The 91906-nt window shown below is 44.0% G+C and carries 71 protein-coding genes and 5 pseudogenes; 54 read left to right on the top strand and 22 right to left on the bottom strand.

Annotation, left to right across the window (positions count from 1 at the left end; translation table 11 throughout):
- Nucleotides 1–231: 231 nt before the first annotated feature.
- Nucleotides 232–864 (bottom strand): peptide deformylase, encoded by a 633-nt coding sequence (gene def, locus AC5FEC_RS02660; RefSeq protein ID WP_493661207.1) that lies wholly within the window; start codon nt 862–864, stop codon nt 232–234.
- A gap of 196 nt (nt 865–1060) precedes the next feature.
- Between def and AC5FEC_RS02665 the strand changes: the two genes are divergently transcribed.
- The 4 genes from AC5FEC_RS02665 to AC5FEC_RS02680 all read left to right on the top strand — a co-directional run bounded on the left by AC5FEC_RS02665 (nt 1061) and on the right by AC5FEC_RS02680 (nt 5519).
- Nucleotides 1061–2212 (top strand): MFS transporter, encoded by a 1152-nt coding sequence (locus AC5FEC_RS02665; RefSeq protein ID WP_493661208.1) that lies wholly within the window; start codon nt 1061–1063, stop codon nt 2210–2212.
- Between the two features lie 9 nt (nt 2213–2221).
- A complete protein-coding gene (locus tag AC5FEC_RS02670; protein WP_493661209.1) occupies nt 2222–2950 on the top strand; it encodes a pseudouridine synthase in 729 nt (242 codons plus the stop codon).
- A gap of 113 nt (nt 2951–3063) precedes the next feature.
- Complete coding sequence (locus AC5FEC_RS02675) at nt 3064–3558, top strand: DUF536 domain-containing protein (protein ID WP_493661210.1); 495 nt, start codon at nt 3064–3066, stop codon at nt 3556–3558.
- A gap of 206 nt (nt 3559–3764) precedes the next feature.
- On the top strand, nt 3765–5519 hold the full coding sequence (locus AC5FEC_RS02680; RefSeq protein ID WP_493661211.1) for a glycerophosphoryl diester phosphodiesterase membrane domain-containing protein: 1755 nt from the start codon (nt 3765–3767) through the stop codon (nt 5517–5519).
- A 138-nt stretch (nt 5520–5657) separates the two neighbouring features.
- Here the strand turns inward: AC5FEC_RS02680 and AC5FEC_RS02685 are convergent, their stop codons facing one another.
- Together AC5FEC_RS02685 and AC5FEC_RS02690 are read right to left on the bottom strand one after the other, a co-directional pair.
- Entirely contained in the window at nt 5658–5957 is a 300-nt protein-coding gene (locus AC5FEC_RS02685; protein WP_062200091.1) for a YbaB/EbfC family nucleoid-associated protein, read from the bottom strand.
- A gap of 34 nt (nt 5958–5991) precedes the next feature.
- Nucleotides 5992–8277, bottom strand: a complete 2286-nt coding sequence (locus AC5FEC_RS02690) for a Xaa-Pro dipeptidyl-peptidase (protein ID WP_493661255.1) — start codon at nt 8275–8277, stop codon at nt 5992–5994.
- 103 nt (nt 8278–8380) lie between these two features.
- Between AC5FEC_RS02690 and gla the strand changes: the two genes are divergently transcribed.
- The 7 genes from gla to fni all read left to right on the top strand — a co-directional run bounded on the left by gla (nt 8381) and on the right by fni (nt 15072).
- The gene (gla, locus tag AC5FEC_RS02695) at nt 8381–9250 is read left to right on the top strand and encodes an aquaglyceroporin Gla (RefSeq protein WP_037618531.1); all 870 of its coding nucleotides are present in this window, start codon (nt 8381–8383) and stop codon (nt 9248–9250) included.
- A 213-nt stretch (nt 9251–9463) separates the two neighbouring features.
- Nucleotides 9464–10198 (top strand): CppA N-terminal domain-containing protein, encoded by a 735-nt coding sequence (locus AC5FEC_RS02700; RefSeq protein ID WP_493661212.1) that lies wholly within the window; start codon nt 9464–9466, stop codon nt 10196–10198.
- Nucleotides 10195–11130: a serine hydrolase domain-containing protein gene (locus tag AC5FEC_RS02705; RefSeq protein ID WP_148880733.1), complete on the top strand. Its 936-nt coding sequence runs from the start codon at nt 10195–10197 to the stop codon at nt 11128–11130. Before AC5FEC_RS02700 ends, AC5FEC_RS02705 begins: the two co-directional genes overlap by 4 nt.
- A gap of 122 nt (nt 11131–11252) precedes the next feature.
- Nucleotides 11253–12131: a mevalonate kinase gene (mvk, locus tag AC5FEC_RS02710; protein WP_493661213.1), complete on the top strand. Its 879-nt coding sequence runs from the start codon at nt 11253–11255 to the stop codon at nt 12129–12131.
- Complete coding sequence (gene mvaD / locus AC5FEC_RS02715) at nt 12113–13060, top strand: diphosphomevalonate decarboxylase (RefSeq protein WP_493661214.1); 948 nt, start codon at nt 12113–12115, stop codon at nt 13058–13060. The genes mvk and mvaD overlap by 19 nt, the downstream gene beginning before the upstream one ends.
- Complete coding sequence (locus tag AC5FEC_RS02720; RefSeq protein ID WP_493661215.1) at nt 13050–14069, top strand: phosphomevalonate kinase; 1020 nt, start codon at nt 13050–13052, stop codon at nt 14067–14069. The genes mvaD and AC5FEC_RS02720 overlap by 11 nt, the downstream gene beginning before the upstream one ends.
- Nucleotides 14053–15072, top strand: a complete 1020-nt coding sequence (gene fni / locus AC5FEC_RS02725) for a type 2 isopentenyl-diphosphate Delta-isomerase (RefSeq protein WP_493661216.1) — start codon at nt 14053–14055, stop codon at nt 15070–15072. The genes AC5FEC_RS02720 and fni overlap by 17 nt, the downstream gene beginning before the upstream one ends.
- A 57-nt stretch (nt 15073–15129) precedes the next feature.
- Here the strand turns inward: fni and AC5FEC_RS02730 are convergent, their stop codons facing one another.
- The 5 genes from AC5FEC_RS02730 to pflB form a co-directional block, all read right to left on the bottom strand.
- Nucleotides 15130–16413 (bottom strand): hydroxymethylglutaryl-CoA reductase, degradative, encoded by a 1284-nt coding sequence (locus AC5FEC_RS02730; RefSeq protein WP_493661217.1) that lies wholly within the window; start codon nt 16411–16413, stop codon nt 15130–15132.
- Nucleotides 16410–17588: a hydroxymethylglutaryl-CoA synthase gene (locus AC5FEC_RS02735; RefSeq protein ID WP_493661218.1), complete on the bottom strand. Its 1179-nt coding sequence runs from the start codon at nt 17586–17588 to the stop codon at nt 16410–16412. Before AC5FEC_RS02735 ends, AC5FEC_RS02730 begins: the two co-directional genes overlap by 4 nt.
- A 283-nt stretch (nt 17589–17871) precedes the next feature.
- The gene (locus AC5FEC_RS02740; protein ID WP_037618510.1) at nt 17872–18327 is read right to left on the bottom strand and encodes a threonine/serine exporter family protein; all 456 of its coding nucleotides are present in this window, start codon (nt 18325–18327) and stop codon (nt 17872–17874) included.
- 4 nt (nt 18328–18331) lie between these two features.
- Complete coding sequence (locus AC5FEC_RS02745; RefSeq protein ID WP_156956328.1) at nt 18332–19090, bottom strand: threonine/serine exporter family protein; 759 nt, start codon at nt 19088–19090, stop codon at nt 18332–18334.
- A gap of 137 nt (nt 19091–19227) precedes the next feature.
- Complete coding sequence (gene pflB / locus AC5FEC_RS02750; RefSeq protein ID WP_493661219.1) at nt 19228–21543, bottom strand: formate C-acetyltransferase; 2316 nt, start codon at nt 21541–21543, stop codon at nt 19228–19230.
- Nucleotides 21544–21770: 227 nt separating this feature from the next.
- Here pflB and AC5FEC_RS02755 point away from each other — a divergent pair, with 227 nt between their 5' ends.
- Entirely contained in the window at nt 21771–22430 is a 660-nt protein-coding gene (locus tag AC5FEC_RS02755; protein ID WP_493661220.1) for a hypothetical protein, read from the top strand.
- A gap of 18 nt (nt 22431–22448) precedes the next feature.
- Entirely contained in the window at nt 22449–23513 is a 1065-nt protein-coding gene (gene dinB / locus AC5FEC_RS02760) for a DNA polymerase IV (RefSeq protein WP_493661221.1), read from the top strand.
- Nucleotides 23514–23712: 199 nt separating this feature from the next.
- Here the strand turns inward: dinB and recD2 are convergent, their stop codons facing one another.
- From recD2 to rnhC, 3 genes are all read right to left on the bottom strand, one after another.
- Nucleotides 23713–26073: an SF1B family DNA helicase RecD2 gene (gene recD2 / locus AC5FEC_RS02765; RefSeq protein WP_493661222.1), complete on the bottom strand. Its 2361-nt coding sequence runs from the start codon at nt 26071–26073 to the stop codon at nt 23713–23715.
- Nucleotides 26074–26151: 78 nt separating this feature from the next.
- Entirely contained in the window at nt 26152–26784 is a 633-nt protein-coding gene (lepB, locus tag AC5FEC_RS02770) for a signal peptidase I (RefSeq protein WP_037617001.1), read from the bottom strand.
- Between the two features lie 3 nt (nt 26785–26787).
- Nucleotides 26788–27672: a ribonuclease HIII gene (rnhC, locus tag AC5FEC_RS02775; protein ID WP_493661223.1), complete on the bottom strand. Its 885-nt coding sequence runs from the start codon at nt 27670–27672 to the stop codon at nt 26788–26790.
- A gap of 141 nt (nt 27673–27813) precedes the next feature.
- On the opposite strand from rnhC, the gene AC5FEC_RS02780 reads away from it, so the two are divergent.
- The 7 genes and pseudogenes from AC5FEC_RS02780 to AC5FEC_RS02810 all read left to right on the top strand — a co-directional run bounded on the left by AC5FEC_RS02780 (nt 27814) and on the right by AC5FEC_RS02810 (nt 34225).
- Nucleotides 27814–28104, top strand: a complete 291-nt coding sequence (locus AC5FEC_RS02780) for a cell division protein ZapA (RefSeq protein WP_037617859.1) — start codon at nt 27814–27816, stop codon at nt 28102–28104.
- Between the two features lie 10 nt (nt 28105–28114).
- The gene (locus AC5FEC_RS02785) at nt 28115–28666 is read left to right on the top strand and encodes a CvpA family protein (protein ID WP_234549759.1); all 552 of its coding nucleotides are present in this window, start codon (nt 28115–28117) and stop codon (nt 28664–28666) included.
- A gap of 60 nt (nt 28667–28726) precedes the next feature.
- Nucleotides 28727–31060: an endonuclease MutS2 gene (locus AC5FEC_RS02790; protein ID WP_493661224.1), complete on the top strand. Its 2334-nt coding sequence runs from the start codon at nt 28727–28729 to the stop codon at nt 31058–31060.
- A gap of 10 nt (nt 31061–31070) precedes the next feature.
- On the top strand, nt 31071–31715 hold the full coding sequence (locus tag AC5FEC_RS02795) for a GNAT family N-acetyltransferase (protein WP_234549761.1): 645 nt from the start codon (nt 31071–31073) through the stop codon (nt 31713–31715).
- Between the two features lie 100 nt (nt 31716–31815).
- Nucleotides 31816–33234, top strand: a complete 1419-nt coding sequence (locus AC5FEC_RS02800; RefSeq protein ID WP_493661225.1) for a C69 family dipeptidase — start codon at nt 31816–31818, stop codon at nt 33232–33234.
- An 84-nt stretch (nt 33235–33318) separates the two neighbouring features.
- Nucleotides 33319–33633 carry a thioredoxin gene (gene trxA / locus AC5FEC_RS02805; protein WP_037617870.1) on the top strand — a complete coding sequence of 105 codons (315 nt, stop codon included), beginning with the start codon at nt 33319–33321 and terminating at the stop codon, nt 33631–33633.
- A gap of 82 nt (nt 33634–33715) precedes the next feature.
- A pseudogene (locus AC5FEC_RS02810) lies at nt 33716–34225 on the top strand (GNAT family N-acetyltransferase).
- Between the two features lie 33 nt (nt 34226–34258).
- Here AC5FEC_RS02810 and AC5FEC_RS02815 read toward each other — a convergent pair.
- Both AC5FEC_RS02815 and AC5FEC_RS02820 read right to left on the bottom strand, forming a co-directional pair.
- Nucleotides 34259–34933 carry a DUF1129 domain-containing protein gene (locus AC5FEC_RS02815; protein ID WP_304948997.1) on the bottom strand — a complete coding sequence of 225 codons (675 nt, stop codon included), beginning with the start codon at nt 34931–34933 and terminating at the stop codon, nt 34259–34261.
- A gap of 18 nt (nt 34934–34951) precedes the next feature.
- Entirely contained in the window at nt 34952–35896 is a 945-nt protein-coding gene (locus tag AC5FEC_RS02820; RefSeq protein ID WP_037617873.1) for a magnesium transporter CorA family protein, read from the bottom strand.
- Between the two features lie 122 nt (nt 35897–36018).
- Between AC5FEC_RS02820 and uvrA the strand changes: the two genes are divergently transcribed.
- The 6 genes from uvrA (at nt 36019) to nusB (ending at nt 46231) form a co-directional block, all read left to right on the top strand.
- Nucleotides 36019–38850 carry an excinuclease ABC subunit UvrA gene (gene uvrA, locus AC5FEC_RS02825; protein WP_493661226.1) on the top strand — a complete coding sequence of 944 codons (2832 nt, stop codon included), beginning with the start codon at nt 36019–36021 and terminating at the stop codon, nt 38848–38850.
- A gap of 500 nt (nt 38851–39350) precedes the next feature.
- Complete coding sequence (locus AC5FEC_RS02830) at nt 39351–43172, top strand: GH32 C-terminal domain-containing protein (protein WP_493661227.1); 3822 nt, start codon at nt 39351–39353, stop codon at nt 43170–43172.
- A 537-nt stretch (nt 43173–43709) separates the two neighbouring features.
- Nucleotides 43710–44771, top strand: coding sequence for a M24 family metallopeptidase (locus tag AC5FEC_RS02835; RefSeq protein ID WP_493661228.1), 1062 nt, complete (start codon nt 43710–43712; stop codon nt 44769–44771).
- Nucleotides 44772–44832: 61 nt separating this feature from the next.
- Nucleotides 44833–45393, top strand: coding sequence for an elongation factor P (gene efp / locus AC5FEC_RS02840; RefSeq protein WP_037617878.1), 561 nt, complete (start codon nt 44833–44835; stop codon nt 45391–45393).
- 30 nt (nt 45394–45423) lie between these two features.
- Nucleotides 45424–45813, top strand: coding sequence for an Asp23/Gls24 family envelope stress response protein (locus AC5FEC_RS02845; protein ID WP_037617879.1), 390 nt, complete (start codon nt 45424–45426; stop codon nt 45811–45813).
- On the top strand, nt 45806–46231 hold the full coding sequence (gene nusB / locus AC5FEC_RS02850; RefSeq protein WP_493661229.1) for a transcription antitermination factor NusB: 426 nt from the start codon (nt 45806–45808) through the stop codon (nt 46229–46231). Before AC5FEC_RS02845 ends, nusB begins: the two co-directional genes overlap by 8 nt.
- 485 nt (nt 46232–46716) lie before the next feature.
- Here the strand turns inward: nusB and AC5FEC_RS02855 are convergent.
- Both AC5FEC_RS02855 and AC5FEC_RS02860 read right to left on the bottom strand, forming a co-directional pair.
- A pseudogene (locus AC5FEC_RS02855) lies at nt 46717–46865 on the bottom strand (IS30 family transposase); the annotation flags it as partial.
- Nucleotides 46861–47120: pseudogene (locus AC5FEC_RS02860) on the bottom strand (helix-turn-helix domain-containing protein); the annotation flags it as partial. The pseudogenes AC5FEC_RS02860 and AC5FEC_RS02855, both read right to left, overlap by 5 nt.
- A 271-nt stretch (nt 47121–47391) precedes the next feature.
- On the opposite strand from AC5FEC_RS02860, the gene AC5FEC_RS02865 reads away from it, so the two are divergent.
- Entirely contained in the window at nt 47392–51165 is a 3774-nt protein-coding gene (locus tag AC5FEC_RS02865; protein WP_493661230.1) for a pullulanase, read from the top strand.
- A gap of 142 nt (nt 51166–51307) precedes the next feature.
- Here the strand turns inward: AC5FEC_RS02865 and AC5FEC_RS02870 are convergent, their stop codons facing one another.
- A complete protein-coding gene (locus AC5FEC_RS02870) occupies nt 51308–52273 on the bottom strand; it encodes a LacI family DNA-binding transcriptional regulator (RefSeq protein WP_037617884.1) in 966 nt (321 codons plus the stop codon).
- Complete coding sequence (locus AC5FEC_RS02875) at nt 52254–53708, bottom strand: sucrose-6-phosphate hydrolase (RefSeq protein WP_493661231.1); 1455 nt, start codon at nt 53706–53708, stop codon at nt 52254–52256. Before AC5FEC_RS02875 ends, AC5FEC_RS02870 begins: the two co-directional genes overlap by 20 nt.
- A 195-nt stretch (nt 53709–53903) precedes the next feature.
- On the opposite strand from AC5FEC_RS02875, the gene AC5FEC_RS02880 reads away from it, so the two are divergent.
- The 11 genes and pseudogenes from AC5FEC_RS02880 to AC5FEC_RS02930 all read left to right on the top strand — a co-directional run bounded on the left by AC5FEC_RS02880 (nt 53904) and on the right by AC5FEC_RS02930 (nt 65738).
- Nucleotides 53904–55790, top strand: a complete 1887-nt coding sequence (locus AC5FEC_RS02880) for a sucrose-specific PTS transporter subunit IIBC (RefSeq protein WP_493661232.1) — start codon at nt 53904–53906, stop codon at nt 55788–55790.
- Nucleotides 55791–55949: 159 nt separating this feature from the next.
- Entirely contained in the window at nt 55950–56849 is a 900-nt protein-coding gene (gene scrK / locus AC5FEC_RS02885) for a fructokinase ScrK (protein WP_493661233.1), read from the top strand.
- 49 nt (nt 56850–56898) lie between these two features.
- Nucleotides 56899–57309: a peptide deformylase gene (locus AC5FEC_RS02890; RefSeq protein ID WP_493661234.1), complete on the top strand. Its 411-nt coding sequence runs from the start codon at nt 56899–56901 to the stop codon at nt 57307–57309.
- Between the two features lie 157 nt (nt 57310–57466).
- Nucleotides 57467–57925, top strand: coding sequence for a MarR family winged helix-turn-helix transcriptional regulator (locus AC5FEC_RS02895; RefSeq protein WP_037617894.1), 459 nt, complete (start codon nt 57467–57469; stop codon nt 57923–57925).
- Entirely contained in the window at nt 57918–59684 is a 1767-nt protein-coding gene (locus AC5FEC_RS02900; protein ID WP_493661235.1) for an ABC transporter ATP-binding protein, read from the top strand. Before AC5FEC_RS02895 ends, AC5FEC_RS02900 begins: the two co-directional genes overlap by 8 nt.
- A complete protein-coding gene (locus tag AC5FEC_RS02905) occupies nt 59674–61431 on the top strand; it encodes an ABC transporter ATP-binding protein (RefSeq protein ID WP_493661236.1) in 1758 nt (585 codons plus the stop codon). Before AC5FEC_RS02900 ends, AC5FEC_RS02905 begins: the two co-directional genes overlap by 11 nt.
- A gap of 190 nt (nt 61432–61621) precedes the next feature.
- Nucleotides 61622–62773, top strand: coding sequence for a DUF4352 domain-containing protein (locus AC5FEC_RS02910; RefSeq protein ID WP_493661237.1), 1152 nt, complete (start codon nt 61622–61624; stop codon nt 62771–62773).
- A gap of 378 nt (nt 62774–63151) precedes the next feature.
- Nucleotides 63152–63459, top strand: a pseudogene (locus tag AC5FEC_RS02915) (P-loop NTPase family protein); the annotation flags it as partial.
- A gap of 188 nt (nt 63460–63647) precedes the next feature.
- On the top strand, nt 63648–64148 hold the full coding sequence (locus AC5FEC_RS02920) for a phosphatase PAP2 family protein (RefSeq protein ID WP_148880502.1): 501 nt from the start codon (nt 63648–63650) through the stop codon (nt 64146–64148).
- Between the two features lie 166 nt (nt 64149–64314).
- On the top strand, nt 64315–65004 hold the full coding sequence (locus AC5FEC_RS02925; protein ID WP_037617905.1) for a histidine phosphatase family protein: 690 nt from the start codon (nt 64315–64317) through the stop codon (nt 65002–65004).
- The gene (locus AC5FEC_RS02930) at nt 65001–65738 is read left to right on the top strand and encodes a M15 family metallopeptidase (protein WP_493661238.1); all 738 of its coding nucleotides are present in this window, start codon (nt 65001–65003) and stop codon (nt 65736–65738) included. The genes AC5FEC_RS02925 and AC5FEC_RS02930 overlap by 4 nt, the downstream gene beginning before the upstream one ends.
- Nucleotides 65739–65811: 73 nt before the next feature.
- Here the strand turns inward: AC5FEC_RS02930 and gdhA are convergent, their stop codons facing one another.
- The gene (gene gdhA / locus AC5FEC_RS02935) at nt 65812–67158 is read right to left on the bottom strand and encodes an NADP-specific glutamate dehydrogenase (RefSeq protein WP_493661239.1); all 1347 of its coding nucleotides are present in this window, start codon (nt 67156–67158) and stop codon (nt 65812–65814) included.
- Between the two features lie 235 nt (nt 67159–67393).
- Here gdhA and AC5FEC_RS02940 point away from each other — a divergent pair, with 235 nt between their 5' ends.
- From AC5FEC_RS02940 to AC5FEC_RS02965, 6 genes and pseudogenes are all read left to right on the top strand, one after another.
- On the top strand, nt 67394–68332 hold the full coding sequence (locus AC5FEC_RS02940; RefSeq protein WP_493661256.1) for a dihydroorotate oxidase: 939 nt from the start codon (nt 67394–67396) through the stop codon (nt 68330–68332).
- A gap of 142 nt (nt 68333–68474) precedes the next feature.
- Nucleotides 68475–69410, top strand: a complete 936-nt coding sequence (gene msrB, locus AC5FEC_RS02945; RefSeq protein ID WP_493661240.1) for a peptide-methionine (R)-S-oxide reductase MsrB — start codon at nt 68475–68477, stop codon at nt 69408–69410.
- Nucleotides 69411–69532: 122 nt separating this feature from the next.
- Nucleotides 69533–70174 (top strand): annotated as a pseudogene (locus tag AC5FEC_RS02950) (DUF4947 domain-containing protein).
- A gap of 90 nt (nt 70175–70264) precedes the next feature.
- Nucleotides 70265–71536 (top strand): TRZ/ATZ family protein, encoded by a 1272-nt coding sequence (locus AC5FEC_RS02955; protein ID WP_493661241.1) that lies wholly within the window; start codon nt 70265–70267, stop codon nt 71534–71536.
- A 270-nt stretch (nt 71537–71806) separates the two neighbouring features.
- Entirely contained in the window at nt 71807–73726 is a 1920-nt protein-coding gene (locus AC5FEC_RS02960) for a beta-glucoside-specific PTS transporter subunit IIABC (protein ID WP_493661242.1), read from the top strand.
- 105 nt (nt 73727–73831) lie between these two features.
- Nucleotides 73832–75100 carry a CapA family protein gene (locus tag AC5FEC_RS02965; protein WP_493661243.1) on the top strand — a complete coding sequence of 423 codons (1269 nt, stop codon included), beginning with the start codon at nt 73832–73834 and terminating at the stop codon, nt 75098–75100.
- A gap of 182 nt (nt 75101–75282) precedes the next feature.
- Here AC5FEC_RS02965 and AC5FEC_RS02970 read toward each other — a convergent pair whose 3' ends face one another.
- Complete coding sequence (locus tag AC5FEC_RS02970) at nt 75283–76155, bottom strand: AraC family transcriptional regulator (protein ID WP_304949015.1); 873 nt, start codon at nt 76153–76155, stop codon at nt 75283–75285.
- A 105-nt stretch (nt 76156–76260) separates the two neighbouring features.
- Here AC5FEC_RS02970 and AC5FEC_RS02975 point away from each other — a divergent pair, with 105 nt between their 5' ends.
- From AC5FEC_RS02975 to ldcB, 5 genes are all read left to right on the top strand, one after another.
- Entirely contained in the window at nt 76261–77706 is a 1446-nt protein-coding gene (locus AC5FEC_RS02975; RefSeq protein ID WP_493661244.1) for a glycoside hydrolase family 1 protein, read from the top strand.
- A complete protein-coding gene (locus tag AC5FEC_RS02980) occupies nt 77696–78082 on the top strand; it encodes a VOC family protein (RefSeq protein WP_037614383.1) in 387 nt (128 codons plus the stop codon). Before AC5FEC_RS02975 ends, AC5FEC_RS02980 begins: the two co-directional genes overlap by 11 nt.
- Nucleotides 78083–78484: 402 nt before the next feature.
- Nucleotides 78485–79312 (top strand): Cof-type HAD-IIB family hydrolase, encoded by an 828-nt coding sequence (locus tag AC5FEC_RS02985; protein WP_493661245.1) that lies wholly within the window; start codon nt 78485–78487, stop codon nt 79310–79312.
- Complete coding sequence (locus AC5FEC_RS02990; RefSeq protein WP_493661246.1) at nt 79313–79945, top strand: SGNH/GDSL hydrolase family protein; 633 nt, start codon at nt 79313–79315, stop codon at nt 79943–79945.
- Between the two features lie 199 nt (nt 79946–80144).
- Nucleotides 80145–83195 (top strand): LD-carboxypeptidase LdcB/DacB, encoded by a 3051-nt coding sequence (gene ldcB, locus AC5FEC_RS02995; protein ID WP_493661247.1) that lies wholly within the window; start codon nt 80145–80147, stop codon nt 83193–83195.
- A 75-nt stretch (nt 83196–83270) separates the two neighbouring features.
- Here the strand turns inward: ldcB and AC5FEC_RS03000 are convergent, their stop codons facing one another.
- Nucleotides 83271–83708: a GNAT family N-acetyltransferase gene (locus tag AC5FEC_RS03000; RefSeq protein ID WP_493661248.1), complete on the bottom strand. Its 438-nt coding sequence runs from the start codon at nt 83706–83708 to the stop codon at nt 83271–83273.
- Nucleotides 83709–84054: 346 nt separating this feature from the next.
- Here AC5FEC_RS03000 and spxB point away from each other — a divergent pair, with 346 nt between their 5' ends.
- The 5 genes from spxB (at nt 84055) to AC5FEC_RS03025 (ending at nt 89829) form a co-directional block, all read left to right on the top strand.
- Nucleotides 84055–85830, top strand: a complete 1776-nt coding sequence (gene spxB / locus AC5FEC_RS03005) for a pyruvate oxidase (RefSeq protein ID WP_493661249.1) — start codon at nt 84055–84057, stop codon at nt 85828–85830.
- A 365-nt stretch (nt 85831–86195) separates the two neighbouring features.
- The gene (locus AC5FEC_RS03010; protein ID WP_037614401.1) at nt 86196–86456 is read left to right on the top strand and encodes a SemiSWEET family transporter; all 261 of its coding nucleotides are present in this window, start codon (nt 86196–86198) and stop codon (nt 86454–86456) included.
- Nucleotides 86457–86718: 262 nt separating this feature from the next.
- Nucleotides 86719–88158: a 6-phospho-beta-glucosidase gene (locus tag AC5FEC_RS03015; protein WP_493661250.1), complete on the top strand. Its 1440-nt coding sequence runs from the start codon at nt 86719–86721 to the stop codon at nt 88156–88158.
- A gap of 112 nt (nt 88159–88270) precedes the next feature.
- Nucleotides 88271–88951, top strand: coding sequence for a response regulator transcription factor (locus AC5FEC_RS03020; protein WP_493661251.1), 681 nt, complete (start codon nt 88271–88273; stop codon nt 88949–88951).
- Between the two features lie 2 nt (nt 88952–88953).
- Nucleotides 88954–89829 (top strand): sensor histidine kinase, encoded by an 876-nt coding sequence (locus tag AC5FEC_RS03025; RefSeq protein WP_493661252.1) that lies wholly within the window; start codon nt 88954–88956, stop codon nt 89827–89829.
- Nucleotides 89830–89870: 41 nt separating this feature from the next.
- Here the strand turns inward: AC5FEC_RS03025 and AC5FEC_RS03030 are convergent, their stop codons facing one another.
- Nucleotides 89871–90635 carry a lantibiotic ABC transporter permease gene (locus AC5FEC_RS03030; RefSeq protein WP_493661253.1) on the bottom strand — a complete coding sequence of 255 codons (765 nt, stop codon included), beginning with the start codon at nt 90633–90635 and terminating at the stop codon, nt 89871–89873.
- Nucleotides 90632–91561 carry an ATP-binding cassette domain-containing protein gene (locus AC5FEC_RS03035; protein ID WP_493661254.1) on the bottom strand — a complete coding sequence of 310 codons (930 nt, stop codon included), beginning with the start codon at nt 91559–91561 and terminating at the stop codon, nt 90632–90634. Before AC5FEC_RS03035 ends, AC5FEC_RS03030 begins: the two co-directional genes overlap by 4 nt.
- Nucleotides 91562–91906: the final 345 nt, after the last annotated feature.

The raw sequence follows: 91906 nt of genomic DNA on the forward strand, positions 1-91906 counted from the left end.
GTATCTGTCTATCAGTCGAATCATATATTGGATACCGGATTCTGCAACACTGAACTGGTCCGACAAAGACTTAATACTTTCACCATTTTGCCGTAACTCATAGATTTTGACTTTGTCTTCATAACTTAATTTCATAAAAATAACACCCCAAATGTTAGATTTTTTCTGTCTAACTTTTGGGGTGCGGTTCAAAAGGCGTCTAGGTATTTTTGTTTGATATATGTGAGTTCTTTATTCCAGCACCAACATGCCATCTTGCACTGCAAATGGATCTTTTTCATTAATGCGGTCGTAGAACATAATGCCGTTGGTGTGGTCAATTTCGTGTTGGACCACGATTGAGTTGTAGCCTTTGAGTTTGATACGGTGTTTTTGACCGTCCTTGTCAAAGTAATCCACGGTCACCCGTGCATGACGCACGACATAGCCTGGCACTTCTCGGTCAACGGACAGGCAGCCTTCACCATCAGCCAGAGCAGCATCTTGGACGGAGTGGGCAACAACTTTGGGATTGTACATGACTTGAGCCAATGAATAAGCTTCTTTCGGTGGATTGCCTTCCTCGTCTTCTGGATTGGGGACTAAAACAGCGATAACCCGCTTGGAGATATCTAGCTGGGGAGCTGCTAGACCAACACCGCCACGCAAGCCCATCTTTTCAGCCATGACTGGATCCTGAGAATGTTTCAGAAATTGCATCATTTTCTCACCCAGAATGATTTCCTGGTCTGACAGAGGGAAGCTGACTTCCTCGGCCACCGCACGCAGGGTCGGGTTGCCTTCGCGGATAATATCGCTCATATCAATCAAATGAGCTGCTTTGGTTAATTTATCAATAACAGATGTTTTTTCAATAACAGACATGATTCTCTCCTTTTTCTACTCTTCATCATAACACAAATTGAAGAAGAAATAAAGGAAGGTGCTACCTTTTTATTGTGGTCAGTGTAGCGTTAATGGAGACAGGTGGACGGATTTCTGATTTTTTAAGAAAAGATGATTGCGTCTTTTTCTAAAAAACTGTATGATAAAAGGAGTGTGATTTTTAAAGGAAAATAGAATGAAAAAGTTTATGGAAAAAGTGAGTATCCTCTCACTTTCTTTAGTTTTGACTACAGCATTTTCGGTTTCCAGTGCTCAATCAGCTATGTTTGCCTTCTATAAAGACCTGCCAGAGAGCTGGGTGGAATTGCTTGTTTCTCTGCCTTCGGCCGGCATTATGCTGATGCTGCTCTTAAACGGCCGAGTTGAGAAATATTTATCCGAGCGACAGATGATTGTGACGGGGCTCCTGATTTTTTCTCTCTGCGGTTTTGTTCCCCTCTTAAATCAGAATTATTGGGTGATTTTTGCCTCGCGTTTCATCTTTGGTATGGGAGTCGGTCTTCTTAATGCCAAAGCGATTTCAATTATTAGTGAGCGTTATAGAGGTAAGGAACGGATTCAGACTTTGGGTTTGCGCGGTTCGGCAGAAGTTGTTGGAACAGCGCTGTTGACGCTGGGGGTCAGCCAGCTACTTCGCTTTGGCTGGGAAGTCGCTTTCTTGGTCTATGCGTCAGGTCTGATTGTTTTGGCACTCTATTTGCTCTTTGTCCCCTATGGCAAGGAGGAAAAGCAGCACAAGACTCATCAGGTAGGAAGACGTTTAACAGCTTCACAGTGGTTTTTGACAATCGGTCTGGCATTTGTGGCGGCTGTGATCGTTTTGAGCAATGTCGTGATCAATCTGCGCGTGCCTGGAATTGTTGAGAAGTCTGGTATGGGAAGTGTTCAGACAGCTGGTCTGATTCTCTCAGTCATGCAGTTAATCGGGATTGTAGCAGGCCTATCTTTTTCACCCCTGCTGCATCATTTTAAGGAAAATTTGCTGACTCTTGCAGGAGCGGTATTCGGTCTGACTCTTATCATGATTGGTCTTGCACCCAATCTGTTTCTGTTGAGCATGACTACCATTGCTGCCGGCTTTGCCTATAATATCAGTCTGATAGCAATTTTCCATATTCTTTCTGAGAGGATTCCCAGCAAGTCCCTCAATCAAGCAACTTCGATTGCGATTTTGGGCTGCAGTAGCGGAGCTACTTCTACAACCTTCGTGCTGAGTCTGATTGGCAATTTCTCAAGTCAGGCCTCTTTTATCTTCGGTATCTTGGGAGCGCTGATGGTTTTGATAGCAGTGTTGGCCTTTAGTATCGTCAAGAAAACGGCCGTTTAGGAGGAAAAGATGCGTCTGGATAAATTTTTAGTCGAAAGCGGCCTTGGCTCGCGCAGTCAAGTCAAACAACTGTTGAAAAAGCGTCAAGTTTGGGTCAATGGCGCAGTAGTAACATCAGCCAAGACTCAGATTGATGAACAGTCTGACCAGATTATGGTGGATGGTCAGGAATTAAAATATGAAAAATTTGTTTATTACCTTTTAAACAAGCCCAAAGGAGTCATTTCAGCCACGACGGATGACCAGCATCGAACGGTTCTGGATTTGCTTGATGATATTGCCCGTCAAAAGGAAGTCTTCCCTGTTGGGCGACTAGATATAGACACGCATGGACTCCTGCTTCTAACCAATAACGGCCCATTATCGCACACTATGCTGTCACCCAAGCGTCATGTTCCTAAGCTTTATCAGGCTCAGGTTGCTGGTCTGATGGATCAGGCGGATATTGAGCGTTTTGCCCAAGGCATAGAACTCAAAGACTTCACCTGTCAGCCAGCCCAGCTAAAAATCTTAGAAACGGATGAAACAACTGAGACCAGTCGGGTGCAGATTACCCTTTCAGAAGGTAAGTTTCATCAGGTGAAGCGCATGGTTTTAGCTTGCGGGAAGGAAGTAATCGACCTCCAGCGCTTATCCATGGGGCCTTTGCAGCTAGATGAAAGTCTAGAGCTAGGTCAATGGCGACGCTTGACCAAAGAAGAATTGCAGAGCTTGGAAATCTTTCAAGTTGAACTATAGGAAATTGGGAAAGTGGAGCAGATTGATCGCTTCACTTTTACTCTATTTGACAGTTAAGCCTTGATATGATAAGATTTAGGTAACTATATCTAGAAAAAGTTTCAGAGGAAATTATGGCAATTGAAAAGACAGTCAGCGAGCTGGCCGAGATCTTAGGAATCAGCCGTCAGGCAATCAATAACCGTGTCAAGGCCTTGCCGCCGGAGGATACAGAAAAAAATGAAAAAGGAGTCACAGTTGTGACTCGCAGTGGCCTGATTAAGTTAGAAGAAATTTACAAAAAGACGATTTTTGAAGACGAGCCGGTCAGTGAAGAAGTCAAGCAGCGCGAGCTGATGGAAATTTTAGTGGATGAGAAAAATGCTGAGATTTTGCGTCTTTATGAACAACTCAAGGCCAAAGATAGCCAGCTGGCTAAAAAAGACGAGCAGCTCCGTATCAAGGATGTGCAGATTGCAGAAAAAGACAAACAGCTGGACCAGCAGCAGCAGCTGACGGCCAAGGCTATGAGTGAGCGTGAAACCCTCCTCTTGGAGCTGGATGAAGCCAAGGAGAAGGTGCAGGAGCAAGAGAGCAAAGGTTTCTTCGCCCGTTTCTTTGGAAGATAATAAAGAAAATCTCAGTTGAACAGGCTGAGATTTATTTGTGAAAAAAGGATCAGAATCAAGAGGGAAAAACAGCAAGTATTGATTTGCTGGAGCCATTTTGTGACCGCCAGATTTTTCCTTAACTCAGCCAGGCAGCCCTCCAGACCAAGTATGATGTTGGCTGGTCCAGACTATCTACACTTCTAAAAAATAATAAAGGAAAAGAAATGAAATCACAAAGATTAGGAATTTTAAGACTTTATCGGAACCTTGATAAATTATTGGTGCTCTTCTTTTTGGATTTTATGCTGATGGAATACGCATGGATCCCTTTTAATTCATTTTCAGCTGAGACCTTACTCAAGCAGACAGGTTACCTCTTTTTTTCTTATAATAATGCTCTGGGAGTTTTAACTTCTGATTGGCTGGTTTCTTTAGGATTTGTGGGTCTATTTGTGGCCAATCTTTTAGTAGCTTATTACCAAATTGGCCTTATTTTTATGGGGGTGCGCAATCTTTTAGACAAGCAGGAGCGAAGCATTTTTCAATTTATCAAGCAAACTTTCAAAGACAGTTGGAGTTTGATTAAATATGCTCGTCCCAGTAAGATTCTGTTTATAGCGCTTTATGCAGGATTTCTCTTTCCCTTTTTGCGCCATGTCCTAAAGATTTATTATCTTAATAAAATTCTAATTCCGGAGTTTATTGTCACCTATTTGCAGAATACAGTTTGGATGAAGGGTTTGATTTCAGTTCTTGGTATTCTCATATATTTGGCAGCCGTTCGGCTCATGTTTGCCCTGCCTCAGTTATTTTTTGAGCATGTCCCTTTACGAGAGGCCATTCGCTACAGTTTGCAGAAAACCCAAAAACGAGTCCTTTATTATTCTTGGAGTCTCTTTTGGCTGCTCATTAAAAGTTTTTTACTATTTCTTCTCATCACTGTCCCAATTTTAGTGATTCAGCAATATGCCGATAGCCAGTCGAATGCCATCTCTTTTGCCAGTGCCATGGTCAATTATGTTTTGATTAAGTTGGCTTATTACTTCATGTTGGCCTATTTCCTGCTTAAATTTATTGCCTTTTTGACAGATAGTTCTTTCGCGGAATACCAACATAGAAAAGGGTTGCCCCTAATGCGTTGGTTTGTACTGTTGTCCACCAGTGCTGTATTTGCGATTGAAAGCTTTGTCTATTTAAATTTCCCGCTGGAAAACATCCCGCTTACGATTTCTCATCGAGGAGTTTCCCAAGCCAATGGCGTCCAGAATACGGTTGAATCGCTAGAAAAAACAGCCCTTCTCAAACCAGATTATATTGAAATGGATGTGCAAGAAACCAAGGATGGTCAATTTGTCATGATGCACGATGCCAATTTGCGCCAGCTGGCTGGTGTCAATGCCAAGCCACAAGAGCTGACTTTGGATGAGCTTACTTCTTTAGACATTTTTGAAAATGGCTATTCAGCAAAAATTTCCAGTTTTGATAGCTATTTGGAGCGAGCCAATCAATTAGGACAACGGCTTTTGATTGAAATTAAGACCAGTCATTTAGATTCTGAGGATATGATGGAGCGCTTTATGACTCGTTATGGAGCCAAGATTAAAATTTACGGGCATCAAATTCAGTCCTTAGACTATCGCGTGATTGATAAGGTGCGTAAATATGATGCGTCAATCCCAACCTTTTTCATCCTACCTTATAATACGATTTTCCCAAGGACAAAGGCCTCAGGCTACACCATGGAGTATTCAACCTTAGATGAAAACTTCGTGTTTAAGCTTTGGACTTCAGACAAACTCTTGTATGATTGGACGATTAATAGTGAAGATGCAGTGGCCAAATCCTTCCGCCTAGGAGTTGATGGGATTATCACAGATGATTTAGAACTGGTTCAAAATTCAATCAAGAGACTGAGAGATAATCCAGAGTATGCCATCCTCCTCATGAATAAAGCAGTAGATTTATTTAATTTTACATAAAAAATGCTGATTTTAGCAATCATGCTAGAATATAGCTGATACAACAAAGACAAATGAAGTCACAAAAAAACTCTAAGCAGTGTAAAATTTTTGCCTAGAGTTTTCTTTATAGCTGGTGAATAAGTTTATCAGCCAAAGTTAGAATGGTAGTTTTCCTGCAAATGCACCCAATTTCTTTTTAGTTGCTTCATCAATCTGCTCAAGAGCGCTGTTGATGGCCTGAATGGTCATATCTGATAAAGTTTCCAAATCCTCTGGATCGACAACTGCCTCTTGAAATTCCAATTTTACAACTTTTTTATCGCCGGTTAAAGTCGCTACAACTAAATCTTGGGCTGATTTACCGGTGAATTCTGTCGCAGCCAGCTCTTCTTGGCCTTTTTCCATTTGCTTCTGAAGCTTTTGAGCTTGCTTCATCATGGATTGCATGTTCATCATAATAGAAATTCTCCTCAGTATTTAAATTCAACTATTATTCTACCATATTTGGCAATTCTAAGCTAGACTTATCTAAATCAACCGTCAGCTGATAGTCGGTTTGATCACGAACGGTATGCTCGAAGTCAGTAGTGTATAGGACGAGGCGGAGCTGGTCGCCTTTTTTCATCTTGTAGATGGTTGGCTGTAGCTCGAAGGAACATTCCATCCATTGGTCAGGGATGATCTCTTCGACAGTCAGTAGGTTTGCCCGATTTTGCAGGTTGAGAAAGCCTTTGGTAATGACACGGTGTGGCGTTTCAGTATGGGGGAGTTCAACCAGATTGTCCAGCATATAGTAGCGGCCGTTGTCCATGACTCTAGGCTCAATCGGTGTGGGAATCGGAGTAAGGCGTTTAGCTGGTCCGAAGTCCAGCAATTGAGCAGAGATCAGCCCCTTATCGGTGCTGGACTTGAGGCGAAGATTGAGTTGGCTTGCTCCGTTGAGAAAGAGGTCCTTTTCCAAGGTCCAGTCCAGAGTAATCTGGTTGACTTTACCGTCAAAAAGCTCAGTTTTAAAGCTTTGGTAGTTTTTGGCAAAGCGATTATAGTCTTCTTCTGGATATTGATTTTTGATAGATTGGCAGTCTTGGCCTAGTTGGAGATGAAGATTCTGCTCTTGCCCGCCGAAGTCTTCCAAGGTCAACCAGTTTTGAGCTTGGCTGTTGTCCTGCCAGATGACTGCTGGCAGTTCGAAGTCTGATTCACATCCTAGCAGTTTCTTGCTCAGCAGAGCATTGATAGACTCACGGAAGTCAATGGACTGCCAGTTGTTCATGTAAACATGGGCACCATTGTGGAAGAAGAGGTGCTTTTTGATGTGGGCTGGCAAGGCTCGGAACATATTATAGACATGGAGGGGCTTAACATTCCAGTCTTGAGAGCCGTGGGTGAAGACGACTTCGGCCTTGACCTTATCTGCATTGATCAGGTAGTTGCGGTCATGCCAAAATTGATTGTAATCTCCGGTTTGTCGATCTAGGTCCTTACGCTGTTGCTCTAGACTTTGCTGATAAGCATCATTATGACGCAGGTAGTCACCAGCCCTTAGGTTGCGGGAGTAGGTCAGTTCAGTCAGAGATTCAAAATCCTCTCCTGGGTAGCCACCGGGACTGGTGACTAGGCCGTTTTCGCGGTAGTAGTTGTACCAAGAAGAAATACCAGCTTCGGCAATGATGACCTCCAGTCCATCTACACCAGTTGTAGCCAATCCATTGGACATGGTGCCCAGATAGGAAATGCCGGTCGTTGCGACTTTGCCGTTGGACCAAGTGGCCTTGATTTCCCGCTGGCGCGTGTGGTCAGTAAAGGCTCGGCAGCGGCCATTGAGCCAATCAATAACGTTCTTATAGGCTTCGATCTGCTGATAGTCGCCGCTGGTCATCAGTCCTTCAGAATCTTTGGTTCCCACTCCAGACACGTAGAGATTGGCAAAGCCGCGGGGCAGCAAGTAGTCATTGAGCGTGTAGGTGCCGATATGACCTAGTTTTTCCTCGGCTTCAGAGACTTCTTGAGCTGGAGCTGGCGCGTCCAGCTGGAGCAATTTGAGCTCAGGCTCTTGTACTGTGATTTGATGGGGCTCTTTTTTTGCTAAGTCTACATTCATATTGTGGAGAGCCTTGTCGCTGGCCGGGTCATTGGTCCCTTGATGATAAGGAGAAGCTGTCATGACAGCTGGGACTTGCCCTTGATAGCGGGGGCGGATAATGCTGACCTTGACCAAATCTGGCAGGCCATCTCCATCGGTATCAACTCGGCTTTCTACATAGACCACCTCGCGGATGGCATCATGGCTGGTAAAAGTTGCCAGACTCTTGCCGTTGAAGTAGTGGTGGGTATTGTCCTCGGGGATCAAACCCTCGCTGACTAGCTTATCAACCAGCAGATTGCCGTTTTTTGTTCGAGTGTTGAGCAACTGGTAGAGGTTTTCCAATAGAGCGCCGTAAACGATAGGAAAGTTGCTTTCCGTCCGGAATTTCTCAAGATCGGTGAAATCCATAAAAGGCACAAGGTCTAGGAGTTGGAAAGCAGTCATGTAGAAGACCTCAGCCGTCAGTTCTCGATCAGACTGGAAGAAGCTCAGCAGGTCTGTTTCGCTATCTGCAGCCCAGGCTTGGAGCAGGTAATCGGTATTCTGATAGAGAAAGAAACAGCGACGCAGAAAATGTTCAAAATTTTTCTTATCGGACTGCTGCGGATCAAAAGAAAAGCCCAGCTGGGACAACTCTTCTTTCATTTTCTCAGGCGCTGTCTTACTGTAACTATACTGATTAAAATGCATCATTTTTCCTCTTTTTCTTGTTTTTATTTAAAATGACCTTTACATTATCCATTATACTTGATAAAATATAGATTGTCTAAAAAATTTTTTAAGGAGAAATTAAATGGATTTCAATTGGGCTATTAAATATGCCACAGAATTTCTAGGAACAGCCATCCTCATCATTTTGGGGAATGGTGCTGTAGCCAATGTTGAATTAAAGGGCACCAAAGGTCATCAAAGTGGTTGGTTGGTCATCGCCGTTGGTTATGGTATGGGGGTTATGATTCCAGCTCTGATGTTTGGAAATGTCTCAGGTAACCACATCAATCCTGCTTTCACTTTAGGGCTTGCAATTAGCGGATACTTCCCATGGGGACAAGTGGCTCCATATATCGTTGCGCAAGTTTTGGGTGCGATCTTTGGACAGGCTTTGGTTGTGGCAACACATCATCCTTACTACTTAAAAACAGAAAAACCTAATAATATTTTAGGTACTTTCTCAACAATTTCAAGTTTGGATCACGGAACGCCTGAATCTCGTAAAGCAGCAACAATCAATGGATTTGTCAATGAGTTTGTTGGCTCCTTTGTTCTTTTCTTTGCAGCAATGGGCTTGACAAAACACTACTTTGGAGCAGAAGCTCTTCAATACATGAAGCAATTAGCTGAACAAACAGGTCAAAAAGCTGATTTTTCTCAATTGGCTCTTAAAGCACAAATTGCGCCTCACACAGCAGCTGGTCTTTCTGTCGCTCACTTGGCGCTTGGTTTCCTAGTTATGGCATTGGTAACTTCACTTGGTGGTCCTACTGGCCCAGGTCTCAACCCTGCCCGTGATCTCGGACCACGTATCTTGCACGCTATTTTGCCAAAATCAGTCCTTGGTGAACACAAGGGTGATTCAAAATGGTGGTATGCTTGGGTACCCGTTGCAGCTCCGATTCTTGCAGGGATTGCAGCAGTTGCTCTGTTTAAAGCTATTTATGGATAATAAACATTCAAAGGCTGAGAGAAATCTCGGTCTTTTTTATTTGGCAGCTGTCCACTTATTAATCGTCTGAAGGGTCGGAGAATACTGGACTGTTTTCGTCTCGTTCAGTTTTTTAATATGGTCAGATAAAATGTTTAAAAAATTGTTGATTTGCGCATAATTTCTTGTAAAAAAAATCAAAATCTATTACAATAAAATGGTTTGGAGGAAGTTATGAGTACAAATCATATTACAAGGATTATTCCGGTAATAAAAGTAAATAATCGCAATCTTAATCAAGATTTTTATGTAAAAACTCTAGGGATGAAATCCTTGTTGGAAGAAGCTGCTCTGTTATCTTTGGGAGATCAGACTAAAACAGAAAAATTGATTTTAGAAGAATCTCCAAGCATGCGCTCGCGTCGTGTAAAAGGGCCTAAAAAATTATCAAGGCTCATAATTAAAGTGCAAGAGCCTAAAGAAATAGAGGCTCTATTAGCTCAAAAACCGGAATGTCTCAAACTTTACCGAGGCAAAGTCGGTTACGCTTTTGAAGCTTTGTCTCCAGAAGGCGATCGGATTTTGCTACATGCTGAGACAGAGGTTTCTTCTCTTAAAGAAGTGGCAGAGGTGCCGTTATTTAAAAAGCGGGAGGATTTTATTGGGCTCAGCCAGTTTGATGTTGAGGTACTGGAACTTCATGTTTCTGATGTTGAAAAAGCGGAAGCCTTTTATCAAAAGATTGAGAATGCTTGTGATTTTCTGGTTTTTAAGGAGGCATTTGGGCCAGACTTGTCAGTGAGTAATGAAAAAACTTGGGATTTGGCTATGCTGAAATGTAAACTAGTCACCTTGGATACCAATCTTTTGAAAGAAGTTTTTCAAAATCAGGAAATCTTCATACCGAAGTCTGATAAATTTTTACTCAGTCAAGACCCGAATAAGATTGAACTGTGGTTTGAAGCATGAGTATCGAAATGATTCTTGGAAAAATTGATGAACAGCTGAGGGCGGGAATTTATCCTGGCGCCAGTTTGGCTTTGTATCGGGATGGACAATGGCAGGACTTTTACCTTGGGCTGGCAGATCCCAGTCGCAAGGAGGAAACACGGCCAGGACTGGTCTATGATTTGGCCAGCGTCAGTAAGGTGGTTGGTGTTGGGACTGTAGCTGCTTTTTTGTTTCATAGCAGTTCTCTAGAGCTGGATCGGCCTTTGAGGCATTATTATCCTGCTTTTCATGATAATCAGGTCACGGTGCGGCAGCTGTTGACCCATACCTCTGGGCTGGATCCTTATATTCCCCGTCGTAATGAGTTGAATGCTCAAGAGCTGAAGGCAGCACTTAACCATCTAACTGTTCTTGAGGATAGGTCATTTCGCTATACGGATGTCAATTTTCTGCTATTAGGTTTTATGTTAGAAGAGATGTTTGACAAGTCCTTAGATGCTCTCTTTCGGCAGGAAATTTTTGAGCCTTGGCAGCTTTCAGAAACTGGTTTTGGTCCTGTAAAAGAAGCAGTACCGACGGTGCGAGGTGTAGAGGGGGGCTTAGTGCACGATCCTAAGGCGCGTGTGTTGGGAATTCATGCTGGCAGTGCAGGACTGTTTTCTACTGTAAAGGATTTACAATGTTTCTTGGAACATTATCTACAGGATGATTTTGCTTCCGAATTGACCCAGAATTTTTCCAGAGAAGCAGGGAAGGCTCGCAGTTTGGGCTGGAATATAGATGGAAATTGGCTGGATCATACAGGCTATACGGGTACTTTTATTATGTATAACCGAATTGAGCAAAAGGCTGTTATTTTTCTATCTAACAGAACTTATGAAAAAGATGAGCGAGCTCAGTGGATTTTGGATCGCAACCAGCTAATGGACCTGATCAAAAAAGAATTATAAAATAGGAACTCCAGACTGGAAATGCTGGAGTTTTTTTGTCGTGGAAAAACAAAGATAACAATCGCTTTTTTTGTAAAAGTATATTAAAATAAAAAGGAGAGAAAGATTTATCGAGAAGAAAAATGACAAAAGAAATAGGTGTCGGGACGGCACATAGTAAGATAATTTTAATGGGGGAACACTCGGTCGTGTATGGCTATCCAGCTATCTCCCTGCCACTGAATAATATTGAGGTCACTTGCCAAGTATTTCCATCTGAATCCACCTGGACTCTCTACAAGGACGATACCCTGTCTATGGCTGTTTTTGCGAGTCTGGAACATTTGGGGAAACAGGAAGCCAGAATTCGCTGTCAGGTGAAATCTATGGTTCCTGAGAAAAGAGGGATGGGCTCGTCTGCGGCGGTCAGTATTGCGGCTATTCGAGCTGTCTTTGACTATTTTGAAGAGGAGTTGGATGATCAGACTCTAGAAATCTTAGTCAATCGAGCAGAGATGATTGCTCATATGAATCCTAGTGGTCTAGATGCTAAAACTTGTCTTAGCGATGTAGCCATCAAATTCATCCGCAATCTGGGTTTCAGCGAGATTGAGCTGAATCTGAATGCTTATCTGCTGATTGCTGATACCGGTATTTACGGGCATACCCGCGAGGCTATCAAAGTTGTGGAGAATCAAGGACAAAAAGCCTTGCCTCTACTACAGGAGCTGGGTAATTTGACTAAAATTGTAGAAAAGGCCATCGCTGCAAAAGATCTGCTAACCATGGGGCTAACTATGACCAAAGCGCACGAGAAATTGACTCAGCTGGGTGTTTCCTGTCCCAAAGCAGATGCTCTGGTTAGTCTGGCTGTCGAAAATGGTGCCTTAGGCGCCAAAATGAGTGGGGGCGGTTTAGGTGGCTGTATCATTGCCCTTGTAAAAGAAAAAGGTGAGGCGGAAAAATTAGCCGTCCTACTGAGAGAGAAAGGTGCGGTAAACACATGGATAGAAAGCCTGTAAGCGTCAAATCCTATGCTAATATTGCCATTATTAAGTATTGGGGAAAAGAAAATGCCAAAGAGATGATTCCATCAACCAGCAGTATTTCCCTAACCTTAGAAAACATGTACACCGAGACTAGATTGAGTCCCCTGCCAGCTGGTGCGACGAGAGATGAATTTTATATTAATGATCAGCTGCAAAATGAAGCCGAGCATGAGAAGATGTCGCGCATTATTGATCGCTTCAGACAGGATTCAGCTGATTTTGTCCGTATTGACACCCGCAACAATATGCCAACAGCAGCAGGGCTTTCTTCTAGTTCCAGTGGCTTGTCTGCTCTAGTTAAAGCCTGTAATGCTTATTTTGAAACGGGCTATGAAACAGAAGAGCTGGCTCAACTGGCTAAGTTTGCTTCCGGCTCCTCAGCTCGCTCCTTTTTTGGCCCTTTGTCAGCCTGGGATAAGGATAGTGGTGCTATTTACCCCGTCCAAACGGATCTAAAACTGGCTATGATTATGCTGGTCCTTTATGATGAAAGGAAACCCATCTCCAGTCGGGAAGGCATGAGGATCTGCCAAGCAACGTCCAGCAATTTTAAGGAATGGGTTGAGCAGTCTGCGCAGGATTATAGGCATATGCTGGCCTACCTCAAGGACAACGATTTTGATAGGGTCGGTCAGCTGGCAGAAAGCAATGCCCTACTCATGCACTCGACTACCCAGACAGCCCAGCCGCCCTTTAGCTATTTAACTGACCAATCCTATGTTGCAATGGACTTCATCAAGGAGTTGCGTCAAAAAGGAGAGCGTTGCTATTTCACCATGGATGCTGGGCCGAATGTTAAGGTTCTTTGTTTAGAAGAAGATCTGGACCATCTGGTTCCGATATTTGAAGAAAGATACCGCCTAATTGTTTCTAAAACAAAGGATTTACCTGATGAAGTCTGAACGAATTGTAAAAACCTGTGGAAAACTTTATCTGGCGGGTGAGTATGCTGTGCTTAGCCCTAGTCAAGCAGCCCTGATTAAAAATATTCCTATTTTTATGACGGGGAGAATTCAACCCGCCGTTACCTATCGTTTGGCTTCGGATATGTTTAATCATCAGGCTTCTCTGGAGCCGGATGCGGACTATGCCCTGATTCAGGAGACAATTGCGGTCATGAACGATTGGTTACTGGCGCAGGGGGTCACTTCCCAGCCCTTTTCTCTGACTATCAGTGGCAAGATGGAAAGGGAAGGGAGAAAGTTTGGGATTGGCTCCAGTGGTAGTGTAGTGATTTTGACACTGAAAGCAATGGCTGCTTTTTATCAGATGAATGTAGATGCGGAGCTGCTTTTTAAGCTGGCCGCTTTTGTCCTGCTGCGACGGGGAGACAACGGCTCTATGGGTGATTTGGCTTGCATTGCCTTTGAAGACTTGGTCTTTTATCGTTCTTTTGACCGAGCGCACATTCGAAAGCAGCTGGCCGCAACCGATATGATGACAGTTCTTGCCCAAGATTGGGGCTACCAGATTCGTCGTATTCAGCCTGCTTTAGCCTGTGATTTCTTAGTTGGTTGGACCAAGGAGCCAGCTATTTCCAAAGACTTGGTTGAGCAGGTTAAGTCAGCTATTGACGATCACTTTTTATCACAGACTCAGCAACAGGTGAATCTTCTGGCTGCGGCTCTGACAAGTGGGGATAAGACGGCTGTAAAGGCCAGTCTGGAAGAAGTCAGCAGTCTGTTAGCAGGACTCAGTCCAGCTATTTATACAACGAAATTAAGCCAGTTGAAAGCGGTAGCCGAGGGGCTAGACTGTGTAGCAAAAAGCAGCGGTGCCGGGGGTGGAGATTGTGGAATTGCGCTGGTTTTTAATGCCGAAGATAAGCAGATCCTGCTGCAGCGCTGGCAGTTAGCAGGGATTGAATTATTACACCAAGAAAGGATGGGCGAGTATGAGTCAGAGTCGTAAAGATGACCATATAAAATACGCTTTGGAGCAGACTCCGGGCTACAATAGCTTTGATGAGATGGAGTTGATTCATCGCTCGCTCCCAGAATATGATTTAGACGAAATTGATTTGTCAACTCATTTTGCTGGTCGCGACTGGGAGTTCCCTTTTTATATTAATGCAATGACCGGTGGCAGTCCAAAAGGCAAAGAAATCAATGAGAAATTGGCTCAGATAGCAGAGACCTGTGGCATTCTTTTCGTGACGGGCTCCTACAGTGCTGCTCTTAAAAATCCAGCGGATGATTCTTATAGGGTAGCTAAGGAGCGACCTGCTCTATTACTAGCTACTAATATTGGACTGGACAAGCCCTATGAAGCTGGCCAGCAGGCAGTGTCCGACCTACAGCCTATCTTTCTGCAGCTTCATGTCAACCTTATGCAAGAACTTCTGATGCCAGAAGGTGAGCGGGAATTCCGAGCTTGGAAACACCATCTCAAAGATTATGCGGACAGGCTATCTCTGCCAATTGTTGTAAAAGAGGTTGGTTTTGGCTTGGATCGTAGGAGTCTAGAGGCGGCTCGGGCTATGGGAGTCAAGACCTTTGATATTTCTGGTCGCGGAGGAACTAGCTTTGCCTACATCGAAAATCGCAGAAGCGGGCAGCGAGATTATCTCAATGACTGGGGTCAGACCACCCTGCAGGCTCTGCTCAATCTACAGGATTTGCGGGAAGAGACCGAACTTTTAGTCAGTGGAGGAGTCCGCCACCCATTAGATATTATCAAGGCCTTGGTTCTAGGCGCCAAAGCAGTCGGTCTATCTCGGACAATGCTGGAATTGGTCGAACATCATTCAGTAGATGAAGTTGTTGCCATCCTTAACGGTTGGAAGACTGATCTGCGTCTGCTCATGTGCGCCCTTTCCTGTCGAAATCTAGAAGAACTAAAACAAGTCCCTTACTTGCTTTACGGTCGCCTGAAAGAAGGCCGGGATCAACTCAGTCAGATAAGGGACAACTAAGCAAAAAATCACATGCAGAAAGTCTGTTAAAAAACGGACTGCATGTGATTTTTATGTTTATTGATTCTTTTTTCGTAGATCTTTCAAAATCTTTTGGGCAAGAGATAAGTTAAAGCTCTTTTCAGCTGTTAGTCGGTTAACTAAGAGTGGAACTTCCTGTTCTTGCGCACCTGCCAGAAGAGCCAAGGATTTGGCTTGCAGTTTCATATGCCCAGCCTGAATGCCTGTGCTGACGAGGGCTTTGAGGGCCGCAAAATTTTGCGCCAGGCCGACAGAAACGATTAGGCTAGCCAACTCTTTGGCTGTAGGCTGATTTAGAAGGTCAAAACTGGCTGCAACCGTCGGATTGAGACCAATAGAGCCCCCCTTGGTTGCGATAGGCATAGGCAGGGTTAGTTGACCTTGCAGTTTGCGATTTGTCCAGTTAGCTGTCCAGCTGGTCAGGCCTTGGTAAGAGCCTGAACGAGCAGCGTAGGCATGAGCCCCAGCTTCAATGGCGCGCCAATCATTGCCGCTTGCCAAAACAACGGCGTCAATGCCGTTAAAAATCCCCTTATTATGGGTGCTGGCGCGATAAGGATCAGCCTTAGCAAATTGGCTGGCTAGGACCATCTTCCGAGCAATCTTTTCCGCTTCGGTCTTGTCACGGCTGAGGAGACGGAAATCAATCTCACAGCTAGCTGTCACCAGAGCTTCTGTAGCATAATTGGATAGGATGGCCATCAGACTCTCTCCACCAGTCCATAACTCGAGCTGCTCCTTGAGAGCTTCCAGCATAGTGTTAAGGATATTGGCTCCCATGGCTTCCTGAGTATCGACAAGAAGATAAACGACCAGAAAATCGGTCTCTCCTTTCAGAAGTTCTGTCCGTAGGTCACAAGCACCGCCGCCCCGTTTGACAATGGAAGGGTAGGCTTGGTTGGCCAGTTCCAGCAAAATAGCTTTCTTTTCTTGGATTTGATGAAGAGCTGAGCTGACGTCCGGTATATCGTAGAGGGCAATCTGACCGATCATCTGGCGGTTGTGGACAGTGGTTGTAAAGCCCCCGCTACGTTTGATAATCTTGGCCGCAAAGCTAGCGGCAGCAACAACAGAAGGTTCTTCTGTTACAAAAGGAACCTGATAAAGTTTATCATCTACCAGAAAATCAGGTGCGATGGAATAAGGGAGAGCCAGAGTGCCTAAGACATTTTCGCTCATCTGATCTGCTGTTTCCAGAGAGAGGGTTTGCTGCTCTGCCAGTTGCTGCCAATGCTCGTAATCAATCAGCTCCTTCTCTTTTAGGAACTCTAGCCGTTCAGCGGGTGTTTTTTTTGAAAATCCAGTCCAATTTAGCTTCATAGCGCTTTCTCAACTTTAATATATTTTCGCTGATGCTCAGCAATTTCAGTCAGAGCATAGACCTGATTTTCATAACCGCTGAAGTGAGCATTTCCGTTTTCATCTAGCTGGGCTTCTTCAAAAAACATTTGCTCATAGTCAGGGATCGATACAGGCAGGCGTTGATCTAATTCTTGGAGGCGTGTTGTTGAAAGTTGCTGTTCATAGCCGTCCACCACATTTGCGCTGAAAATTTCAGCCACTGCTCCGCTGCCATAACTAAAGAGAACAATCTTATCACCAGCCTTTAGATTGTCAGAGTTTTCTAAAAGGGACAGCAGGCCCAGAAAGAGCGAGCCAGTATAGATGTTTCCTACTTTTTGGCTGTAAAGAATAGATTTATCGAAATTATCCTTTAGAATTTGCTGCTGGTCTTCTGGCAGGGTTTTATCCATGATTTTTTTCATGCCCTTAAGGGCCAGTTTTGGATAAGGCAAGTGGAAACAGTAGGCCGCAAAATCTTTGAGTGAGACTTTATGGCGCTGCTGATATTCAGCCCAAGTTGACTTTAAGCTGTCCAAATACTGCTGAGTAGAATAGATTCCGTTAACAAATGGCGTAGTCGAGTAATTTGGACGCCAAAAATCCATAACATCACGTGTTTGTGCTACATTATCTTCGTTGAAAGATAAAATCCGTGGATTTTGACTAATGAGCATTGCAATAGAACCAGCTCCTTGAGTCGGTTCTCCCGGAGTATGGGCACCGTATTTAGCAATATCGCTAGCAATCACTAAGACCTTGCTTTGAGGATACTGTTTAACATGCAGCTTGGCATAGTCAAGTGCTGCCGTGGCTCCATAGCAAGCCTCTTTGATTTCAAAACTGCGGGCAAAGGGCTGGATGCCGAGCAAGCCATGAATAAAAACTGCCGCAGCTTTACTTTGGTCAGTCCCAGATTCAGTTGCGACAATGACCATGTCGATTTCTTGTTTGTCCTTCTCTGATAAAATAGATTCGGCAGCAGAAGCCCCCAAAGTAATAATATCCTCTGTAATGGGTGCAATACTCAATTCTTTGAGTAGGAGGCCCTTACTTAATTTTTCAGGGTCGATGCCACGTTTTTCAGCCAAATCATCTAATTTTAAAACATAATTGCTTGTTGCAAAACCGATTTTATCGATTCCGATTGTCATAGTAAGACCTCTTTAAATCCTTTGATATCTAATATTATCTGAACACTATTTTACCATACTTGGGGGTAAAACTCTTATAAAAAATGCTGAATCTGTCCAAATCAGACTTAAGACGGATTTTGTACAAAAAATGCGTGAAATCGGAGGAAGATCGATTTCTATCCAGTCTGATGAGCTGCTGTAGAAAAGTCATCTTTGCCTATTTCAGCAAAGATGACTGCATACATTTTACAAGGATGGGCAGATCGCCTTATGTTTGGTGGACTTTCTTAGAACTAGTAATCTAAGTAGTCTTTTTTTGACGTTTCTTCAAATAGTTGTAAATCTTCAGTACTACAGTCCCGCTGGCCATCCCGATGGAGATAACTAAAGCTAGAATTACAACTAAGGTGGCATTGACCATAGCCTGACTGTAATCACCTGTCACAAAAAAGGCGGTTGTCCGATAGGAAATGTAGCCGGGAACCAGGGGAGCCAGAATGGCTAAAATGAAAACAACAGCCGGCGTTTTGAGGACGATACTGAGAATCTGACTGCAACAGGAGCCAATGATCGCGGCGATAAAAGTTGCCACAATAACATTGGTCGGTCCCTTGAGCAGGAGGTAAAGGAGCCAAGTACTCATTCCCAAAATGCCCCCAGGGATGAGCATGCTGCGTTGGACATTTAGAACGATTAAAAAAAGAATGATGGCAAGCAGACTAGCGATTGCTTGCAGAATAAATGTGAGTAGTGTCATAATTTTATTTCATTAAAACAAGGGCAACAGAAGTGCCCGCACCAAGGGCAAGAGTAATGAGAAGCGATTCAAAGAGCTTGCTCATTCCGGAGTTGATGTGGTTGGTCATAATGTCTCGTACCGAGTTGGTCAGAGCAATTCCTGGGACGAAGGGCATGACGGCACCTGCGATAATCAAATCTGCTGTTGAGTCGAAACCTGAGTAACGGGCCCAGACCTGAGCCAATAATCCGAAGACGAAGGCTCCAGCAAAGGCCGAGACAAAAGGAATCCGAATGTATTTGTCGACATAAAGGGAGAAGGAAAATCCAAATAAAGTTGCCACTCCAGCCCCAATAGCATCGTAGAAATTCCCGCCGAACATGATGGAGAAGAAGGGAGCACTGAGTGTTGCAGCCGTAATTAGCTCTTTTTTATTATAAGGAACTTTCTTTGATTTGAGTGTCCTCAGCTGCTCAAAAGCCTCTTCTAGACTGATTGCACCACTGACCAGTTGCCGAGAAACCTGATTGACATCACAGACCTTCTCGATATTGTAGTTCATATGGATATTCCGCTTCATTCGCGAAATATTGGTGTTTTCAATTGAAAAGAAAATAGCGACAGGCATGGCTAAGGCATTGCAGTCCATGATTCCCTGCGAATGGGCGATGCGGATCATCGTGTCCTCAACTCGGTAAATCTCAGAGCCACTTTGCAAGAGAAGTGTACCTGCTAACATGATGACATCCACGGCCAGATTAAGATCTTTTTCTTCTTTCATAGAAATGTTCTCAGCCATTTCATCCCCTTTTCCTCATTTCACAATAACTCTATTATAACACAAATGACCAAAGCTATCGCAATAAATCAAAATAAAACCAGCTGATTTTCAGCTGGTTTTAAGATTAGGAAAGAGGCTTAGCTAAGTGCATCATCCATTGAAAGAACTTCGTGGAAGACACGTTGTGTCAATTCAGTTTTTTGTTCTGGAGTGAGGTACTTAGTATTTACACAGTAACCTGAGATACGAACAATAACGTCTTCACCACTCATGATCTTTTCGTAAACATCGTTCAAGTCCATAACGTTCAAGTTAACGTGTTGTCCACCGTTTTCGAAGTAACCATCAAGGATTGTTACCAAGTTATCAACTTGTTCGTCACGAGTCTTACCAAGAGCGCGTGGTGATACTTGAGTTGTCAATGAGATACCGTCAGCTGCGTAGCTAAAGTCAAGGCTAGCAAGTGAGTTCAAGTTTTGCAACCATCCACCTTTAGCTTTGTTAGATGGGTTAGCACCTGGTGAGAAGAATTCAAGTTTAGACAAGTTCACAGAACCATCTTCGTTGAGGTATACACCTTTATGGACTGGTGAGTTACCAGTTTGTTTAGAGTAAGCAACATTAGATGTGATAGTCAAAAGTGATACTGTCGCTTCAGCGTCTTTGTAAAGTTTGTGGCTACGTAGACGAGTTGTGTAAGCTTCAACCAACCATTCTGCCAATTCGTTTGAACGAGGGTCATCTTCACCCCAACGTGGGTATTCACCGATTGTTTCGTAATCGTAGATGTAGCCATTTTCGTCACGGATTGGTTTAACTGTAGCGTACTTGATAGCTGACAATGTATCAACAGTGTTGGCAAAACCACAGATACCGAATCCCATGTTAGCACGTTGTTTAGTTGGCAAGAAGGCCATTTGAACAGCTTCGTAGTTGTACTTATCAGTCATGTAGTGGATGATATTCAAAGCATCTACATAAGTGTCAGTCAACCAGTCCAGAGATTTTTCAAAGTTTGCTTTAACTGATTCAAATTCAAGAACTTCGTCACGGATTGGGTCGATGTCAAATACCTTGTAGTCTTTGTGAACATCATCGTAACCACCGTTCAAACCAGTAAGAAGAGCTTTCAATACGTTTACACGAGCACCGAAGTACTGGATGTTGTGACGTTGGTCTTCGTTTTCTGGGTCAAGTGGTGATACACAGCATGAGATACAGCTCATTTCACCGTATCCGTCTTTTGCCATAGTTGTTACGCCTTCATATTGGATAGAAGAGTGTTTGTGGCTCATGTGCATACAGTAGCGACGGAATGAGTATGGCAATTTGTCAGTCCAAAGAACTGTCAAGTTTGGTTCTGGTGAGTTACCGATGTTGTCAAGTGTGTTCAAGAAACGGTAGTCCATCTTAGTAACACGGTGACGACCGTCGTTACCCATACCTGCCATAGAAGTTGTGATGAAGGTTGGGTCACCAGAGTACAATTGGTCATAAGCTTTTGTACGAGCGAATTTCACTGTACGAAGTTTCATAACGAAATCGTCAACGAATTCTTGGATTTCTGACTCAGTAAATGTACCGCGAGCAAGGTCACGTTCTGCAAAGATATCCAATACGATTGGAACACGTCCAAGCGATGTAGCAGCGCCGTTAATAACACGGCAGACTGACATGAAAGCGATGTTCACCCATTGAATCGCTTCTTTCACGTTCATAGCTGGTTTACGAACGTCAACTCCGTAAAGGTCACCCAAGCGAACAACTTGTTGCAAAGCTTGGTATTGAAGGTTTACTTCTTCACGGAGACGGATGGTTTCTTCGTCGATTTCTTTGATTGCATTCCAGTCGTTTACTTTTTCTTGCATCAAGTAGTCTGCACCGTAGAGAGCAAGACGTGCGTAAACACCGATGATACGTCCACGTGAGTAGGCATCTGGAAGACCAGTTACAGTGTGAGCGTGACGAGCGCGACGAATGTTTGAAGTGTAGGCACGGAAGATACCGTCGTTAACCGTTGTTACATATTTAGTGAAGATTTCGTGAACAGCTGGATCTGGTTCATAGCCATTTTCCTTCAAAGTAGTTTCAGCCATACGGATACCACCTTTTGGCATGAAGTTCAATTTGAAGAGTTCATCGTTTTGGATACCGTAGATCAGCTCGTTGTCTCTATCGATGTAACCAGCAGGGATATCAGCGATTGATGTTGGACGAGTGTCCATAGGGAAACGAGTTTCTTCGTAATGAGCCTTAGTTTCTTCAACAATTTTCTTAATATGAAGAGAACGCTCAGTAGGTCCTGCTAGGAAGCTTTCGTCACCATCATAAGGTGTATAGTTAGCTTGAACGAAGCGAGAAATACTTGCTTTTTCTTTCCAGTCTACACCTTTGAAGCCTTCCCAAGCTTTGTCGAAAATATCTTGAGCTTCAACAACTGTTTTAACAACCATTTGATTTTCCTCTTAATTCTAGTAACAAGCATCTGTTACATTTATATTTAAAGTATATCACAAGGTAATCGGTTTCACAAACGATTTTCATGGAGAAATTGGACATTCTTTTATAATACAGTTTGACAAATAGAGGGGAACTGTGTTATAATTTTGAAAAATTAAATGAAAACAGAAAAAGAGTCTAATAAACTTAGATAGTTTACAAAGTTAAGGGAGGGCTTATCATGGAAAAAAGTAAAAATATTACGGGTTTTGATTTTCTGTGGTTAGCCTTCTATACTATTGCTGCCTTTTTATTTGAATTATTACTGGTGACAGTGGAAGGATTTTTGGGGATTTCAATTTATCACACTACAACGTTTCAGATGATTGCTCACTGGATAGTGACTAGTTTGGGCTGGTTAGGTTTAGGATTCGCTATTATTGCTCTAGCTAAAAAACAAACTGGCTTTGACCTTTTGAAAACGGAGAAAAAAACTGTATCTGTTTGGCAATGGTTGGCGGTTGTCTTGAGTTTTATCCTTATTACACTTGTCCAATACTGGGATTGGAAGGGCTTCAAAATTTTGCTTGAATTTCAGCATTTGGGTTGGTTGAAATTTCTATTTCAATATATCTACTATGCTGCTGAAAGTTTCCTGATTTCTCTGGTACTGGTTTTCGGACAAAAAGCTTTTGAGACTTGGTTTAAAAATGATAAAATTCCCTATGGCGGTATTCTCTTAGGTTTGACATGGGGCTTGATGCATATCTTGTCAAAGGGAAGTGTCTTGACAGGAATATTAACTTGTTTGGCTGGTTTTCTATTCGGTAGTGTTTATCTCCTAGTGAATAAAGATTACAAGAAGACTCTCGTCATTGTGACTTGCTTATTTATGCTTTAAAAGATTCTAGGAGACGGTATGTTAATTTTTCCGCTTATCAATGACACATCGAGAAAGATCATCCATATTGATATGGATGCTTTTTTTGCTTCGGTGGAAGAGCGGGATAATCCCAAGCTTAAGGGTAAGCCAGTGATTATAGGTAGCGATCCTCGTCAGACAGGTGGGCGTGGCGTAGTTTCGACCTGTAATTATGAAGCCAGAAAGTTTGGGGTTCATTCGGCTATGAGCTCCAAGGAAGCTTATGAGCGGTGTCCGCAGGGGATTTTCATCTCGGGGAATTATGAAAAATACCAGGCTGTTGGTTTACAGATTCGCGAAATTTTTAAGCGCTACACTGACCTAGTTGAACCGATGTCAATTGATGAGGCTTATCTGGATGTGACGGAAAATAAGCTGGGTATCAAATCTGCGGTCAAGATTGCTAGACTGATCCAGCATGATATCTGGAATGAACTGCAGCTAACCGCTTCAGCAGGCGTTTCTTACAATAAATTTCTGGCCAAAATTGCCAGCGATTACCAAAAACCGCATGGTCTGACCGTTATCCTGCCCGAGGAGGCAGAGGAGTTCTTAGCTTCCATGGACATTGCTAAGTTTCACGGAGTTGGCAAGAAGAGTGTCGAGAAGCTGCATGAGATGGGCGTCTATACTGGAGCAGATCTGCTCAAGATACCAGAAATGACCTTGATTGATAAGTTCGGCCGCTTTGGTTTTGATCTTTATCGAAAGGCACGGGGGATTAGCAATTCTCCTGTCAAAACAAATCGTATTCGTAAGTCTATCGGAAAGGAACGAACCTATGCCAAGCTGCTCTATAGCGAAGAGGATATTAAAAAAGAGCTGACTCGCCTGGCGGCTAAGGTAGCTCTCAGCTTAGATAAGCACCAGAAAGCCGGTAAGACGGTTGTCCTCAAAATCCGCTACGCTGATTTTTCAACTCTAACCAAAAGGCGGACCTTGGATCAACAGACTAGAGAAGCGGAATTGATTGAGCGGGTCGCCCATGAAATTTATGATAGTTTGGAGGAACAACCACGAGGGGTCCGTCTGCTAGGGCTGACGGTGACAGGCTTTGGATAAGAATGTAAAAGAGTCTGGGACACAACTGTCTCAGACTCTACTGTTTTAAAGGGGAATATTTGATAAGGAAGTCCTTGTCAGATGCACCTAAAGAACGACGTTGATAGGCCTGTCGAGAAAGGTTCAAAGACAGCTTAAATGAACTTTTGCAGTCATTGCATAGAAATGATAGATTTACCGATTTCTGTTTTTGTCCCTTTTAGTTGCCGAAGATACTGTGGATATCTTCCTCAGTTAGCCCGATCATAGGGTCAATTTTCAGGAAATTTTCCGTTGATAAGACATGGTTTTCCACAATCTTTTCCACATTATCCACAGGAGTGTGGATAAGTTCTTGAGAACCCTCTATGTCTCCAAAACGCTCAATCAGATAAGTTTTGCGGGCTGTTCCGGTATTTTTTACTGCATAGTCAAAGGCCACTTTTTCCCCAAGCAGAATCAGTTTGCTCTTAGCTCGGGTGATAGCTGTGTAGACCAGATTGCGCTGGAGCATGCGGTGGCTGCTTCGAGTAATAGGGAGGATAACCACAGGAAATTCGCTGCCTTGAGACTTGTGGATACTCATGGCATAGGCTAGGCGGATTTTGTACCATTCGCTACGCTGATAGCTAATCTCGTTGCCGTCAAAGTTGATGGTCAGTTCGTCCTGCTTGGATTCGGTGTACTTAGCCGGCAGCAGGTCGGTGATATAGCCCAAGTCACCGTTAAAGACATTATTTTCAGCGTCATTGACGAGGTGGATGACCCGATCTCCCTGTCGATATTGGCAGTCAGGTGCCTCAAAGGTCAGCTGGTCTTTTTCCACAGGATTGATGAGATTTTGCATGAGGCTGTTAATCTGGTCAATGCCGGCCTGTCCGCGGTACATGGGAGCCAGCACTTGCACATCCTGAGCTGGGATGCCGCTGCGAATAGCGGCGCTAGCGATTCTCTCTATCATAGGTGGGATATGTTCATTTTGAGCTTCAAAATAAGATCGGTCTGCTTTTTTCTCAGTAAAATCTGCTGGCAGCAGTCCTTTTTGGATCTGACTGGCCAGAGTGACAATGGTTGAATCTTGACTCTGCCGATAAATTTTTTCCAGCTTGGTCTGGGGGATGCTCGGTATTTGCAGTAGGTCAGCTAACACCTGACCGGGACTGACAGAGGGCAACTGCTCCGCATCGCCGACCAAAAGCAACTTGGTATTAGAGGAGATGTTGCTGAGGAGCTGGTTGGCTAGCCAAGTGTCCACCATAGAGAACTCGTCCACGATGATAAAGTCAGCATCAAGATAGTCATCTAGGTGACTGGTGTCATCATCACCAGTCATACCAAGATGGCGGTGGATTGTAGCACTGGGCAGTCCAGTCAGTTCATTCATACGACGAGCAGCCCGGCCAGTAGGAGCAGCAAGGAGGATGGGCAAATCTGCCCTCTTTTTTAAATCCAGCTCATGAAGCTGGCTGTAGACGGCTATGATACCATTGATAACGGTTGTTTTACCAGTACCTGGACCACCAGTTAGGATAAAGACTTTTTGGCTGATAGCATCGAAAATAGCTTGCTTCTGGATTTTATCATAGTGGATACCGAGATTGTCCTCGGCTTGGCTGATAGCCTCTAGGATTTTTTCCTCTTCAAAGCGATCCTTGCGCCCTTTTTCCAAGAGGCGGACTAGATTGCTACGGATGCCTTCCTCGGCAAAGAAGAGGCTGTTTTCAAAAATCTTTGTTTCGACATTCTGCACCTTGTCTTCCTCAATCAGGTGAGCCAATTCATTGGCTACTAGACTGGGATCTAGTTCTACTTGACGCGAACTTTCCAAAAGCTCAATAGTATGAGCCAATAGGTCTCTAGCCTCCAAATAGGTATCGCCAGTTTCCATGGACTGGGTCAGCAGGGTATGAAGCAAGCCTGCCCTAAAACGCTCAGGGGCATCGCTTTCAATCCCCAACTCTTGAGCTAGTTGATCGGCGATTTTAAAACCGATACCCTGGATGTCCTCAACCAGTTGGTAGGGATACTGTTCAACGATTTCCAGCGTTTCTCCCTTGTAGGTGTCTTGGATCTGAAAGGCTAGCTTGTTGGGAATCCCGTAGGCGGCTAGTTTGGCCAGAACCAGCTCCGTTCCATAGTTGAGTTGCAGTTTGGTTACAAAAGCTTCTCGGTTTTTGGCGGAAAGACCAGTGATTTCTTTGAGTTTCTCTGGCTCAGCCAGAATCTTGTCAATGGTCTCCTCTCCATAAAGATCCACAATTTTTTGGGCTGTTTTGACGCCGATACCTTTAAAGTGATCACTGGAAAAATACTTGACCAGCCCCTTGCTGGTCGGCTTAGCCCGTTCATAGCGGGAAATTTTCAATTGTTGTCCATATTTGGGATGCTGAACGAGGTTGCCCCAAAAAGTATAGTCCTCGCCTTCAATCACATCGGCCATGGTGCCGGTAACGATAATCTCAAAATCATCAAAGTCTTCACAATCCGTGTCTTGGATGTCCAAGAGGAGGATGCGAAAAAAATTACTGGGGTTCTCAAAAATGATGCGCTCAATGGTGCCTGAAAAATAAAATTCTAACATTTCCTCATTCATGTATTTCTAAAAATCAAACCCAGCTGAGAAGTCAACTGAGTTTGGATAGGCTATACTCCTTAAGTATTAATAAGTTTTAAAAGGCAGCAGCGGCCAGAAGCGGAATTTGGCTTCGCCTTGAATTTGACTGGATTTGAAAGCACCGACCTGACGGCTATCTTTGGACACGATACGATCGTCACCCAAAAGTAGGTACTCGTCATCTAGGAGCTTGATGGTAAAGACAGGACTGCCGTCTTTATCCACTGTAAAGGCCTGAGCCTGAGAAGCCAGCTTGCGGAAAAATTCCCCATTGTCCTCAAAGTCCTCACCGATATAAGTGGACTGAAGTTTGTCCTCTTGGAATTTCTTGATATACTCCGTTAAATAGGGTTCATCAGTCTTTTTGCCATTGATATAGAGAGTGTCGTTTTCATATTGGATAGTGTCACCAGGCAGGCCGATGACACGTTTCACGATTTCTTTCGTTTTGCCGTTATCATCTTTTTCAGAGGCTACAACAATATCGAAGCGATCAACCGACTGGTGCTTGAGAACCAATAAATACTCACCATTGGCCAGCGTCGGGTCCATAGAGTGACCGTCAACCTTGACAGGTGCCCAGAGGAGCCAGCGGGAGATTAGGATAGCTGAGATAATCAGGGAAAAGAGTCCCCATTCCTTGAGGAAGGCTCGGAAGTCAAAGTGTTTATTTTTCATGGCTTACCTTTCTAAAAGCTTTTTTGCTTTTTCTGTATTTTTGAAATGGAGTTTGGCTGAATGCTGGAGACCGGCCATTCCGTATGTTTGGAGAATCTGGCTGGCAACCTGATCGCTCTTGCTTCCTGCTCCGCTCGGCAGAGTGTGACCAAGCTCCTGACTCAGATTTTCTAGATTTTCCAGAAAGAGGTCACGGGCGATAATGGAGCTGACAGCGACAGCTAGAAACTTCCCTTCAGCTTTTTCAATGAGACTAATGGGATTTGGGAAATGATTCTTTTCATTTTGCAGATATTTGTCATAATTTTGCTGACTGGTAAAGGCATCAATGACAATTTTTTCCGGTGTCAAACCTTTTTGCAGTAGCAGATAAATGGCTTGATTGTGAAGAGCCACTTTGACAGATACGGCATTGTAACCAGAGGCAATTACTTCGTTATATTTTTCTGGAGACAAGAGCAGGGCCTGATGTTGGATTTCTTTTTTCAAAATCGGCACCAGCTGCCGAATCTTAAGGTCGGTCAAGGCCTTTGAGTCGCCTACACCTAACTTACGCAAGAAAGCATGCTGATCTGGTCTGACAAAGGAAGCCACCACTGCTAAACCGCCAAAATAAGAGCCATTTCCAACCTCATCCGTACCAATAAGGGAAATGTTTTGAGAAGTGTCGACAGTTTTTTCGGCTTGATAGCCAAAAAAAGCAGCATAGTGGCTAGCTTTTTCTCCTTGGAAAAGGACTTTGCCGGACTTATAGACACTGACAGTTGCCTGATCCAATTTCAGCAGATATTGAATGTATTGATTCTTGCTAGGTGTCAGGCATTCTTGATATTTCTGGATAAAAGCCTGAATTTCTTCTCGTTTAGGACTTAAAGTAATACTTTCCATAGTCACTATTGTACCATAAAAAGGAAAAGAGGAAAGCCATAAGAATGTAAGATTTTAAGATATTTTCCTTCATGTTTTTAAGTAGTAACTTTAAGACTGACAAAGCGTATTTTTTTTGGTATAATATCATGAGGTGATTTTATGGCAAATTTGAATCGATATAAGTTTACATTTGGTAACAAAACATTGACCTTAACAACGGAGCATGATAATTTATTTATGGAAGAAGTTGAGCGGGTTGCAAAGGAAAAATATAAGGCCATCAAAGAGCAGATGCCTGCAGCAGATGACGAAGTTTTGGCCATTCTCTTGGCTATCAACAGCCTATCAACTCAGCTGAGCCGCGAGATTGAATTTGATGATAAAGAAAAGGAATTGGAAAATTTCCGTCACAAAATGCTGAATGAAATAAGAGAAAAATCGGCTAAATAGAGGAGAAATAATGTTTTCAGTAATTATTTTGCTAGTTTTAGCTTGGAGTTTCTATATTGGGTATTCACGAGGTATTGTTTTACAAGGATTTTATACTGCGTCAGCTCTTGTGGCGATGCTGATTGCGAGCTATTTTTATAAGGGAGTAGCGAAAGCAATCAGTCTGTGGATTCCTTATGCCAGCGCTACTCAAGGCTCATCGACATATTTCTTCCCCAATTCACAGCTGTTTCATTTGGACAAGGTTTTTTATGCTGGTTTGGCCTATCTCTTTGTTTTTACAGTTGTTTATATGTTTGCACGCTTTATAGGAATTTTTGTTAATCTAGTTCCGTATCCCAACAAGCTTGACACACTGCGGTATAATGTAATCAGCGGAGCGATTGCTGCATTCATTACTCTTTTTGGGATTGAAATGTGCTTGACAATCTTGGCAACAATGCCGCTGGCTGAGGTTCAAGAACGGCTCAATAGCAGTGCCTTGATCCGATTTATCATCAACTATACCCCTATTACGTCCAGTGTTTTAAAACATTTCTGGGTGACGAACGTTATCGGATAATAGAAAGACTCAGTTGGCAGAGCTAGCTGAGTTTCTTTTGAAATAGTTAGAAAAGAAGTTATGAATAAAAAAATTTTAGAAACCTTAGAATTTAGCAAGATTAAAGAGCTTTTCACCCCCTATCTGCTAACTGAGCAGGGCCACTTGGAGCTTAGCCAGTTGCAGCCTACCAGTAAAAAAGAGACCCTTGCTGCCGCTTTTTTAGAAATGACAGATATGCAGCAAATTTTTGTCCAGCAGCCTCATTTTAGTCTGGGAGCTATCCAAGATATTACGGGTCTGACCAAGCGGCTGGAGTTAGATAGCGACCTTAATATTGAGGAATTTCTAGCTCTCAAGCGAGTCTTAGCTGTGACCCATGAGCTGATATCTTTCTACGAGGATTTGGAAAATGTCCAACTGGAACGTTTGAATCGGCTGTTTGACAATCTGGTTGAATTTCCCAGCATCCAAGGCAATCTGCAGGCGATTAATGACGGTGGCTTTGTTGAAAGCTTTGCCAGTGAGGAACTGGCCCGCATCCGCCGAAAAATTCAAGAAAATGAAAACCAGGTGCGGGAAATTCTGCAGGAAATCCTCAAGACTAAGGGAGACATGCTGGCGGACCAGGTGGTAGCCAGCCGGAATGGCCGTAATGTGCTACCGGTCAAAAATACCTATCGCAACCGCATTTCTGGTGTGGTTCACGATATTTCAGCCAGTGGGAATACCGTCTATATCGAGCCTAGAGCAGTTGTCAATCTCAACGAGGAAATCACCAATGCTCGAGCTGATGAGCGCTATGAAATCCAGCGGATCTTGCAGGAGCTGTCTGACCGTATCCGGCCACATGCGACTGAACTTGCCAACAATGCTTGGATTATCGGGCATCTGGATTTGGTGCGTGCCAAAGTCCGCTTTATGCAGGAGACAAGATCGGTAGTGCCAAACATATCGGAGGAGCAGGATATCCAACTGCTCAGTGTCCGCCATCCTCTAATTGAAAATGCGGTGGCAAATGACCTGCATTTCGGGCCGGACCTGACCGAGATTGTCATTACCGGTCCTAATACAGGTGGCAAGACCATTATGCTGAAGACCTTGGGTTTGGCTCAGCTCATGGCCCAGTCAGGCCTGCCGATTCTGGCAGACAAGGGTAGTCAGGTGGGGATTTTTAACCAAATCTTTGCTGACATTGGTGATGAGCAGTCCATTGAGCAGAGCCTGTCAACTTTCTCCAGTCACATGACCAATATTGTCTCTATTTTGGAGCAGGTGGATAGCGACAGTCTGGTTCTGCTGGATGAGCTAGGAGCTGGGACTGACCCGCAGGAGGGAGCAGCTCTGGCTATTGCCATCTTGGAAGATTTGCGGCTGAGACAGATTAAAACCATGGCGACGACCCACTATCCTGAGCTCAAAGCCTATGGGATTGAGACGGACTGGGTGGAAAATGCCAGCATGGAATTTGATACAGATAGTTTAAGGCCGACCTATCGCTTTATGCAGGGAGTGCCTGGCCGCTCCAATGCCTTTGAAATTGCTCGGCGTTTGGGCTTGTCGGAAGTCATTGTTGGCCATGCCCAAGAGCAGACCAACACAGACAGCGATGTCAATCGGATCATTGAGCGCCTAGAGGAGCAGACACTGGAAAGCCGCAAGCGCTTGGATAATATCCGCGAGGTGGAGCAGGAAAATCTCAAATTTAACCGAGCCCTCAAAAAGCTTTACAATGAGTTTAACCGAGAAAAGGAAACCGAGCTCAATAAGGCGCGCTTGGAAGCCCAGGAAATCGTTGATTTGGCTTTGTCAGAGAGTGAGAGTATTCTCAAAAATCTCCATGATAAGTCTAGTCTTAAACCGCATGAGATTATTGAAGCCAAGGCTCAGCTTAAAAAGTTGGCACCAGAAACGGTTGATTTATCAAAGAATAAGGTGCTGCAGCAAGCCAAGAAAAATCGGGCGCCCAAGGTGGGAGATGATATCCTGGTCACCAGCTATGGTCAGCGGGGAACCTTGGTCAAGCAGCTCAAGGACGGCCGCTGGGAAGCTCAGGTCGGTCTTATCAAGATGACTCTGGAAGAGCAGGAATTCAACTTACTCAAGGCTGAAAAGGAGCAGCAACCTAAGCGCAAGCAGGTCAATGTGGTCAAGCGAGCCAATACTGCTGGACCGAAAGCCAGGCTGGATCTACGCGGCAAACGCTATGAAGAGGCTATGGAAGAGCTTGATGCCTTTATCGATCAGGCCCTCCTCAATAACATGGCTCAGGTGGATATTATCCACGGTATCGGGACCGGCGTCATCCGCGAAGGGGTGACTAAATACCTCCGCCGCAACAAGCATGTCAAGTCCTTCGGCTATGCCCCGCAAAATGCCGGCGGCAGTGGCGCGACGATTGTGATCTTTAAGTAAGAGGCCAGAAATGAAAATACAAATCTATGACTCGACTTATGAGAAAAGTTGGGTTTATACAAAAGCTTTGAGTTATCTCTTTTCGCCTTTCTTTGATGATATGAGCCGCAGCAAGGATGAGTTTACTGAAGAGCCTTACCAAGATTCGGTTGAGCTCATAGCAGTGGAAGATGATCAGGTTGTGGGGCTTCTGGATATTGGGATTTACACCGAAGAAGCAAGTCATTCTTATGCATATTATCCAGGAGAAAAGATAGCTTACTTCGCTAATCTGGCTGTCCATCCTGATTTTCAGAATCAAGGGATAGCCGGCCAACTCTTTCAAACTGCTCGAGAGAAACTGCATGAAAAGAAAGTTGAGGCCTTGATCATCTTTACCAGAGACGGGAAGCAGGCAAATCACCTCTATCAGAAGTGGGGCGGCAAGCTGATTTGTCAAGACTATTTAGTTGTTGGACGCCCCAAAGATCAAATACCCTTTTCTTTCAGTGTTGATAGGAAACAGCAGACAACCTGTCTGACAGACAAGTCAGGAAATTCCTTAGGCTATTATCAAAGAGAAGGGCATTATATTGTCTCAAGGAAAGAAGATTTGGAGCATTTTGAGATTGATGAACTTTACAAAGAGCATACCTATGTCTTGAAAATCGAATAGGGTATTGGAAGTTTCAGCGAAGAGATAGTAGCAGGTTCTTTTATGAGGGCCTGCTTTTTGCTATAATGTAAGCAGCATAAAGTGTTTCGGAGGGAAAATAATGAGATTTAAACATGCATCAGATTCCTGCACGACTATTTTGGTAGGCAAGAAGGCCAGTTACGACGGTTCAACCATTGTGGCTCGTACAGAGGATTCACAAAATGGGGTCTTTACACCCAAGAAATTTGTCGTAGTGGAGCCACAAGACCAGCCCCGTCATTATCAGTCAGTTTTGACATCTTTTGAGATGGATTTGCCGGACAATCCAGTCCGCTATACAGCAGTGCCAGACGCAGTTCCTAAGGACGGGATTTGGGGAGCAGCTGGAATTAACAGCTACAATGTTGCTGTCAGCGCAACGGAAACCATTACCACTAACAGCCGTGTCCTAGGTGCTGACCCACTGGTCGAATCAGGAATCAGCGAGGAAGATATTCTCACGCTGGTCTTGCCCTATATCAAAACAGCTCGTGAGGGGGTTCTACGCTTAGGGAAAATCCTAGAGGAGTACGGCACTTATGAGTCCAATGGGATTGCTATTTCAGATGTTAATGAAATCTGGTGGCTGGAGACTATTGGCGGCCACCATTGGATGGCGCGCCGCGTGCCAGATGATGCCTATGTGACCAACCCCAATCAGCTGGGCAGTGATTATTTTGAATTTGACAATCCAGAGCATTTCCTCTGTCATCCAAATCTCAAAAACTTTATCGAAGAAAATCATCTCAATCTTAATTACTCAAATGAGGGCTTTAATCCGCGCTATGCTTTTGGCAGCCAGAAGGATAAGGACCGCCATTACAATACACCGCGAGCTTGGGATATCCAGCGTTTTCTCAATCCAGAAGTGGAGCAAGATCCAAGGAGTTTCTTCATTCCATGGTGCCGCAAGCCTTACCGCAAGATCACGATCGAAGATGTCAAGTATGTCCTGAGCAGTCACTATCAGGATTCGCCTTATGATCCTTATGGAGCAGAGGGGGACCACTACAGCAGACGGGCTTTCAGGACTATCGGTATCAATCGGACTAGTCAGACAGCTATCTTGCAGCTGCGCCCTAATCAACCGCAGGCAACGACGGGTATCCAGTGGCTATCCTACGGCTCTATGCCTTACAATACAGCTGTTCCTTTCTTTACTCAAGTCTCAACAACGCCAGATTACTTTGCCAACACGACGGACAAGGTTTCGACGGATTCCTTTTACTGGGCCAATCGCTTGATTGCTGGGCTGGCTGATGCTCATTTTAGCAGTCATGTCGGTGATTTGGATGATTACCAAGAGCAGACTATGGCTTGGGGACATGAGATGATTGGTCGGGTAGACCGAGCTCTGGCCAAGGGCGAGGCTGTGGACTTTGAAGCTCAAAATCAAGCCATGAGCGATAAGGTGCAAGAAGCGACAAACCAGCTCTTGGAAAAGGTTCTCTTGGATGCCAGCAATCTCATGACCAACCATTTCTCACTGAGTGACTGAGGCTTAGCCGTAGCAAATATTTTTCTTTCTCTTGCTTTTGGTGTAAAATGTTAACAAAAGTAAGCTATTCAAAGGAGAAAATTTATGGTAGCAGCAGTTACAGATGCAACATTTGCAGAAGAAACAAAAGACGGATTAGTTCTGATTGACTTTTGGGCAGCTTGGTGCGGTCCATGTCGTATGCAGGCGCCTATCTTGGAGCAGTTGGCTGGGGAAGTTCATGAGGACGAACTGAAAATCCTTAAAATGGATGTGGATGAAAATCCAAATACTGCCCGCGAATTTGGCATTATGTCCATTCCGACCCTTCTGTTCAAGAAAGACGGTCAAGTAGTGAAGCAAGTTGCAGGTGTTCACACCAAAGACCAGCTCAAGGCAATTATTGCTGAATTGAGCTAAGTAAGAAGCCTGAGGGCTTCTTTTTTTGCCTATTCAAAAGTGCCAGAATAGAGGAAAAAGGTCAAGATATAGGAGACGCACCATGACAGAAGAACGAATCATCAGGAAAATGCTTTTTGAGGATATAGAAAAGTTAGCGAATGCTTTTATCCAGCAAGTCTGGCCTGGTCGGAGAGAGATTTTAAAAAACTACTTTCTGGAGCAAGCGACGGGTGAGCGCCAAGTTTTGGTGGTTGTTGATGGGACATTTCTAGCTGCTTACATTACAGTCATCCCATCACCCAAGCATGGTTCCTTTGCAGGCCTTTATTCTGAGTTAACTGATTTTAATGTTTTTGAAAGTTTCCAAAGACAGAGTATTGGCACGGCTTTATTGGACAAAGCAGAGCAAGTAGGTCAGAATTACTCAAATGTAGTTAGTTTGGGTGTTGCTTTGCATAGAGGCTAAGATTCTGCCCAATGGCTGTATGTACACCGAGGTTATATTCCAGATAGCTCAGGTGTTTGGTTTCAAAATCGACCGCTTGCTCCTTATGATCCGTGTGAGAATAACGATGAGTTGGTATTATACTTTTCAAAAAGGGCAAAATAAAAGAGGTTGTAAAACCTCTTTTTAATATGCTGATTAATATCTCGCTGGCCCCATAGTCGCACTCTTGATATTGAAGCGTTTCTTGAGGTAGAAACGGAGTGCCAGAGTGATTCCTCCGATGATAGCAACTACGATGTTTGAGAAATGTGGGTTGAGAAAGTCAGGAAGGAGGCTAGATCCAACGATTGAAAGAGTCCAGAGAGCAATGGCTCCTACCATGATTAGGATAGACTTTAGTAAATGTGGTCTTTGGCTGCGATCTGTATTTGGTCCATAAAAGCGGTAAATAAAATGATAGAGAGCATAGAAAGCGAGGCCGCCGACAAGGCTTCCAAATACAAGGGTTGTCATCCCATAAACAGATGGCTGAGAAGATGCTAAGTTGACGATGGAAGTCAGAACGGTGAAGAAACCGAAGATGAAGAGGACGGAGTCCAGCATCATCCATTTAGGGTCGTCATTTTCCTTTGGATGTTCGGCATCGTAACGTTCTTTTGCAGTTAGGGAAGAAGCCCAAGTAGTTGGGGCTCCGTAGAGGCCGCGGGCAGTGATTCCCTTGGTTTGATTTTCCAAAATTTCTGGAATGATTTCTTCTAAGATGGTTTTAATTTCTTGGTCTGACTTGCCATCTTTGAGCAATTGGTGGGTGGCAATGTGGATAAATTCCTTGTTTTTCTTACTGAGTTTGTCTAATGATACTTGTGACATAGGTATCCTTTCTGATGATTAGAATAATTTTTTATGGAAAAGGTAGAGGGTTAGAGAACCGCTCATAGCAAAGGCGATGAACATGATAATCCAAAAAGCATGCGGTTCGCCATTTAGAGGGAGCTCATTGTTTTTGAAGTTCATTCCGTAGGCTGAAAAGATCATGGTCGGAATGGACATGACAACGGTTACCAAAGCCAGTGTTTTCATGATATTGTTCTGGTTGTTGGAGATGATAGAGGCAAAGGTATCTGTCATGCTGTGGAGGATATTTCCGTAAATATCGGCCATCTCAATGGCCTGCTGGGTCTCAATTAAGGTATCTTCCAGCAAGTCCTCGTCTTCCAGATATTTCTTGATATTACTGGTGGCGCTAGTCAACTTCTTAATCACGCGCTCATTGGTTTTGAGGGAGGCCTTGAAATAGACGATGGTCTTTTCAAGCTCCATGAGCTCAATCAGCTCTTCATTTCGCGTGGATTGGTGCAGCTGGCTCTCAATCTGTTCGCTCTTGCGGTCAATGGAGCGCAGGGCGGTCAGGTACAGTTCGGCATTGCGATAAAGAATCTGAAAGATAAAACGTGACTTCATAAAGGTGTAGAAGTTGCGCAAGCGGCGGCTGATAAAAATATCCAACAGAGGCAATTTTTCTAAGCAGGTGGTGATAATGGCCTCTTCGGTGATGATAATACCAAGCGGAATGGTGATGTAGTAGGTTTTGTTGTTTCTTTCCTCTGTGATGGGGACGTCCACGATAATCAGTGTGTAGTCATCTTCGATGGTAACCCGAGACATTTCTTCCGCATCGAGCGGAGCCCGCAGGTCTGCAATGTCAATGTTAAAGGCATTAGCAATTTCTATAGATTCACTCTGAGAAGGATTGACCATATTAATCCAAGTTCCGGCTTCAAGTGTATCAATTTCTTTGAATTCGGTTGTTGTTGATAAAAATACTTGTTTCATATCTCCTCCTAGAATTATTTTTACACACCGTCTTATTATACTACAAATTCCGATTTTTGGGACAAAAGATTGCAGAAAATTTTGCTATAATAGAGGAAGTTTAAAGGTAAAGTGTGGAATAAATGCAAGATAAAATTGTTATTCATGGAGCGCGAGCTCATAATTTAAAAAATATTGATGTCGAAATTCCGCGGGACAAGCTGGTCGTGGTGACCGGTCTGTCCGGTTCGGGCAAGTCCAGTCTGGCTTTTGACACCCTCTATGCTGAGGGGCAGCGCCGCTATGTGGAGAGTCTGTCGGCCTATGCTCGGCAGTTTTTGGGCAATATGGAAAAGCCGGATGTGGACTCGATTGATGGTCTTAGTCCAGCCATTTCCATTGACCAGAAGACGACCAGTAAGAATCCCCGCTCAACAGTGGGAACAGCTACCGAAATCAATGACTACCTGCGCCTGCTCTATGCTCGTGTTGGGACACCCTACTGCATCAACGGCCACGGGGCTATTAAGGCTTCGTCTGTTGAGCAGATTGTTGACAAGGTCCTGAAATTGCCAGAGCGTCAGCGTTTGCAGATTTTGGCGCCGGTCATCCGTAAGAAAAAGGGTCAGCATAAGACCGTTTTTGATAAGATTCAGAGAGACGGTTATGTCCGTGTGCGCGTGGATGGGGATGTCCACGATGTAACGGAATTGCCAGAGCTATCCAAGAGCAAGCAGCATGATATTGAGGTCGTGGTGGACAGAATTGTCATCAAGGAAGGGGTGCGCAGTCGTCTCTTTGACTCGGTTGAAGCAGCTCTGCGGATTGCTGAGGGGTATGTGATTATTGACACCATGGACGGTCAAGAGCTGCTCTTTTCGGAGCACTATGCCTGTCCAGTTTGTGGCTTTACGGTCCCAGAGCTAGAGCCACGACTCTTTTCTTTCAATGCGCCTTTTGGTTCCTGTCCGGACTGTGATGGTCTGGGGGTTAAGCTGGAAGTGGATCTCGATGTGGTCGTGCCAGAGCCTAGCAAGACCTTACGCGAAGGAGCGCTAGCGCCTTGGAATCCCATCTCCTCCAACTACTATCCGCAGATGCTGGAGCAGGCCATGGCAGCCTTTGGCATTGATATGGACAAGCCTTTTGAGGAACTGACTGAGGAAGAAAAGCAGCTGATTTTCTTTGGCTCAGATGGGCGGGAGTTCCATTTCCACTATGAAAATGAGTTTGGGGGTGTACGCGATATTGACATTCCTTTTGAGGGGGTTGTCACCAACATCAACCGCCGCTACCATGAAACCAATAGTGATTTTACTCGGACGCAGATGCGGGCTTATATGAATGAACTGACCTGTGCAGCTTGCCACGGCTACCGACTCAGTCCTCAGGCCTTGTCTGTCAAGGTTGGCAGCGAAGATGGCTTGCACATTGGTGAGATTTCAGACTTGTCCATTGCAGATCATTTGCTTCAGTTGGACAAGCTTAGTTTGACTGATAATGAAGCTACTATCGCACGCCCTATTCTCAAAGAAATTCATGACCGCTTGACTTTCCTTAATAACGTTGGCCTTAATTACCTGACTTTGTCTCGCTCGGCTGGGACTCTATCAGGAGGAGAAAGCCAGCGGATTCGCTTGGCGACCCAGATTGGTTCTAACCTAAGTGGCGTCCTTTATATCCTGGACGAGCCCTCTATTGGCTTGCACCAGCGTGATAATGACCGCCTAATTGCCAGCCTCAAGAAGATGCGTGACCTAGGCAATACCCTCATCGTGGTCGAGCACGATGAGGACACCATGCGGGAGGCGGACTGGCTGATTGATGTGGGACCAGGAGCCGGTGTTTTCGGTGGAGAAATCGTCGCAGCGGGTACTCCTGCGCAAGTAGCTAAGAACAAGAAATCTATCACAGGCCAATACTTGTCAGGTAAGCGCGAGATTCCAGTACCATTGGAACGCCGTGTAGGCAATGGCCGCTTTATCGAAGTGACAGGGGCTCAGGAAAATAACTTGCAGAATATCACGGCTAGATTCCCCTTGGGCAAATTCATCGCTGTGACAGGAGTTTCTGGGTCTGGTAAGTCAACGCTGGTCAACTCTATCCTTAAAAAAGCCATCGCCCAGAAACTCAACCGCAATTCTGCCAAGCCAGGAAAATTCAAGAAAATCAGTGGCATTGAGCATGTGGACCGCTTGATTGATATTGACCAAAGTCCGATCGGTCGGACACCGCGCTCGAATCCAGCGACCTACACTGGTGTCTTTGACGATATTCGCGATCTGTTTGCCAAGACCAATGAAGCCAAGATTCGCGGCTACAAGAAGGGCCGTTTCAGCTTTAATGTCAAGGGTGGCCGCTGTGAGGCCTGTTCAGGTGATGGAATTATCAAGATTGAGATGCACTTCCTGCCTGACGTCTATGTGGCCTGTGAGGTCTGCCACGGCACCCGCTATAATAGCGAGACTCTAGAAGTCCACTACAAGGAGAAGAATATCGCTCAGGTACTGGACATGACGGTCAATGATGCGGTAGAATTCTTCCAGCATATTCCCAAGATTGCCCGCAAACTCCAGACAATCAAAGATGTGGGACTAGGCTATGTGACTCTAGGGCAGCCAGCCACGACCTTGTCAGGTGGTGAAGCCCAGCGGATGAAGCTGGCCAGCGAGCTTCACAAGCGCTCAACTGGTAAGTCCTTCTATATCTTAGATGAGCCGACCACGGGTCTGCATTCTGAAGACATAGCCAAGCTCCTTCACGTGTTATCACGCTTTGTGGACGATGGCAATACTGTGCTTGTTATCGAGCACAATCTGGATGTCATCAAGACAGCTGACCATATCATCGACTTAGGACCAGAAGGCGGTGTCGGTGGTGGTACGATCATCGCGACGGGTACACCGGAAGAAGTCGCTGCAAACTCTGCTAGCTATACCGGCCAGTACTTGAAAGGCAAGTTGCATTTTAAATAATACTTCACTGTCAACTATAGTGGGTGATTTATAAGGAAGTTCTAGAGAGAATCAAATTGGTTCTCTTTTTTTTATATTCAAAGTGATGAGAATTTTCTTTTAAATTTTTTGAAGATTAAAACCTAAAAGCTTGGCGCTAGATGTTCTTGATGCGTTTGTTGGTGAGCTCCATTTTTTCTTCAACAGATTTTCAACTTCTTTTTGAGATATGAAAAATCCCTTTTTCGTTTCTAGTGGCTTTTATTTCTTCACTCTCCACTATAAGTGGAGTATATCAATTCACCTTATGATTTTCAGTTCTTGTAACCGCTATCAAATACATGACATTTGTCACTTATTTTTTGTGACAAATGAGAGGTGAAACGATTTTGCAATTTTGATATAGTTATGGCGAAGGATATTTTTATATTATAGTTTTTTTATTGAAGGAGGAAGTTGGGATGTCGGATTAGAATACAGGAAGTTTGCTTTTTACTTTTGCGAGAAGATGAGGTGATATAATGAAAGAATATAAAGAAAAAGTCTGTAAAAATTGGTTTATGAAAAAAAGCGGCAAGCGTTGGGTTTTTGGCTGTGCTTTAGTAACTTTTGGAGTTTTTCTGTTGGAGGCAGGTCCAGTAGTTGCGGATGAGGTAGCTGTTGATTCTGCAGGGACGCAGGTGACGGAAGTTTCAGCAGTGGTTCCAGAAAAGGTCCCTGCTTCTGGAACCGTCACCGAAACAGTTTCTAGTGAAGAAAAATTGGGACAACCTGTGGCTGAGGCAGCAGCTCCAGCTGTACGGCCGGCTTCAGAAAAGTCAGATGAGACAGGCACTCAAGCTTCTGGAACCGCCACCGAAACAGCTTCTAGTGAAGAAAAATTGGGACAGCCTGCGGCTGAGGCAGCAACAGCTCCAGCTGCACGGCCGGCTTCAGAAAAGTCAGATGAGACAGGCATTCAAGATCAACCTAAAAGTGCAGCTCAGGCCGATCATGCAAGTCCCGCCAAGGCAGAGGCTGGTAGCCAGAAAGGCTTTAAGACCAATCTGAGTCAGGGACAAGGCGACTCAAAGGGGATTTGGGAAATTCGCGACCAGGGGCTTTACAGTGATGCTAGAGACAAGGGGGATAGTTTTTACTATACTCAAAGCCAGGGGAAAAACTTTGTCTTCCAAACAGAGGTGACTTTCTTGGAAGATCGAGGTGCGGCTTCCTTAGTCTTTCGTGCTAATAATGTTCAGGATGATTTGAAAGCCTATGTGGTCAATTTGGATGGCTACAGTAAAAAAGCCAAGGTTTGGCGCTGGGCAGAGGCTAATCTCCTTGAAGAGAAAGAAGTAGCTGTCTCGCCAGAAAAAACGTACACCCTCAAGGTTGTTGCAGCAGATGGTTGGTTATCTTACTATATTAATGATAAGCTTGTTGGCAATCTAGGGGATTTCACGATCCAACGCAATGATATGGGACAAACCACCTACATTCCTGAAGGTTACTTTGGGCTTTTGAACTGGAACGGTAAAATGATTTTCCAAAACACCTTCTTCAAAGAATTGACAGATGGAGAATTGCCTTACATCAATGATGTCACAGTCACTTCAAAGACTGGTAAGGTTGAGGCCAAGGGGCAATTCTTTCCTAAAGAAGCGACTCATATTCAGTATGTGTCGAATGCTGCTGAGACTGTGGATTTAAGCTTTGTTAAGCACAATTCAAATGCGATGCTCACAGTCAGTGATAGCAAGGGGAGGGTCTATGCCAATGCCAGTGACATTCCGATTGAAGTGGGCGCCAACTACCTAACTGTAACCAGCAGTTACACCACTCCAGACGGCTATACAGCAACGCTGACTTATCGTATCAATGTTCACCGCAGACAACCTGAGGCAGTTTATTACAATGAAAATTATAGGGATCAATACCATTACTCTGTTAAGGATGGCTGGGCTAATGATCCAAATGGTATGGTTTATTATAAGGGTAAATACCATCTTTTTTATCAATTTTTTGATGATACTAGTTGGGGTCCTATGCACTGGATGCATGCGACTAGCACAGATCTTCTTCACTGGGAAGAAAAGCCTATGGCCTTCTATCCAGACTATAACGGCACCATGTTCTCAGGTGCAATGGTGGTCGATGAGCACAATACCTCTGGACTTTTTGACGGACCTGAGGGAGGATTGGTTGCTTTAATCACTGTTAATGGTGAGGGGCAACGTATCAAATTAGCTTATAGTAAGGACGAGGGCAAGACCTGGACCAAAGTAGACCAGATTGCCGCTGATTGGACAAATGACCCCCTCAAAAACAGAGATTTCCGTGACCCTAAGGTCTTTCGTTGGGAAGATAAGTGGTTTATGGTTGTTGCAGGTGGTCCCCTTCGCATTTATTCTTCAGACAATCTCTTAGAGTGGAAACCTGAAGCTGTTTATCCTGATCTTCACACCGAATGTCCTGACCTCTACCCTATAGAGGCTACAGATGGCCAAATCAAGTGGGTGCTTTCTCGTGGTGGGCGCTTCTACAAGGTTGGAGACTTTAAAACTGTTGATGGCAAATGGACTTTTGATCCTGACAAAGACTATCAGGATCAAGATGGCGTAATGAATTTTGGCAAGGACTCTTATGCAGCCATGACCTACTACGTTCAAGATTTTGGTAATAGCAAGCAACCAAAACTTCCAAAATTGGTAGAAATTAACTGGATGAATACTTGGGATGATTATTGTCGTATCGTTGCTGAGAAGACTGGACAAAAATTTAATGGTACCTTTAATCTGAATCTGGTTCTTGGTTTGACCAAGGATGGCGAAAAATACGTCCTTACCCAAACTCCACATGCTAATTATGATAGTCTCCGTGATACTGAAAAGTCTGTCATCTACAATAATATCACTGTTGGTGAAGACAATAACCTCTTCAAGGACTTTCAGGGCGATACTTATGAAATTGTATCTCATTTTACGCCAGTAGTAGGCACACAAAAGATTGGTTTCAATCTTCGTGTTGGTGATGGAAAGGTGACTAAGGTTATTTATAATTTACAGACCGAGGAATTGTCTATTGATCGTAGCCAGTCAGGGGTTATCCTTACTGAAAAATTCCGTGAAGTTAATAAGCAAAAAGTCACCCGTAATGCGGATGGCAGCATTGATCTCCATATCTATGTGGATCGTTCCAGTGTAGAGGTCTTTGCCAAGGGTGATACAGTAGCTGGGGCTAACCAAATCTTCCCAGCGCCAAACAGCCTAGGACTTGGTGTTTTTGTGGAAGGTCAAGCAACGAAGGCTGACATCGCTCTCTATCCAATCAAGAGTGTTTGGACTAATAAACAAAGGGTTGACCACCCGCTCGATGTTATTGCAGCATCGGAACAAAATCTCCGCCTCAATGTGGGAGATAATGCAACTCTGACAGCCTACATCATGCCAGCTCAAGTTGCTCAGGGCTTCCTTTGGTCAGTTAGTGATCCAACTAGCATTACTTACAGCGTAGATGGCAATAATTTGAATCTTCAAGCTGTGAAAGAAGGAAAGGTCACTGTTAGAGCAAGTGCCAAGGAAAATCCAAGTCTCTACAAAGAGTTTAACCTCAACATCTTGCGTAATGATTTCAAGACGAATTTACCTAAAATGCTAAAAGTTGCAGGTAATTGGTATGTGGATGGTGAATCACTCCGTGTGACTAATCAAGCGGCCAATGATGCGTACATGACCAAGGAAAAACTTTCATATGGCAACTACCAACTGGACCTTGATATAAAATATCCTAAGGGGGTTGTCAATCTCTTCTTCGCTTCTGAAAAGTCCGATCCAGCTCAGGCTTATGCGATCCAATTTGGAGATCAAAAATCTGTTCGTCTTTTCCGTTTTTATGGCAATACTATTGCTGAAGCGCCTCTTGTTGATGCTCTCAATGATGGTCGTTTCCACCATGTACGGCTAATAAAGACTGAAAACAAGATTACTGTCCTTGTGGATGGTCAAGAAGTTATGAACCATATCTTTGATACAGTGGATGATTACTTCAATGCCCCATATATCGGGTTAGGACTCTGGGATGGTGAATTAGAGGCTCGTAATATCTTTGTGACTGCTCTTCAGACTCCTGCTATCCAGAAGCAAGAACTGCAAAAGGTAGTGGAAGTTGCGACAGCAGAAGCTGGCTCTGGCTTCACCCAACCGACTCCAAAACCGCTTGCCACTGCTTCTATGACCGAGAAGCTATCTTCTGCTAGTCTGCCGAAGACTGGTGCTCAAAATAGTGCCCTACTCAGTTTCTGGGGACTTGGTGTTCTGGGAATAGCTAGCCTGGCTTTCTGTAAAAATAAAAAGGAAGAGTAAGCTTAAGGCTCAATGTTAGCTATATTGGGTAACTTATAATGAAGCTCGAGAGAGAATCAATTGGTTCTCTCTTTTTGATGAGTTTGTTGGTGGCTCCTAGTTATGCATTTTAGTATGTGGGTTCAAGGGAATTCGAAATGTAATCTTTATATTTGGGAAGGGTTTTAAGGACAGTTTGAAATTGTTAGGCAGAGAAAATTTTGATATTTTTTATCTTTCTATCCGATTAAAACTATGATATCCTTAAGTCGCTCTATATAAGCCTTTCCAAAGATAGTTTGATAACTTTTTGTTATAAATCCTATGGAACTTTTTGTACGCTCAAAAGGTCCATCTTATCAACAATGGATTTACCCACTATAGATATTCTAGTTCCAAAATAATTCATCAAAAATCCCTGTTCTTTTCTAAAGACGGGGATTTTCCGTGTCGAAGAATGCTCGTTGGATTCTAAGTCCCAGATAAGGCTTATTAAAAAATGCCCTATTTGACTTGTTTTTTGATATAATAAGCTTAGTTATTTCATGGAGGTATTGAATGATATCAAGAGTTGAAAAGTTTGAAGCTGCATTAGCTCAGACGGAATGTGATGCTGTCCTAGTGACAAATCTGAAGAATATTTACTATCTGACTGGTTTCAGCGGGACAGAAGCGACGGTTTTCATCAGTAAAAAGCGCCGAATTTTCCTGACGGATGCGCGCTATACCCTGATTGCTAAAGGAGTAGTTCAGGGCTTTGACATTATGGAAACGCGCGATGCGATTGGGGAAATTGCCAAAATCGTTGCGGACGACAAGCTGCAAAAAATCGGTTTTGATGATGAGATTTCCTATGCTTACTTTAAAATGCTGGAAAGTGTTTTTGCTGGTCATGAACTGGTGCCGATGACAGGTTTTATTGAAAAGCTGCGCATGATTAAGGATGCCCAGGAAATCGAGACCATTCGCAAGGCCTGCCAGATTTCGGATCAAGCCTTCTTGGATGTGCTGGACTTTATCAAGCCTGGTGAGACGACGGAGTTGGCTGTCATGAACTTTTTGGACGCTCGCATGCGCCAGCTAGGTGCTTCAGGTGCTTCCTTTGACTTTATCATTGCTTCGGGTTACCGCTCTGCTATGCCTCATGGTGTGGCCAGTGACAAGGTGATTCAGAAGGGTGAAACTCTGACCATGGACTTTGGCTGCTACTACAATCATTATGTCAGCGATATGACACGAACCATTCATGTGGGGCAGGTGACAGATGAGGAGCGGGAGATTTATGATATTGTTCTTCGCAGCAATCAAGCTTTGATAGAGGTGGCTAAGGCCGGCCTCAGCTGCATTGACTTTGATCGGATTCCGCGTCAGATTATTAACGATGCTGGCTACGGTCCTTACTTCAGCCACGGGATTGGCCACGGTATCGGTCTGGACATTCATGAGATTCCTTACTTTGGCAAGTCAGAAGAGCCGATTGAAGCGGGTATGGTTCTGACAGATGAGCCAGGGATTTATCTGGATGGGAAATACGGTGTCCGTATCGAAGACGATCTTCTCATCACCGAAACAGGCTGTGAAGTCTTGACTCTTGCGCCGAAAGAGTTGATTGTTATTTGAGAATTATCAGGCTTTATGGTACAATAAAGAGTAAATTATTTATTAAAGAGGTAAAAAACAAATGATTGAAGCAAGCAAGCTGAGAGCTGGAATGACTTTTGAAACAGCAGATGGAAAACTCATCCGCGTGTTGGAAGCAAGTCACCACAAACCAGGTAAGGGAAATACAATCATGCGTATGAAATTGCGTGATGTCCGTACAGGCTCTACTTTTGATACTAGCTACCGTCCAGAAGAAAAATTTGAACAAGCGATTATCGAAACAGTACCAGCACAATACTTGTACCAAATGGATGATACAGCTTATTTCATGAATACTGAGACCTATGACCAATACGAAATTCCAGTAGTCAATGTAGAAGAAGAGCTGAAATTCATCCTTGAAAACTCAGACGTGAAAATCCAATTTTATGGAACAGAAGTGATTGGTGTAACAGTACCGACAACTGTTGAATTGGTCGTAACAGACACACAACCGTCAATCAAGGGCGCAACTGTAACAGGTTCTGGTAAGCCAGCTACTCTTGAAACGGGTCTTGTCGTCAACGTACCTGACTTCATCGAAGTTGGTCAAAAACTGATTATCAACACTGCAGAAGGAACTTACGTTTCTCGTGCGTAATTTCACTCTTTCAGATAGAAAGGAATTCTTATGGCAAACGAACAATTAGGCGAAATCGTCATTGCGCCACGAGTTTTGGAAAAAATCATTGCCATTGCTACGGCAAAGGTGGAGGGCGTTCATTCTTTTGCGAATAAAAGCATGTCAGACAGCCTCTCTATGCGCACGCTGGGACGCGGTGTCGCTCTTCATACTGATGAAAGCGGCGATGTGACCGTTGACATCTACCTGTATCTGGAGTACGGTATCAGTGTGCCAACAGTTGCAGTTGCGATTCAAAAAGCGGTCAAAAGCGCTGTTAATGATATGGCTGAGGTGGAACTGTCAGCGGTGAATATTCACGTTGCAGGCATTGTCCCAGAAAAATCTCCAAAACCAGATTTGAAAGATCTATTTGATGAGGATTTCCTCAATGAGTAAGGTAATTGTAGATTCAAGACGTGATTTACGGGAGAGAGCATTTCAGGCTTTAATGAGCTTGGAATATGATGGAGATACAGTTGAGGCTTGCCGCTTTGCTTATCTACACGATAAGGAAGAAGAGGAGCAAGTTGAACTCCCTGTCTTCTTGCTCAATCTGGTCAATGGCGTCATGCAATCCAAGAGCGAGTTAGATGACAAGATTGGTCGGTATTTGAAGGTTGGCTGGACCCTGGATCGCTTGACTCTAGTAGAAAAAAATATTCTGCGCTTAGGTTTGTATGAACTAGTGGAATATGATGAAACTCCGCAGCTTGTCGCTGTCAACGAAGCGATTGAGTTAGCAAAAAAATTCTCAGATGAAAAATCAAGTAAGTTTATCAATGGAATTTTGAGTCAATTTATTACTGAAGAATGAAGATTGGGGCGCCTGCCTCAGTCTTTTTTACTTTTTGCCAGTTGTAGTTGCAGACAAACTGTAGAAAAGCTTCCGTTATAGAGGTCTATGGCTGGAACAGCCTATCTTGCTATATGTTAACGGCAACCTAGGTCTCGGCTGGCCACTTTTGCTATAGTTTTGTGGCAACCTAGACCTCGGTTGGCCGTTTTCCTATAGTTTCATGGCAACCTAGACCTCGGCTGGTCGCTTTTTCTATAGTTTCGTGGGAACTTAGAGCTCGGCTGGTAATTTTTGCTATAGTTTCATGGTAATCTAGGTCAAGGACACTCTTTTCATATATGTTTATAGGAGAAATCGCTCTTCGGTCAACCTGTCGTCAAAAGTAAGTGTCAGATGAGGGGAAAATTTTGTGTCTTTTCCTTTTGAAGGAGAGGAGGAAGAATTAGCAAGAGGATATATTTTTTGGGGATAAATTGAAATAAAAAGTACAACCTTTTTAAAACTTTATCTCTAAGTGCTTTAAATGCTGTCTTGTGACTCAGGCATTTTCTGGGACGATGATTAATAGCCAGTAGGTATCATTAAGCGATTTTTCAGTAATTGTTGCCAAATCAGTTTTCTTCAGGAAACCCTCACGAAGAAGACTATTGGCGATCGAGAAAAAGGTGTTTGACAGTATTACTTAAATGATGATCTATTTCAAGCTTTCTCTTTCGCCCACAATGTGATTTTGCAAGTTTATAAGCTGCTTGTGCTTTGTTGGGAGTTTAGTATGACGTTTCCATTCCCGACTAATGCTGGAAGGATGACGATGAAGTAATTTTCCGATTTGAGAAAAATTCAGTCCTTTTGTACGGTAAATCAGAATAGTTTCGCGTTCATCTATGGTAAAATGGTGGTAGCTCATAAGATTTCCTTTCGTAACTAGTTGGCTCAATTCTATTTTACTAGAAAATCTTATGAGTTTTTATTGTGCACTTATAATGTATATTCAAGAGTTAAAACTTCAAATGATACTTGCTTATCCTTTGAAAGGAATCTGAAATCATACATAAAGTTTTGGAATAAAAAATGATATCTGAAAACCTTTACATTTCAATAGATAATCTGTATAATAAATACAGAAAACGTTTGCATACGTATTTTCTATAGGAAAAAATAAAGGAGTTTTTTTATTTATGAAAAGAAACTATCATCTACAGTCTCGGACGAGTGAAAAGCGTCATTATTTTGGGATTCGTCGCTTAAAAGTCGGAGTAGCATCTGTCGTAATTGCATCTAGCTTCCTTTTTGGAGGTGCCCAGTTAGCCAAAGCGGATGAAACAAACGCTGCGACTAGTCCTGCAACGGAAGCAGTATCAGCTGCTAATTCGGAAGCTTTGCCTAAGCCAGCAGGTGAAGCAAAAGCCGAGGAAGTGGATAGTTCAGCTAAAAAAGAAAGTTCAGAACAGGGAAGCTTAGGGCAAGCTGCTTTAGCAGAGGCGGTGCCAAGTCAATCTCCTGAAAATACAGAGGTACAGGAGTTGAAAGGAGCTAGTGCAGCTCCAGAAGCAGCTGGGCAGGAAGCAACGGAAGCTGCAGTGTCTAGTGAAAAAGACAAACAAGAGGTTGTTAGTCAGCCACTTGCTTCGGAAGCTTCTGCAAAAGCTACTATTGAAGAAGGTCATATTCGTTTCCATTTCAAAACCTTACCATCGCAGAATCTGGATAGCTTAGGTCTGTGGACTTGGGATGATGTTGAAACACCTTCTAGTCAAAAGGGAGGCTGGCCGACTGGAGCGACCAGCTTTGCAACAGCCAAAAAAGATGATTATGGCTATTACCTTGATGTCAAGATGGCTGAAAAACGAAGCAAGATTAGTCTCTTAATCAACAATACGGCAGGCCAAAACATTACAGGTGATAAGACAGTTGAGCTGCTGAGCCCTCAGATGAATGAGGTTTGGTTTGATAAAGACTATAATCCTCATACCTCCGAGCCTTTGAAAGAAGGAATGCTTCGGATCAACTATTATCGCACAGATGGTCAGTATGATAAGAAATCCCTCTGGCTCTGGGGAGATGTGCAACATCCAGGTCAAAATTGGCCTGACGGCGTGGACTTTGAGAAAACTGGGAAATACGGTCGCTATGTTGATGTTCCCTTGAAAGAGGCTGCAAAGATGATTGGTTTCTTGCTTTTAGATGAAAGCAAGTCCGGCGACGATGTAAAGATTCAAAATCAGGATTATAATTTTGCAAATTTGGGTAAGACCAGCCAGATTTTCTTGCGTGATGCGGATCCAACGGTTTATACCAATCCTTACTTTGTCAATGATATCCGCATGACAGGAGCCCAGCATGTTAGCTTGACAGAGATTGAGGCGACTTTCTCTACCTTAGAAAATGCTAAAAAAGAAGATATTCTGAAAAATCTAAAAATTACCAATAAGGATGGCGGAGAAGTCGCTGTTAAAGATGTGGTTCTGGATCCTAAGAATAAAAGCGCAAAGTTAATCGGTGATTTTAACCAAGCTCAGTCCCCTTACCTTATCAAATATGGCAATGATCAATTCAAAACCAGCATGAATTGGCAACTGAAGGACAGTATTTACAAGTATGATGGCGAATTGGGCGCGCGTGTTTCTCAAGCGGGCAAACAAGTAGATGTAACCTTCTGGTCACCAAGTGCGGACCAAGTTGATTTGGTGGTCTATGACAAGGAAGATCAGAACAAGGTCGTTGGGCGTCTGGCTATGCAGAAAGGTGAATCTGGAACATGGACCAGCAGTTTGACACCTCAGAGCGGTCTAGGAATTTCTGACTATCGTGGGTACTTCTATCATTATGAAATTACTCGCGGCGGCAAAAAAGTTCTTGTGCTGGATCCCTATGCCAAGTCTTTAGCTGCTTGGAACAGTGAAGATGCGGATAAGGGGGATGCCTACAAGATTGCCAAGGCAGCCTTTGTAGATCCAAGTGAATATGGACCAAAAGACCTGACCTATGCCAATATTCCGAACTTTAAGAAGCGGGAAGATGCTTTGATTTACGAGGCACATGTCCGTGATTTTACTTCAGATCCAGCTATTTCAAAGGATTTGAAATCTCAGTTTGGAACCTTCTCAGCTTTCATTGAGAAATTGGATTATTTAAAAGAACTAGGAGTGACCCACGTTCAGCTCTTGCCAGTTCTGAGTTACTACTTTGTAAATGAGCTGAAAAATGCTGAGCGCATGGACAAGTATGCTTCCAGCAACAGCAACTACAACTGGGGCTATGACCCGCAAAACTACTTCTCACTGACGGGCATGTACTCCAGCGCGCCGACAGACCCAGCCAAGCGCATTGAGGAATTCAAAAATCTTGTCAATGAAATTCATAAGCGTGGTATGGGCGTTATCATGGATGTGGTCTATAATCATACGGCCAAGACATCTATCTTTGAAGATTTAGAGCCAAATTACTACCACTTTATGGATGCGGATGGGACGCCGAGAACTAGCTTTGGTGGCGGCCGCTTGGGGACTACCCACTATATGAGCAGACGGGTCTTGGTAGATTCGATCAAGTACCTGACAGAGCAGTACAAGATAGATGGTTTCCGCTTTGATATGATGGGGGACCATGACGCAGAGTCCATCCAAAAAGCCTTTGAAGAAGCTAAAAAGCTCAATCCAAACCTCATTATGCTGGGTGAGGGCTGGAAGACTTATGCAGGTGATGAAAATAAAGCTGTCCAGCCTGCTGACCAGTCTTGGATGAAGTCAACAGACACAGTAGCTGTCTTCTCAGATGACATTCGTAATACCTTGAAATCTGGTTACCCTAATGAAGGAACGCCAGCCTTTATCACTGGCGGTAAACGAAATGTAGAAAATGTCTTCAAAAACATCAAGGCGCAGCCAACTAATTTTGAGGCAGATAGCCCAGGGGATGTGATCCAATACATTGCGGCCCATGATAATCTGACCCTCTTTGATATCATTGCCCAGTCAATCAAGAAAGATCCGGCAGTCGCTGCTAATAATCAAGAGATTCATCGCCGTCTGCGCCTAGGAAATCTGATGATGCTGACTTCGCAAGGAACTCCATTTATCCACTCTGGTCAAGAATACGGCCGGACCAAGCAATTCCGCGATCCTGCCTATAAATATCCTGTTTCCGAAGACAAGGTTCCAAACAAAGCGCATTTGTTGACCAATGAGGACGGCACGCCGTTTGATTACCCCTATTTCATTCATGATTCCTATGATTCAAGTGACGCGGTCAATCATTTTGATTGGGCCAAGGCGACTGATTCGGAGAAATTCCCTGAAAATGCCAAGAGCCGTGCCTATATGAAGGGCTTGATTAGTCTGCGGAAATCAACGGACGCCTTCACTCGCAGTTCCAAAGCAGAAGTGGATCAAAATGTGACTCTCATTACCCAGCCTGGCAAGGATGGCGTTGAGAAAGAAGATCTTGTTCTCGGCTACCAAGTGGTTGCTTCAAATGGCGATATTTATGCTGTCTTTGTCAATGCAGACAAGAAGGCACGAAGCTTCAACTTTGGTGAAGCCTACAAACATCTAGCAGGCGCAGAGGTTGTGGCTGATGGCAATACCGCAGGAGTCACAGCTATTTCGAATCCAGCTGGTGTCACTAGAAACAGTAATGGCTTGACTCTAGCTCCGCTGACAGCGACAATTTTTCGGATTAAAAAGGCGAATCCTGCTCAAGAAGAAAAACCTCAAGACACCGCTAAAGACATTCAACAAGAACAGTCTGCTGCTTCAGCTAAAAATAGCACCCAAGCTTTATCATCAAACGGACAAAAAACTCTTGCTGCAGGGGTCTCAGAGGTAAAAGAAGCGACCGGTCAGGCCGAAAAAACTTTGCCAAAAACTGGCACAAGAGCTTCTCTATTGGCAGTTCTAGGTGGCTTCCTGATATTCTTAGCCGGCCTGCTAACTTTTAGAAAGAGACAGTAACCATTGACTCTGCAGTACAATGCTTCCTTGTGTAGCTTTGTGAGAAATCACTGTTTCGAATGAACGATAGATAAAGAAAGACGACTTCTATTTTGGAAGTCGTCTTTTTTCAGTAATACGGGCTTGCGTCGCTATATAAAGTTTACACGCTTTTGCCCGGAAGTAGGCTGATTGGCAGGAAGTAGCCAGTTGAGGGTACTTCCTGATTATTAATTTTTTTCAGCAGTAAATCTACTGAGAGTTTGGCAATATCCTTCAAGGGCTGTTTAATCGTAGCCAGTTGAGGATAATAATTTTCAACAAAATAGGTTCCGTCGTAGCCGATGATTTTTAAATCTTCAGGAATCTGTATGTTCAGTTCCTGAGCGACTTTCATCACCAAAATGGCTGTCAAATCATCTGAAGCAAAGATTGCATCCGGCTTGTTGTGGGTCAGAATGTGCTTGATTTCCATTTCTTTGCGGACGGGTGAGAAGTCACTGGAAACATTGATGATAGCAGCATCTGGCAGGACAGAGGCAAAGCCAGCATGGCGCAGGCCTGTTGGTGAGTTGGAGTTATCATTGCCAGTAATCATGATAATATTCTGAGCGCCTGCTTTGACCAGAGTCTGAGCAGCTAGTACCCCACCAGCGTAATTGTCCGAGGACACCACCGGAATATCGGGTGAAAGGTTGCGGTCAAAAGAAATGATGGGGGCTGTTACGCGATTGTAGTCTTCGATTCCTAGGTTGTGGCTGCCGGAAATGATGCCGTCCACCTGATTGGCTTCTAACATCTCAATGTATTCGCGCTCCTTATCGGAATCATGCTCGCTGTTGCAGATAATGGTTTTATACCCCTGCTTAAAGAGCTCGTGTTCCAGCTTGTCAATCAGCTCAGCATAGAAAATGTGACTAATATTCGGGAAAATAAGTCCAATCAGCTTGGCGGACTTGCCCTGAAGACTGCGCGCCAGATTGTTAGGTTTGTAGGCCAACTCCCGCATAGCCTCCTCGACCCGAGAGATAGTTTTGCTGGATAAGTAACCTTTTCTATTGATAACGCGGGAAACGGTTGTGGGGCTGACCCCTGCCAGTTTTGCTACATCAGTTAGTTTTGCGACCATAATCTAATTCATAGTAAGCACCGGTCGGATTGCCCTTGGTGATGGCAATGCCTGTCTGGTCTTCAGCTGGGAAGACGCGACCGGAAAATACTTTCTCTCCTTTATTGATAAAAATTTCAAAGATGGATTTGTCAATAAAGACATTGACAGTTGTATCTTTGGTGTCAAGGCTGGTGCTGCGGCTGCTTCCGAAGTCTAGGGCATATTGTTCCCCTGCCTGACTGCGGTCGACGGTCACTTGCCCAGCCTTGAGATCGAATTTGATGGTTAAACCCTTGCCGTCCTTATCTGCAAAGAGGACGATTTCATGTTCGGTGTCTGCAGCGAGATTCAGCTCTAGCTCGTAGCTATTCTTGCTCTTATCCAGCGCAGTGAAAGGTTGAGCTTCCGCTCGTAAATTCTTGATGGCTGCGACTGGGTATTGATAAAGTTTGCCATCTTTTAAAGTTAATTCTTTTACTAGTGAGAAGGTTCCCTGATGGTCAAAGCGGTCAGACGGGTATTCCACATCTGGCAGACCTAGCCAGCTGACAGCAAAAGCTCGGCCGTCAGGAGCATTGAAAGCCTGAGTCGCGTAGCACTCAAAGCCATGATCCAGATTCTGAATCGGGCTTGGATTGAGCATTTTTGCTTGTTTTGTGTCAAACGATTGACCTATCTTATACATGTTTGGATAAATATTATCATAGTCCAGAACGTCCTTGGACAGGCCTTGCGGGCAATAGAGCAGGACTGGCTGGTCATTAATGAAGACCAGATTAGGGCACTCCATCATGTAGGCCGTCTTGTCATTATCAAAGTCCAAGTCACCAAGGGTTTCCCAGTTGGTGTAGTCATTGTCCACAGCCTTGTAGAGCTTGACATAGCCTTGCTTATCCAGATTTTGTCCGCCGACAATAGCATAGAACTGTCCCTTATAATTAAAAATCTGTGGATCGCGGAAGTGATCGGTTGCTTCTGCCGGTTGCTCAATCAAGACTTTATCAATCTTCTCGATTTTCCCTTCTTTATCCAGCAATGCTCCGATTTGATAAGGGTGGCGCACCCAATTTTCGTCACGAACATTTCCAGTATAAAAAAGGAAAAGCTTGTCATCAAACTGCATAGCAGAACCAGAGTAGGCACCATGGCTATCCAGTTTCGTATCTGGCAGCACTCGCACACCAGTTTCTGTGAAATGCACTAAATCATCACTTTCAAGCTGTACCCAGCATTTTAGCCCGTGGGCTGCTCCAAAGGGAAAGTTTTGGTAGAAGACAATCCACTTGCCGTCAAAATATGAAAAGCCATTTGGATCATTCAGAAGCCCAGTTGTGGGCTCCACATGATAGGTGGCCCGCCAAGGAGATTTAGCGATATTGTCATTAATCTGTTGCAGTTCTTCTGCAGTCCAATCTTCGTAACGTCTGTAGCGTTTTTCAGTAGTCCAAGCCAATCTTTTGTCCTCCAATTATTTTTCTTACTTCTATAGTAAACGTTTTCCGCTCAAAAATCAACCTTTAACATTAAAAAAAAATAAATTTCTGTAAAACGCTTGACATATTTTAAAGTTGTGATAAAATAATATTTGTAAAGGCGGTAAAATCGCTTTCAAAAAGTTTTACAATATTTTATAAGGAGATGTTTGCAAATGAATAATACTGAAATTGCAAAAAAAGTCATCGAAGCCTTGGGCGGACGTGAGAATGTCAACAGTGTAGCTCACTGTGCGACTCGTTTGCGTGTCATGGTAAAAGATGAAGAGAAGATCGACAAGGATACAGTCGAGAATCTGGAAAAAGTTCAGGGAGCCTTCTTTAACTCAGGTCAATACCAAATCATTTTTGGTACTGGTACGGTTAACAAAATTTATGAAGAAGTTGTAGCGCTTGGCTTGCCAACGTCATCAAAAGCTGAAATGAAAGCTGAAGCTGCCAAGCAAGGGAATTGGTTCCAACGCGCTATCCGTACCTTTGGTGATGTCTTCGTACCCATCATTCCAGTTATCGTAGCGACTGGTCTCTTCATGGGGGTTCGTGGACTGTTAACTGCGCTTGGTATGACACTCCCAGAAGATGTAACCACCTATACTCAAATCTTGACTGATACAGCCTTCATTATTCTCCCAGGTCTGGTAGTTTGGTCAACCTTCCGCGTATTCGGTGGAAATCCAGCAGTTGGTATCGTTCTTGGTATGATGCTCGTTTCAGGTTCACTTCCAAATGCTTGGGCTGTTGCTTCTGGTGGTGAAGTGACTGCAATGCAGTTCTTCGGTTTCATTCCGGTTGTCGGATTGCAAGGTTCTGTTCTGCCGGCCTTCATTATCGGGGTTGTCGGAGCTAAGTTTGAAAAAATGGTCCGCAAAGTTGTTCCAGATGTTCTTGATCTCTTGGTCACACCATTTGTAACCCTTTTAGTGATGTCTATTCTTGGACTTTTTGTCATCGGACCAGTCTTCCACGTTGTTGAAAACTACATCCTTATTGGTACAAAAGCTATCCTTGGTTTGCCATTCGGTCTAGGTGGTTTACTTATCGGGGGAGTTCACCAATTGATCGTCGTATCAGGTGTTCACCACATCTTCAACTTGCTTGAAGTTCAATTGCTTGCTGCTGACCATGCCAACCCATTCAACGCTATCATCACAGCAGCTATGACAGCTCAAGGTGCTGCGACTGTAGCCGTTGGTGTCAAAACTAAAAATCCTAAATTGAAAACTCTTGCTTTCCCAGCTGCTCTTTCTGCCTTCCTTGGTATTACTGAGCCTGCTATCTTCGGGGTTAACTTGCGTTACCGCAAACCATTCTTCCTTTCATTGATTGCTGGTGCCATCGGTGGTGGCTTGGCTTCTATCCTTGGGCTTGCTGGTACTGGTAATGGTATCACCATTATCCCAGGTACAATGCTTTACATCGGTAATGGACAACTTGTTCAATACATCCTGATGGTCGCTGTATCATTTGCCCTTGGTTTTGCCCTTACTTATATGTTTGGTTACGAAGATGAAGAAACTGTAACTGAAAAAGCTGAAACTGAAAAATTAGTTGAAGAAGAAACAACTGGCAATATCCCAGCAGCTCTTCAAGATGAAACAATCATTTCTCCAGTCGTTGGTCAAGCTGTGGCTTTGGCTGATGTCAATGACCCTGTCTTTGCAAGTGGAGCGATGGGACAAGGGATTGCGATTAAACCAACTGAAGGTGTTGTTTATGCCCCAGCTGATGCAGAAGTGACGATTGCTTTTGCCACCGGTCATGCCTATGGTTTGAAGACTGCTAATGGTGCTGAAATCCTTATCCACGTCGGAATTGACACAGTGTCTATGAATGGCGAAGGATTTGACCAAAAAGTGTCTCAAGGTTCTACAGTCAAAGCTGGCGATGTTCTTGGAACTTTTGATTCAGCTAAAATCGCGGCAGCTGGTCTGGATGACACAACTATGGTCATCGTGACCAATACAGCTGACTACGCTTCTGTGATGCCAGTTGCGACAGGTGCAGTAGCCAAAGGCGATGCGATTATTGAAGTGAAAGCCTAGTCTTACTTATCAAAAATCAGCAAAAGAAAACGAACAAATGTCATGTTTGTTCGTTTTTTCTTGAGTGTTAAGATTTACAGAGGAAAATCTAAAATATAGAGCAATTTTCAATCTGGAAATATGCTATAATAAAGTATAAACAATACAAGAGGTGTTGAAATGACAAAATTGTACGGAAGTTTAGAAGCTGGCGGGACGAAATTTGTTTGTGCTGTGGGCGATGAAAATTTCAATGTTGTAGAAAAAACACAGTTTCCTACAACCACGCCGATTGAGACACTGGATAAAACGATTGCCTTTTTCTCTCGTTTTGACAATCTAGCGGGTCTGGCAGTCGGTTCTTTTGGTCCTATTGATATTGACCCTAATTCTGAAACTTATGGCTACATTACGACGACTCCAAAACCACATTGGGCGAATGCGGACATCGTAGGAGCACTTCGTCGTGCTTTGAATGTACCAATTTACTTTACGACAGATGTTAATAGCTCTGCTTATGGTGAAGTTGTAGCTCGCAACAATGCTGGCGGCCGCATTGAAAATCTGGTTTATTATACGATCGGAACAGGAATTGGCGCTGGCGCCATTCAGCGTGGTGAATTTGTCGGCGGAACGGGTCACCCTGAGATGGGACACTATTATGTAGCCAAGCACCCGATGGATGAAGAAAAAGGCTTTAATGGCGTTTGTCCTTTCCACAATGGCTGTTTGGAAGGTTTGGCGGCTGGCCCTAGCTTAGAGGCGCGGACAGGTGTACGGGGTGAAAATATTGAGCTCAATAACTCTGTCTGGGATATTCAAGCCTATTATATTGCGCAGGCAGCTATTCAAGCGACGGTGACGTTCCGTCCAGATGTCATTGTCTTTGGTGGCGGTGTTATGGCGCAGCAACATATGCTAGACCGCGTTCGTGAGAAATTTACAGTTCTCCTGAATGACTATCTCCCTGTTCCAGATGTGCGGGATTACCTTGTCACACCAGCTGTAGCGGGAAATGGCTCTGCTACATTGGGGAATTTTGTCCTAGCAAAAGAAGTCAGCGAACGCCACGCAAAATAGGTAAAACAAGAGGTCTGAAATGTCAGGCCTCTTCTATCTGAGGTGAAATATGCAAAAAGCGATTGTCAAGGATATTTTCTTTTTACAGCAAAAATCAGTCCCTGCCACGAAAGCTGATCTATTCTTGGTTCAGGATTTGCAGGATACCTTGTTGGCTCATAGAGAGTCTTGTGTCGGTCTTACGGCCAACATGATCGGTGTTCAAAAGCGAGTGATTATTTTTATGTATGGCATGCTGCCCATGGTCATGTTTAATCCTATTCTCATCCAGAAATCAGGGCTTTACCAGACGGAAGAAGGCTGTCTGTCTTTGACTGGAAGTCGGTCAACCATTCGTTATCAGAAAATCACGATCGAATATCTGGATCAGAATTGGCTAAAGAAGACTATCACTTTAGAGGATTTTCCAGCGCAAATCTGCCAGCACGAATTGGATCATTTGGAAGGAATTTTGATTTGATAAGGAAAGAAATTCAGCTGTTCTGAGGCTGAATTTTTTTATCACAAAAATGGTTCTCATAGAAACTTTTTTCTTGACATCTATCTTTTTTGTGATAAAATAGTTCTCATGAAAACCAATTAGTTCTCTCGAGAACTAATATAGAAAGGAAGTTTGAATGGAAAAGCCGTTATTAGAAATGAAACACTTTGGCCGGCGAATGCAGCTGATGGTAGAAAAGCTTGCCAAAGACCAAGGTATTGAGTTCATGGCTGGGCCACAGGGGCAAGTTTTGCGTATTGTTGCCTGTCGTACGGAAGAGGGGAAGGACACTCTTATCAAGGATATTGAGCAGGAGTTGGATATTTCCAAGTCGGTGGCCAGCAACCTAATGAAAAGGATGGAGAAGAATGGCTTTATCCAGTTGGAAATGAGCAAGACAGACAAGCGGGCTAAATATATCCGTCTCACTCCGCAGTCTCAGGAGAACATGAGGAAGATTCGTGACTTTTTTGATGAAATGGACCGTCGTCTTTTGGAGGGGATTTCTGAGCAGGAATTACTGATTTTTTCTCAAGTGCTGACTAAATTTTATCAAAATATCGAAAGTCTAGAAAATGGAGGAAAAGATGTTTAAGTTATTTAAACGGCTGACGGCAAGGGAAGTGGGCATGATTCTACTCAGTGTACTCTTCACTTGCCTGACAGTATATCTAGAATTAGAGGTTCCGACCTATATTTCGGCGATTACGGAGCTGCTGCAGACGCAGGGAACGGCTTTAGCGGATTTGTGGGAACCTGGGCTGAAAATGGTTGGCTTGTCCTTTGCCAGCTTTTTGTCTGCTACTGTAGTTGGATTTTTTGCAGCTCGTCTAGCTGCCAGTTTTACGCAGAGTCTGCGGAGCGATATTTTCAACCGTGTGCTGGATTATTCACAGACGGAGATTAAGAAATTTTCAATCCCTAGTCTGCTGACTCGGACGACGAATGACATTACCCAGATACAGACCTTAATTACCATGGGGCTGCAGGTGGTGACCAGGGGACCGATTATGGCGATTTGGGCTATGACTAAGATTATCGGCAAGTCAGAGAGTTGGCTGATGGCGGTTCTCATTGCCGTTATAGTCAATATCCTGATGACAGCAGTCTTGATGACACTTGCCTTTCCCAAGCAGTCGGTTGCACAGCGTTTAGTTGATAAGCTAAACAGTATCACTAGAGAGAGTTTGACGGGAATTCGCGTAGTCCGGGCCTACAATGCTGAAGATTATCAAGATGAGAAGTTTGCGGCAGCTAACGATCAAGTAACCCGACTGAATCTCTTCATCAGCCGCTTGATGGCTATGATGAATCCTGTTATGATGGGGATTTCCAGTGGTTTGACTCTGGCGATTTACTGGATTGGTGCTTATTTGATTCAGGAGGCTGGGCTGCAGGAACGTCTGTCGCTCTTCAGTGACATGGTCGTCTTTATGTCCTATGCTATGCAGATTGTGATTGGATTCTTGCTCATGGGGGCCCTCTTCATCGTCTTGCCTCGGACCATTGTATCCGCTGGCCGGATTAATGAAGTGCTGGGTCTGCAGTCATCTATCGTAAGTCCGGAACAGCCTAAGGCAGCAGCGGATAGCAAGGGAGAAGTGGTCTTTCGCGATGTGTCCTTCCGCTATTCCAAGAATTCAGAAGCGGTCATTGAGCATGTTAGCTTTACAGCGCAGGCTGGTGACACTGTAGCCTTTATCGGCTCGACTGGTTCAGGAAAGTCTACGCTGGTCAATCTCATTCCTCGATTCTATGATGTGACAGAAGGAGATATTCTGGTAGATGGTGTCAATGTTCAGGATTACCAGCTAGAAGACTTGCATAATAAGGTCGGCTATATCCCGCAGAAGGCGGTGCTTTTCTCTGGCGATATTGAGAGCAATCTGGACTTCGGTCAAAGCAAAGAAAGCCCGCTGGATGACAAGAAAATGTGGGAAGCTCTTGACCTAGCTCAGGCCAATCCATTTGTCCAAGAAAAGGAAAAAGGTTTGAAGTCCAAAGTAGCTCAAAGCGGAACCAACTTTTCTGGTGGGCAGCGTCAGCGTTTGGCGATTGCTAGAGCCTTGGCTCGCAAGCCAGAAATCCTCATCTTTGACGATTCCTTCTCAGCCCTAGACTATAAGACAGACCGCATTTTGCGCAAGGAACTGGCCGAGCGGACACAGGATATGACCAAGCTAATCGTGGCACAGCGGATCTCTACCATCATGGATGCGGATCAAATCTTGGTCTTGGATGCTGGTAAGGTGGTTGGTCAAGGTACCCACCGAGAGCTTTTGGCAAATAACGCGGTCTATCAAGAAATTGCCTACTCACAACTATCCAAGGAGGAATTAGAAAATGGAAAATAAGAAGTCTTCATTATTTAGCCAGATGCAGCCTTATCTCAAAGGCTTCCAGCTTCCTCTTGCTTTGGCATTTGTGGGAGCTGTCTTGTCAAACATTATTACGGTTTATGGACCAAATAAACTAAAGGAAATTACCAATCTTATCTCAGAGGGTCTGGGCAGCAGCATTGATTTAAAAGCTGTGTCAGAGATTGCCCTTCTGCTGACGGTACTCTATGCAGCTGGAGCTTTGCTAAACTATGGGCAGTCTTTTATCATTAGTTCGGTGATTCAGTATTTCTCCAAGCGGCTGCGGACGGCCATTGCGGAGAAGATTAATAAACTGCCGCTGGGCTATTTCGATGGTCATTCTCAGGGAGATACTCTGTCGCGCGTGACCAATGATGTGGATACGGTCGGCCAGTCTCTTAACCAGAGTTTAGGAAGTGTTATTTCTTCTAGCCTGCTCTTAGTGGCTGTGGTCTTGACCATGTTCTTCATGAACTGGATCTTGGCCTTGGTAACGATCATTGCTAGTCTGTTGGGCTTTGTCTTTGTTGGTCTGATTATGGGCAAGTCTCAAGGGTATTTCACTGCCCAGCAAAACAATCTAGCCGCTGTTAACGGCTATGTAGAAGAGATGTACTCCGGTCATAATGTCGTTATTAGCTACAATGCTATCGAGCAGTCAAAGGAGCGCTTTGCGGTCCTTAATCACAATCTCTATAATAGTATTTGGAAATCTCAATTTATCTCAGGAATCATGATGCCGCTCATGATTTTCACAGGAAACTTTGCCTATGTGCTGGTTATTTTGGTCGGTGCGGCTCTGGCAATTGATGGTTCCATCAGTATCGGGGTTATCGTAGCCTTCATGGTCTATGTGCGGACTTTCTCTCAGCCTCTGTCACAGATTGCCCAAGGAATCACTGTCTTGCAACAGGCTGGTGCAGCTATGGGACGGGTCTTTGAGTTCCTGGATGAGGCAGAAATGGAAGCTGATGACCATAAGGAGCGCCAGCTGGAGACGGTTAAGGGAGACGTGGCTTTTGAAGAGGTCTTCTTTGGCTACAAGCCAGACCAGACCATTATTCATGATTTCTCAGCTCAGGCCAAGGCTGGACAGAAGATTGCTATTGTCGGACCGACTGGTGCTGGTAAGACGACCATCGTTAATCTGCTGATGAAGTTCTATGAAATTGACAAAGGACGCATCACCATTGATGGAATAGATATTAAGAATATGAAACGTTCCGAGGTTCACGATGCCTTTTCAATGGTCTTGCAGGATACCTGGCTCTTTGAGGGGACTATCCGAGAGAACTTGATTTATAATCAGGAGCATGTCACGGATGAAGCGGTCATTGCAGCAGCCAAAGCAGTCGGAGTTCATCACTTTATTCAAACCTTGCCAAAGGGTTATGACACGGTGCTGGATGATACGGTCAGTCTGTCTGTCGGTCAGAAGCAGTTGCTGACAATCGCTCGTGCTCTACTGAAAGACGCACCGCTCTTGATATTGGATGAAGCAACTTCATCTGTGGATACGCGGACGGAGGAGCTGATCCAAAAGGCTATGGACAAACTCATGGAAGGACGGACTTCCTTTGTCATCGCCCACCGCCTATCCACTATCCGCAATGCAGACCTCATCTTGGTTATGCGCGATGGAAATATCATCGAGCAGGGCAATCATGATGAACTCATGGAGCAGCATGGCTTCTATGCAGACCTTTACAACAGTCAGTTTGAGGAAGGCGAAGTAGCTTAAATTTAGCAATGAAATAGTCTACTATAGAATGGCACGGCTTAGGTTGTGCTTTTTCTGTAACTAGTGCATCGGTCGCTTCATTGGAAATTTAACAGTTAGATTTTGTGGTATTTTATTTAAGCAACATTTACAGTTTTATAAAAATATGATAAAATAGTTATAAATTTTAGTATATCTTAGGGAGGAAATCATGAAAAAATTTTTTAACTATCTTGTCATCTCTTTAGCTGTAGTTCTGCTGGTGGCATGTGCTCCTAAAAAAACGGGTGGGAACGGTGTCTCTGGTAATAATCATGTTGAAGTGAAAATTAAGGATGGTACTTATGTATTGCCCAAAGATGAGTCTTCGGATTCTAAGTATCTAGCTTTGAATGTTGAAATTAAAAATAAGAGTAATAAACAATTATATATCAGTGATAATGACATCACTCTTTATAATTCTGATGATGAAAAAATTAGTTCGATCAATGTCTATGATTCTAGTGACAAGTTCAAAACAATGTCTTATGAAAAGGTTGCTAAGGATAAGAGCGTCAGTGGTTATGTAGTATTTGAAGTAAATCCAAAGGATACTTACGAACTTCATTATTCTCCTCTGTACACAGATATTGGCAAGAAAGAGCCAGAAGAAGTCACCATCAAAGTTGATGCTAAAAAGTATGCGGATAATGTGGATAAAATGGAAGACTTGGCTAAAGAATATGTAGAAAAAGTCTTCTTGAGTGGAGACGCTTCAGGAAAAGCAGAAAATGTGAGTTCGAAGCAGTCCGATCAAGCGGTTGTGACAACCTTGACAACAAAAAATGATGACAAGAAAAAAGAAGGCAAAGCTGATCAATTTGTTCTAGGAGGAGACTTGGAGAAAGATCGAGCTAATTTCATGACAAGCTTTACCAAAGAGTTTGGGGAAGAATTCTCTTACTACACGCCATCAGAAGCTGAATTGCGGACATTTGCTGAAGCATACACTAAAATGAATGCGAAACGTGCAAAAGTAACTTACCAAGTGTCTTCTTTCTTGCCAGAAAGTGCGATAGTTTACGTTAGACCAGAAACGATTGGCTTAGAAAACATTCGGACTTACGACTTGGTCTCTAAATTTGTTAATGAGCATCGAGCAGAATATTCTGATTACAACGATGCATATAAGGCAGCAGAGAAATATATTTTAGAGCAAGCGCCTAGTCAGTTTGACAGTATTCCTTTGGTTACACCTAAGTATATGGAATCTGAAGGTTATGAGCTGAAATTCACGAAAAAAGATGGCAAATGGGTTGTCGATAGCTCAGATGATTATGGGTATAAATACCTTGTCCGCTCCTTCAGTGGAAGTCTGTATTAATGCTCAAAGGAAAGTAAATTCGTCTTATTATTAACCGCGGTGGGTTGGTGAGAAGCGAGAATCTAGAGAGGACCTGCTGGGTCTTCTCTTTTTAGATGTTTAAAGTTCAGCAAATGTCTGTTTTAAATTTGTCGACATTGCGAAATCCAAAAGCATTCGGCTTGAGGACTTTCATGAGAATATTGGTTAGCGTTAAAATGGGGAAATCTGGAGTGTTGTTCCTCTTCTTTTGGGCTTTGATGAAGTTTTAAAAATAGGATTTTACGATTGGAGCTTATCGGGAAGTACGCCAAAGAATTTTTCATCCTGCTTCTCTTAAAAATGGGTGAGCAGGAGTTGGTACAGTTGCTAGTGCTTTTTGAATTTTCCAAAGTAGCTGAGCAACTGTTGACCATTGCGCATGCGCTGTTAAAAAATGAGCTGCTCTTGATTTTGGACGAGGTGACTTCTTCGGTGGATACGCGGACAGAGGAGTTGATTCAAAAAGCTATGGACAAACTCATGGAAGGCCAGACTTTCTTTGTCGCTGATCACCGCTGACCACTATTCGCAATGCGGACCTGATCTTGGTCGTGCGCGATGGGCATATCATTGAGTAGGGCAACCATGACTAGCACATGGCGGTTTATAGCTTCTATGCTGACCTTTACAAGAGTCGGTTTGAGGAAAAGCAAGAAGCAAGCTAAAATATAAAAATTGAACTCTAGCAATTTGAATGGTTGGAACTCTGTTTTTAGTATGGTATAGTAGATAGTAGAAATGGAGAAGCTCATGGAAATAGAGGTTTTAATGATGGCTTTTGACAAGAGTCGTATACCCCTGCTGGTCTAGAGCAAGATTCCAGAGCAAATGTTTGAAAAGTATGAAGGATAAGATGAAAGATTATCGTGTTTTCTATCAAAAGCTGACAGCTCCCTTGCGGCGACGTCCCAGCTTACTCAAAGTTTTGATTTGTTTTAACCGATTGATGACCCTGCTCATGCCCTTGGTTTATGCTGGAGTGCTATTCAATGCCTATCTGGTTGGAACCTGGCGAGGGTTGCTGCTTTATCTCTTGCTACCGGCGGCGGGGTTTATTGTTTTGTCGCTGGTTCGTCAGCGTATCAACCAGCCTCGGCCTTATGAGAGCTGGGACTTCAGTCCCTTACTGGCTAAGGATGTGTCTGGGGAATCCATGCCCAGCCGTCATGTTTTTTCCTCTACGATTATTGCCATGTCAGCCTTGTCACTATCTCCTTGGTTTGGTTTCATATTGCTGTTTTTGACGGCGCTTTTAGCACTGGTTCGAGTGCTTGGTGGAGTTCACTATCCTAAGGATGTCCTGGTCGGCTATGCCTGCGGGCTTTTAGTTGGCAGCCTTCTATATCTTTTTTGAAGATGTCATTTTTCCTATTTTGCTACATCAAAGTTGCGTGGTGTAGCTTTTGATTTGTCCAATTTCACTTATATCTTCTTTCGATTGATTTTTCTGGAGTATGATGTAAGAAAATGCTTTTTCTCAGAAAAGTGATATAATGAGAGGAGAATAAGGGGGTAAGTGTATGGCAAAAACAAGATTATACCTAATCCGTCACGGCAAAACGATGTTTAATACAATCGGGCGAGCTCAGGGCTGGAGCGATACTCCGTTGACAGCAGAAGGCGAACGCGGTATCCGTGAATTGGGGATTGGTTTGCGTAAAGCGGGTATTGATTTTAAACTAGCTAGATCCAGTGATTCAGGTCGGACGATTCAAACAATGGGGATTATCCTGGAAGAGCTGGGCTTGACTGGAAAGATTCCTTATAGGTTTGACAAGCGCATCCGCGAGTGGTGCTTTGGCAGCTTTGACGGGGGATATGACGGTGAGCTCTTTATGGGAGTCATGCCTCGGGTCTTTAATGTCGAGCATGTTCACCAGCTCAGCTATGCCGAATTGGCTGAAGGTTTGGTTGAGGTGGATACAGCTGGTTGGGCAGAAAACTGGGAAAAACTCAGCAGCCGCATTTGGGAAGGCTTCTCAGCTATTGCTGAAGAGCTGGAGGCTTCTGGTGGTGGCAATGCTTTGGTTGTTAGCCATGGAATGACCATCGGAACCTTCGTCTATTTGATAAACAGAAGCCGCCCTCATGGACTTGATAATGGTTCTGTGACCATAGTGGATTATGAAGACGGGAAATTCAGTGTTGCTTGTGTTGGAGATATGTCCTACCGTGAAGTTGGAAAAGAGGAGCTGGAGGCAGAAGCTTGAAAAGAGGTCACCATGCTAAGAAAAACTTTTCTTTGTATCGACTGATAAACTGGGTCTTGTTTTTAGGGCTTGGGCTTGGATTGCTAGTTGCTTTGTGGCTATTTCAAGGGCAGGATCAACATGTCCAAAAACCTGCTGATGAAAATCTTGAGGTCTTGGAGTCGAATTTACCCAATGTTTCAGTTGATGACTGGGAATTGATACTGGTCAATCGTAGCCACCTTCAGGAAGATGCGCCCCCTCAATTGACTCAAATTGATGATATTCAGGTAGACAGCCGTATTGCTGAAAATACCAGAAAATTCTTGGCCGCAGCACAGAAAATTGCATCGGGAGAAACTTTGATTTCGGGCTATCGAAGTCGAGCGGAGCAGGCAGAAATTTATGAAGAAGCCCTAGCCTTGGCAGAGGAAGAGGGGCTTTCTCGACAAGAAGCGGAACAAGAGGTGCAAAAACGAATTCAGATTCCTGGCGCCAGCGAACATCAGACAGGCTTGGCTATTGATATGAGTGAGCCAGAAGGTCAGGAAGATGAAGTGGCCGATAAGATTGCGGAAATTGCTCCCAGATATGGCTTTATTCTACGCTATCCTGAGGGGAAAAGCGATATTACTGGAGTGGATTTTGAGAATTGGCACTATCGCTATGTCGGCGTAAAATCTGCTCAATACATGCAAAAGCATCATTTAGTCTTAGAAGAATACCTAGCTCTTTTAGAAGCTGTAGATAAGTGAGTTTTTTCTGGACTAATTTATAGATAAAAAATCAGCTTGCTCGTTTGAGCAGCTGATTTTTAACTTTTTTATTTTAAACCAGACCTTGGGCGATCATGGCGTTGGCTACATTTTCAAAGGCTGCAATATTGGCACCAGCAAGATAGTCCTTGCCAAGTCCATAAGTTTCAGCAGTAGTTTTAGCTGTATTGAAGATGTTGGTCATGATGTCTTTGAGACGGCCGTCAACTTCTTCGCGAGTCCAAGATAGGCGCAGGCTATTTTGGCTCATTTCTAGAGCGGATACAGCTACACCACCAGCATTGGCAGCTTTAGCAGGACCATAAAGGATTCCGTTTTCTTTGTAAACTTTGATAGCATCAAGGTCGCTCGGCATGTTAGCACCTTCAGAAACGACTTTAACTCCTTGGGCAACCAAACGTTTCGCCGCTTCCCCATCGATTTCATTTTGAGTGGCACATGGAAGAGCGATGTCGTAGTTACCAGCGTAAGTCCAGACAGAACCTTCATAGTAAGTAGCAGTAGCTTTTTCAGCAGCGTATTCTGTCAAGCGAGCACGGCGGTTATTCTTCACATCTGCTAGGAGGTCGAAGTCGATACCATTTTCATCAATAACATAACCATTTGAGTCAGACACAGAGATAACGGTAGCACCAAGTTCAGTTGCTTTTTGCAGAGCGTATTGAGCAACGTTACCTGAGCCAGAAATAACCACTTTTTTACCAGCAAAGCTGTTACCGTTAGCTTTGAGCATTTCTTCAGTGTAGTAAACCAAACCATAGCCAGTAGCTTCTGGGCGAATCAAGCTACCACCAAATCCAAGAGGTTTACCAGTCAGGACACCCGCATCAAATTGGTTAAGACGTTTGTATTGCCCGTAAAGGTAACCAATCTCACGTCCACCAACACCGATATCGCCGGCTGGGACGTCAAGTGATGGTCCGATGTATTTTTGCAATTCAGTCATGAAGCTTTGGCAGAAGCGCATGACTTCGGCATCAGTCTTTCCTTTAGGATCGAAGTCTGATCCACCTTTACCTCCACCGATTGGAAGTCCAGTCAAAACATTTTTAAAGATTTGTTCGAATCCGAGGAATTTCAAGATCCCTTGGTTTACAGTTGGGTGGAAACGCAGACCGCCTTTATAAGGACCAACTGCTGAGTTGAATTGCACGCGATAACCACGGTTAACTTGTACTTTACCTTCGCGGTCCACCCAAGGAACACGGAAGCTAATCACACGTTCAGGCTCAGTGATACGGGCCAAGATATTTTCTTCGATGTATTCAGGATGCTTTTCAAAGACTGGCTCAAGCGTACTGAGAAACTCTTCAACGGCTTGGAGGAATTCTGCCTCGTGTCCGTTGCGGGCTTTTACAGTTTCAAAAGTGCTTTGTATATATTCTTTAGCAGTTGTCATGGTGATTCTCCTTTGAAAGATTGTATTCTTACGGGGTCAATTATAGCAGAGATTTTCCCGCTTGTAAAGAAAAAAGTTGAATTTTCTGAAAATTCCCACGATATTTTTTCTGAAATATTCTTAAAAATTAGGGAGGTAAATACCGAACATTTTAGTAGAAAAATGGGATAAACTCTTTATAGGAGGAACTTTAATGATATAATAGAAGAAAACTAAGGAATATGAGGTCAAAATGATGACGACAACCAAGACACAAATTGCGGGTTTTGAATTTGATAACTGTCTTATGAACGCAGCAGGAGTGGCCTGTATGACAGTCGAAGAGTTAGAAGAAGTTAAAAACTCTGCTGCAGGAACTTTTGTGACCAAGACGGCGACATTGGACTTCCGTCAGGGCAACCCAGAGCCTCGCTATCAGGATGTTCCCCTAGGCTCCATCAATTCTATGGGGCTGCCCAACAATGGTTTAGACTACTATCTGGACTACCTGCTGGAGCTACAGGAAAGCGAGCCAGATCGGACCTTTTTCCTCTCGCTGGTTGGCATGTCGCCAGATGAGACTCATACTATTCTCAAAAAAGTTCAGGCAAGTGATTTTAAAGGGATTACCGAGCTCAATCTCTCCTGCCCTAATGTCCCTGGCAAGCCACAGATTGCTTATGATTTTGAAACAACGGAAAAGATTTTGTCAGAGGTTTTTGCTTATTTCACCAAACCGCTAGGTATCAAGCTGCCTCCTTACTTTGACATCGTGCATTTTGACCAAGCTGCTGCGATTTTCAACAAATATCCGCTCAAGTTTGTCAATTGTGTCAACTCGATCGGAAATGGTCTTTATATAGAAGATGAGTCAGTGGTTATTCGTCCGAAAAATGGTTTTGGCGGTATTGGCGGCCAGTATATCAAACCGACGGCTCTGGCTAATGTCCATGCCTTTTACCAACGCCTGAAACCAGAAATCCAAATCATTGGTACCGGTGGTGTCTTGACTGGGCGCGATGCCTTTGAGCATATCCTCTGTGGTGCCAGCATGGTGCAGGTAGGAACGACCCTTCATAAGGAAGGTGTGGCGGCCTTTGAGCGCATCACTGAAGAACTCAAGGCGATTATGGAAGAAAAAGGCTATGAAAGTCTGGACGATTTCCGAGGGAAACTGAAATATATTGAAGACTAAATTGTCAAAGCAAGCATGTTATTGGGTGGGATGAGTTTATTTTCCTGCCCTTTTCTTATGATTTCTAGGAATCTCCTAATCAAAATTCTATAAAAGTTCACTATTTTATGAGAAAATAGACACAAAGAAATGAGGTGTTTTTATGGCAGAAATTTATCTAGCAGGCGGTTGTTTCTGGGGCTTAGAAGAATATTTTTCTCGGATTGAGGGTGTTGAGGAGACGACAGTAGGCTATGCCAATGGCCAAGTGGAATCCACTAATTATCAACTGATACACCAGACCGACCATGCGGAAACGGTGCAAGTAGCCTATGATGAAAAGCGGCTTAGTCTGCGGGAGCTCCTGCTCTATTATTTCCGGGTTATTGATCCTCTGTCAGTCAACAAGCAGGGAAATGATGTGGGACGCCAGTATCGGACTGGCGTTTACTACGTCCGTGAAGCGGATCGGTCCATTATCGAGCAGGTTTTTGCGGAGCAGGAGGAGCAGCTTGGACAAAAGTTAGCTGTAGAGTTAGAACCTCTGAAGCATTATATCTTAGCTGAGGACTACCATCAGAACTATCTCAAGAAAAATCCGACTGGCTATTGCCACATCAATGTCAATGATGTTACACAGCCTTTGGTGGATGTTGGTCGCTATCCCAAACTTAGCCAGCAGCAGCTGAAAGACAAGCTGACCGAAGAGCAGTATCAGGTGACCCAGCAGAGTGCGACGGAGCACCCCTTCCAGAATGCCTACAATGCTACTTTTGACGCAGGAATCTATGTTGATGTGACAACTGGGGAGCCACTCTTTTTTGCGGCTGACAAGTTTGAGTCAGGATGCGGCTGGCCTAGCTTCGCTCGTCCTCTTGCCAAGGATGTCGTCAGGTACTATGAAGATAAGAGCCACGGTATGGAGCGGATTGAGGTGCGTAGCCGTTCTGGTAATGCCCATCTAGGCCATGTCTTTGCCGATGGGCCTCAGGAATTGGGTGGCCTGCGTTACTGCATCAACTCAGCAGCTCTGCGATTTATCCCAAAAGAGCAAATGGAAAAAGAGGGCTATGGCTATCTGCTCACATATATGAAATAAAAGGCTTTTAAGGCCTTTTTTGTGAAAATTGACAAAATTTTTTAGATAAGGGATCATGTACATACGAAAAAAGGGAGAGAAAGATGCGTGTAAAAAAATTCTTTATTATTTTAGCTATATTTATGGCGGTGCTTACTTTAATAGCTTGTCAATCTACGGCGAAAAGGACTACCAGCTCCACATCTTCTTCTATTCAAAAAGGTAAGATTACAAAGAATCCAAAATTAGACAAGGAGACCGGTTCGAGTTGCCAGACTGCATCGTCTAGTGCGACAGTTTCTGAGAGTAAGGCAACAAGTTTGCTAGATGAAGTGATGAATGGCTTGCCTCAAGATGCCCAGTCTGCCAAGACAGATAAAATTTATGCAACAGGCAATGCCAAGGTTTATTATCGTTCCTTTGAAGAAGGATTTAGCGCTCAAACGCCTGATTTCAAAGGTTATACTGAGGAGAAAGTTAGAGAAATTCTTGGTGCACCAGAGACCGTGATAAGGGATTCGAACTATATTAAAGAGACCTTTAAGCGCCAAGAGTTAGAAAACTTAAAAGCGCTCTACTAAAGCCAATATGTGACGGAAGAACAGGCGAGGGCTTTCTATGCAGGAACCGCAGATATTGCACAGGCAGTCGGCTTGGGACAAGACTATCAGTTGGACAGCGCCTATATTTTATATAGTTACAAGCAAAATAAAGTTTATCTGATTTTCTTTGAAGGAGAGTTAAAATATATCACTCCTCACCCGGACTATCTTTATTTTAAATAAAGTATCAAAATCCCTTGCACTATTTTCCTAGGCTTGTTATAATAGCTAAAATCTCTTGAAACCAAGTGTTGGGAAAGTGAGGATATGCGGATGGAGGCATACACAAATGTCAATTTGGTGACCTGCGATAGCGATTTTCATATTTATCGAGAAGGTCTGCTGGTTGTGGAGGATGAACGCATTGCCTACTGTGGTGCCTATGATGAGGCTTGGCTAGAACAATGCAGTGAGCTAGTAGATTACGAGGGAGCTTGGCTCATGCCAGGGCTGGTCAACTGCCATACACACTCGGCCATGACCTTGCTGCGTGGGATTCGTGACGACAGCAATCTACACGAATGGCTGGAGGACTATATCTGGCCAGCAGAAAGTCAATTCACGGAGGATCTAACGACCGAGGCTGTCCAGCTGGCTCTGGCTGAAATGCTGCAGTCGGGAACAACGACTTTTAACGACATGTATAATCCTCAGGGAGTGGATATTGACCGAATTTACCAGATCGTGCGGCAGTCTGGTATGCGCTGCTATTTCTCCCCAACGCTCTTTAGCTCAGAGGCGGAAACGGCAGAAGAGACTCTGACTCGTACTCGGGCTATCATTGAGGAAATTCTCTCCTATGAAGATGCAGATTTTCAGGTTATGGTGGCGCCACATTCGCCCTATGCCTGTAATGAAGAACTGCTCAGGGGCAGCCTTGAGTTAGCGCGTGAGCTGGACTTGAAGCTTCATATCCATGTGGCTGAGACTCAGGAAGAAAATAAAATCATCTTAGAACGCTACGGTAAAAGGCCTCTGGCTTTCTTGAAAGGGCTAGGCTACTTGGAGCAGTCAGCAATTTTTGCTCACGGAGTTGAGCTGAATCCGTCAGAAATTGCAGATTTAGCAGCTTCTCCAGTCAGCATCGCCCACAATCCTATCAGCAACCTCAAGCTGGCTTCCGGTGTAGCTCCAGTGACAGACTTACTAACTGCTGGTGTGACCGTTGGCCTCGCGACAGACTCTGTCGCTTCTAATAATAATCTGGACATGTTTGAGGAAGGTCGGACAGCTGCCCTTCTTCAGAAGATGCGTGCAGGTGATGCGACCCAGTTTACGATTGAGCAGGCTTTGAAGGCTTTGACTATTGAAGGAGCTAAGGCGCTGGGTTTGGAGAACAAAATCGGCAGTCTGGAAGCGGGCAAGCAAGCCGATTTCATTGCCATTCAACCCAAGGGACGACTTCACCTCTATCCTTTGGAAAATATGCTATCGCACCTAGTATACGCCGTTAAGGGTAGTGATGTTCAGGATGTCTACATTGCTGGGCAGCAGGTCGTTCAGGATGGACAAGTGCTGACGGTTGATCTAGAAAGTTTTGTATAAGTGTGAAAGTTTAAAATGGAAGCAAGGAATAGGCCTAGCTTCCATTTGTTTTAAAATTCAACAAAACAATTAGAAATCGCTTGCAATTTCAAAAAATTATGCTATACTTAGTTCATGGATTGTTACTGGTCAGGCAGGCAAAACCTAAGCAAATACAAGATATGAAGCAAAATCTTGCTTTCTATTTGGTATGTGTTTAGGTTTTTTTGTTACCTATTTTCCGGGAATAGGGGGCAAACTGACGACCTAAAAAATACAAGGAGGTCCATTATGGCTAAAGACTATACAGAATTAGCTCAGGATATTGTTGCTCATGTGGGCGGCAAAGACAATATTACCAAACTGGTACACTGTGTGACGCGCTTGCGCTTCTCTTTGAAGGATGAATCCAAAGCTGACACAGACTATTTGATGAAACGGGACGGCGTCGTAACGGTTGTGAAGGCTGGTGGCCAATACCAAGTCGTTATCGGAAATCATGTACCAGATGTCTACGACACTGTGCTCAAAGTCGTTGGAATTGCTGGCGAAGGCAGTGTTGATGCAGATGACGATGTAGTAGAAGGGAATCTTTTTGACCGCTTCATTGCCCTCGTATCTGGGCTCTTCCAACCAATGTTGGGTACCTTGTCAGCGGCCGGTATGATTAAAGGTGTAGTAGCCATTATGGCAGCTCTTGGTGTGCCTGCTACAGATGGCGCTTATGTTGTGCTCAATGCAGCTGGAGATGGACTTTTCCAATTCTTGCCTTTGATTTTGGCGATTACAGCTGCTAAACGTTTCAAGATGAACCAGTTCACATCTTTGGCTATCGGTTTTGCTTTGGTTTATCCAAATATCGCAGCAAGTTTTGCAGGAGAACAGCCGCTTTATACGCTTTTTGCAGGCACACCGATTGAGTCTCCGATTTTCTCAACTTTCTTCGGTCTTCCGATTATCTTCCCGGCATCTAGCTATCTGTCAACGGTACTGCCAGTGATTGCAGCTGTTTGGGCAGGCGCTAAGATTGAAAAAGGCTTCAAAAAAATCATCCCAGATGTTGTAAAAGTCTTTATTGTGCCGTTCTTTACGCTGCTCATTACAGTCCCATTAGCCTTTCTGGTCATCGGTCCGGTTATGAGCTGGGCGTCTGATTTGGTAGGTGCTCTCTTTACAGGTATTTATGACTTTAGTCCGGTGCTATACGGCATTGTATTAGGGGCTGCTTGGCAGGTTCTGGTTATGTTTGGCCTTCACTGGGGCTTGGTTCCACTGGCAATCTTGGAACTGCAAAAAGGCCCAGGTGTCATCCTTGTTGCCACTATTGCAATCTGTTTTGCTCAGGCAGGTGCCCTGCTCAATATCATGATGCGTACTAAGGAAGATAAGGTCCGTCAACTCTCTATTCCAGCTTTCATCTCAGCTCTCTTTGGTGTGACAGAGCCAGCTATTTATGGTATTACCCTTCCTATGCGCTTACCATTCATCATGACCTGTATTTCAGGAGCGTTGACTGGTGCTTATCTGGCTTTCTTTGATGTGAAAATGCAGGTTATGGGCGGTATGGGACTTTTTGCCATTCCATCCTTTATTGAAGCTGGCAATAGCATGACCTTGATTCACTTCCTCATTGCCATTGTGGCAAACTTTGTGCTAGGTTTTGTCCTGACTCAGCTGGTCAAGATTCCAAATCTTTTTGGAGAAGCTGCTCCGGAACCTCAGGATGTTGAAAAAAAAGACTTTGCGACTGAAGTAAGTGAACAAGCTATTAGCAGCCCTCTTGCGGGAACTGTTGTAGCTCTGGAAGACACTCCAGATGCTGTCTTTGCTAGTGGAGCTATGGGTCAGGGTGTAGCTGTTGAGCCAAGTGTCGGCGAGGTGGTAGCACCAGCTGATGGGGTCATTCGTCTGCTCTTCCCAACCAACCATGCTATTGGTCTCGCGACAGATGATGGAGCTGATTTGCTCATCCACGTGGGTATGGATACCGTCGCCTTGGAAGGTCAAGGTTTCACAGCTCATGTTACCCAAGGTTCTAAGGTCAAAAAAGGCCAGCTGCTGCTCAGCTTTGATATCGAAGCGATCAAAGAAGCTGGCTATCCAGTGACAACTCCGATTATTGTGACCAATACAGCTGACTATGCTAAAGTTGATGTGGTGGCTGAAGGCCAGATTGAGGTTGGCACTCAATTGCTGGAATTGCATAGATAATGTTTAAATCAAACGAGTAGTGGCAAATTGAACCATTACTCGTTTTTAATTTCCATTGGAGGCTTATTTTATGATAAAATATAAGTAAAAAGGAGGCTGACAAAAATGGAGAAAAGAACTGAAAAAAGAAAAAAATCTGCGAGAAGTAACCGTGGCTTTATCCTTGCTCTGCTGGGAACGGTGTTGGTATCAGCGAGTGCTATTTTATTCTTTCAAAATATGATAGGAATGAATAAACAGAGCGATAGGAATACTGCTAAAAATGAGCCAAATTCCTCTTCGATAGCAGGGCAAAAGACGGACTCAAAAAGCGTTCGTATTATGGCTAATGGGGATCTTTTATATCATGACGGCCTCTATATGAGCGCTCAAAAGGAAGATGGGAGCTATGATTTTTCGGAAAATTACCAGTATGTCAAGGAATGGCTCCATCAGGGAGACTTGGTTTTGGGGGATTTTGAAGGGACCATTCGGCCGGACTATCCTTTAGGGGGCTATCCGCTTTTCAACGCTCCAGAAGCCGTTGTTTCAGCCATCAAAGATGCTGGTTATCAAGTAGTAGATCTGGCCCACAATCATATCTTGGATTCTGGTCTCGAAGGAGTGTTCACAACTGTCAAGGCTTTTGAAAATCAAGGAATTACTCCAGTTGGTGTCTACACTCATGAAGACCGTGCCAAATCTCCGCTCCTCATCAAAGAAGTAAAAGGCATCAAGATTGCTATTCTGGCCTATTCCTATGGTTTTAACGGCTTGGAGTCCAATCTTAGCCAGGAGGAGATTGATAAGCATCTGTCAACTTTTGATGAGGAGAAGATGAAGGCTGAGATTGAGCGGGCAGAAAAAGAAGCGGATATTACGGTAGTCATGCCGCAGACGGGAGTCGAGTATCAGCTGGAGCCGAATGAGGAACAGGTAAACCTTTATCACAAAATGGTGGACTGGGGAGCGGACATCATTTTTGGTGGGCACCCGCACGTGGTCCAACCCTCCGAAGTCCTTGAAAAAGATGGCCAGAAGAAGTTGATTATCTACTCCATGGGGAATTTTATCTCTAACCAGCGGATTGAAACCATGGCTGGTGTGGAGACTGCCCAATGGACGGAGCGTGGCGTGCTGATGGATGTCACCATTGAAAAGACGGACAAGGGGACGATTATCAAAACAGCTCAGGCGCATCCAAGCTGGGTTAGTCGTGTGGAAAAGGGAACTTACTCACCAGAAGGATACCCGCTTTACACTTATCAAACCCTTATCTTAGAAGATTTCATTGAGGGCGGAAAATATCGGGATCAGCTAGATCAGGCAACCAAAGATCGGATTGACACAGCTTATCAAGAAATGAATGAGCATGTACATCTGAACTGGGAATAACCTAGCAAAGACTCTGGAGTGACATAGCTGCTGAAAAGTAAAACTCAAAAAAATCCAATAAACCAAAAACGAATGCTTCACTTCTTCAGATGTTGATGGAAGAAGGAACATTCGTTTTTGGTTAAAAAATCATGATTCAATTCTGTTTTCTAATGCAGACTGTTTAAGCAAACTTAGCAATCTCATTTTTTCCGATATTGACTGGGGGTCATTTGGTAGTATTTTTTAAATTGACGATTGAAATTGGAGAGGTTGTTAAAGCCAGACTGACTGGAGATTTCCAGAACTGACAGAGTGGAGTGCTGGAGGAGTTCGGCAGCCTTGCGCAGGCGAAATTGAATCAGATATTCAATGCAGGAAACGCCCAAATGTTTTTTGAAGAAATTCATGAAGTGCGTGGGACTGTAGCCGCAGATGCCAGACAGCTGATCAATAGTGAGCTCTTCCTGATAATGCTCATTGATGTAGTCAATGATGGAGCGGATTTTCTCCTCCTTGCGATAGCCCTCAGCAGACAGCTCCTTGGAGACGATATAGTCGTTCTCAAAGAGCAGGTGAAAAAGCTGGTTGAGCTGGGCCTTGAGCTGAAATTCATAGTATTTCTTTTGGAAATAGCCCGTTTCCATGGTGTCCAGCAGACATTTGCGAATTTGCTCATAGGCTTGGTCACTAGGCTTGATCACATGGACAAAGTCTAGCTGGCCATTGTAGAGAGGCTGTAGGTAGTGAATGCTGGCATGATCCATAGCTGAATAGCCCATCAAATCCAAGTGAAAGTTAATCGCATCCATATAATGCCGCTGATTGTCAATCGGGTGGATCGAATGGAGAGCATTGGGACGAATCAGGATAATATCACCTTTTTGACTATTGAAATAATGATAGTCAATGTGAAATTGGGCGCTTCCTTCGTGGACATAAATAATCTCAACATCTGTATGCCAATGGAAAAGAATATCAGGATGGCCGTTTTCAGTAATTGTCCGTGTCAGAGAGTACGGAGTGCCTTGGTTTTTATAGACGGTATTTTTATGCAGTTGCCCTAAATCAATCATGTCATCACTCTTTCGTGGAATAGTATCATTTTTTAAGATGATTGTGTTGGAAAATATATTTGACAACTATTATAATATAATTAGAATAAAAACGAAAGTAGGAAAATGCAAATGGGTAAATTTCCAGAAAATTTTCTTTGGGGCGGAGCGACAGCAGCCAACCAGTATGAAGGAGCCTACAATGTTGATGGGAAGGGACTGTCCGTTCAAGATGTGACTCCGAAAGGTGGCGTGCCAGCTAAGGCTGGTGACCACGATCCTTTGATTACAGAGCAGCCTACACCGGACAATCTTAAGCTGGAAGGGATTGATTTCTACCACCGCTACAAGGAGGATATTGCCCTCTTTGCGGAAATGGGCTTCAAAGTTTACCGGACTTCTATTGCCTGGTCTCGAATTTTCCCAAATGGGGATGAGCTGGAGCCAAATGAAGCCGGCCTGCAATTCTACGACGATCTTTTTGATGAGCTGGCTAAGTATGACATTGAGCCACTGATTACCTTGTCTCACTATGAAACGCCGCTGCACTTGGCGCGTCAGTACAATGGCTGGGCTAACCGCGATTTGATTGATTTTTATGAGCGTTATGTTCGCACGGTCTTTACCCGCTACAAGGACAAGGTCAAGTATTGGCTGACCTTTAATGAAATCAACTCAGTCCTTCATGCACCCTTTATGAGCGGAGGAATTGCGACTCCGTTTGATGAGCTGTCCAAGCAGGATCTTTACCAAGCGGTTCATCATGAGCTGGTGGCTTCTGCTCTAGCGACTAAGATCGGTCATGAAATCAATCCGGATTTCAAGATTGGCTGTATGGTTTTGGCTATGCCGGCCTATCCCATGACACCCAAGCCAGAAGATGTGCTGGCAGCGCGCGAATTTGAAAATCAAAACTATCTCTTCTCTGATATCCATGCGCGTGGAAAATATCCAGCCTATATCAATCGTTTCTTCAAGGAGAATGGGATTGAGATTCAGTTTGCGCCGGGCGACAAAGAGCTTTTGGCTGAAAATACTGTAGACTTTATTTCCTTCTCCTACTACATGAGTGTGGTTGCGGCCCATGATCCGGAAAATTATTCTTCTGGCCGAGGCAATCTTCTAGGCGGCATCATGAATCCTCATCTGGCTAGCTCAGAATGGGGCTGGCAGATTGACCCAGTCGGTCTGCGCTTGGTGCTAAATAGCTTTTATGATCGCTATCAGCTACCTCTCTTCATCGTGGAAAACGGCCTTGGAGCCAAGGATGTCTTGGTGGATGGTCCAAATGGCCCAACGGTTGAAGATGACTACCGCATTGATTATCTCAAACAGCATTTGCAGCAGGTGGGAGAAGCGTTGGAAGATGGCGTAGAATTGCTAGGTTACACAACTTGGGGCTGTATTGACCTGGTATCTGCCTCTACGGCGGAAATGAGCAAGCGCTATGGCTTTATCTACGTTGACCGCAATGATGACGGCACTGGTAGTCTAGCTCGTTACAAGAAAAAATCCTTTGACTGGTACAAAGAAGTCATCGCAAGCAACGGAGGCAACCTCTATGAAGATTGAACATGCAGCCCTTTATGTCCGTGATTTGGAAGCGGCTCGACACTTTTTTGAAACTTATTTTGCAGCTAAGAGCAATGCCCTTTACCATAACCAGAGAACAGGCTTTCAGTCCTATTTTCTGACCTTTGACGAAGGAGCGCGCTTGGAAATTATGACGCGGGATGAGGATTTGACAGATGGCAGCCATGACCTGCTTTTCACAGGTTACCACCATCTGGCCTTCAGCCTGGGCAGTCCTGAGGCGGTAGACCAACTGACAGTCCGTTTGGAAAAAGGTGGTTATCCTGTTCTGAGCGGCCCTAGAGTGACAGGTGATGGTTATTATGAAAGTTGTATCCAAGCTTTTGAAGGCAACCAAATTGAACTGACAGTTTGAAACATAACAGCTGTGAGTTCTGTTTCTAATTAGAGCTCCTTATAAAATAAACCTTGTCTAGTGACTAGGTTTGGATTGAAGAAATTATTCTAACGAATGTCTCTTCAATCTTTTTTGTTTTCTAGTCAGGGGCTGGGCAACCTGATTTCCTATTATCAAAATAGCTTCGTATGGCTTTATTTTCAACTTTCTAAGTAGTATAATAAAGTCTAAACAAAGCAAAAAAGGCAGACTGGCTTAGTAATTAAAAATTATTGGATGGGCAAATGAGCTGGAGGATGGTGAATTACCAAGGATTTTCTTGCAGCTCAATAGTCTAAATAAGAGAAGCTGACGCATGAAACAGCCCATAAAGTTTAAAGGATTATGACAGAAAGAGCAAGACTTGCTTGAGGTGAAAATATGACCATTAAAATGATTGCTACAGATATGGACGGCACGCTTTTGGATGCGAGAGGGGAGCTGGACTTGCCGCGTCTAACAGCTGTTTTGGATCAGCTGGAGGAGCGAGACATCAAGTTTGTCGTTGCAACAGGCAATGAAATCCAACGAATGCGTCTATTATTGGGGGATTTGACAGATCGTATGACCCTGATTGTAGCCAATGGAGCCAGAATCTTTGAAAAAAATGAAATGATGCTGGGGACCTTCTGGCAGACTGATTTGATTGCGGACACACTGGATTATTTCCATGGCCGAGAACGAGATGTTCATTTAGTTGTGACATCTACAAAGGGCGGTTTTGTTCAGGAGGGCACAGATTTCCCTATGATAAACAAGGTTATGACAGATGAGATGGCTCGTCATTTTTATAAACAGATGAATTTCATGCCCAGTCTGCAAAGTCACCATTTTGAAGAAGTGCTGAAGATGAGTATTATGGTAGATGAAGCGAAAGTAACAGAAATCACGCAACGAATCAACAAAGACTTCTCTGGACGATTGAGTGCGGTGACCAGTGGTTACGGCGCGATTGATATTGTCCAAGAAGGCGTCCATAAGGCTTGGGGAATTCGTCAGCTGATGGATCAGTGGCAAATCGGAAGCAAGGAGATTATGGCTTTTGGAGACAGCGAAAATGATTTGGAAATGCTGGAATTGGCGGATTTCTCCTACGCCATGGCAAATGGAGACGAGAAGATTAAGCGCATTGCCAGTCGCTTGGCACCAGCCAATACAGAAGCTGGGGTTTTGCAGGTTATTGAGCATTACTTAGAAAAAGGAGTTTAAATGGCAGTTCAACTATTAGAACAGTGGCTCTTAAATGAGCAGGCAAAGATTCAGAAAAATTATCGGGACTTGAATCAGCTTGCGGTAAAAGAGCCAGCGATTATTTTTATCGGTGATTCGATTGTGGAATATTTCCCGCTGCACGAGTTGCTGCAAAGTCCCCAAACGCTGCTCAACCGAGGGATTCGTGGCTATAAAACAGACCAACTGCTTGAACATCTAGATGCCCATCTCTTTGGGCAGGCTCTGGATAAGGTCTTTCTCCTGATTGGAACCAATGATCTCGGTAAGGAAGTGCCTCAAGAAGAGACCTTAGCTAACTTGGAGGACATTATTCAAAGTTTGGCAAGGGACTATCCTTTGACCCAGCTCCAGCTTTTGTCGGTTCTGCCTGTAAATGAGAAGGAACAGTACAAAGGGACGGTTTACATCCGGACGAACGAGAAGATTCGAGCTCTCAATCGTGCTTACCGAGACCTAGCAAGTATCTATACGAATGTCCAGTTTATCGACCTTTATGATACTTTCTTGGATGAAAGTGGCCAATTGCGCGAGGAATTTACCACAGATGGCTTGCATTTGACCATCGCCGGCTATGCAAGGCTATCAAAAGCTCTCCAACCTTATCTCTAAGTGCTCTTAGGAAAAAAGATTTTCATATTAGCAAGAAAAAACGCTCCAGTCTGAATGAAGATTGGGGCGTTTTAGATACCTATATAAAAAGCGTGCTAAATGTTACAAAAAGATTACAAACATTACAGTTGTATGTTGACGAGTGGTTTTGAAAGGTATAAAATATAAGTGAAGATTCATTAGAAAGCAGGATAGGATTATGAAACACAGGATGTTTGGTCGCGAACTACAACGCTTCTCCATACGGAAATATTCATTTGGCGCAGCTTCCGTTTTGATTGGTTGTATCCTCTTTATGACGGGGCGGCCTGCATTTGCAGATAGTCTGGCTGCTAATCCAGTAGAAATAGCAAATCAGAACCTTGATAGCATGAAAGAAGAGGCAACCAACCAACTCACAGTAACTCAAGCTGTGACAGAGCAAAAAGAAGAAGTAGTCGCAACAGAAAAAGAAAAGTCTGAATCGTCAGTTTCAACTTCAGATTTACCGATGCAAGCAGAAAATCCTTCCACAATGAGCGAAGGTGCAGCGGACACATCAACTCCATCTGCTAGATCGGAGACTGAAGCAGCAAGAGCAGCGGACGAAAAAGAAAGCGGCCCTGTTGCGGTTGATACGACTGTTCGTATGGCTGCGGCTGCAGGAACTACAAGTAGTGAAGAACAGCAGATACCGAAGCAAACCTTGCCAAGTCAAGGACAGTATACCTATACAAAACGGACAGAAGTAAAAAATGAGCCTAAAGCGACTGCACCGACTCAATTCTATGTAAATGCTGGAGATAAGGTGTTTTATGACAGAGTTTTGACTACGGATGGTTACCAATGGATTAGTTACAAATCTTACAGTGGTATTCGGCGCTATGCTGCGATTGAAAAATTAAGTCAAGCAGAGCCTCAGAATCCTATAATCGATACTCCCCAAGGCACCCTCGCTATTACAAATGTAGATTCAAATGCTGGTAGCTTCGATGTGCATGTAACCAATATCTCAGCTCCTAAGCCCATCAAAAAAGTAGCCCTGCCCACTTGGTCCAGCGTTAATGGGCAGGACGATATCATCTGGTATGATGCTAAAAAACAAGTGGATGGGAGCTATAAGATCAGCGTTGCTGCCCGTGACCATAAGTATTCCACAGGCGAGTACAATATCCACCTTTATTATCTACTGGCAGACAATCAGCTGGTCGGCGTAGGCGGTACCCAAACAACTGTCACCATCGGCAAACCGCAAGGAAAACTGGATATCACCAATAATAATCCAGACACAGGGAGCTTTGATGTCGTCGTCTCAGAAGTCTCAAATCCTTATGGTGTCAAGGAGGTTAAGCTCCCAACCTGGTCTAATGATAAAGGTCAAGATGATCTGGTCTGGTACACAGCAACCAAGCAGGCTGACGGCACTTACAGGGCTCGCATTCAGGCTCGCGATCACAAATATTCTCTGGGAGACTATACAGTTCATCTTTATTATGTCCAAGATGACGGCCAATTAGTCGGTGTGGGTGGCACCCAGTTCAGTCTGGCCGCTAAGCCCAAAGGAACTTTGAAAATCGAGAACAATAATCCCGATACAGGTAGCTTTGATGTGATTGTTTCTGGAGTATCTAGTCCTTTTGGAGTCAAGAGTGTGCATCTCCCAACCTGGTCTAATGACAAAGGTCAAGATGATCTGGTCTGGTACACAGCAACCAAGCAGGCTGACGGCACTTACAAAGCTAGTATTCAAGCCCGCAATCATAAGCTGTCCACTGGTGAGTATCATGTCCATCTCTATTATGTTCAGGATAATGGCCAGCTGATTGGAGTCGGTGGAACAACGACGACCGTTTCTATCGCTAAACCAAAGGGAACCCTGACGATTAAAAACAACAATCCCGCAACAGGCACTTTTGAAGTTTTAGTCAGTGGGGTGAGCAGTCCGGAGGGAGTTCGTGAGGTTCTTCTTCCGACCTGGTCTAGTGCCGAGGGTCAGGATGATCTTATCTGGTATCGGGGTGTTCGTCAGGCTGATGGTGTTTACAAACTGACGGTCAAGGCTAGCGATCATAAGTATTCTACCGGCGAGTACAATGTCCACCTCTATTATGTAGGAGATAACGGCAAGCTGATTGGTGTGGGCGGCACCAAGACGACAGTTTCTCTGGCAGCTCCAAAGGGCAAGTTGACCATCCAGAACAACAATCAACAGACGGGCACTTTTGAAGTGGTGGTTTCTGAAGTCGAGAATGGCTATGGCATAAAGGAAGTAAAACTTCCGACCTGGTCTAGTGCCAAGGGTCAGGACGATCTTATCTGGTACACAGCGGCTAAGCAAGCCGACGGCACCTACAAGGCACAGGTCAATCTACGCGACCACAAGTATTCCACAGGTGAATACAACATCCACCTCTACTATGTCCAGAATGATAGTCGTATGGTCGGCGTTGGTGGCACCAAGACGACAGCAAATATAGATGCAGCCTTTATAAAGAAAGTTCGCTACAATGGATCTTATTACTATGTTCAGGGTAAATATAATGAGATTGTCATTGCAAATAAAAAACATCCACTAGCTTCAAACTATAATCCTGGTGAAAATCCAACTGCCAAGGAAGCCTTTGTCCGTCTGAGAAACGATATGATAGCGCAAGGTTATAATGTTGGCTATGGCTACAGCGGCTTCAGATCTTATGACTACCAAAGAAACTTGTACCAGCATTATGTAAATACGGATGGTCAAGCCGCAGCGGACCGCTATTCTGCCCGTCCTGGCTATAGTGAGCACCAAACAGGTCTCGTTTTTGACTTGACAGATAAGTCTGGCAATCTGTTGGAAGATACCGCAGCAAGCACTTGGCTAAAAAATAATGCCCATCGATATGGCTTTGTCGTTCGCTATCAGCCTGGCAAGGAAGCTTCGACAGGCTATATGCCTGAAGCTTGGCATATTCGCTATATTGGTCAAGAAGCTCCAGACATTTATCGTTCTGGTTTAAGTTTGGAAGAATATTATGGCTTTGAAGGTGGAGATTATGCGACGGCTCCGTCAAATTCATCCCAAAGCAAGCCAAGTCTTCCTGCTCAGGGAACTTACTATTTCACTAAACGCTCCTCTATCAAGGCAGAACCCAAGCAGTCCAGTCCAGAATTGGCTTATTACACAGCTGGGGAATCGGTTCATTACGATCGAGTCCTTGATGCGGATGGTATGAGATGGATTTCCTATCTCTCTTATGGCGGAAACAGGCGGTATATTTCCATCGGTTAATCCAGATATTTCAAAACGAGTGTGATTTTGTTGTCACACTCGTTTTTCTATATTCTTTAGACGCTCATGGCTGCCTTATTCTAACCATTGGATAAAGGCAGTTTTATCTTGGTTATTGTATCCGGCGTGTTTATAAAAATTCCAAGTGCTTTCTTGCTTGGAGCTCGTTAGTAGCATCATTTTGTAGCAATTTGCTTCAGTCGCTATTTTCTTAGCAAAATCAAGACATTCACTAGCATAGCCTCTGCCTCTAAAATCGTGATGGGTGACGACATTTTCTATCAAGGCATAGGGACGTAGCCCTCTTGTGAGATTAGGTATCACGACACAAATACAAGAGGAAACAATTCTCTCATCAACTATCTTGACAATAATATGATGATCTGGATCGTCTATCATCCGTTGCCACACTTTTTGTAAAGCAGGATTCTTTTCTGGGATGGCAGTCTCGTGCAGGGAGAGGTATAAATGTAGTAATTCTTCCAATTCATTTGGAGTCGCTTCTCTTAGCATATTTTCACCTATGATTTCATGATTTCTTCAGGTTTTCTAGCGCTATTATAACATTTTTTACAAGCAAATTTCTAGCTTGTTCTGGCTAGCACTATTATTTTAAAGCGCGGAAGTGCTGCAGCTAATGTCCATTTTAAGCCTTTTCTGAAATCTATTATAAAATACATTAGAAAAATCAGAAAAATCTTATTTTTGTTATGTAATAGTTATCAAGCTTTATTGAGCATATTCTTATACAGGAGGGTCAAAAGATGATAAATTGATATAGTAAGATTTGTTGAAACGTTTTCATTATATTGTCTGAAAGTTTTCAACGAATCATTAAAATTTTTGAAGGAGAGTTATCATGACTCAAGGAAAAATTACTGCATCTGCAGCAATGCTCAACGTATTGAAAACATGGGGTGTAGACACCATCTACGGTATCCCATCAGGAACACTCAGCTCACTCATGGATGCTTTGGCTGAAGACAAAGATATCCGTTTCTTGCAAGTTCGCCACGAAGAAACAGGCGCTCTTGCTGCGGTTATGCAAGCTAAATTCGGCGGCTCAATCGGGGTTGCAGTAGGTTCAGGTGGTCCAGGTGCGACTCACTTGATTAATGGTGTTTACGATGCAGCTATGGACAACACTCCATTCCTTGCTATCCTTGGATCACGTCCAGTCAACGAACTCAACATGGATGCCTTCCAAGAGCTCAACCAAAACCCAATGTACCACGGAGTGGCTGTATACAACAAACGTGTAGCTTACGCAGAGCAATTGCCAAAAGTTATTGACGAAGCTTGCCGTGCTGCTGTATCTAAAAAAGGTCCAGCTGTTGTTGAAATTCCAGTAAACTTCGGTTTCCAAGAAATCGACGAAAACTCTTACTACGGTTCAGGTTCTTACGAGCGTTCATTCATCGCTCCTGCTTTGAACGAAGTTGAAATCAATAAAGCTGTTGAAATCTTGAACAATGCTGAACGCCCAGTTATCTACGCTGGTTACGGTGGTGTTAAAGCTGGTGAAGTGATTACTGAATTGTCACGTAAAATCAAAGCACCAATCATCACAACTGGTAAAAACTTTGAAGCTTTCGAATGGAACTACGAAGGGTTGACAGGTTCTGCTTACCGTGTTGGTTGGAAACCAGCCAACGAAGTGGTCTTCGAAGCAGACACAGTTCTTTTCCTTGGTTCAAACTTCCCGTTTGCTGAAGTTTACGAAGCCTTCAAGAATACTGAAAAATTCATCCAAGTGGATATCGACCCTTACAAACTTGGTAAACGCCATGCCCTTGACGCTTCTATCCTTGGTGATGCAGGTCAAGCAGCTAAAGCAATCCTTGACAAAGTAAACCCAGTTGAGTCTACTCCATGGTGGCGTGCAAACGTTAAGAACAACCAAAACTGGCGCGATTACATGAACAAACTTGAAGGTAAAACTGAGGGTGAATTGCAGTTGTACCAAGTTTACAATGCCATTAACAAATATGCTGACCAAGATGCTATTTACTCAATCGACGTAGGTAACTCTACTCAAACATCAACTCGTCACCTTCACATGACACCTAAGAACATGTGGCGTACATCTCCACTCTTTGCGACAATGGGGATCGCCCTTCCTGGTGGTATTGCTGCTAAGAAAGACAACCCAGACCGCCAAGTATGGAACATCATGGGTGACGGTGCATTCAATATGTGCTACCCAGACGTCATTACAAACGTTCAATATGACCTTCCAGTTATCAACCTTGTCTTCTCAAATGCTGAGTATGCTTTCATCAAGAACAAATACGAAGATACCAACAAACACTTGTTTGGTGTTGACTTCCCTAACGCTGACTACGCGAAAATCGCAGAAGCACAAGGTGCTGTTGGATTTACAGTAGACCGCATCGAAGAGATCGACGCAGTTGTTGCTGAAGCTGTGAAACTCAACAAAGAAGGTAAAACGATTGTCATCGATGCTCGCATCACGCAACACCGTCCGCTTCCAGTAGAAGTACTTGAATTGGATCCAAAACTTCATTCAGAAGAAGCCATCAAAGCCTTCAAGGAAAAATATGAAGCAGAAGAACTCGTACCATTCCGCCTCTTCTTGGAAGAAGAAGGGTTGCAATCACGCGCAATCAAATAATTCTTCTCGTCGAAAATCAAATTTTAAATTTGTAGACCTCATTCTGAGGTTTACTTCCGACGATTCCATCATTGAAACCTTAATTTTCAATGATGGAATCTAGTGCGGAGCCTAGAAAAAGTCCCAAAGGATTTTTCGTAGTTTGATGAGCAAAGATTTGCCATCAAACTTGGTTCCGCCTTGTTTATTCTTTGATTTTCTTAGAGTAGAAGTTAAAAAGATCGGAGTAATCCGGTCTTTTTTGTCTTCTTACTTATCACAAGATTGTGATAGTTTACATCTTCATAACAAAGCGATAAAAACACTTGATTGTTTTGGTCTATCATTATAAAATATAACACGAAAAAACGAAAGAGGTTTTGGAAATGACTGAAAATCAAATGAAAATACTAGGTTGGGTTGCAACCTTTATGTCCGTGATGATGTATGTGTCTTATTTTCCACAAATCATGAATAATCTAGCTGGGCAAAAAGGAAACTTCATTCAACCACTTGTTGCGGCTATTAACTGTAGCCTCTGGGTCTACTACGGCCTTTTCAAGCAAGAAAGAGACATTCCGCTTGCAGCAGCAAATGCACCAGGGATCATTTTTGGGCTAGTAACTGCAATTACTGCCTTGATTTAAAATAAAAGGAATAGGAGGAGACTGTTTTTTTCAGTCTTCTTTTTTTCTTTTTCTCAGTTTGCAGAAAAATCTTGTTTGATGTCTGGGCTCATTGGAGAAAAGATGAGTTTATTTTAAAGAGCTGGAGAAAGAATCAGAGTGAAAATAAGTTGGTAAAAACTAGAATAGTATCACTATTTCGCAGTATTTCACAAGTAAAGGTCTTGAGATTGCGGTATAATATAAGTAAATGAACAATCAAAATAAGAAAGTGAGTAGAGATATGACTGAAAAACTGACTTTTCCTGATGGTTTCTTGTGGGGCGGAGCGACAGCTGCCAACCAGTGCGAGGGCGCTTATGATGCGGATGGTCGCGGGCTGGCCAACGTAGATGTGGTGCCGATTGGTGAGGACCGTTTGGCCATCATCACGGGTAAGAAAAAGATGTTTGACTTTGAGGAAGGCTATTTCTACCCAGCCAAGGAAGCTATTGATATGTACCATCGCTTTAAGGAGGACATTGCCCTCTTTGGCGAGATGGGCTTTAAGACCTATCGTCTGTCCATTGCTTGGAGCCGGATTTTCCCGAAAGGAGATGAGTTGGAGCCCAATGAAGCTGGCCTGAAATTTTACGAAGACCTTTTTAAGGAATGCCACAAGTACGGCATTGAGCCCTTGGTGACCATTACTCACTTTGACTGTCCCATGCACTTGATTGAGCAATATGGCGGTTGGCGCAGCCGTAAGATGCTGGAATTTTACGAGCGTCTCTGCCGCACACTTTTTACTCGCTACAAGGGCTTGGTCAAGTACTGGCTGACCTTCAATGAAATTAACATGATTCTCCATGCACCATTTATGGGGGCGGGGCTCTGCTTTGAAGAAGGCGAAAATGAAGAGCAGGTCAAGTACCAAGCAGCCCATCATGAGCTGGTCGCGTCAGCCATTGCTACCAAGCTGGCCCATGAGATTGACCCGGAAAACAAGGTTGGCTGTATGCTGGCGGCGGGTCAAAATTATCCTAACACCTGCCATCCGCGTGATATATGGGCTGGTATGGAGGAAGACAGGAAAAACTATTTCTTCATCGACGTACAAGCGCGTGGTGAATATCCCAACTATGCTAAGAAAGCTTGGGAGCGCGAGGGCATCACTGTCGAAATGACAGAAGAAGACCTGCAGCTGCTCAAGGTGCATACGGTGGACTTCATTTCCTTCTCATACTACTCTAGCCGGGTGGCTTCGGGAGACCCTAAGGTCAATGAGCTGACCGAGGGCAATATCTTTGCTTCTCTGAAGAACCCTTATTTGGAAGCTTCTGAGTGGGGCTGGCAGATTGATCCTCTGGGCTTGCGCATTACGCTTAATACCATCTGGGATCGCTATCAAAAGCCTATGTTTATCGTGGAAAACGGTCTGGGTGCAGTGGATACTCCGGATGAAAATGGCTATGTGGCTGATGATTACCGGATTGACTATCTGACGGCCCATGTCAAGGCCATGCGGCAAGCCATCAATGAGGACGGTGTGGTGCTGTGGGGCTACACGACTTGGGGCTGTATCGACCTAGTATCCGCTGGCACTGGTGAGATGAAGAAGCGCTATGGCTTTATCTATGTGGATCGAGATAATGAAGGAAAGGGAACACTCAAGCGCTCCAAGAAGAAATCCTTTGACTGGTACAAGGAAGTCATCGCGACGAATGGCGCATCTGTGAAATAACATCAAGATCCAACGTTTACTGCGTTGGATTTTCTTTTGCATCGTTTATATTTGATTGACTTGCTGGCTCATCCTTGCTACACTAGTTTTATCAAGCTATTGGAGAATGATGATGGCCAATCTTTTACTAATTGAAGACAACAATGATATTCATGAGATTTTGAAAAATCTCTTTACGCAGGAGCATGTCGTGTTTTCAGCTTATTCTGGGACCGAGGGACTGCGGATTTTTGCGGAAGAAGAGATTCATCTGGTTCTGCTAGATATTATGCTGCCGGGAAAAAATGGCGATGAGGTGCTAAGGGAAATTCGCAAGACCAGTCAGGTGCCGGTGGTCATGTTAACAGCTCTGAGCGAAAAGAGTCTCGTGAGCCAGTATCTGCTGGACGGCGCCAATGACTACATTGTCAAGCCTTTTAATCTAGACGAAGTGGTGGCGCGTGTCACTGTCCAACTGCGAGGCAGTCAGCAGTCCCAGTCTAAGCCTGCTGGGGAGACATTGATCAAAAACATTCGCCTTCTGCCAGATACCTTTGAAATTGCTTCTGGGGACCAGTCCATGCGGCTGGGGAAAAGGGAATTTCAGATCTTCCAGACCTTGCTGGCTCATCCTAAAAAGATTTTTACCAAGGAGGAGCTGTATGAGTCGGTCTGGGAGGAGACCTATCTGCCAGGCGATAATACGCTCAATGCCCATCTCAGCAATCTTCGTAAGAAATTAGCGCAGCTGGATAGTTCGACAGACTATATCGAGACCATTTGGGGTCTGGGCGTGCGGCTCAAGGAGGATTAGCTATGTGGTTGATTTTAGCCTTCGTGCTCATACTCTTCTTGTCAATCATGCTGGTTCGTTATCATCTGACGATTCGTAGTCTGACCAGCCAGATTCGTGACAAACGTCGTACAGGAAGTCAGCTTCGCTTGACCTTGAGAGATCAATCTCCGAGCCTAGTGGCTCTGACTGACGAGGTGGAGCAGCTTTTTCAGGAAATTGATAAGATGTCCTTTGTGACCCAGCAGGAAAAGAAAACCTTGGACATGGCCATCAGCAATATTGCCCACGATATTCGAACGCCACTGACCATTGCGAGTGGCTATACGCAACAGCTACTCAAAGACGCTGATAAGGAGCAGATGGATCAGCAACTGCAAAAGATTGCGGATAATCTAAGTATGGTATCCAGACGCTTGGAGGCTCTGATGGAATACCGTCGCTTGATGGAAGGAGCCATTCGACCGAAGTTGCAGCGGGTAGACCTATCCCAGCTGGTCACTCAGCAACTCTTTGCCTACTATGATGCCTTTCAACGCGCAGGGATTGATTTAGAGGTGGATTTGTCTGAAAATCTGTTGCTGGAAACGGACAGTGATATCTTTGATCGAATCGTCCAGAATATGCTCAGCAATGTCCTCAAACATGGCCGAGAAGCAGCCAGCATCAGTCTGAAAAATGAAGGGCAAAAGGTTATTTTTCAGGTCAAAAATAAGGTTCAGAAGCCTATTTTGCATCTGGATAAGCTAACCAATCGCTTCTATTCTGAAAATCTCTCCAGCAGTGAGGAATCGTCTGGACTTGGCCTTTATATCACCCAGCAGCTGGTCGAAATCTTAGGTGGTGATTTGACCATGCAATCAGAGGACGATTGGTTTGAATTGATTGTGGCCTTATAAAAAAGAATCAGCTAGTCAGAAGATTAGCTGATTGTTTGCTTTTAGAGATCTTTTTTCTTGAAAATGAGGAGGCTGTTGCCTAGGAAGAAGACTGCTATGCCAATTGCTACCAAGCTAGCTTGCAAAACAACGGCAGGATCCGCAGCCATCTCTATTCCAAATCGTAAGGTTAAATAGCGGAACAACTCTATATGGGGATAGAGTAAGACTGGAAAGGCGAGCAGGGCGCTTCCGACAAAATAGGTAATAAAGACCGCAGCAATGGAATGGCTGATATAAAGGACGAAAGACACAATACTAATCCAAGCGATGGTTATCATGAGCTGGACGAGAATAGTTATGAAAAATTGGCCAAAGAAACCTGCCGGAGCTGTCCCAATTCCATTGATAGCGCTAGCGATGATGAAGGATAGCCCTAGCAAGAGGATGAATTGGAAGATGGCGACAACAAAGGAGACCAAAGTTTTAGATAAGAAGAACTCTGTCCGTGAAATACCGTGAGCGAGGCTGTTTTTATAAAGCTTACGGGACAAGTCCACACCTAATAAGAGGCAGACGACAATGAGAGTGAAAAATATAACACTGTCAGAATTTCCAGAGAAATGGGCAAGAGCATTGATACCTGTCATTTTTATTGATGCTTTTTGAGCGACGTTTTGTCCATCCATCTCAATGGATGTTCCAAATCTGCTCGTAACCTTATAGAGGACGCCAATCAGGATATTGGCTAGTAAAACGAGCTCGGTAATCCAAAAGCCCTTGGAGTGAAAGAGACGGTAAAAGTCAGCGCGAATGGTTTGAATCATGATAGACCTCCCTGGTTTTGATCAAGTAAATCTGTAAAGAAATTTTCGAGATTTTGCCGTGCATAGTAGATTTCTTGAATGACTAAGTCAGCTATGGCTAGCTCTTTTACGATATTGTTGATGTTGTGCGAATGGGTAAAGACATGGATTTCATTTTGTGCATTGACCACCTTGATGCGGTAGCCTAATTGGTCTTGGAGCAGCTGGCTGGCTTCCTCCAAATGATCCGTTTTCAAGACGATATAATCTTCGCTTTGCTCCTCAAATTCAGCCTTGGAAATTTCCTTGATCATATGACCTTGGTCAATGATGCCAAAGCGCGTAGCGACTAGATAGAGCTCGGATAGGATATGACTAGAAATAACAAAGGTCATGCCCAGCTCTTCATTGAGCTTTTGGACAAGCTGGCGAAATTCCTTGATGCCGACAGGATCTAGTCCGTTAATAGGCTCATCTAAAATCATCAGATCTGGCTTGGATAGTAGGGCGATAGCGATGCCCAAGCGTTGCTTCATCCCGAGGGAGAAGTCACGAAATTTCTTTTTGCCAGTGTCCGTCAGGTCTACATAGTTGAGCGTTTCTTGGATGGCCTTATCGGCATTAGGAATCTGACGCAGTTTGCAGTAGTAGCTGAGATTTTCGTAGGCGGTCAAGTGGTTGTGGGCAACGGGCGTTTCAATGACCGAGCCGACCCGCTTGAGGCCTTGTGTCCATTCGGCCTGATTGCTGGAACCAAAGAGAGACACGGTTCCGCTGCTGGCATGCATCAGCTGGGTCATGATTTTGATCAGAGTGGTTTTACCAGCCCCGTTTTTACCGATGAGACCGTAGATATCCCCTTTTTTGATGGTCAGGTTGACATCGCTCAGAGCTTGCTGCTGGCCGAACTTTTTGCTGACCCCTTGTAAAACTAAAATATTTTCCATGGTTTTACTTCTCCTTTTTGATTTATTCTTGGAAATCCTTTCCTCACTATCCAGTATATCGGACACTTATTAAGTATTCATCAAGCATTTCTAAAATATTTCTAAAATCTTGAAATAGAAATTATAATTCTTGTTTAAGCGGACTGAGGCCTATAGAAAAGAGAGTGGGACAAAAATCGGTAATTCGTTAGAATTCGATTTCGTCGTCCCACCTCCGTACAGTTGAGTAGGGCTGTAAAAGCTGATGAAATCAGCGTAGTAGAGCCCACTCAACCACTGCGTCTTGCTCGACAATCCAAAGACAATTGAGAGGCTAGGACTTTTTATACGAAAACTCAAAAGAGC

Source organism: Streptococcus sp. STC1396, from assembly GCF_058933875.1.

Coding starts and splice junctions, on each gene's coding strand:
- AC5FEC_RS02900 (WP_493661235.1), top strand. CDS start 57,918: ATGTTTAAGTTATTTAAACGGCTGACGGCAAGGGAAGTGGGCATGATT.
- AC5FEC_RS02955 (WP_493661241.1), top strand. CDS start 70,265: ATGGAGGCATACACAAATGTCAATTTGGTGACCTGCGATAGCGATTTT.
- AC5FEC_RS02735 (WP_493661218.1), bottom strand. CDS start 17,588: ATGACAATCGGAATCGATAAAATCGGTTTTGCAACAAGCAATTATGTT.
- AC5FEC_RS02675 (WP_493661210.1), top strand. CDS start 3,064: ATGGCAATTGAAAAGACAGTCAGCGAGCTGGCCGAGATCTTAGGAATC.
- AC5FEC_RS02985 (WP_493661245.1), top strand. CDS start 78,485: ATGACCATTAAAATGATTGCTACAGATATGGACGGCACGCTTTTGGAT.
- AC5FEC_RS02790 (WP_493661224.1), top strand. CDS start 28,727: ATGAATAAAAAAATTTTAGAAACCTTAGAATTTAGCAAGATTAAAGAG.
- AC5FEC_RS02870 (WP_037617884.1), bottom strand. CDS start 52,273: ATGGTCGCAAAACTAACTGATGTAGCAAAACTGGCAGGGGTCAGCCCC.
- nusB (WP_493661229.1), top strand. CDS start 45,806: ATGAGTAAGGTAATTGTAGATTCAAGACGTGATTTACGGGAGAGAGCA.
- AC5FEC_RS02925 (WP_037617905.1), top strand. CDS start 64,315: ATGGCAAAAACAAGATTATACCTAATCCGTCACGGCAAAACGATGTTT.
- AC5FEC_RS02800 (WP_493661225.1), top strand. CDS start 31,816: ATGAGATTTAAACATGCATCAGATTCCTGCACGACTATTTTGGTAGGC.
- AC5FEC_RS02685 (WP_062200091.1), bottom strand. CDS start 5,957: ATGATGAACATGCAATCCATGATGAAGCAAGCTCAAAAGCTTCAGAAG.
- AC5FEC_RS02895 (WP_037617894.1), top strand. CDS start 57,467: ATGGAAAAGCCGTTATTAGAAATGAAACACTTTGGCCGGCGAATGCAG.
- AC5FEC_RS03015 (WP_493661250.1), top strand. CDS start 86,719: ATGACTGAAAAACTGACTTTTCCTGATGGTTTCTTGTGGGGCGGAGCG.
- AC5FEC_RS02880 (WP_493661232.1), top strand. CDS start 53,904: ATGAATAATACTGAAATTGCAAAAAAAGTCATCGAAGCCTTGGGCGGA.
- AC5FEC_RS02795 (WP_234549761.1), top strand. CDS start 31,071: ATGAAAATACAAATCTATGACTCGACTTATGAGAAAAGTTGGGTTTAT.
- AC5FEC_RS02965 (WP_493661243.1), top strand. CDS start 73,832: ATGGAGAAAAGAACTGAAAAAAGAAAAAAATCTGCGAGAAGTAACCGT.
- AC5FEC_RS03020 (WP_493661251.1), top strand. CDS start 88,271: ATGGCCAATCTTTTACTAATTGAAGACAACAATGATATTCATGAGATT.
- AC5FEC_RS02865 (WP_493661230.1), top strand. CDS start 47,392: ATGAAAAGAAACTATCATCTACAGTCTCGGACGAGTGAAAAGCGTCAT.
- gla (WP_037618531.1), top strand. CDS start 8,381: ATGGATTTCAATTGGGCTATTAAATATGCCACAGAATTTCTAGGAACA.
- AC5FEC_RS03010 (WP_037614401.1), top strand. CDS start 86,196: ATGACTGAAAATCAAATGAAAATACTAGGTTGGGTTGCAACCTTTATG.
- AC5FEC_RS03030 (WP_493661253.1), bottom strand. CDS start 90,635: ATGATTCAAACCATTCGCGCTGACTTTTACCGTCTCTTTCACTCCAAG.
- AC5FEC_RS03025 (WP_493661252.1), top strand. CDS start 88,954: ATGTGGTTGATTTTAGCCTTCGTGCTCATACTCTTCTTGTCAATCATG.
- rnhC (WP_493661223.1), bottom strand. CDS start 27,672: ATGGAAAGTATTACTTTAAGTCCTAAACGAGAAGAAATTCAGGCTTTT.
- AC5FEC_RS02705 (WP_148880733.1), top strand. CDS start 10,195: ATGAGTATCGAAATGATTCTTGGAAAAATTGATGAACAGCTGAGGGCG.
- AC5FEC_RS02845 (WP_037617879.1), top strand. CDS start 45,424: ATGGCAAACGAACAATTAGGCGAAATCGTCATTGCGCCACGAGTTTTG.
- AC5FEC_RS02745 (WP_156956328.1), bottom strand. CDS start 19,090: ATGAAAGAAGAAAAAGATCTTAATCTGGCCGTGGATGTCATCATGTTA.
- AC5FEC_RS03035 (WP_493661254.1), bottom strand. CDS start 91,561: ATGGAAAATATTTTAGTTTTACAAGGGGTCAGCAAAAAGTTCGGCCAG.
- scrK (WP_493661233.1), top strand. CDS start 55,950: ATGACAAAATTGTACGGAAGTTTAGAAGCTGGCGGGACGAAATTTGTT.
- dinB (WP_493661221.1), top strand. CDS start 22,449: ATGTTAATTTTTCCGCTTATCAATGACACATCGAGAAAGATCATCCAT.
- AC5FEC_RS02920 (WP_148880502.1), top strand. CDS start 63,648: ATGAAAGATTATCGTGTTTTCTATCAAAAGCTGACAGCTCCCTTGCGG.
- AC5FEC_RS02990 (WP_493661246.1), top strand. CDS start 79,313: ATGGCAGTTCAACTATTAGAACAGTGGCTCTTAAATGAGCAGGCAAAG.
- recD2 (WP_493661222.1), bottom strand. CDS start 26,073: ATGTTAGAATTTTATTTTTCAGGCACCATTGAGCGCATCATTTTTGAG.
- AC5FEC_RS02890 (WP_493661234.1), top strand. CDS start 56,899: ATGCAAAAAGCGATTGTCAAGGATATTTTCTTTTTACAGCAAAAATCA.
- ldcB (WP_493661247.1), top strand. CDS start 80,145: ATGAAACACAGGATGTTTGGTCGCGAACTACAACGCTTCTCCATACGG.
- spxB (WP_493661249.1), top strand. CDS start 84,055: ATGACTCAAGGAAAAATTACTGCATCTGCAGCAATGCTCAACGTATTG.
- AC5FEC_RS02720 (WP_493661215.1), top strand. CDS start 13,050: ATGAAGTCTGAACGAATTGTAAAAACCTGTGGAAAACTTTATCTGGCG.
- AC5FEC_RS02700 (WP_493661212.1), top strand. CDS start 9,464: ATGAGTACAAATCATATTACAAGGATTATTCCGGTAATAAAAGTAAAT.
- AC5FEC_RS02690 (WP_493661255.1), bottom strand. CDS start 8,277: ATGCATTTTAATCAGTATAGTTACAGTAAGACAGCGCCTGAGAAAATG.
- AC5FEC_RS03000 (WP_493661248.1), bottom strand. CDS start 83,708: ATGCTAAGAGAAGCGACTCCAAATGAATTGGAAGAATTACTACATTTA.
- AC5FEC_RS02780 (WP_037617859.1), top strand. CDS start 27,814: ATGGCAAATTTGAATCGATATAAGTTTACATTTGGTAACAAAACATTG.
- uvrA (WP_493661226.1), top strand. CDS start 36,019: ATGCAAGATAAAATTGTTATTCATGGAGCGCGAGCTCATAATTTAAAA.
- AC5FEC_RS02910 (WP_493661237.1), top strand. CDS start 61,622: ATGAAAAAATTTTTTAACTATCTTGTCATCTCTTTAGCTGTAGTTCTG.
- AC5FEC_RS02740 (WP_037618510.1), bottom strand. CDS start 18,327: ATGACACTACTCACATTTATTCTGCAAGCAATCGCTAGTCTGCTTGCC.
- AC5FEC_RS02785 (WP_234549759.1), top strand. CDS start 28,115: ATGTTTTCAGTAATTATTTTGCTAGTTTTAGCTTGGAGTTTCTATATT.
- AC5FEC_RS02940 (WP_493661256.1), top strand. CDS start 67,394: ATGACGACAACCAAGACACAAATTGCGGGTTTTGAATTTGATAACTGT.
- trxA (WP_037617870.1), top strand. CDS start 33,319: ATGGTAGCAGCAGTTACAGATGCAACATTTGCAGAAGAAACAAAAGAC.
- AC5FEC_RS02835 (WP_493661228.1), top strand. CDS start 43,710: ATGATATCAAGAGTTGAAAAGTTTGAAGCTGCATTAGCTCAGACGGAA.
- msrB (WP_493661240.1), top strand. CDS start 68,475: ATGGCAGAAATTTATCTAGCAGGCGGTTGTTTCTGGGGCTTAGAAGAA.
- AC5FEC_RS02820 (WP_037617873.1), bottom strand. CDS start 35,896: ATGAAACAAGTATTTTTATCAACAACAACCGAATTCAAAGAAATTGAT.
- AC5FEC_RS02975 (WP_493661244.1), top strand. CDS start 76,261: ATGCAAATGGGTAAATTTCCAGAAAATTTTCTTTGGGGCGGAGCGACA.
- AC5FEC_RS02830 (WP_493661227.1), top strand. CDS start 39,351: ATGAAAGAATATAAAGAAAAAGTCTGTAAAAATTGGTTTATGAAAAAA.
- AC5FEC_RS02980 (WP_037614383.1), top strand. CDS start 77,696: ATGAAGATTGAACATGCAGCCCTTTATGTCCGTGATTTGGAAGCGGCT.
- fni (WP_493661216.1), top strand. CDS start 14,053: ATGAGTCAGAGTCGTAAAGATGACCATATAAAATACGCTTTGGAGCAG.
- AC5FEC_RS02730 (WP_493661217.1), bottom strand. CDS start 16,413: ATGAAGCTAAATTGGACTGGATTTTCAAAAAAAACACCCGCTGAACGG.
- AC5FEC_RS02755 (WP_493661220.1), top strand. CDS start 21,771: ATGGAAAAAAGTAAAAATATTACGGGTTTTGATTTTCTGTGGTTAGCC.
- AC5FEC_RS02960 (WP_493661242.1), top strand. CDS start 71,807: ATGGCTAAAGACTATACAGAATTAGCTCAGGATATTGTTGCTCATGTG.
- AC5FEC_RS02815 (WP_304948997.1), bottom strand. CDS start 34,933: ATGTCACAAGTATCATTAGACAAACTCAGTAAGAAAAACAAGGAATTT.
- gdhA (WP_493661239.1), bottom strand. CDS start 67,158: ATGACAACTGCTAAAGAATATATACAAAGCACTTTTGAAACTGTAAAA.
- pflB (WP_493661219.1), bottom strand. CDS start 21,543: ATGGTTGTTAAAACAGTTGTTGAAGCTCAAGATATTTTCGACAAAGCT.
- AC5FEC_RS02905 (WP_493661236.1), top strand. CDS start 59,674: ATGGAAAATAAGAAGTCTTCATTATTTAGCCAGATGCAGCCTTATCTC.
- AC5FEC_RS02670 (WP_493661209.1), top strand. CDS start 2,222: ATGCGTCTGGATAAATTTTTAGTCGAAAGCGGCCTTGGCTCGCGCAGT.
- mvaD (WP_493661214.1), top strand. CDS start 12,113: ATGGATAGAAAGCCTGTAAGCGTCAAATCCTATGCTAATATTGCCATT.
- efp (WP_037617878.1), top strand. CDS start 44,833: ATGATTGAAGCAAGCAAGCTGAGAGCTGGAATGACTTTTGAAACAGCA.
- def (WP_493661207.1), bottom strand. CDS start 864: ATGTCTGTTATTGAAAAAACATCTGTTATTGATAAATTAACCAAAGCA.
- AC5FEC_RS02680 (WP_493661211.1), top strand. CDS start 3,765: ATGAAATCACAAAGATTAGGAATTTTAAGACTTTATCGGAACCTTGAT.
- AC5FEC_RS02970 (WP_304949015.1), bottom strand. CDS start 76,155: ATGATTGATTTAGGGCAACTGCATAAAAATACCGTCTATAAAAACCAA.
- lepB (WP_037617001.1), bottom strand. CDS start 26,784: ATGAAAAATAAACACTTTGACTTCCGAGCCTTCCTCAAGGAATGGGGA.
- AC5FEC_RS02665 (WP_493661208.1), top strand. CDS start 1,061: ATGAAAAAGTTTATGGAAAAAGTGAGTATCCTCTCACTTTCTTTAGTT.
- mvk (WP_493661213.1), top strand. CDS start 11,253: ATGACAAAAGAAATAGGTGTCGGGACGGCACATAGTAAGATAATTTTA.